Here is a 114,439-nt window from a genome sequence, read left to right as displayed (position 1 = left end):
GCCGGTGAAGATGGTCGTCTATGAAGGTTTCGGCCACAGCATCAACAAGCCGCGCCAGGCCCGCGCGGTGCTGGAGGAGAATGAGGCCTGGTTCGGCCATTACATCTTCGGCGATCCCCTGCCGACCGCGCTGAGCCCGGACACGCCGGACCTGAAGGTGGAGGAGAAGCCCGCCGAGACCGGCGGGGTTTCCCGCTGACAGGCCGCCGGAAAAGCCGGTTCGGGCCCTAGCGATCGACCTTCGCTTCCAGATCGCGCGCCATCTTCAAATGGCCCTCCACCACGGGCGCGATTTCGCCCGCCGCCGTCTTCAGCCCGGCATCGGCGCCGTCGGCGGCGAAATTGCGCATCAGCTTCAGCGCATCCTCATGCGCGTCGACCTGCCCGTCCATATAATCCTCGTCGAAGGCGGCGCCGGTCTTGCGGCCCAACTCGGCCAGATCCTCATTCTGGTCGCGGGACAGCGTCGCATCCGCGACGATCGCGGGGCTGGCCTTGGCGGCGGCGGCCTTCAGCTTCGCGGTGGATTCGGTGTGCGCCTTGATCATCGCCTGGGCGAAGGCCTTCACCTCGGCGGATGCGGCGTTCTTCGCGGCCAGCCGCGCGGCGGCGATCTCGAACGCGTCGCCGCGCGCCGCGCGGTTGACGAAATCCTGCGGGGCGGGGGTGGGGATGACCGCGATCGCCGCATTGTCGGCGGCATTCTCGATCCGGTCCTCATAGGCTTCCACCTTGTTCTCCAGCGCATCGGCGGCATTTTCCGCGCGCCGTTCACCGGCGTCGCCGCACGCCGCAAGCACGGTGCCGGCAAGCAGCGTCGCCATCAGCGGATGGATCCTGTTCATTCTCTCTCTCCTTCCTCGCCCCCCACGGCACCCATCGCATGCAAACCCCCGGAGAAGGCCCAAGGTTTCCACGGTCGATCGCCAAGGCGGCGCAGTTGGTTGGCGGCATGACGGCGTTTTTTTTTAAGATATTGTTTATAATGGAATTATTGTCAGCTTCCGTCGGCCGCGATGCCGGGGCACAATCGGACCCGGTTTCGAAAGGGGACGATGTGCGCAAGGCGACAGCATGGCTTGGCAGGTCGGGCATGTTGGCCTAGCGGATGATGATGATCCTGCCCCTGACCGCCGCCGATCTCGATATGTCCGCCGAGCTGCGCGATGCGTTGCTGACGCTCAACAACGATCATGCGGTGGAACTGTCCTGGCTGGACGCGGCGGGGCTGTCGCGGCTGGTGGGCGGCGCGCTGGTCGCGCGGCGGGTGGGGCTGGCGGACGCGATGCTGATCGCCTTCGATCAGTCCGGCGACTATGACAGCCCGAATTTTCAATGGTTTCGGTCACGTTTCTCGCATTTCATCTATGTCGATCGGGTGGTGACCGCGGCGGCGGCACGGGGACGGGGGCTGGCCCGGCTGCTGTATCGGGATCTGATCGACAGCGCGCGCGCCGCCGGCCATGTGCGGATCGTGTGCGAGGTCAATTCCGATCCGCCCAATCCCGGATCGGAGGCGTTCCATCGCGGCTTCGGTTTCGCGCCGGTGGGCGAGGCGCTGCTCGGCAACGGCAAGACCGTTTCCTATCTCGAGCTGCGATTGGCGTAGCGGGACGCGGAAGCGGACGGGCAAGGCAGGTGCGCGATCTCGGTTCGCTTCGCGCGCCATCGAGAAGCCTGTTTCGAGCGCCGTCGAGAAGCCGGTTGCGGCTGGACGCTCGATACGTCGCTGTCAGGACATATTCATCAGGTAAATCAGATAGATAATCTATAATATTCATATCGCGTCCAATATGGGCGGCTTCCATGGCGGCATGCATCGAGGGCGCCATTGCGTCCTTGCGCGGTTCGGGTGATTGTCGCGCGATGATGTTCCGCTTCGCTCCGCCCATCGCCTGCCTGTTGCTGCTCGGCGCCGCCGCGCCGGAGGAGCGTTATGCGGCGTCGTGCCACACGCCGCTGCCGGGATGGCAAAGGCCCGGTTTCGGCTGGCATCACGTCGACCTCAATCATCTCCGCATCCGGGGCGATGGTTCGTTGCGCTGGAATCGCGCGGCGATCTCTCGCGAGACGCTGGATGATTATCTGGCCCGTATCAAGGTGATGGAGCCGCAACCTGTCGTCATATTGGAAGTCGATCCCAAGGCCGGATGCGCGATGGTGCGCAGGATCCGCGGGCAGATGGACGATGTGCTCGGCTGCGCGGAGAATGGCCTGTGCGGGGAAGGGATCGGGCGCTGGAACGGCGGCATGATCTATCGGCTTGCCGGGGACGATCCGGAAGCGGCGAAGCTGCTGGAAGAGCTGGAAGAGGCGGCCGACGCTGCCGCCGCGCCGAAGGATGGGCGGTGACCGGTCCATCGGCCCGGCATTAATGGCCGCACCCGCGAGCGTGACGCCGTCATCCGGGCGTGGGCACCGAATCCACGATGTCCAGGATCATCAGGTCGCCGCCGCACAGCGCCGTGAAGCACCAGACGCCGGAGAGCCCGTCCATGGCGACGGGGCGATCGCCGCGCGCGATATTGGCCGAAACCGCGCGCGCCAGATGGGCCGATGAACGCGGCACGGGGCGATCCGTGCGAAGGAGCACCGCCCAGGCCGCGATCGCCCCGCGCGGATCCACCGCCCGCACCTGCGCGATATAGGTGCCGCCGCGATATTCGCAGACCATCGTGAACAGGCGTTCGCCCATATGGGCGCCCTACAGGCTGGCGCGCGGATTGTGAATCGCGCCGATGCGGCGGGCCTTATCGATCGAGGAAATCGGGTGCGATGCCCGCGCTTTCCCAATAGGCGGAGAGCCCCATATCGGCGCACAGGCGCGCGAAATGCGGATGAGCGCGCAGGGGCGCGCACACCGGCAGGAACAGCATCTGGGTGACGCGGCGATGCTGGTCCGTCACCGACGGATCGGACACCGTCTTGTAGACGCCGACGCTGACGGTGCCGCGCCGGAGGAAATAACCCTCGGCCACGCTGAGCGCGGCCTCGGCTTCGCCGAGACCGGAAAGATGGATCGTCGCGGCAAGGCTTTGCGCGGGGCCGAGTTCGGCGGCGCGCAGATTGCGTTCGACCGCACGGGCATGCCGCGTCCGATCATCGCGATCGGCCAGTGCGTCGAGCGTGATCGCGAAGGTTTCGATCGCGGGCTGCGGCAGATCGGGCCGGGCTTCGCTTTCGCGCAGTTGCTGAATCGCCTGGCGCACGCGCCCGGTAAAGGCCAGGCTCCACAGGCGCGCCAGCCAGATCGCGGGATGGCGCGGCCATAGCTGCATGCCGCGATCGCCGATCCGGTCCATGCCCGCCAGGTCGCCGACGGACCAGAGCTGGTAGACCTGCTTGTAATGCAGCGTCGCGGTGAGCGGATCGATCGCCATCAGCCGGCTGCTGATCGCCGCCGCGACCGATGGCCGCCCCGTCGCCATTTCGAGCATGCACAGATCATGCTCCGCCGCGAAATTGTCGGGATTTTCGGCGAGTGCGGCGCACAGCCCGGCGCGGCGCGCCGTCCAGTCGCCATAAAGCGGCGGCAGGCCGATCAGCGCCGCGCGCGCATGGATCTGGCGGGGATCGCGGGCCAGCGCCTGTGCGGCAGCGAGTTCGCATTCGCGCACCAGCGCCGGGCATTGCGCCAGATCGGCATATTCGGCGGCATTGCGCAGCACCAGGGCGAGCATGCCGGGCACATCGGCGCGCCCCGGTTGCGCGGCCGCCGCCGCGCGCAGCCGCGCGATCGCTTCGTCGTCGACGACCGGCAGGCCGAGCTTCCAGGATTGCCAGCCGCTATCGATCGCGCGGTCTCCGGCATCGTCGGCGCTGTCGCGCGCGACCTCCGCGACGGTCAGCCTGTAGCCTGCGCCCGAGATCGTCTCGATCCGCACCGCTTCGCCCACCGCCTCGCCCAGCGCGCGGCGCAGCCCGGCGACGGCGCGGTTGAGGCTGTCGTCGCCGACGACGGCGCCACCCCAGCAGCGCTCCAGCAGGCTTTCGCGCGTGACCAGGCCGCCGGGAACCTCCGCCATCGCGATCAGCACCTGCATCATCCTGGGTTCGACCGCGATCCTGCCCGCCGGCCCGCTGATATTGCGCGTCGACGGACTGATCGTGGCGCCGCCGAGCGAGAAATCGGGCAACGGCATCAGATTGTTCGGATTGAGCGGCGCGGTCACCCGTTCCTTCCGTCCATCATGGAATCATCGGTTCTCCATCATGGCCGCACACCCGCCGCGCTGACAAGACAGGGGCAAAGCCGGCGGATCATATCCGCCAGAAGCGGATGCGGCCGAGCGCCGATCCACCAGGCCATTGGGGGTGCCCATGCAACGCGATGCGATCCCGATCATGCCGGCGGCGGCGCTGGCGATCACGCTGCTGCTGGCCGCTTGCGGCGGCGACGGCACGCCGGCGGGCGGGGGCGGCACCATCGTCTCGCCGGGGACCCCGACGCCGCCACCGCCGCCACCACCACCACCGCCGCCGCCCGTCACCCATGTCGGCGCGGTTTATGCGGGCACGAACAATAACGGCCCCGGGGGCAATTTCGTGGTGGGCTTCGGCCGCAGGGCGGACGGAACGCTCGATCCGATCGGCGCCTACGAGACGGGCGGGGTCGGCCGGGCAAGCCTGTCGTCGACGCCGCCCCGGCTCAATTCGCTGATCGCGGAGGATTCGATCATCGCGGTCGACGATCGCTTCCTGCTGGTGGTCAACGCCGGCACCAACGACGTCACCAGCTTCCGCATCAACAATGATTACAGCCTGTCGCGGCTGGACGTGGAGGCGAGCGGGGGCACCGCGCCGGTCAGCCTCGCCTATGCGAACGGCGTCGTCTATGTCGCCAATGCCGATGAGGACGGCAGCTTCACCGCGCCGCCGAACCAGAGCGGCAACATCACCGCGATGCGCCTGGACCCCGCGACCGGCCAGTTGACGCGCATCGCCGGCTTCTCGCTCAGCCTGCGCGCGCGCCCGGCGGATCTGGAGGTGACGCCCGACGGCGCATGGCTGATCGCATCGTCGCTGAACGCGGCGTCACCCCAGATCCCGCAACCCACGGCCGCCGAAATCTCGAGTTTCCGCATCCAGGCCGACGGCACGCTCGCCGCGACGCCCGCGGGCACCGGCATGTCGACGCTGTTGGGCAATGCGGCGGGGCGGCACCTGCCCAATGCGATCGGCATCGAGACCTGGCGCCTGGGTGGCCGCCAGTTCGTGATCGCGGCGGAGGCGCGGACGGTGTCGTCCACCGGTGTTCCCTCCGCCACGTTCGGTGCGCTGCAGACCGCTTCGGTCTCGACCTGGGAGATCGCCGCCGACGGCGGTTTCCTGCCCCGTTCGCAGGATTATCTGCTCGGGCCGTCGGTCGCTTCGGGGCCGACCCAGGCGGGCTTCCTCGTCTATTCACCGATCTATTCGACCTTCTGGGTCGCGGCCTCGGCGGGCGCGACGATATCGGGCCATGGCCTGAATCCCGACGGCACGATCGCGCGCGGCGAGATCGTCGCGCGCGGCATCGCCGTCGATCCCGCCGCCGCCAGCCCGCTCGCCAATGCCGACGGCTATGTCGATCTCGCGATCAGCGGCAATGGGCGCTGGCTGTACCAGCTTGTCGGCCTGAAGGGCAGGATCGACGTCTATGAGATCGACACGCTGGTCGCCTTCAACATCGCGCGCCGCCAGCAGGTGACGACCGGGCTGCTGCCGATGGACAATCTTCAGGGGCTGGTGTCGGTCGGCAACTGAAACGGGCGAAGGCCTGCGCCGCTCCGGATCAGCGGCTGCGGAAATCGGTTCCATAGACCGCCTCGATCCGCTTCGAGCGCAGCAGATAGACGATGGCGGCGATCGAAAGCAGCGAGGTGGTGCTCAGGAGCCGACCGACCGGCGTGGAATAGGCCGGCCCGCCCTGGGCCACCCCAATCAGACCGTAGAGATGCGGAGCGACGACGCCGCAATAGGCGAGGCAGATGACCAGCGCCGTTATCGCATAGCCTTTCCGCACATTGGCGATCAGCAGGACGGCGATGGCCAATTGCATCAGGCCGAGCGCCAGATAGATCCAGAATTCGGTGGCGGATGCGCCAAACGCGGCCAGCGCGCCGATCGCCGCACGCACGATCAAGGCGTTCTGGATCGCGAACAGCACGGGCAACAGGCAGATCAGCACAAGCCATGGGTTGACCGATCGCCGGACGGGCGCCGCGGATTCGGGTGGCAGGCTGGTCATCGATCTTTCCCCCTCCGGCGGACGCAATCGCTGTCCGCCGGACTCATCGAACGGCCCCAGATCGCGGTCAAGCGACAATTCGGCCATGCCGTGGTCCGCTTCCGGCGGGCGATTGCCGCCCCCTTAAGGACATGGCCGTCCATCCCGTCGGCCCGGATATCGGCCGTTCTCCCGCCGGCCGTACCGGGGGCGCAATGACCGGCTAAGCCAATCTTAAAGCTCCGGATTCTAGAATCGGGGCGATGGCTGGTTCCGATCTTCGCTCCGTCCAGCGCCTGATGCGTCATGTGCCCGCGCAATATCTTTGGCCGGTGCTGTTGCTGCTGGTCACCTGTTTCGGCTGCATCCTGCTGCTGCTTTACCGCACCACCAGCACGCAGAACGAACTGCAGCTCAATCAGGAGCGCGCGGCGGCGGCGGGGGCGCTGGAGGCGGCGGCCGCGATGACGCGGCGCGATCTGGAGGATTACGCCAAATGGGATGAGGCGATGCGGAACATCGTCTTCACGCTCGATGCCGAATGGCTCGCGGACAATCTGGGCGCCTATCTGTCCGCAAGCCAGGGTTACGAGCATATCTTCGTGCTCGATGGCCGCGATCGGACCATCTACGGCTTTCACGGCGGCAAGCGCGTGGAGGCGAATGCGCTGTCGGCGCTGGGGCCGCAATTCCGCAAGTCGCTCGCCGATGTGCGGCGCATGCCGGTGGACGGCCGGCCGCTCGCCGGAGGATATAGCCGGGCGGACGACGGCACGGTGATGCTCTATGCCGTCGGCGCGATCATCCCGCTCACCCGAAAGGTCGTGCTGCCGCCGGGGCCAACGCATATGCTGGTGATCGCGCGGCCGGTGGACGACGCCTTCGCGCGCGCGATCGGCGAGCAGGAACAGTTGAGCGGCCTTGCCCTTCATGCCCGCCGGCCCGCGGGCAAGCTCGCGGCGGTGGCGTTGCCGGGCAGCGACGGCGGGGCGGTGGGCTGGCTGGCCTGGACACCCGCGCGGCCGGGCGCTGCGCTGCGGCGCGCGGTGTTCCCCGCGTTCCTGGCGGTGGCGGCGCTGGCCTTGCTGATGGCGGGCTTCATCGTCCGGCGCGGCGGCCGCACGATCGAGGCGCTGCGCCAGAGCGAGGCGCGCGCGCGCCACCATGCCAATCACGATACGCTGACCGGCCTGCCCAACCGGCGCGCGCTGGTCGCGCATATCCGCGACGCGCTGGCCGAGGGCGGCGCGGTCGGCCTGCTCTATATGGATCTGGACGGATTCAAGGACGCCAACGACGTCTATGGCCATGGCGCGGGCGACGCGCTGTTGCGCGATGCGGCGGACCGGATCCGCGCGGCGGTGCGCCAGGGGCTGGTGGCGCGCGCGGGCGGCGACGAATTCGCGGTGCTGCTGGTCGATCCGCCGGCGGGCGAGGCGGAGCGCGCCGCCGACGCGATCGTCGCGGCGTTCAACCGGCTGTTCTCGGTGGGGGCCTATCGCGTCCGCGTCGGCATCAGCGTCGGGCATGCCGCCTTTTCGGCGGGGGCGGTGGAAACCGAGACCGAATTGATGCGCCGCGCCGACGTCGCCATGTACGCGGCCAAGGGCGACGGCAAGAATTGCTGGCGCGGCTATGCGACGCATATGGACCGGGGCCATGATCTGCGCATGCGCATGGAAGGCGATCTGCGCGCCGCGCTCGACAATGGCGATATCCGCGTGCTGTTCCAGCCGATCGTCGACGCGCGCAGCGGCGCCGTGGTTTCGGTGGAGGCGCTGTCGCGCTGGACGCATCCGGTGCATGGCGATGTGCCGCCCGATATCTTCATCCCGCTGGCGGAGATGAGCGGCCAGATCAACGCCGTCGGCCGCCATGTGCTGACCGTCGCCTGCCGCGAGGCGAAGCCGCTCGACGTCAGCGTCGCCGTCAATCTTTCCCCCGCGCAATTCTGGGATCGGCGGCTGGCCGACGAGGTGCGCGGCGTGCTCGCCGAAACCGGCTTTCCAGCCGACCGGCTGGAACTGGAGATCACCGAGAATTACCTGCTGCGCCGGCCCGACGCGGCGGCCATGGTGATCGCCGAGCTGCGCGCGCTGGGCATCCGCATCGCGCTCGACGATTTCGGGACGGGCTTCGCCAGCATCGGCTATCTGCGCCAGCTGAGTTTCGACCGGCTGAAGATCGACCGCGACTTCATCCGCCCGCTGGGGCAGGATGCGCAGGCCGCCGAACTGGTTTCCGCCGTGGTGTCGCTCGCCCGCGCGCTGGGGCTGGAGATCACGGCGGAGGGCGTGGAGACCGAGGCGCAGGCGGCGATCGCCCGCATCGCAGGCTGCACGCGGCTTCAGGGCTGGCTCTACGGCCAGGCAATGGATGTCGCGCAACTGCGCGATATTTGCAGCACGCCGCCCTCTGCGCTGGCGGACGCCGCCGATCGCTGAGCCCGGATCGCGCAGAAAATTCCCAATGTTGGGAACGGTTTGACAAGAGAAGCGTTGGCGCGCCACATGGCGGGGGTGAACCAGCAATTCGATCGACCGGCGGCCGGCGCGCATGATGCGGGCAGGGCCTTCCCGGACGGACGCATGGCGCCGTTCGCTTTCCCGCGATCCTGCAGAGGCGCCTGATGTCCACGCTGACCTATCGAGACCGGGCCCCCTGGGTCTATGCCATTGCCGCACTGCTGCTGGCGCTGCCCTTCGTGGCCGATCTGGTGTTTCCGCTGGGGACGGCGGTGTGGGTCGCCTATCTGCTGCCCGTCGTCGCCGCCTATCTGGCGCCGCGCCCGCAGGCGCCGCTGGTGGTGGCCGCGCTCGCGACGTTGCTGGTGATCGCCGGGTTCGCGATGGCGCCCGCCGGCGTCGATCCGAGCGTGGCGATCGTCAACCGCACGCTGGGCGTGGGCGTCACCTGGATCCTGGCGATCATCGGCGCGCTGTTCATCCGCAACCGGCTGGCGATCGCGCATCAGGAATGGCTGCAATCGGGGCAGGTGGGGCTGGCGCAGGCGGTGGGCGGCGAACAGCCGCTCGACGAACTCGCGAAGAGCGCGCTCGATTTCCTGGTCGATTATCTGGATGCCGATGCCGGCGCGCTGTTCATCCGCAATGGCGAGGGGTTCCGCCGCCACGCAACCTATGGCGTGCCCGCCGATGCGCCGGTGCCCGAACGCTTCCTGCCCGGCGACGGGCTGCTGGGGCAGGCGGCGGCCGAGGATCGCGGCTTCGTGATCGACGATGTGCCGGAAGGCTATCTCTATTTCGGATCGGGGCTGGGCCGCGCACGGCCCGGCCGGCTGGCGATCGCGACGACGCGCGCCGACGGCAGCGCCAATGCGGTGATCGAGCTGGGCTTCCGCAGCGGGCGGGGCGCGACCGCGCCCGAATTGCTGGAACGGATTTCGGGGCAATTGGGCGTCGCCATCCGATCGGGCAAATATCGCGCAAGGCTGCGCGAACTGCTGGAAGAGACGCAGCAACAGGCAGAGGAACTCCAGGTCCAGAGCGAGGAACTGCGCGCCAATAACGAGGAACTGGAGGCGCAGAGCCGCCAGCTCCAGGATTCGGCGGCGCGGCTGGAGGCCCAGCAGGCCGAGCTGGAGCAGACCAATGCCCAGCTGGAGGAACAGGCGCGGCAACTGGAAGTGCAGCGCGACGATCTGACGCGCAGCCAGGCGTCGCTGGAGAACCAGGCGGGCGAACTGGAGCGGGCGAGCCGCTACAAATCCGAATTCCTGGCCAATATGAGCCATGAACTGCGCACGCCGCTCAATTCTCTGCTGATCATGGCGCGGCTGCTGGCGGAGAACCGCGCCGGCAATCTCAGCGCCGAGCAGGTGAAGCATGCCGAGACGATCGAGACCTCCGGCAACGACCTGCTGACGCTGATCAACGACATTCTCGACATTTCGAAGATCGAGGCGGGCAAGATCGACCTGGAGCCCGCGCCCGTCGCGATCCGCAGCATGACCGCCAAGCTGGAAGCGGTGTTCGCGCCCGCCGCCGAGGCCAAGGGGCTGATGTTCGTGACCGAGACCGGGCCGGGCCTGCCCGCCGAGATCGAGACCGATGCGCTGCGCGTGGAACAGGTGCTCAAGAATTTCCTCTCCAACGCCGTCAAGTTCACCGATGCCGGCACGGTGACGCTGGCGGTGGCGGAACAGGCGGATGGCCGCATCGCCTTCACCGTGCGGGATACCGGCGTCGGCATCGCGCCCGAGGATCAGGGGCTGATCTTCGAGGCTTTCCGCCAGGCCGACGGGACGGTCAGCCGCAAATATGGCGGCACCGGCCTTGGCCTTTCGATCTCGCGCGAACTGGCGCGGCTGCTGGGCGGCGAGATCTCCGTCGCCAGCGCCAGCGGGCAGGGCAGCGCCTTTACGCTGATGCTGCCGCGCGGCTTCGAAGGGGCGAAGCCGCTGCCGTCGCCGCCCATGCCCGCGCCCAGGCCGGTCCGGCCGAAGCGCGGGGCCGATCGGCCGGCGGCCGGCGACGATCGCGAGCAGCTGGCGGGCGACAAGCGCACGATCCTGATCGTCGAGGACGATCCGGCATTCGCGCGCATCCTGTGCGACATCGCGCGCGAACAGGGTTTCCAGTGCCTGGTTGCGGGCACCGCCGACGAAGGCGCGCTGATGGCGCGGCAATATGTTCCGCACGCGGTGATCCTGGACATGAACCTGCCCGATCATACCGGGCTTTCGGTGCTCGACCGGATCAAGCGCGACGTGCGCACGCGCCATATTCCCGTCCATGTCGTCTCGGTGGACGATGCCAGCCAGGCGGCGCTGTCGAGCGGCGCGATCGGCTATCTGTTCAAGCCGGTGAAGCGCGAACAGCTTGTCGAGATGCTGGAGGGGCTGGAGGCGCGCATGGCGCAGCGCATGCGCCGCGTGCTGGTGGTGGAGGACGACGCCCAACAGGCCGAAAGCGTGCGGCTGCTGCTGGCGTCGCGCGACGTGGAGACGGTGGAGGCGCATTCGGCCGCGCAATGTTTCGAGCGGCTGGGCGAGCAGACCTTCGACTGCATGGTGCTCGACCTGAACCTGCCCGACGCATCGGGGCTGGACCTGCTCGACCGGCTGAGCGCCGACGACAGCGTCGGTTTCCCGCCGGTGATCGTCTATACCGGGCGCGACCTGAACGCCGACGAGGAATTGCGGCTGCGGCGCTATTCCAAGTCGATCATCGTGAAGGGCGCGAAATCGCCCGAGCGGCTGCTCGACGAGGTGACCCTGTTCCTGCACCAGATGGTGTCCGAACTGCCCGAACAGCAGCAGCAGCTGATCGTGAAGTCGCTCAACCGCGACGCCACGCTGGAAGGACGGCACATCCTGGTCGTCGAGGACGATATCCGCAACGTCTATGCGCTCACCAGCATCTTCGAGCCGCATGGCGTGAAGATCCGGATCGCGCGCAACGGCCGCGAGGCGCTGACCGCGCTCGACGAGGCGGAGCGCAAGCTCTGCCAGCCCTTCGATCTGGTGCTGATGGACGTGATGATGCCCGAGATGGACGGGCTGACCGCGACGCGCGAGATCCGCGGCCGCGCCGAACATGGCGGGCTGCCGATCATCGCGTTGACCGCCAAGGCGATGGCGCGCGACCAGCAGGATTGCCTGGACGCGGGCGCCAACGACTATCTGGCCAAGCCGCTGGACGTCGACAAGGTGCTGAGCCTGGTGCGCGTGTGGATGCCGCGATGAGCGAAGAGGCCGTCCTGCCGCATGAGGAGATCGAGCTGGACCTGCTGCTCGATGCGATCTGGCGGCACCATCATCACGATTTCCGGGGCTATTCGCGCGGATCGCTGCACCGCCGGCTGGCGCGGGCGCGGACGCGCTTCGGCTGCGAGAGCCTGTCGCAGCTTCAGCATCTGGTGCTGCGCGATCCCGCGATCTTCGCCGCCCTGATGGGGTTCCTGACCATCCAGGTGAGCGAGATGTTCCGCGATCCCGATTATTTCCGCGCGCTGCGCGAAAAGGTGGTGCCGCATCTGCGCACCTATCCCTCGCTGAAGGTCTGGATCGCGGGCTGCGCCAATGGCGAGGAATTCTATTCGCTCGCGATCCTGTTCCGCGAGGAGGGGCTGGAGGATCGCACGATCTTCTATTGCACCGATATCAGCCCGGCGGCGCTGCAGGCGGCCGAAGCCGGAATCTACGGGCTCGACCGCATCGCGGACTTCACCGAAAATCATCGTCGCTCGGGCGGGCGGACATCGCTTTCCGATTATTACACCGCCGGCTACGGATCGGCGGTGTTCGACCGGTCGTTGCGCGCGCGCGCGGTGTTCGCGGAACACAGCCTGGCGACCGATGCGGTGTTCAGCGAGGTCCAGCTCGTCTCCAGCCGCAACGTGCTGATCTATTTCGACCGCGCATTGCAGGATCGCGCGCTGGGCCTGTTCGGGGATTCGCTGGTGCGCGGCGGGTTCCTGGGGCTGGGCGCGCGCGAAAGCCTGCGCTTTTCGACGGTTTCGGACCGGTTCGCCGATTTCGATGCGGACGAGAAAATCTATCGGCGCAATGCGGCGAACATGCGGGAGGCGATCCATGCTGCGTGATCCGGTCACCATCCTGGCGGTGGACGATGTGCCCGAGAACCTGGTCGCGCTGGAAGCGCTGCTGAAGCGCGACGGGCTGGAGATCCTGACGGCGGCATCGGGCGAGGAGGCGCTGGAGCTGCTGCTGGTCAACGATGTCGCGTTGGCGCTGCTCGACGTGCAGATGCCGGGCATGGACGGGTTCGAACTGGCCGAACTGATGCGCGGCACCGAACGGACGCGCGGCGTGCCGATCATCTTCCTGACCGCCGTCGCCACCGACGAGCGCCGCCGGTTCCGGGGGTTCGAGGCGGGCGCGGTCGATTATCTGCTGAAGCCCGTCGACACCCAGATCGTGCGCAACAAGGTGGACGTGTTCGTCGAGCTGTTCGCGCAGCGCCGCGAACTCGCCCGCCAGCGCGACCGCCATGCCGCGGCGCTGGCGCGGCTCAACGCGCATATCGACAATTCGCCGCTGGCCGTGGTCGAGTTCGACGCGGAGGCGCGGATCATCGGCTGGTCCAAGGGCGCGGAGCGCATGTTCGGCTGGCGCGCGCCCGAAGTGGCGGGCTTTCGCGGCGGCGAACTGCACTGGATCGACAGCGACGATGCCGCGCGCTTCGCCGCGCTGATGCAGGCGATGATCGAGGGACGATCGCTGCGCGAGACCGGCGCGCTGCGGATGCGCACGGCCGAAGGCGTGGTGCTGGATTGCGACCTCTATTGTTCGGCGCTGCTCGATGCGCTGGGCCGGCTCGTCTCCGTCAACGCGCAGATCCTGGACGTCACCGATCGCAGGCGGGCGGAGGAAACGCAGCGGCTGCTGATCGGCGAGCTCAACCACCGGGTGAAGAACACGCTCGCCTCCGTCCAGGCGATCGCGACCCAGACGCTGCGCCATTCCTCCGGCCCGTCCGATTTTGCGCCCACCTTCATCGGCCGCATCCATTCGCTGGCGCGCGCGCACGGATTGTTGAGCGACACGACCTGGCAGGGCGCGCGGCTGAGCGAGCTGATCGAGGGGCAGCGCGAGATCGGCACGATCGATCCCGCGCGCTTCGCGGCGAACGGCCCCGATCTGGAACTGGCCCCGGAACCCGCGCTGCACCTGGCGCTCGTCATCCACGAACTGGCGACCAACGCGCATAAATATGGCGCGCTCTCGGTTCCCGAGGGCCGCGTGGTGCTCGACTGGGCGGTGGTGGAGGGCACGCTCCGCATCGACTGGGTGGAGAGCGGCGGCCCCGCCGTATCGCCGCCGACGCGCAAGGGCTTCGGCACCGCGCTGATCGAACGCAGCCTGCGCGCCGAGGGCGGCAGCGCGGTGCCCGATTATACGGGGCAGGGCGTGCGCTGGACGCTGACCCTGCCGCATGGCGCCGCGACGCGCCCGCATGCCCCGGCGCGCGGGCGCAGGGCGGAGGTGAAGGCGGCAACGGCATCGGCGGCGGGTGTTGCGGGGCTGACGGGCCGCCGGGTGCTGGTGGTGGAGGACGAGCCGCTGGTCGCGCTGGAGCTGGTGACCATATTGGCCGATGCCGGGGCGGCGGTGATCGGCCCGGCGGCGACGGCGGAACAGGCGCTGGCGCTGATCGCGGCGGGCGACGCCGATATCGCGCTGGTCGACGGCAATCTTCAGGGCGAGACGGTGGAGAATATCGCCGCCGCGCTCGCCGCGCGCGCCATACCCTTCCTGTTCGTCAGCGGCTATGGCCGCGAAAACCTGCCCGAAGGGTTCGAAAGCGTCGCGATCGTCGCCAAGCCGTTCTCGGCTGCCGCCCTGCTCGACATGACCGCGAAGGCGCTGGTGCCGGTCGGGTGATCCCGGTTGCGGCCGGCGCGGCTTCGGCCGATGATGCGGGCATGAACGGCGATCCGACGGTCCGCATGGCGGGGGCAGGCGACGCGGAGGCGGTGGCGATGCTGCATGCGCGCAGCTGGCGGTCCGCCTATCGCGGCATCTATTCCGATGACTTTCTGGATCACTCGCTCGACGCGGATCGCCGGCGGCTATGGGGCGAGCGGCTGGGCGGCGGCGGTTTCCGCGTGTTCATGGCGGAAGCGGGGGCGGCGCTGCTCGGTTTCGCGGGTTTCGCGCCCGGCGCCGATCCCGACTGGGGCGTGCTGCTCGACAATTTCCATGTCGATCCCGCGGCCAAGGGGCGGGGCATCGGCAAGCTGCTGTTCGCCGCGGGCGCGCGCGATGTGACCGCCCGTCATCCCGGCGCCGGCCTGCATCTGTTCGTCTATGCCGCCAATCAGGCGGCTTGCCGCGTCTATGACCGGCTGGGCGGGCGCGTCGCGGAGCGGATCGACGATCCGCCGGGCGGCATTCCGGGCCAGGCGGAGCTGCGCTATCACTGGCCTGCCGCCGCGCTGCGCGCGATCGCGGGCTGATACCGGATCCGCCCGCCGCGGAATGCCGCAGACGTTGGAGTCTGTTTGGAAAATGGAACCTCGGCTTGCTCTGCCCGCTCCCCACCCGGCCTCCCAGCGCCGGTATCTTATGGGAGGCCGGGTGGGAGAGCGGGCTGGTGCGGCTCCGGAAATATGCTCTTCCGCACATTTCCCAAACAGGCTCTCAGCTGTCGAAACCCACCGTCCTGCGGACGTCGACGGCATTCCAGCGGATATGCTGGCGCAGGCTTTCCAGCGCGCCATCCTTGTCGCCCGCCTTGATGCAATCGAGGATGCGCATATGTTCGGCGTCGCTTTCCTGCTGCGTCTGCGGCGACATGAAGCGCTGCATCTTCAGGTAGCGATCGGCGCGCACCAGCAGCTTGTCGAGCATCTGCAGCGTCAACGGCCGGTCGGCGGCTTCGTAGAGCGTCCGGTGGAACTCGACGTTCAGCCCGGCCCATTCGGTCTTGTCCGACGCCCGGCGCGAACGCTCGACGATATCGTCGAGCGTGTCGATGATCTCCGGCGTGATGCGGGCGATCGCTTCCTCGAGCAGATAGGGTTCGAGCAGGCCGCGCAGCGCGTAGATCTCCTCGATCTCCGCCGCCGACAGCCGGGGCACCACGGCGCCCCGGAATTTCTCGCGGATGACGAGGCCTTCCGCTTCGAGAAGCGCCAGCGCCTCGCGCACCGGAATCCGGCTGACGCCCAGTTCCTGCGCGATCAGATCCTGCCGGATGAACTGATCCTCGGCATAATGGCCGGCGAGGATCCGTTCCTTCAAAACCCGTGTTACATCCAGTGCCGTCGTACTACGCGCAAGCTTCCCCGTGGGCGGCATCTATCAAATCATCCCATATGGTCGACGGCTCACTGTAACTCGTCCTTGCAGAAGCGGCCATCCTTGATGATCGCGACGATCGCGCCACGGCTTTCATTCAGCAGCGAAATATCCGCGACCGGATCGCCGTCGACGACGATCATGTCGGCGAGCGCGCCCGGCGCGATGCAGCCGAGCTGGCCGGTCTGGCCCAGTATCTCGGCATTGACCGACGTGGCGGAGCGGATGATGTCCATGGCGGGCAGGACGTTAGCGCGCAGTTCGAATTCCTTGGTCTGCGCGGCGATCATCTCCCCCATCAGATCGGTGCCGAAGCCCATGGTGACGCCGGCGTCGCGGCAAACCTCGAGCATCTGGAGGCCGGCGGCGTTCACCTCCGCCAGCTTGCGCTTCACTTCCGCGCGCAGGCCATAGGCATCGGCATTGTCGGCGGATTCGCTGTAGCAGATCAGCGTGGGCACCATGAAAGCGCCCTTTTCCGCCATGAATCGCGCGGTTTCGGCGTCGACGAAATTGCCGTGCTCGATCGTGCGCACGCCGCATTCGACCGCGCGGCGCGTGCTTTTCGCGGTATAGCTGTGCGCCGCGACATAGGTGCCCCGCGCCGCGGCTTCCTCGACGGCGATGCGCACCTCGTCCATCGAATATTGGGTATGTTCCAGCGCGTCGTGCGGGCTGCCGACGCCGCCGGACACCATCACCTTGATATGGTCGGCGCCCTTGCGCAGTTCCTCGCGCACGGCATGGCGCACCTGATCGGGGCCGTCGGCGATGCGCGTCATGATGTCGAGCGCGGAGGTGCAGGCGCAGGGAATGCTGTCGTCGGTGCGGTGGCGATGGTCGCCATGGCCGCCGGTCTGGCCGAGGGCGCGGCCGGAGACGAACATGCGCGGCCCTTCGACCAGGCCCAGCTCCACCGCCATCTTCATGCCCCAGTCGCCGCCGGCGACGTCGCGCACGGTGGTGAAGCCGCGCATCAGCATCGCGCGCACGCGGTGGATGGCATGGGCCATCATCAGCGTGTGCGGCATGCCGCGTTCCTTGTCCGAATTCAGATGCGTCGAATAGACATGGACATGCGCGTCGATCAGGCCGGGCATGAGCGTGCGGCCGCCCAGGTCGACGACGCGCGCGCCCTCCGCCCGGATCGGCGTGTCAGACACTTCCCGGATGCGGTTTCCTTCGACCAGGACGTGGCAATCCTCGCGCACGGCATCCGATGTTCCGTCGATCAGGCGGCAATTGGCGAAAATGATCATGGGGCTACTCCGGCAGGCGATCGATCATGCGGCGGCGCGGCGGCCGTAGCGGTTGGCAAGCGGGGCCACGCCGATGATGATCAGGGTGAAGAGAAGGAAATGGAAAAGCGACGCCCAGGTGAGGCCGGGCCATCCCGCCGCCTCCAGGCTGGCGCCGCCGATCCAGGCGCCGATCGAGCTGCCCGCCGTCATCGCCGCCGACGAGGCGGCGGCAAGGCGGCCGGCGGGATCGGCCAGCGACAATATGCCCATCACATAGGGGGTGATGAACAGCGACAGCAGCATGAAGGCGGGCACCGCCAGCATGAACGCGCGGGGGCTGACCAGATAGCCGATCGCCAGGACCGCGCCGATCTTCAGCACGATCGCGGCGATCATCGGCGCGCCATAGCCGAGCCGCGTATCGAGCAGGCGCACCAGGCTGGGGCCGGCGATCGTCAGGAACGCGGACAGCGACAGGATCGCGCCGATCTCCGTCACGCTCATGCCGTTGCGCACGCCGATCCGCTCGATGAAGGTCCAGACGACATTATGGCCCGACCACAGGATGATGAGCGCGGCGAAGGCGAGGAAGCCGAATGCGGGCAGCGCCCGCAGGCTGAGGCCGGTGAGTTCGCTCGACGTCAGCCGTTCGGCGGGGAAGCGGACCATGAAGAGCGCGCCGACCAGTGCGACGGCGCCCATGGTCATGAAGGCGCCGGCCGCGCCGTCCCAGCGGATCGCGTAGGGCACGGTCATGTAGAAAAGCGCGGCGAAAAGGCCGTAGACGATGTTGAGCAGGGCGAAGGCGCGGGTGGGGCGCGACGAGCCCGCCGCCAGGCTGAAGGCGATGGCGACCACCAGCCCCTTGCCGACCCCGCACAGCATCCGCGCGGCGATCAATCCGCCTTCGCCGCCCGCATGGGCGGAGGCGAAATTGCCGAGCGCCAGCAGCGCGATGCCGATCGCGGCGGTCAGGCGCGTGGGAAAGGCCTGGATGCGCAGGGCCACCAGCAGCGACACCGCCGCCACCGCCATGAATTCGAACGATCCGATCCGCCCCGCCGCCGCCTGCGACAGATGCAGATCGTCGATGACCGCGCCCACCCAGAGCGGCATCACCATCTGCGACGAGAAGGCGCTGCACACCACCACCAGCAGCGCGACCCATTGGAGCGGCGAGAAATCCTTGCGGGTTTCGGGCGGGGCGGCGGCGGTCATCGCTCAGGCGGCCTGGCTGACGACGCCGTCGGCGATGTCGGCGGCCAGCGCCTCGGCCGCGCGTTCGGAGGGCGGGCCATAGCCGCCGCCGCCGCCGGTTTCCGCGACGAAACGGTCGCCCGGGCGCAGCGGCAATTGTTCGACCTTGCGCACGATGAAGCCCTCCGGATGCTGCCCGTTATACACCGTCACGCGGGAGGGCGCGCCGTCCTCTCCGCCGAACAGGCCCCATTCGGGCGTCTTCGACCGGTCGAAATGCAGCGTCACGGTCATGTCGACCAGCGCCTCATATTCCTTGACGACATTCTGGCCGCCACGGAACCGCCCGGCGCCGCCGCTGTCGCGGCCCAGTTCGATCCGGTTGATGCGCACGGGGGTGCGGTGTTCCAGCGTTTCGACCGGCATGTTGCGGAAATCGCCCGCCGCGCTGTGGATGATCGCGCTGGGGCCGTCGCCCTGGGCGCTGGCGCCCCAGCCGCCGTCGAGCGCCTCGCCGCTGGTGAAGCGCTTGCCGGTGGCGGGATCGACGCCCATCAGGAAGATGTTCCAGCTGTCGCCGGGCAGGCCGGCCGCGACATGATCGGGCAGCACGTCGCTCAGCGCCTTGATGATCAGATCGATCAGCAGCATCACCGGGTGCGGGCGCATGCACGGGGCAGGGGCCTCCGCCGCGTAGATCGATCCGGGTTCGGCCAGCACCTCGATCGCGCGGAAGCTGCCGTCGTTGATGTCGGGCTCGCGCGCGGGGAACAGCAGCGCGAGTGCGAGGCGCACCGCCGAGACGGTGTTGGCATAGCCGGTGTTGAGATTGCCCGCGCGCTGCGGCGAGGAGCCGGCGGTATCGACGGTCATGCGATCGCCGGCGATGGTGACCGTCACCCGGGACAGCACGGGATCGTCGGTGACACCGTCATCGTCCGAAACGCCCTCCGCCGTATAGACGCCGTCGGGGATCGAGCGCAGGAAGGCGCGGAACTTGCCGTCGGTGGCGTCGAAGATCTGCGTGGAGCAGGCGTCGAGCACGTCCTGGCCGAAGCGCCGCTTCAGCCAGGTCATCCGATCATTGCCCAGCCGGATGGCGGCGATCTGCGCCTTGAGATCGCCCATCAGCGTCTTCGGCACGCGGCTGTTGAGGCACAGCAGGTCGATGACGTCGCGTATCCATTCGCCGCCGCGCATGATCCGCGTCGGGCCCCAGCGCACCCCTTCCTGGAAGATGTTGCGGCTGTTGACCGGAAAACCCGGCTCCGCCGTGCCGATATCGGCCCAATGGGCGCGGATGGCGATGAAGCCCAGCAGCTCGTCGCCGTCGGAGATCACGCCGATCACGTCGACATCGTTCAGATGGCCGCCGGTGATATAGGTGTCGTTGACGGTGAAGACGTCGCCCGCGCGCATATCGTCCAGGCCATAGCGTTCGATCGTCGCGCGCAGCCCCGCGTCCAGCCCGCCGGTGAACAGCGGCAGGCCGGCATATTGGCCGAGCAGCCGGGCATGGCGATCGAACAGCGCGATGCCGTAATCATGCGCTTCGTAGATGATCGGCGAATAGGCCGATCGCGCGATCATCGCGCTCATATCGTCGGCGATCGCGTTATAGGCGTTGCGGACGACTTCACTGGTGATCGGATCCGGGGTGATGCTCATGCGGCGGCTCCCTCGAAAGTCAGGACAAGATTGCCGATCGGATCGATCGTCGCGGAAAAATCGGGCGGGACGATGGTGGTGCAGGTCTGTTCCTCCACCACGCAGGGGCCGGCCACGCGTTCGCCCGGCACCATCGCGGCGCGGGGCAGGAACCGCGTGTCGCGATCGGCGCCGTCGAACCGGACGGTGAGCGTGCGCTCTCCCTTGCCATCGGCCTCCGGCGCGCTTTCGGCCATGATCAGCGTCTGCGCGTCGAGCCCGGTGCGGCCGCTGGCGCGCAGGCGGACGGTTGCCACCTCCAGCGCCTCGTCGTCGTTGATATGGCCGAAGATATCGGCATAGGCGCGTTCGAAATCGGTGCGCAGCCGGGCGTCACGGCCCGCCGCGTCGGCGAAGCTGCCGGCATCGACGCGCACGCCGATGCCCTGTTCCTGCCCGAGATAGCGCACGTCGAAACTGCGGGTGAACTGGATCCGGTCCTGCGCCACGCCCTCTTCGACGAGCGTTGCGGCCAGTTCCGCCTCCAGCGCCGCATAGCGCGCGTCGAGCGCTGCCCAGTCGAGTTCGGCGGCGGGGACGAGGATGGTTTCGGCGCGATCATGCACCAGATCGGATTGCAGCATGCCCCATGCGGAGAATGCGCCGGCCGCGCGCGGCACCACGATGGTGCCGATGCCCAGCAGCCGCGCGATATCGGCCGCATGCATCGGGCCGGCGCCGCCATAGGCGACCAGCACGAAGCTGCGCGGATCGATCCCCCGCCGCACGGTGATGGTACGGATGGCATTGGCCATCTGTTCGTTGATGACGTCCAATATGCCCTGCGCCATCGCTTCGCCCGACAGGCCGAAATCCTCCGCGAAACCGGCGATCGCCGCGCGCGCCAGGCCGGCGTCCAGGCGCAGGTCGCCAAAGGCGCAGCCATCCTCCAGCCGGCCGAGCGCGATATTGGCGTCGGTGACGGTGGGTTGCGCGCCGCCATGGCCATAGCTTGCCGGGCCCGGCCGCGCGCCCGCGCTTTGCGGGCCGACGCGCAACGCGCCGGCATCGTTCCAGGCGATCGATCCGCCGCCCGCGCCGATCGTGTGGATATCCACCATCGGCGTCAGGATCGGGAAGCCGCCGACCTCGCGTTCGTTGCGGACGACGGATTCGCCGTCGATCACCAGGCTCGCCTCGAAACTGGTGCCGCCCATGTCGATGCAGATGAGATTGGGCATGCCCGCCACCTGCGACAGCGCCCGGCCCGCGACATTGCCGCCCACCGGGCCCGAAAGCAGCGACAGGATGCCGCGATCGCCGGCCCCCTCGGCACGCATCAGCCCGCCATTGGACTGGAGCAGGAACAGGCGCGATTCCGCCTTCTGCTCCAGCGCGCCGAGCAGATCGGTGAGGTAGCGCTTGAGCACCGGCGAGGCATAGGCGTTGATGACGGCGGTGCTGGTGCGTTCATATTCGCGCCATTCGCGGCACACCTCGTGCGATGGCGCGACCAGCATGCCGGGCAGTTCGGCGCGCAGCAGTTCGGCAACCGCCGCCTCGTTGGCGGGATTGCGATAGCTGTGGAGGAAGCAGATCGCCACCGCCTGATAATCGCCTGCGCGCAGCCGCTGCGCGAGTGCGCGGACCTCGTCGGGATCGATCGCGGTCAGGATCGTGCCGTCGGCGCCGACGCGTTCCGCGAGTTCGAAAATGTCGCGGCGGGCGACCAGCGGCGTCGGATAGCGGAAATGCATGTCGTAGGGCTGGGGGCGGTTGCCGCGCCGCATTTCATAGACGTCGCGAAAACCGCCCGTGGTGACGAGCGCCATGCGCGCGCCCTTGCGTTCCAGAAAGGCGTTCAGATGCACGGTGGTGCCGTGCAGGATCGTCGCGTCCCGCTGCGAATCGATGCCCGCCTTGTCGAGCGCGTCGATCACCGACGGCCAGAAGAGCGGGGGCGAGGACGGCACCTTCACCGTGGAAAACTGGCGGGTCGCCGCGTCGAACATCGCCAGATCGGTGAACGTCCCGCCGACGTCGATGCCGACAAATGCACTGGAACTACGCATTTCATTCCCTGTCAGGTGGAGGAGATCGTGCGCCAACCTAGCCGCAAAAAAAAATGCGACAAGAGGATAAAGAATATTGGATCCGATTTTGTTTCACGCTAGGGATGGCGGCGCAGGAAGAGCGGGCACCAGGCAAAAAGCCGGGTCCGATTCGTCAAAAACTCCAGATGGGGAGCAGATTCATGCGGACTCGAATCGCACTTTTCACGGCCAGCGCCGCTTTTGCCCTGATGGCGGGCACGGCCCATGCGCAGGCCCAGCAGCAGCCCCAGGCGGCGACATCGGCAGCGGGTGAAAGCTTCGACGACGAGATCGTCGTGACGGCGCAGCGCCGTTCGGAATCGGTGCAGGACGTGCCGATCTCGATCAGCGCCTTTTCCGGCAAGCAGCTTCAGGAACTGAAGATCACGCAGCCCGCCGACGTGGCGGCGATTTCGCCCGGCGTGTTCGTCAACGCCACGCGCGGCGACCAGAATCCGACATTCTCGATCCGCGGGCTCAGCCTGAACGATACGTTTTCGAACAACAACCCGACCGTCGGCATCTATTTCGACGATGTGAACCTGCCCTATACGCCGATGATGTCGTTCCAGATGTTCGACATCGCGCGGGTGGAGGTGCTGAAGGGGCCGCAGGGCACGCTGTACGGCCGCAACACCACGGGCGGCGCGATCAACTTCATCAGCCGCAAGCCGACGCATGAGCCCGAAGCCTATGCCACGCTCAGCTATGGCCGGTTCGACCGGCTGGAGCTGGAGGGCGCCGCCGGCGGCGGCGTGACCGACACGCTGGCCGTCCGCTTCTCCGCCCGGACGGTGCAGCAGTCCGGCGGCTGGCAGACCAACGCGCTGACCGGCAAGACGATCGGCGATGTCAACAGCATCGCGGTGCGCGGGCAGGCGCTGTGGACGCCGACGCCGGAACTGACGGTGAACCTGCAGGGCACCTATGTCTACAACAAGAGCGACCAGCAATTGCGCGAGCATGTCGGCTATTATGCCAAGGGCGGCAGCGGCTATTGCGCGGCGGCGCTCGCAGGCAAGCTCGATCCGACGACCTGCGTCGACAGACTGGGCTATTCGGATCCGACGCCCGGGCGGCGCACCGTCGAGAACAGCGCGACCTATGGCTATGAGAACAAGAGCCGTTCCGAAGGCGTGGCGCTGAACGTCGCCTATGATTTCGGCGGCGTCACCCTGACCTCGATCACCGGCTATAATCATTTCAACCGCGTATCGGGCGACGACAGCGACGGCGGCGCGCTGATCGAGCTCGACACCCGCTTCACCGACGACATCAAGTCCTTCACGCAGGAACTGCGCCTGACATCGGACAATGATTCCCCGCTCAGCTGGGTGGCGGGCGTCTATTATTCGTGGGACCGGATCGCCGGCAACGCGCTGCAGGCGCTGGACGATCACTTCTTCCACACCCGCGTCGATACCGGCTTCGTGCAGAAGACCGACGCCTATGCGGTGTTCGGCCAGGCGAACTACAAGCTGACCGACGCGCTGACGCTGACCGCCGGGCTGCGCTTCACCCGCGACGACAAGCGCTTCACCTATGACAGCATCGACCTGAATCCCTATGGCAATTCGACGCTGCCCGTGCCGGTCGCCGGCATCGTCGACGGGGTGAAGCAGGACAATCTTTCGGGCAAGATCGGCATCGACTACAAGGTCTCGCCCGATGTGATGCTGTATGCGAGCGCCAGCCGCGGCTTCAAGAGCGGCGGCTTCAAGGCGGCGATCGCCTTCAACCCGGAGGAACTGCGGCCGTTCAAGGGCGAGACCGTCTATTCCTATGAAGTGGGCGCCAAGACCAGCCTGCTGGACGGCGCGCTGACCTTCAACCTGGCGGGCTATTACAACGACTGGCGCGATTTCCAGGCGATGGTCACCGAGATCCGCAGCGGCATCAACGTGATCGTGCTCTCCAATGCGGGCGATGCGCGCGTCTATGGCCTGGAGGCGGAGGCGACCTATCGCCCGACCGACCGATTGACGCTGCGCGGCGCGCTGAACTGGCAGAGCAGCAAGATCACCGATTTCAACAATGCGCCGGGCGCCGACGATTTCACCGGCAACCGCCTGTCCAACGCCCCGGCATTCAGCGCCAGCGCGATGGCGCGCTGGGAAACCCCGATCCAGGGGGACGATTGGGGCGTAGCGATCCTGAGCGACGCATCCTATCGCAGCAAGACCTTCTATTCGCTGGCGAACCGCAACCTTTCCGCGCAGGATGGATACTGGCTGGTGAACGGCCGGCTGGCGGTGCACGACAAGGATGACCGCTGGGAAGCCGCGATCTACGGCCGCAACCTCCTCAACAAGCTCTATGTCGCGTCCGCCTATGACAATTGGGGCGGCATCTTCCCGTCGCAGAACTTCCTGGGCGATCCGGCGACGTACGGCGTCTCGCTGACCGTGCGTTTCTGATCGGCGCGGCGAACCGCCAATCGGGGCATACATGATCGACCGATCCGATAATCTCTGGTGGGCGTCCGCCGGCCGGCGCCCGGCCGCTCCCGCCGCGACCGGCGAACTGCGCTGCGACGTCGCGGTGGTGGGCGCCGGGATCATGGGCACCACCACTGCCCAGGCACTGGCGGCGGCGGGGCTGGACGTGATCCTGATCGATGCCGGGGCGGTGGGGAGCGGCGCATCCTCCACCCCCGGCGGCTTCGTCGTCCCGCATTTCAGCGTCGGATCGCCGGACGCCATCATCGAGCGCGTCGGCGAGATCGGGGAAAGGCTGGTCCAGGCCACGGGCGGTTCGGCGGATCATCTGTTCGCCAAGGTCCGTGCGCTCGGCATCGATTGCGATGCCCGGCAGGGCGGCTGGTATCAGCCCGCCCATTCGGCGGCGGCGCGCGCCCGGATCGAGGATGTCGCGGGCCAATGGCATGCGCGCGGCTTCGCGGTCGAGATGCTGTCCGCCGGGGAGACGGCGGAGCGGACCGGGGTGGAGGGCTATGAGGGGAGCTGGTTCGCCCCCTCGGGCGGCACCATCCATCCCCTGCTTTATTGCCGGGGCCTGGCGGATGCGGCGGTCGCCGGCGGCGCGCGCCTGTTCGAACGATCGCCGGTGCTGGGCATCGAACGGCAACCGGGCGGCTATGCGCTGCGCCTGAACGCCGGCCGGGTGATCGCGGACAAGGTGATCCTGTGCACCAACGGCCTTTCGGGCGATCTGGTGCCGCCGATGACCGCATCGATCGTCACGCTCGACGTGTGGCAATGCGCGACCGCCCCGGTTCCGGCGGAGCAGCGCCGGCACCTGTTCCAGCGCGGCGAGGCGCTGTCCGACACGCGCGAGCATCTCTTCACCTATCGCGTCGACAGCGAGGGGCGGATCATCACCGGGGCGCTCGACGCCTTCGGCATTTCGCCGGCGCGCCAGCGCGCATCGATGGCCCGGCGCCTGCGGACCATGCTGCGCCTGCCGCACCTGCCGGAGATCACGCATTTGTGGACCGGCACCAGTTCGGTATCCGCGTCGCGCTATCCCGCGACATTGCTGGTCGATGGCGGCATCATCAGCGCCACCGCCTGCAACGCGCGCGGCATCGCGCTGTCGACCGTGATCGGCGACAGCCTGGCCCGTTTCGTGCTGGACGGCACGCCGCCGCCGATGCCGCTGCTGGACGCGGGGCGCGCGCGCACCGCCGGCATCCAGCGGCGGCTGCGCCGCTTCTATCCCCTGATGGGGCCGATCCTCGACTGGATCGACACCCGCCGAACGCCTGCCCCCTGAACGCCCCGCCCGAAGAGAGAAATCATGCAGACCGACAATATCATCCTCGACTTCTTCGCCTGGTGGAACACCGCGATGGCGGGCAGCGATCCGCTGCGGGCGGAGGGTTTCGCGCCCTTCTTCCACGAGGATGGCCGGCTGATCGTCAACGGCAATCTCCGCGCCACCGGCCCGGCTGAACTCGCCGTGCATTACCAGGCGATCGCCGACCGGCTCGACCTTGTCGAAATGATCTTGCCCGTGGAACAGGCGTTCGCGACCCAGGACCATGCCTTTGTCCATTGCCGCACCAGGGCGCGGAGCGGCGACGGCGAAAGCGCCGAGGAAGCGATGGCCTATGCGCTGGTCGATGGCGGGCGGATGCGCCTGCTCCGCGTCGTCTCGCTATCGGTTTGAAGGAGCGACCGCGTCATGGTTCAATTGGCCGACCGCATCACCCGAACGCCCAGGAAAAGCTATGGCATGTACGAACAGGCCATGGTGCTGGAGGCACGCGGCATCGACCTGATCCATATGGAGTTCGGGCGCCCCGTCCATGACACGCCGGACCATATCAAGCAGGCGGCGGCCGACGCGCTGTTCGCCGGGCATGTCCATTACAGCGACATGGCGGGCGAGCGCGCCTTTCGCGAGGCGCTGGCGGAGAAGCTGCGCCGCTTCAACCGGATGGAGGTGAGCCCCGACGAGATCCTCGTCACCAACGGGCTGACCCAGGGATCCTTCGCCGCGTTCATGGCGCTGATCAATCCGGGCGACGAGGTGATCCTGCTCGACCCCTATTATCCGCAGCATCTGGGCAAGATCGAGATGGCGGGCGGGCGGATCGTGACGGTGCCGCTGGACGCGGCCGCGGATTTCGCGATCCGCGCCGACTGGATCGAGGCGGCGGTGACGCCGCGCACGCGCATGATCGTGCTGGTCAATCCGGCCAATCCCACCGGCCGCGTCTATGGCCGCGCGGAGCTGGAGGCGCTGGCCGGGGTCGCGATCCGCCACGACCTGTCGGTCGTCTCCGACGAGGTCTATGAATATATCACCTATGACGGGGCCGAGCATGTCAGCATCGCCAGCCTGCCGGGCATGGCGGAGCGCACGATCTCGCTCCATGCCTTCACCAAGGCCTATGCGATGGACGGCTGGCGGCTGGGCTATGCGGTGGCGCCCGCCGCGCTGATGCCGGGCCTGCTGAAGATATCGACCAGCGCGGTGACGCATGTGAACGCGTTCATCCAATATGGCGGCCTGGCCGCCGTCGCCGGGCCGCAGGATGCGATGGAGGCGATGGTCGAGGACGACCGGGCGAAACGCGACCGGCTGGTGCAGCGGCTCAACCAGATGCCCGGCGTGCGTTGCGCGCCGCCGCAGGGCACGATCTACGCCTTTCCCGACATCACCGGCACCGGCATCGCGGCGCAGGCGCTGGCCGAGCGCATCCTGAACGAGGCGCATGTGGTGGTGGAGGCGGGCAGCTTCTACGGACCCGGCGGCGAGGGCCATCTGCGCCTGTGCTTCGGATCGGAAAGCGCCGAGCGGCTGGACGAAGGCATGGACAGGCTTTCGCGTTTCTTCAACGCGTTATAAGCTTTCCAGAAGGAGAATGACCGTGTCCGATCTCACGCGCCTGTCGTCCGGATCGCGTTTCGAAACGCTGGCCGCCTATTCGCGCGCGGTGGCGGACGATCGCTATGTCCATATTTCGGGGACGGTGGGCGCCGATCCCGAAACGGGCGCGATCCCCGAAGCGGTTTCCGAACAGGTGGACAATATCTTCCGGATCGTGGGCGATGTGCTGGCGGGTTTCGATATCGGCCTGGACGCGGTGGTGCGCACCCGCGTGTACCTGACCGATATCGATCATCTGATGGCGGTGGCCGAAGGACTGCGCGCACGCTTCAGCGATTGCCCGCCGGCCAACACCACGCTGATCTGCGGCATTCCGGCGCCCGGCGCGAAGGTGGAGATCGAAGTGACGGCGCGGCGGCGATAGCCGAGCCTTGGCAGGGTCTTCCCCGACGACCGGCCGGCCGGATCAATCGCGCCGGCGGGCGGTGCATTCCACGGTGCCGGCAGGCCCCTGAAATCGCATCCGCCGGCCATCGTCGCGTTTCAGCGTCACGAACGGTGTCCAGCCCGATCCGCCTGCCGCGATGGCCACGGCCAGGATCGTGCCCCGGCCATCGCCCAGCAGGACGGCGCCCGGCTGCCGCGCGATGGCGAGCTTGCCCGCCCATGGCGCGTTCGTGCAGCGCGTTTCCCGCCAGGCTTCGGCGGGAGGGGCGCCGAGCGCGGTGAGCACGGCGATCCTTTCGGCATAGGCATCGGCCACGCAGACCCGGCCCTCCTTGCGGAAGGCGCACAGCGCGCGGCGGCGGAACCAGTCGGGCTGGGATTCGATCCAGTCGGCCGGGGCCGCGCGGTCGGCGGCGCCGGCCGGATTCGCATCGAGCAGGGCGCGCACCCGATCATTCGCGGCGCGCAGTTGCGGATCCTCGCATATCAGCGTGTCGACGGCATAGATCGGGCGTGCGCAATCGACGATGGGCGGGCCGGGCGGTGGCGGCGGAACCGCGGTTGCGGGCGATGCGGACGCGAAGGCCATCGCCAGTGCCGGCGCCATCGCGCGGCATCGGCGCTGGAGCCGGCCGTGCGCCGTCACAGCCCCAGCACCATCACGCTGATCGCCGAGTTGAGCAGCGTGGCGGCCAGCCAGGTTCCAAGCGCACTGCGGATCGCCGGGGCCATGCGGACCCGCGTCTGCCTGTGTAGCCAGGTCGCCTCCACACCGACATACCAGATGATCGTGATCAGGCAGAGGATGATCCCGGCGAGCTGTGCCTCCACCGCGTGCGCGCGCGCCAGGATCGCGGCGATGCCCATCGCCAGCGCTGCCGGCGCCGCTACATAGCATTGCGCGAAGAACGGCTTGCGCAACGTTTCGCGATCGAGTGGCAGCTTTTGTCGTTTCAGCCGCCGCATCGCGAACATCAGCGGATAGATGGCGAACAGGATCGATCGCAGGATCAGCAGATTCTGCTCGGACGCCATCAATTCCTTGCCGATGCTGGTGCTCGGCGCGGGCAGCACCTGATGCGAGGCGATTTCGATGCTGTGCGACAGCAATATGGTGATCATCAGGAACAGGGGCGGGCTGAGCAGATCGGTGAACTGATCGTCGGGCTTGTCCGACATCTCCCGTTCCGAATAGCGCAATATCTCAAGCGGATGGCGAAGCGCGCGCCACATCGTCTTGGGATAGAAGACCAGCCACGACATCACTTCGTAGAGGAATTCCTCCAGCGAACGGACGATGCGCAGGAAATCCATTCAATATGCCCCGTGGATATGCGCGTCGATGCTGGCGGCGCCGATCGCCGCCCAGCATCCGCATCATTTCACGCTGATCGTCAATGTGTAGCCGGCGGTCTCGTTGCGGCGCGCGGCGTTGCGCATCAGATAGACGCGCACGGCATAATCGCCGCTGGAGGGGACGCGGAAACTGTGGCTGTTGCCGCTGGTGGAGCCGATGAACAGCGCCGCCTCCGCGCCGGGCGCGGTGATGTTGAAATAATTGGAGGCGTTGCCGGTCTTGAGCGAGACCGTCATCGTCTGGCCCGCGCGCACACCGACCATATAATCGACGATCTGGTCACCCTTGATCGCGGCCTTGATCGCCTTTGCGGATGCTCCCCGCGCGAACTGGACGCGTTCGCTGCGGATCGGCGCCTGCGCGATCGACGGCGCGGCGGCGAGGAGGAGGATGGCGGCGAGGGTCAATTTCCTGATCATGGCTGTTCTCCCGAATTGGCAAATGCGATATCCGAAATGGTGACGATTTCGTTACAGTAAAATTTTATGTCTGATCTTGTCGGGTGGGCAAGATCATGTATCATCTTTCTGTATATTCAAAAGAAAAATGCTGAAGTTCGGCATGGTAATTCGGGTTGTTTTTCTATTAACACCCGATCGAGTTTCTTGTGTTTGACGGATCTGGGGTTGTTCAAGGGGATCAGACGATGAAACAGGGATTTTCGCGTTATCTGGCGGCGACGGCCGCCGCCGCTTCTATCTTCGCCGCCATGCCGGCGGTGGCCGCCACGCCGGGCGATGTGCGCGATCTGGTCGGCGCGCGGGCGAGTTCGGGCGAGAATGCGCTGGCGGATCGCGGCTATTCGCTCACCCATTCGGAACAGGGCGACGACCGGACCTGGGGCTATTGGTGGAACCGGTCGAGCAAGCAATGCATCACCGTGGCGACGGTCGAGGGGCGCTATGATTCGATCACCGGAACGCTGCCCGCCGATTGCAACCAGAAGGCGGGTGGCGGCGGGAGCGGCGGCGCCGTGGCGGCGGCGGGCATCGCCGCCGCGCTGATCGGCGTGGCTGCGCTGGCGCACAAGTCGCACCATCATGACGATGGCAATCATTACGACAATGACCGCTCCGAAGCCGATTTCGAACGCGGCCACCGTGACGGCCTGTACGGGCAAAGCTACCAGAATTTCGGCCGGTCCGATCCCTATGTGCGCGGCTATGAATCGGGCGTGCGCCGGCAGGGGCGGGAGACCGGCTATCGCGACGACCATCGCCGCGCCGGCGGCTATCAGTCCGCGATCGATGTGAGCGACCTTCAGGGCGCGCGCGGCAGTTCGGCCGATAGCGAGATGCGCAATCGCGGCTTCGCCAATGTCGACGCGCTGAAGAGCGGCAATACCGCCTATACGATCTGGTACAGCCGCGCGACGCGGCAGTGCATGCAGATGGGCGTCGCCGATGGGCGGGTGGTGAATCTGGTGGATATCGGCAGTTCGCCGAAATGCCGCTGAACGGATGAACCGAACCGCGGGCCTGACCGGTCCGCGGTTCGGCGTGTCGATGCGGTCAAGCCTGGGTGATCGCGCGTTTCAGCTTCTCCGCCGCGACATCGTCACCTTCCTGATGGTCGATCGTCGTCACGAAGCTACCTTCGCGATCGATCAGGAAGATCGAGGCGGTGTGATCGATCGTATAGTCGCCGCCCTCGATCGGGACTTTCGCATAATAGATGCGGAAGGCCTTCACGATGCGTTCGATCTGCGCATCGGTGCCGGTGAGGCCGATGATCGGGGTACCGAACAGTTCGACATAACGGCCGATATCCTCGCGCTTGTCATGTTCGGGATCAACCGAGACGAAGACGATATCGAACTTGTCGCCGTCCGCTCCCAGCTTCTTGCGAAGCTGCGCCATGCGGTTGAGCGTGGTGGGGCAGACATCGGGGCAGCGGGTGAAGCCGAAGAAGATCGCATAGGGCCGCCCATGCAGGCTCTTGTCGGTGACGGTGCGGCCGGCCTGGTTGGTCATCGCAAAGCTGCCGCCATAGGCGGAGGCATAGGCGTCGGCCGCGCCGGGCGGTTTTTGCCGGCTCGCGAAATAGAGCGCGCCGCCGCCGAACGCGGCGATCAGCACGAGGGCCCAGAGCGCGAGGCGCAGGCGGCCGAGCGGGGACGGGGCAGGCGGCTGCGGAGCGGGCGGGGGCGGATCAATGACGTCCATGGCTGGCCTCCGCTCCGGTCGCGCCGATCGGCTGCACCTTCAGGCGCACGGCGATGGCGCCGGCATTTTCGAAACGTAGCGTGACCGGCACCTGCGCGCCGGGTGCAAGCGGCTGTTTCAGCCCGATCAGCATGATGTGATAGCCGCCGGGTTTCAGCGCGACGCCGCCGCCCGCCGGGATCGGCAGGCCGCCCGTTACCGGGCGCATGCGCATCACGCCGCCGTCCATCGTCATGCTATGGACTTCCACCCTGGCGGCGGCGAGGGAGGTGCCGCCAAGCAGCCGGTCCGCCGCCTTGCCGCGATTGACGATGGTCATGAAGCCGGCGCCGTTGCCCTGGCCCGGCGCGGTCTGGCGCGACCAGGGATTCTCGATCGCGATATTGCCCTGGCGGGCATTCTGCGCGGCCAGCGGGGTGATGGCCGTCGCGGCGAGCGCGATGGCCATGAGGGGATAGTTCATGAAAGTCCTTCCTGATGGGGGATTGGCGCCGTGCTTGGCGCCGAATGGATCGCGGCGTCGCCGAGCTGGAAGACCGCGCAGGCGGCGACCAGCAGCCAGCTCGACCGGCGGATACGTCGCAATTCCGCGATAAAGGCGCCGTGCGGGCCCGATATTATGATCATCTTCATGCCTTTTGCCCGCCGGCCCGTGCGTGGGGCTGGCGAAGCGCATGGGCGGGCCATGCGCGGTTCAGCGGCGAAAGCGGGAGGCGCTTCGCCGTGCGGCGGATCAGGCGTGCGCGGGCGGCCCGAGCGCGGGCGGCGGTGGCGCCGCGAGGCGATGGAGGATCAGGTCCGCGACCGCCGGCAAGGCGGGCGGGCGATGACCGGCGTGGTCACGGACCGCGAATGTCGCGGAAGGCGGCTCGACCATGCCGCCGCCCAGCCCGGTAGCGAAGGCACAAGGCGGTTCGGCGGATTTGTGATCGCCGGAATGCCCGTCCTTGCGTTCGATCGGCAGCAGGACCGTCGTCGCGCCTTCGCCGGTGCAGAGCGAAACGATGATGCCCTGAGCGGACGGCACGGGCATGAAGCCCATCGGCACCGCCGCGCGGATCGCCAGCACGCAGACGAGCAGCAGGGCAAACAGGCCCCGCGCCTGGCGCGACTCTCTGATCCGGGCGGTCATCGGCTTTGCCTTAGATGCGATCGGCGCTTTGTCGATGGGACATCTTGTCTCACCCTGAGGCGCTCCGAGTTGTGGAGGTGAGTTGGGCGATAGTGGTTGGAACGGAACGGCTGGAAATGGGAGACGAGCGGTCATCTGCAGATTATTGAGGGGTGATCTCGACCTATGACGCCGCGCCGGTGGCCAATCGCCGCCGCCGATAGAGCCAGGCGAAGGAGATGAGCATCACGATCACCCCGCCGATCAGAGCGCGGGGCCGCCAGCGTTCAAACATCGTAGGGAGGGCGCGCGGGGAAACCCAGCCGGGCGGTTCGGCACGTTTGCCGACCAGATGATCCAGCAATGCGCGCGTCCACAGCACGCTGTTTTCATATGGATCTTCGTCGAAAAACTCGGGGTCTGAGTGGCGGGCGACATAGGGATAAAAGACCTGGCGGCAACCCAGTGCCGCAACCCGGGCGCCATCCGGCCCGATCGGACACCAGGCGCTGCCATAGGATGCCGCTGTCCATGACACACCCTGATCGAAGCAGGAAAGTGCACGATATCGTGGGCCGATCACGACCTGTCCGTTGGCGTCCCTGAAGCCCCAAAGACCACGCCGTTCGAACAAGCGCAATCCGCCTGGGCAGGTGAGCGCCCGTTCTGGATTCGGCCGCCGCGCCGGTGGACGCGCGACCGGTTTGCCATGGACGTCGATCCAGCGGGCGGCATCGCCGTCGCCGACCCGGTAGACGCCTGTTCCTTCAAGGGTCAGCCGGTCGAAAGTGGGCGGTGCGGTAAATCGGCCCTCTCCATCGATGAGACCCCATTTGCCGCCCGTTCGGACGGTGGCGAAGCCATTGCGGAAATCTCCCTGATCTTCGAAGCCATCCGCGCCGCCGAGCAGGCGACCGTCCTGAGAAATGATGTTCGATCTGCCGTTGCGCCGGACGGTGAGCGGCCCGTCGCAGCGCCGTGTTCCATAGCCATGATCGAACCTGCCGATCAGCCGGCCGGGCATGCCGTGCCGGATTTCGTCCAGATCGCCCCGTTGGATGATGCTGAGGCCGCCTGGGCATTGCAGCAGGCGTTTGCCGTCGAGCGGATCGGTCCGCAGGACGCCGTCTGGCGTGACGCCGTACCACCTGTCGCCGGTCCGCACGCGCGGCAATGGGCTGGCGCTTGAGAGATCAACCTTGTCGAAATAGCGACCGGTGAGCAGCGTACCATCGGGGCGGACGATCGCCTCCCCCGGATTGCGGTGAATGCCGTCCTGATTTGTCGGATCGGCCTTCGCGGCCAGACCATAACGGCCCCACCAGTGCAGACTGTCGAACTGCAGCGGAATGACGAGGCGGCCATTGCGATCGACCACGCCGGAACGGATGGCATCGCGGCGATCCGCTTGACCGTCGGGCACGCCGCTGACGACAGCGAGCGCACCGTCGAGGCGCTCAACATGGCTGTAGCGTGGGCGGACTTGCCATGACCCATCGGCACGGATCAGGCCCCATTTTTCCCCTGTCACCGGATCGTCGATGGCTGCCCAGACAAGGTCGCGGCCCGGGCCGTCGAACGGGGTGAAGCTCAAATCCTGCGCGGTCAGCCAGCCTTTGGCGATGTGATAGAGCCCCGCACCGCTCTGACGATAGCCTATTGGATCGGGAAAGCCGGAGAGCGATCCGTCGTGCACGTCGCTGGCCGCGCGGCCTGGGCGCCGCGGCGTGGCGATGAAGCTGTCTGGACCGAACGGCATGATCCTGTCGAAATTCGGCAGCACCGCGAAACGTCCGGTGCGATCGATGATGCCGGATCCCCGCCCGGTCCGAACCTCCGCATATCCGTGAAGGAACGGGCCCGCCGCCCGGTAGCGTGCGGGAATGATCAGCTTGCCCGATCGGTCGATATAGCCGAAGCGCCCGCCGGTCCTGACGGCCGCGAGCCCTTCGCTGAAATGCTGCGCGATTTCGAAACGAAAGGGGATGTGCGGGATGCCGCTATCCTGGTCGACATGACCGCATAGTCGAAATGGCCCACCGCAGCGAGGCACCAGCGGGGCAGCCGCATCGGGGGACGAGGCGGCGGAAATCGACGCCGTCAGACCCACAAGGAAAAGCGTCGCGGCCCGCCTGACCATGTGTCGATGGGGCTGGACCCTAAAGAACAAAGCTTCCCATCACCCTGACACTCTCGATAACTTGGTTTCCATGAATTCGAACTGCATGCAACGGCACTTTGCTCGGGAATGGAGCATATCCGCAACGCCTGCAGGCGGATCGGTCATCACATACCCCCTTAAGTTGAGGCGCACCCCTGCACGCATCGGCGCATAGCGGTAGCCTGGATCATTCAGGGAAGGCGCCCATGTCGAAGAAAATCTTGTTCGTTCTGACCTCTCATGACGCGCTGGGGGATAGCGGCGGCAAGACGGGGACGTGGCTGGAGGAGCTGGCATCGGCCTGGTATGTGCTTGCCGACAAGGGGCATCGGCTGACGCTCGCTTCCGTCGCGGGCGGGGCGGCGCCGATCGATCCCGCCAGCCTGGAAGCACCCTGGTTGACCGATGCGGGCACGCGTTTCCTGGACGACGCGGCCGCCGCCGCCGCGCTGGCGGCGACGCCGCGTCTGGGGGATCTGGATCCGGCGGATTTCGACGCGGTCTATTTCGTCGGCGGGGCGGGCGCCGCGTGGGACTTTCCGGTGGATGGCGCGGTGCGTGCGACGATCGAGGCGATCGACGGCAAGGGCGGCGTGGTTTCCGCCGTCTGCCATGGCGTGCTCGCGCTGGCGGGGGCGAGTGCGCGAAACGGTGGCCCGCTGGTCGCCGGGCGCCGCGTGACCGCGATCAGCAATGTCGAGGAGGAGATGACCACCTTCGACACGCTGGTGCCGGTGCTGCCCGAAACCCGGCTGGTGGAACTGGGCGGCATCTATGCCAAGGCGGCGGAGCCGTTCGGCGCGCATGTGGAGGCCGACGGCAATCTGGTGACCGGGCAGAATCCGGCATCGGCACCGCTGGTGGCCGAGGCGCTGCTCGCGGCCTTTGCGCGGGAAGCGGCGGACGCGGTGTGATATTGTCTTTTTAAGCCGTTTGGGCTGAGCTTGCCGAAGCCCGTGACCTTTCCGGAAACTCAGTTGAAAGAAAGGGCAGGACTTCGACAGGCTCAGTCCGAACGGGTGTGGTCGTTATCGAGCGTGCACGTCGGAGCGCGAACGAGGGAGGAAGCGACGTCGAAGATCCTCAGCATCGCCGGCACGCGCGCGGCAGGTGACGGTGCGTTCGGCGTCGCCGGGGCCGCGTCGCGATCCCCTGCGGCCAATGGCCGCTATCGCCCGCCGCGCCTGATCGAGGCGCTGGTGCCGCGCCCCGGCGTCGCCCGGCGCATCGCCGAGGCGGAAGGGGGCGTGGTGCTGCTCGCCGGGCCGCCGGGCAGCGGCAAGACGACCTTGCTCGCCGGCCATCATGCGGTGCTGGCCGAACAGGGCGCGCCCGTCCATTGGCTGACGCTTTCGATCGAGGACAATGATCCCGCGCTGCTTGCCCGCCATCTGGCGCGCGCCTTTGCGGGGGATGCGCCGTGCACGCACGATGCGGGCGAGGGCGGCGATGCGCCGCATGCGGCGGCGGGCATCACCGGTTTCGTCGACGGGCTGGAGCGGATCAGCGATCCCCATGCCCATGCGCTGATCGAACGCTTCCTGCTGGCGGCGCCGGCGGACAGCCGCTTCCTCGTCACCGGCCACCGCATGCGCGGCACCGCGCTGCACGACGGCTGGCTGCGCGGCATGGTGTGCGTGATCGGCGCCGACCGGCTGAAGCTGACCGACGATGAGGCGGCGGCGCTGCTCGGCAAGGGCTGGACGCGCTGGGATGCGCAGCGGCTGAACCAGATCGCCGATGGCTGGGCGGCGGGGCTGCGTTTCTTCGCGCGCATGCCCGATGCCGCGCGCCGGCTGCTCCACGACAGCGGCGAACAGGCGGCGATCCCCGCCGAGATGGCCGATTATTTCGACGATGTGATCTGTGCCGGCATGGATGCGGAGACGCTGGCGGCGCTGATGGATGTGAGCGTGCTCGATCGCTTCACGCCCGAGGCGCTGGCGGCGATGCCGGATGCGCCCTGCCCATGGTCGCGGATCGACGCGCATATCCGCGACGGGCTGTTCATCCGTTATCTCGACGATGGGCGGAGCTGGGCGGCGTTCCACCCGGCATTCGGCCGCCATCTGCGCCAGCGGCTGCGCCGGTTCGATCCCGCCCGGCATGAGCAGCTGAAGCGCTTCGCGGCGACCTGGTTCGAACATAACGGCTTCGCGGCGGAGGCGATCCGCCACGCCGTGACGGTGGCGGACACCGCTTTCGCCGCGCGGATCATGGAGAATGTGGGCGCGATCCTGGTCGATCTGCGCGACGGACCCGATGTCGGGCTGGGCGAGCGCGTCTCGGCCAGCCAGGCCGGGGAATTGCCGCTGCTGTTCCTGGGGCAGCTTTATTTCCGCATCCGTAGCGGCCGGCTGGTGGAGGCGCGCACCGCGCTGGAGGATGCGCGCGCGGTGACGCACGACTTTACCGCGCTGCGCGACGGGGCGGACCGCGTCGCCATCCAGGGTTTCGCGCAATTGCTGAGCATGGTGCTGGAAGCGTCGGAAGACCGGCCGATCACCGAGGCCCGGATCGCCGGACTGGAGGCGGCGCTGGCCGCCTATATCGGCACGCAGCCGGTGCTGGCGGGCAGCGTCGCATCGCTGCTGACGCTCGTCTATCTGGAATTGTCGCGCTATGCGGAAGCGGCGACGGTGTGCGGCATCGGGCTGAAGGCGCTGCAGGAATATAGCGCGAGCAAGGTCGCGATCTTCCTGCGCATCCACCAGGGCGACGTCGCGCTGGCGCGCGACACGATCGACAAGGCGGTGCTGCATATCGAGGATGCGCAGCGGCTGGCGCGGATCGAGGGCGGCGGCAGCAGCTATGAAGTGCTCTCCACCCAGGTGCTGCGCGCGAACCTGCATTACGAGAATAACGAGCTGGATATCGCGCTGCGCATGCTGGAGCCGGCGCTGGCGCAGATGCACACGATCAACGGCTGGGTGCGGCTTTATGCCGCGGGCTTCGCCAATGCGGCGGCGATCGCGGGCATCCGCCAGGGGCTGGATGCGGCGGAGGCGCAATTGCGCGCCGGAGAGGCGCTGGCGCGCGAACGCAACCTGCCGCGCCTGTTGCAGTTCATGGCGATCGCGCGGCTGCGCGAACTGACGCGCGCGGGCGAATGGCGGTTGGCGATGGAGGCGATGGAGGCGCCGCCGCTGGCCGATCTGCTGGCGGCGGAGAGCCTGTCGCCCGCGATATTGGGCGTGCAGGTGCCGGCACTGCTGGAAGCGGCGCGGCTGATGATCGAACTGGGCCGCCCGCACGACGCGCAGGTCTGGCTCGACCGGATCAACAAGGCGTTCCTGGACGAGGCGGACAGCCGGCTGCGCTTCACCTTCCGCGTGATGGCGATGCGCGCGGCGCACGGCCTGCGCCGCTACAATGCGGCGGTGGAGCATATGCAGGCGGCGGTCGATCTGGCGCGGCATACCGGGCTGGTGCGGCGCGCGCTCAACAACCGGCTGCACCTGATCGAGATGTTCGACTGGTCGGTGCGCAACGGCCGGCATCTGCCCGCGCGGATCGGCGCCTATGTGGACGATGTGCTGCGCCGCGCCGACGGATCGGAAAGCGGCGCCGCGCTGCAACAGGCGAGCCCGCGCCGCGGCGTCGAGCAGCTCGCCAACAATTTCACGCTCTCCCCGCGCGAAACCGAGATCATCGCGCTGGTGGCCGAAGGCTATATCACCAAGGAGATCGCGACCCGGCTGGGCATTTCCGAAGGCACGGTGAAAAGCCACCGCAAAAAGATCCACGAGAAGCTGGGCGTGGCCAGCCGATCGCAGGCGATCGTGCGGGCGCGGGATTTGTTGATTATCTAAAGAACATTATTGGAGTTTTGCCGTATCCGCGAGCGTACGGAAATCGGTGAGCGTCGAATCGAAATAATGAAGGCGAGGGGCGTCGAAGGTGATCATGTAGAGCTTGCCCTTGATGATCGATGCCCTTGCTTCCCCTTTTCTGGTGAGTTCGTCCGCATCGGTATACTCATAGGTGAATTGCACGCCGTCATGGCCGAAGGCGCTGCCCGGCTCGGTCGACAGCAACTGGAAGGCGCCGATTTTCTTGTAGGTGCGATAGGTGCCTTCCAGCAGTTCGGGTATCTCGATCAGCAGCATGTTCGATTTGAATTTCGGCAGTGGATCCCGTTTCGCATTCGCTTCCCGAACCAGGGGTTTTCCCGATTCGATGCCGGCGAAGAATGTCACGTCGTTGAGCTGTTCGCCGTCCAGCGTCCAGGTTTCGCTGTTCTTGCCGGGCTTGATATCAAGGCGGTTCCAGTCGCGCGACGGTGTTACGGCCAGGGTGGAATCGGCGACCGTCACCGTTTCCCCCTTCACGCGCAATTTGTGCGCATGCGCGGCGGTGGCGCACAGGGTTGTCGCGAAAATGGCGAAGGCCGTGCCCTGAAGCATATTCCGGATTTTCATTGCGCAGTTTCCTCAGGGACCAGGAGTTTGATCATTTTTGCGTCGGACGCTGTGGGATCGAGTTCCAGATATTTCCGGAGCGCGGCCTTGCCGTCGGATGGTTTGCCGAGCTTGATCAGTGACAGGCCAAGCCCGCGGAATGCCGGGGCCTTGGTGCCGTCGAGCTCGACGGCCTTGGCGTAGAATTCGACGGCATTGGCCAGATCGCGTTGATTGCCCCGCGTGCGATAGAGTTCGCCGCGCGCCAGCCATAGATCGGCGGTCCATCCCTGTTTCGCGAGGTTGGCGATGATATATTCGCTGGCCCCGAAATCGTTCAACTTGATCTGATCATCGAGGAACATCGGCAGCCATGGCGCCAGTGCCTCGCGATATCGCGAGGCGCCGTCGTCGCGTCCATCGCCGTCGGGCGCGGCCAGCGCGGCCAGGGTGGCGGCGCGCTCGGCATTGGGTGGATGGGAGGCGGTGAAGGCGATCGCATCGAAATTGGGTTTCTGGAGCCCCTTTGTACGGGCCGAAGCTTCGATTTCACCCATGAGGTTCTGCCAGATCGCTGATGCGGCCTGCGGCCTCAGTCGGCTGCGATTCAGATAACCAAGCCCCAGCAGGTCGGCTTCGCGTTCGTTGTCGCGTCCGTACCGGAACAAGCTTCCATACACCGTGATTTCCAGATTTCGATAAGCCTGCCGGGTGTTGTAGCTTGGCGACATGCCGGCCAGCAGCCCTCCCCAGGCCAGGAAGTCATACCCGCGTCTGGTCGATTTGAAACGCGTCAGGCCATGGCGTTTCTCGAAATGGCCGAATTCATGACCCATCACTGCGGCGAGTTCGGCTTCGTTCTGTATTCTGAGCAATATGCCGCTGAAGATGCGCATCGTACCATTCGGCGTCATGGTGGCGTTGAATGTCGGCTCCCGCAGCACATAGATCCGTGCGGAACCACAGCGATCCGTGCCCACGGCATCGCACAGCACCTTGCGGAGATAGGCCGTCAGCTTTTCGTCGTTGATGACCAGCCGGGAGGCGGCGAGCGCGCGTTCGCTTTCGTCATCTTCGCGCCAGAGGCCGATCTCGTCCACGCCCTGCGGCTGGTATGCACCTTGATATGGGGGCGGGGGCGGCGCGACCTGCGCGACCGCGTGATTCCATGTCAGGCAGCCCAGAAGTCCAGCCAGTGCGGCCCGGCCGTGTCGCCCGGAGGCGGCCATCACGGCTTTCCGAGTTCGCTGCCGGGAAATTGCTCGAGAAGCTGGCTGACGCGCTTTTCCGAGCCAAGGCTTTCCCTGACGTCGCCGCCCATCGCGGCATCGGCGTTAAGCCAGAGCAGATCCCCGGTCTTGAGGTCGACAAGGCCGGCATATCCCTGATGCTCGCCCGATTTCACCGAGATCCCCGGGCCGATCAGGGCCAGGACCTGCAAAACCTTTCGCCCGGTCGAGCCATAGGCATCCTTATTGTATATGAAGATGCCATAATCCGCATCCTTCGCGCCCGGCAGATCGGCGACGCCCTTGCCCAGCGACCAATCGAAAACAGCATCCTTATTGTCGCGCTTCTTGGTGGGCAGCCTGTTGCCGACGAAGAACTGATATTCGATGATCGAGCGGGATATCGCCGCGAACAGCGCCATATGTTCCTGAACGTTGCGCGTGTCGTCGCCATAGGCTTCGGGGGCTGCGATCACCTCGTTGCCCAGCTGGCCCTGGAGTTTCTCGAGCGCGGCCTGGATATTGGCCTTGGCCTGTTCGGTCCATTCCGCATTGGGCTCGAACATGCCGCCGGTCGATTGGGATCCGACGCTGACCGAGGGGCGGAAGACCAGGATCTTCTTGCCGCTTTTGGGTGCAAGGCTGAAACCCTGCTTTACGGCAGAGCGTTCCTGCGCATTGGCCGGCAGTTCCACGGTCATGGTAAGACAGCTCGCCAGCGCGAGCCATCCAAATATCGATTTCATCGGAGCCCCCTCCACAATGCGGCATTTCCCAGTGCCGCATCTGAAATTGATAATCTCCTGTCAGGAACGCCGCAAGAGATAGGCAGGTTAAAATGCCTGATCTTGCTCCATTCTGGAGCAAGTTCCTCAAAGCGGTTCTCAGGCCGCGCCGATGGACATCACCCCTCCATCTGCCTGCGGCGGAGCGCCCAGGCGAGCAGCGCCATGATCGCGCCGCCGATGGCGAAGATCGTGCCGGCGACGGCGAGGAACAGGGGGATGTTGCCCAGTTCCTGGTTCCTGTCCGCCAGCGCGAAGCCGGTCAGCGCCAGCAGTGCGCAGACGACGAGGACGATCAGGCCGCCACGGATGCGGACCGTCCAGAAATGCGGCTTCACGATCACGCGCCGTTCGATGACGTCCAGATATTGCCGGACGACCCTGTCCGCCTGTTGCGCGGCCTCGCGCGAGACGGGGACGCGCAGGGTGCCCCGGACGGTCTGCAGGCTGAACCGGCCGGGATTGCGCGCGACCGTCATCGCCGTGCCGAATTCGATCATCGGCGGATCGGACGCGATAGAGGCGACGCGCTGGAATCGCGTCATGCCCGTCGTTGCCAGCCCGAAATAGCAGTCGCCGATCAGCACGCCGTCTTCGGAGAAGATCACCTCCAGCCCGTCCGCCGGGATCGCGCGAGGCAGGCGATAGTCGTTCTCCGCCTCGCGTTCGGCGAAGCGGGCGTCGATCTCGCGATAGCGTTCCACCTGGTCCGCCGGCACCGTCCAGCGCGCGATCGCCGTCCGCCCGCTCCGCATCGCGCGGACGATGCGGACCGCCCACAGGAAATTGGCGAAAAGCGCGGTGCCGAGGATCGCGGCGAGCAGGCCAAGGCTGATCGATGCCGCGCTGCGCCCGGTTTCGTGGCCGAGCGTCTGCATCTCGTACGCGCCGAACGCGACGGCGACGATGCCGCCCAGCGCGATGACGCCGCAAATGATGGTATTGCGCTCCGGATGGCGCACGCCCCCGTTTCTCATGCCGACGGTGCTCCCGTGGATCGCTGTCGCGCGGGCATCATGCCCTGTGATTGGGACAGTCTCAACGGGGTGTGATTGTTCAGCGTTCACTGTGATGGGTAGGATTGAACCGACTTGGAACGCAAAATTGAGTCACGAATATCGCCTGCCATCCAGTGATGATGGAATTGTATGGCAGGAAAACACGTAGGTCGAGGATTGACCTATAAATTGGGATGTGGTCCATCGCGCTCAGAGGGGGCGAACGTATGACTCGCGATTACTTCGATCAACTTTTGGAGTTGGCGGCAGACATCGTAGTTTTAGTCGATGCTGAAAGAACGCTTGATAAGCGGGACTGGAAAAAGGCCAAGGAGCAGCACGATGGTTTGGAAGCTAAATTCAAAGAGGTTCGCAATAAATACGTCGATGCCTTGCTCGGGACGCCGGAGGGGCATGCGGAGGCCTACGAATTGGTTGTTGATGACATCGAGCAAATCAAAGCGACGTGCGACCCATCCTGGCTTCCTGCGGTCAATTATACATCCGACAGTTTACTGCCGTATCTGAAAAAGGAATCTGGCCGAAATCCGCGCACGCGGAAGGCTATCAAATCCGCCCCGTGGGTCTTGGCCGGCATCGGGGCGATCACCTACTTCGGTATTCGGTTTTGGTCCGCCACGCCCATTAGCCACACGATCGAAACGAAGGAGGGTATTCAAGAGCGCGCGGCCGCAATCGCCAAATTGCTGCGCTACGACGAATGGATGCAAACGCATGTGAGGAAGGGCGGATGGCTCAAGGGGATCCTATTTTGGCCGATCGAGCCGAATGAAGAAGAGATCAAGGGGGCAGGTGAGTTCGCAGGACTTGCCTACGAGGCGCAGAAAATCAGTGTCGAACGGTTCGATTGTCTCGCAATACCGCGTGGTCACGGCGAGAGGCCTTCCAAGGAAGAGCTAGATTACCTGCAGAAGACTGCAGAATATCTGCGTGGGTCGAACGTGAAATGGAGCGCGACCCCCGTGTTTGCTGTCGTCGATGCCGCCAAAGCTGTTGGTAAGTGCTGATCTTTTGGTTGCATGATTGAATTGTTCGAAGTGGCATTATAGTCTTTGTGGTAACCATGTCACTAAACCTAAATATTATTCGCCCCGCTAGCCGCGCGCTCTTGGTGGTGGCTTGTAGTATTTTCCTCGCATGGCGGTAAGCTAAAGCTTAGGCGGTGTGGGCAAATTTGAGCCAGTATCTGGCGGTGGCGAGATGGACCATTCCGAGGAAGCTATTGGCCAGTTGGTCATATCGGGTAGCGATGGCTCGGTTGATCTTGAGTTGTCCGAACATGCGCTCGATGCGATTGCGCTGCTTGTAGAGTGCCCGATCATGTTCGATTTTCACGCGGCGGTTTGATCGACCGGGAATGACGGCCTCGATATTTCGTTCAGCAAGGTCGGCACGGATTGCATCGGCGTCGTAGCCCTTGTCGGCGAGCAAAGCGTCAGGCGCGCGCTCGGTGAGGCTGATCAGGGCATCATAGGCCTTGTAGTCTGCTGCCTCTCCGACCGTCAGGTGGAGGGCGAGAGGCCTTCCGAGGGCATCAGCCAAGCAGTGAAGCTTACAGGTGAACCCGCCCCTCGAGCGGCCAAGAGCGCGTCGATGAGTCCCCCTTTTCTACCCGCTGCCGAGACGTGGGTGCGAACGGTGGTGCTGTCAATGCTGTAGTGGCCGCTGTCCACCATAATCTCGGCCAGCGTCACGGCAACGATCTACCAGACCCCGGCTTCACTCCATCGCCGGAACCGCCGATAGATGGTGTTCCAACTGCCATATTTGGGCGGAACGTCGTGCCATGGGGCACCGCATCGGAGCCGCCAGAGGATGCCATTGACGACTGCGCGGTTCTGCTCGGGACGCCTGCCTCGGCCGCGATTTTCAGGATCGATGGGCAATAGGCCTTTCAGCGCCCGCCATTCAGCCTCTGTCAGATCGCCTCGGCTCAAAGCTTCCCCCAAAAAAAGCAGCCTTGAATCAATCCTCTCGGATCGGGTCAAGCCTCACGCTCTGTTCGCGGCGATGCGCCCTAACTCAAACCCTCTGTGCCTACTTAATCTCGGGGCAATTTCTCCGCGATACCTTCAAACTCGGCCGCCGTGAAACCGGTCAAGGTAGGCATTTCCCAGTCGAAGAACCGCTTGTCAGAGATTGCATGAAGCACCAAATTCCTGACACCCAGCATCTCCAAATGCGACAATGCCGTGTTCGGAACAACGGACAGCACAGCTTGCGCTATACGATCCGCGACCGGTTCGATGCTCGGCGAGGTGATCACCAAGTCTCCATCGCGCTCCAACTCACCGAGCACCATCGCGATTGTTTTACTGAGAAGTTTGTCTTGCATGCCGCCCTACCGCTCCAGATCTAATAATTGCAGTGAGTGGACGATGCGGCAACCGAGCAATTTCTCGTGGCGCAAATTTGTTCACGCCGCCTAGAAGCAGATCGCAGCGCGAAAATTTCCTCCATCTGATACCACGGTGTTCCGAGTGGTGTGGCCGGGTAAAGGTTGCGCTTGAAGATCAAGTGATCGAGCGGTGCGAACATATCGAGATGTTACTAAGTAATCCCTCTCGTGCATCACGGACGATCCTGTTCATTGGCCGTCAGGTGATATCGGTGTCGCTGGCTTGAAGCGTTTTTAGCGGCGCGGGACGGCGCCGGTTTGTTACGCTCTAGGACTCATGTTAGCCTCTCCCGCCGGTTGTGGCTCATCGCATCGCTAAAGGGGCAAGTGCATGGGACGGTTCTGGAAAGTCTGCGCGATCGGCGGAGCCGGGGTGATGCTGGCGAGTTTCTCCGCCGCGCCGCGCGTTTCGCCCGAGACATTGGCGGCGCTCGATCCCAGCCGGCTGGCTGAGCTGATCTGCGGTTCGAAGCGGGTGGGCAACATGTTCGCGCGCGAACTGCTCGTCGCGGCGGCGGTGGCGGCGCCGGCGAGCCGGAGCAAGCCGATCCCGCTTTATCCCGATCTTGCCGGCTCGCCCTTCCGCGTGACGGCGCGCGACCAGCAGGCGCAGCGTTATTTCAGCCAGGGGCTGCTGCTCAATTACGGTTTCAACCATGCCGGCGCGGTGCGATCGTTCCGCGAGGCGCAGCGGATCGATCCGGATTGCGCGATGTGCTGGTGGGGCGAAGCGGTGGCGCTGGGCCCCAATATCAACGCGCCGATGGACGAGCGCGACCGGCCGGCGGCGCTGGCGGCGATGGACAAGGCGATGGCATTGCGCGGTGGCGCATCCCCGCGCGAGCGCGCGCTGATCGAGGCGGTGGCGCTGCGCTATTCGCGCGATGCCAAGGCCGATCGCGCGGCGCTGGATGCGGCCTATGCCGATGCGATGATCGCGGTGGCGCGCCGGTTCCCCGACGACAGCGATATCGCGGTGCTGGCGGCTGAGGCGGCGATGGATACGACGCCCTGGAATTACTGGGAGGCGGACCTGCGCACCCCGATCGGGCGGAGCGGGGAGGCGATCCGGCTGGTGGAAGCCGTGCTGCGCCGCGATCCCGGCCATGTCCAGGCGGCGCATCTCTATGTCCATCTGCTGGAGGCGAGCGATCCGCAGCGGGCGGAGGCGGCGGCGGACCGGCTGTCCGCCGCGTCGACGCGCAGCGCCGGGCACCTCGTTCATATGCCGGGCCATATCTATATGCGGCGCGGGCGCTATGCGGACTCGATCAGAGTGAATGTCGCCGCCGCGCGCGCCGACGAGGCATTCATCCGCGACACCGACGACCGCAGCCTCGTGCGCTATGGCTATTATCCGCACAATATCCATTTCATCGTCGCCTCCGCGCAGATGGCGGGCGACATGGGCACCACGATCCGCGAGGCGCGGCGGCTGCGCACCGTGCTCGACCCCGACACATCGGCGCGGATCGCCTGGATCCAGGCGATCGACGCGGCACCCTATCTGGCGGCGGCGCAATTCGCGGCGCCCAGGGCGATCCTGGCGATGGCGGCGCCCGATCCGCGCCTGCCCTATCCCGCCGCGATGCGCCATTATGCGCGCGCCGTCGCCTATGCTCAGCTTCGTGACCGCAAGGGTTTCGACGGCGAACTGGCGGCGATCGCGGCGCTGAAGGCATCCGATGCCTTCGCCGACATGATCGCGCAGGGCGTGCCCGCGCCCGATCTGCTGGCGCTGGCGGAAGCCGTGGCGCGGGGCCGGTTCGCGGCGGCGAACGGACGGCATGGCGAGGCGGCGGGCCATTATGCCCGCGCGATCGCGATCGAGGGGCGCATTCCCTATCAGGAGCCGTCATATTGGTATTATCCGGTCAACCAGTCGCTGGGTGCGGCGCTGTTTGCTCAGGGCAAGCATGGCGAAGCCGCTGCCGCGTTCCGCGCGGCGCTGGCGCAGGCCCCCAATAATGGCTGGGCGCTGTACGGGCTGATGCGCAGCGAGGCGGCGCAGGGGCGCGCGGCGGAGGCGGCGGCGGCGAAGCAGGCGCTGGCCAGGGCGTGGCAGGGGGATCGGCGCTGGCTGCGGATGGACCGGCTTTAGATCGGTTCCGAGGCAGGTGAACTCACTGCCGGCTTGGAGCCGCAGGCCGGCGACGTTAAATTGCGGTACATCATCACACTCCGCATTTCCCCTCCGCCATCCTGGGGAAGCCGTGCTGATCCCCCTCCCGGCGCTGAAGCGTGGGGAGGGGAGGTGGGGGCTCGCTTGTGCGCCAGGCGGCGCTTCGTTCGACGCGTTCGAGCAGGCCGCGTCCGACCATGAACGCGGCGGCGCCCAGGCTGCCGCTCATGAAGCCGATCGCGGCCAGGCCCAGCGTGGAGGCGGCCTGGCCCGCGCCGGCGCGGACCAGCGCCGCGACCAGATCTATCGCGAGCCCGCCAAGGCCGAGCGCCGCCATGCCGATCGCGCGGATCGCGAGATCGCCCCAACGGGTGGTCCACCAGCTTGCGGGATATCGCGTCGACATGGCGCCCAGCTATCGATCGCGACATAGCAATTCGAGAGCGAAAGCCGGGTTTCGCATAGTGCCGGCATATGGATGCCGGCCGGCGTTACGCTTCGGCGAGCAGGCGGTATCCGACGCCGAGTTCGTTGGCGATCACCGATCCCACCGGGCCGGGCGTTTCCAGCTTCTGGCGCAGGTTGCGCACGACGATGCGCAGATATTCGATGCGGGGATCCTCTTCGCGGCTCCAGGCGGCGGCGAGGATGCGATCGTGCGTCACCACGCGCCCGACGCTGCGGGCGAGGATGGCGAGCACGTCATGCTCCTTGCGCGTCAGATGGATTTCCTCGGCGCCGCGCCGCACCACGCGTTGGTCCAGATCGATCTCCAGATCGCCCTTGCGGACGATCTTCGGTGTCGCGGCGGAGAGGCTGCGGTGGCGCAGCGCGACGCGCAGCCGGGCGAGCAGTTCCTCCGTATCGAAGGGTTTGGTGACATAGTCGTCGGCGCCGAGATCAAGCGCGGCGACCTTCTGGTCGGTCGCGTCGCGCGCGGAGATCACCAGGATCGCGGTTTCGCCCTGCCTGCGGATCAGCGGCACCAGTTCCAGCCCGTCGCGATCGGGCAGGCCGAGATCGAGCAGCACGCCGCTGGGCGCCTCCGCGCGCAGCTGCGTCATCGCCTCCGCGCCGTTCATCGCCTCCGCCACGCGATAGCCCGCGCGTTCCAGCGTGTTGCGCAGCAGGCGGCGGATCGGCTGCTCGTCATCGACGATCAATATGGTGGCCGACATGGATCAGGCGTCTCCCGGCGCATCAGCGCGCACGATGAGGTTGGACGGAAAGACCAGGCCGAAGCGCGCGCCACGCCCGTCGGCGCGATTGGCGGCCTCTATGCCGACGCCCATCGCATCGGCGAACGCCTTGACGATGGCGAGGCCGAGGCCGGTGCCGCCCGCCGCGCGATCCGAGCCCTCGACCCGGCGGAAGGTTTCGAACACCTCCTGCTCGCGGCCCGGAGGCAGGCCCGGCCCCTGATCGAGCACCGCCAGGCGCAGCACGCCGAACTGGTGCGCGCCCTCGATCACGATCGGCGTGCCGGGATCGCCATAGCGGCCGGCATTGTCGAGCAGGTTGAGCAGGCAGTGGTGCAGTAGCTGGGGGTCCGCGCGCACGAAGGGCAGATCGGGCGGCACGTCCAGCCGGAGTTCGTGCCCGTGCAGCACCGATCGCACGTCGTGCGCCGCGCTGGTGACGGCGTCCCCCAGATCGACCGGTTCGATATTGAGCCTGAGCGCGCCGGCCTCGACGCGCGCCATGTCGAGCAGATTGGCGATGAAGCGGTTGAGCCGCGCCGCCTCTGCCTTGATCGTGCCGATCAGTTCGGGCGTCGCGCCATGTTCCAGCGCGTCGGCGGCGGCCATCACGGATGTGAGCGGGGTGCGCAGATCATGGCTGACCGACGAGAGCAGCGCCCCGCGCAGCCGATCGCGCGTGCGGATCGCATCGACGTCGCGCATCTCCGCCTCGAACCGGAAGCGTTCGAGCACCAGGGCGGCCTGGTCGACAAGATTGACGAGCAGCGGCAGCTGATCGGGGCGCACCGGATCGCCGCCGCGCTCGTTGGCGACCGCGAGCACCGCGAGCGTGCGTTCGCCGACGATCAGCGGCTGGAACCGCCAGTCGGACGCGGCGAGGGTTTCGGTGCCCCGCCCTGCGGCGGCGCGGGAATCGAAGGCCCATTGCGCGGCGGCGAGGTCCATCGTCTCCATCCGGTAGCCGCTGTCGCTGGCGGCCTGCACGGTCATGCCCTGGCCTTCGGTGTGGGTGAGCAGGATCGTCGCGCAGCCGAACAGGCGCGAGACTTCCTCGACGATCGTCCGCGCGACATCGTCGGCGGTGCCGAGCGTGGTGAGCTTGCGCAGGAAACCGGCGAGCGCGGCATTGGCGCGCGCGCTGGACGCGGCGAGGTCCGCCTGCGCACGCACGCGCGCGGTCAACTGGCTGGTGACGACCGCGGTGCCGAGCAGCACGATCACGGAGATGACATTCTCCGGATTGTTGATCGAAAGCGTGCCGACCGGCGGCAGGAACACGAAATTATAGGCGAGGCTGGAGGTGAGCCCGGCGAACAGCCCCGTGCGCAGCCCGAACAGGCTGGCGGCCGCCATGACGGGCAACAGATAGAGCAGGGCGACATTGCCGAGATCGAGAATGTGGAGCAGCGCGCGGCCCGCCAGCGTGATGCCCGCGACCATCGCCGCCGTCCACAGATAGCCTGCGGGGCTGCCCCATTGGCCGCCACCCGGCTTGCGCCGGCTCTCCGGTTCCGCCGGCGCGGCTTCGAGCGGCAGGACATGCACGGCGACATCGGGTGTTTCACGCACGAGCTGATCGACGACCGAGCCGTGGCGGAGTTCGAACCAGCGCGAACGCTGCGACTTGCCGACGATGAGCTGGGTGGCGCGGGCCTCCGCGATGAAGGTCTTCAGGCCATCAACGACATTGGCGGCCGGCACCGTCGCGATCTCTCCGCCGAGCCGGGTGGCGAGGTTGATCGCGGCGGCGAGCCGGCGGTGCTCGGCGTCGCCGAAGCCCTGGCTGCGCGGGGTTTCGATGAACACGGCCGTCCAGGGGCCGTGCAGCGCGTCGGCGATACGCTTGGCCGCGCGGACGAGAGTCTCGGCGCCCGGCAATTCGTTGATCGCCACGACGATGCGCTCGCCGCCCGCCCAGGTGCCGCCGACGCCGATCGCGCGGACATGATCGAGCATCTGCGCATCGACCGCCTGCGCCGCCCGCCGCAGCGCCAGTTCGCGCAGCGCCGAAAGATTGGATTTGGAGAAGAAATGCGAGAGCGCGCGCGTCGCTTCCTGCGGCAGATAGACCTTGCCCGCCTTCAGCCGCTCGATCAGCTCGTCGGGCGGGAGATCGACCACTTCGATCTCCGCCATCTCCAGGATGGAATCGGGCACGGTTTCGCGCACGCGGACGCGGGTGAAGCTGGCGACGACGTCGTTCAGGCTTTCGATATGCTGGATATTCAGCGTCGAATAGACGTCGATGCCCGCCGCGAGCAGTTCCTCCACATCCTGGTGGCGTTTGGGATGCCGGCTGCCCGGGGCATTGGTGTGGGCCAGTTCGTCGACCAGAACCAGGCGCGGCGCGCGGGCGAGGATCGCATCGAGGTCCATTTCGTGGAGCGTACGCCCCTCATAATCGATTGCGCGCCGGGGCATGATCTCATGGCCGCGCGTGAGCGCCTCGGTTTCGGCCCGGCCATGGGTTTCGACCACGCCGATCACGACATCGACGCCCTCGCGCCGCCGCGATGCGCCGTCGGTCAGCATCTCGAAGGTCTTGCCGACGCCGGGGGCGGCGCCGAGGAAGATCTTCAGCGTGCCGCGACCCTCCTGCGCCGCCTGGCGCAGAAGGGCTTCGGGCGAAGGGCGCGCCGGTTGGTTCAACGCAGCCGGTCGAGCGCTCGATTGAGCGACAGGATGTTGATGCGGGGTTCGCCGAGCACGCCGAGCAGCGGCTGTTCGACCTGCGCCGCGACGAGCGCGCGGACGCGCGCGGCTGGCAGGCCGCGAACCCGCGCGACGCGTTCGACCTGGGCGAGCGCGGCCTGGGGCGAGAGATCGGGGTCGAGCCCCGATCCGCTCGCGGTGACGAGATCGGCGGGCAGGGCGCCCGACACGCCTTCCGCCCGGCGCTTCTCCACATCGCCCTTCACGCGATCGATCAGCGCCTGGCTGGTGGGGCCGAGGTTGGAGCCCGACGAGGCGAGCCCGTCATAGCCCTGGCCGGCGGCGGAGGGGCGCGTCTGGAAATAGCGGTCGCTGGTGAAGGCCTGGCCCACCACGGTGGAGCCGACGACCTTGCCGTTCTCGACCACCAGGCTGCCATTGGCCTGGACGGGGAAGATCGCCTGGCCGATGCCGGTGATCGCCAGCGGATAGGCCAGCCCGAGCAGGGCCGCGAACAGGATCGTCATGACGATCGCGGGACGCAGTGCGGAGGTAAAATCCTTGCCCATGGTTCTTTCCTTATGCCAGGCCGAGGCCGCCGACCACCAGGTCGATGAGTTTGATGCCGATAAAGGGAGCGACAAGGCCGCCAAGGCCGTAGACCGCCAGGTTGCGCGCCAGCAGCGGGCCCGCGCCCATCGGCTTGTAGGCGACCCCCTTCAGCGCCAGCGGCACCAGCAGCGGGATGATCAGCGCGTTGAAGATGATCGCCGAGAGGATCGCGCTTTCCGGACTGTCGAGACCCAAGACGTTGAGCACGCCGAGCCCCGGATAAAGCGTGACGAACATCGCCGGGATGATCGCGAAATATTTGGCGACGTCGTTGGCGACCGAGAAGGTGGTGAGCGCGCCGCGCGTCATCAGCAACTGCTTGCCGAGGCCGACGACCTCGATCAGCTTGGTCGGATCGCTGTCGAGATCGACCATGTTGCCGGCTTCGCGCGCGGCCTGGGTGCCGGTGTTCATCGCGACGCCGACATCGGCCTGGGCGAGGGCGGGCGCGTCGTTGGTGCCGTCTCCGCACATCGCGACGAGCCTGCCGCCTTCCTGTTCCTGGCGGATCAATGCCAGCTTGTCCTCCGGCGTCGCCTGCGCGAGGAAATCGTCGACGCCCGCTTCGGCGGCGATCGCGGCGGCGGTCAACGGATTGTCTCCGGTGATCATCACCGTGCGGATGCCCATGGCGCGCAGTTCGGCGAAGCGTTCGCGAATGCCCGCCTTCACCACATCCTTCAGGAAGATGGCGCCGAGCAGGCGGCCGTCCTTCGCGACCGCCAGCGGGGTGCCGCCGGCGCGCGCGATCTCGTCGGTGATGCGGCGCAGTTCGGTCGCCGCCGCGGTTTCTCCCGCGCCCGGATTGGCGCGGAGGATCGAATCCACCGCGCCCTTCTGCACGAGCGCACCGCCGGTCCGGACGCCCGACACGCGGGTCTGGGCGGTGAAGGGGATCACCTCCGCATCGGCGGGCAAGCTGCGGGCGAGGCCGAATTTCTCGCGCGCGAGCACCACGATCGAGCGACCCTCAGGCGTTTCGTCGGCAAGGCTGGCGAGCAGCGCCGCTTCGGCCAGTTCCTGGGCCGAGGTGCCGCCGACCGCGCGGAATTCGCTGGCCTGGCGATCGCCGATCGTGATCGTGCCGGTCTTGTCGAGCAGCAGCACGTCGACATCGCCCGCCGCCTCCACCGCGCGACCCGATTTGGCGAGCACGTTGAAGCGGACCAGACGGTCCATGCCGGCGATGCCGATGGCGGAGAGCAGCGCGGCGATGGTGGTGGGGATGAGCGTGATCAGCAGCGCCGCGAGGATCGCGACGGGGATGCTGCCGCCGGCATAGCTGGCGAAGCCCGGAATGGTGCCGACCGCGATCAGGAAGATGATGGTGAGGCCCACCAGCAGCAGCGTCAGCGCGATCTCGTTCGGCGTCTTCTGCCGTTCGGCGCCCTCGACCAGCGCGATCATGCGATCGAGAAAGCCCTGGCCCGGATCGACGGTGACGCGCACCGTGATCCGATCGGAGATCACGCGCGTGCCCGCGGTGACGGCGGAACGGTCCCCGCCCGCCTCGCGGATCACCGGCGCGCTTTCGCCGGTGATCGCGGATTCGTTGACCGATGCGACCCCCTCGATCACTTCGCCGTCGGCCGGGATCAGATCGCCGGTCTCGACCAGGACGACATCCCCCGCGCGCAGCTGGCTGGCGGGCACCGATGTGATCGCGCCGTTCCTGAGCCGTTTCGCGGTGAGTTCGGCCTTGGTCGCGCGCAAGGACGCGGCCTGCGCCTTGCCGCGCCCTTCGGCCAGCGCCTCCGCGAAAGTGCCGAACAGCACCGTCAGCCAGAGCCAGATGACGAGTTGCAGCTTGAAGCCGGTGGCCAGCGCATCCTGCCCGACGACCAGCAATATGGTGAGCAGCGCTGCGACGACGGCGGTGGTGAACATCACCGGATTGCGGATCAATTCGCGCGGATCGAGTTTCAGGAACGACGCCTTGATCGCCGGCACGACGAGATCGACGGTGAACAGGCTTTTTGCTTGGGTGTTTGCCATGGTGGCGCCCCCGTTCAGGAGAGTTGCCCGCGGATCATCGCGAGATGATCGGCGATGGGACCGAGCGCGAGGCCCGGCAGGAAGGTGAGGCCGCCCAGGATCAGGATGATGCCGACGAGCAGGCCGACCCACAGACCCCCGGTGGTGGGGAACGAACCGGCGCCGGCGGGCGTGTATTTCTTCGCCGCGAGCGAGCCGGCGATCGCCAGCATCGGCACGATGATGAAGAAGCGGCCCAGCCACATCGCGATGCCGAGCAGCGCGTTGTAATAGGGCGTGTTGGCGGTGAGGCCGGCAAAGGCCGAGCCGTTGTTGGCGACGCCGGAGGTGAAGGCGTAGAGGATCTCGCTGAAGCCGTGCGGCCCCTTGTTGAGCGGGCCGGCCAGGCCCGCGTCCATCACCGACGACAAGGAGGTGAAGCCGAGGATGACGAGCGGCAGCACCGCGATCGCGAGCACCGCGAGCTTGACCTCTCGCGCCTCGATCTTCTTGCCGACATATTCGGGCGTGCGGCCCACCATCAGCCCGGCGACGAACACCGCGAGGATGGCGAAGAGCAGGAAGCCGTAGATGCCCGCGCCGACGCCGCCGACAACGACCTCACCCAACTGCATGTTGAACAGCGGGATCATGCCGCCCAATGCAGTGAAACTGTCGTGCATCGCGTTGACCGCGCCGCACGAGGCGGCGGTGGTGACGACCGAATAGAGCGCGGATGCGGCGATGCCGAAGCGGACTTCCTTGCCCTCCATATTGCCGCCGGGCACGCCCAGCGCATGGAGGTTGGGATTGCCCGCCGCTTCCGCCCAATAGGCGATGCCGGTGCCGACCAGGAACAGCACCATCATCGCGGCGAGGATCGCCCAGCCCTGGCGGGTATTGCCCACGGCCTTGCCGAAGGTCCAGCTAAGGCCTGCGCCGATCACGAAGATCGACAGCATCTGGACGAAATTGGTGAGTGCCGTCGGATTTTCGAAGGGATGGGCGGAATTGGCGTTGAAGAAGCCGCCGCCATTGGTGCCGAGCATCTTGATCGCTTCCTGCGAGGCGACGGGGCCAAGCAGGATCGACTGTTTCGCGCCCTCCAGCGTCGAGACGTCGATCGCGCCCGCCAGCGTCTGCGGCACGCCCGACGCGATGTAGAAGATCGCGATCGCCACACAGGCGGGCAGCAGCAGATAGAGCGTGATCCGCGTCACGTCCGCCCAGAAATTGCCGATCGTCGCCGGCCCCTTTTCGGGTGAGTGATGGCGCGCGAAGCCGCGGAACAGCGCGAATGCGAGCGCGATCCCGGTTGCCGCCGACAGGAAATTGTGGATCGTCAGCCCCAGCATCTGGCTGAGGTTCGACATGGTCGATTCACCGCCATAGCTCTGCCAGTTGGTGTTGGTGGTGAAGCTGATCGCGGTGTTGAACGACAGATGCCCGCCCACCGCGCCCAGCCCCTGCGGATTGAACGGCAGCACCCCCTGGAGGCGGAGCACTGCATAGGTGAAGAGCATCAGCACGATATTGAACAGCAGCATGTGTACGGCGTAGCGCCGCCAGCCCTGTTCGGCGGTCGGATCGATCCCGGCGAGTTTGTAGAAGCCGCGTTCGACGGGGCCGAGCACGACATGCAATGGCGTCCGCCGCCCTTCGTAGATCGCGTGAAGCCACATGCCGACCGGCTTGGCCAGCAGAAGCAGGATGCCGGTAAAGGCGAGGATCAGGAACCAGCCCTGTATGGTCATGATGGGCCTCCCGTCTAGAAGCGTTCGGGGCGGATCAGCACCGCCACCAGATAGGCCAGAAGGCCGAGTGCGCAGAGCGCGGCGAGCCAGAGATCGAGCGTCATCGCCGCCCCCTCACGCATGGTCGCACAGGCGGACATAGGCGAACGTCAGCGCCGCCAATCCCCCCATGATCGCGAGCCAGATCAGATCCTGCATGGATGGTCTCCCGGTTTCAGAAAGCGGCGGTCAGCGAGACCAGCACGGTCGATCCGGCGATATTGCCGGTGCCGTCCTGTCCCTTGCTGAAGCTGGGGCGCAGATAGGCTGCGTCCCTGTTCGAGATATCGGTGTCGACCCAGGCGATACCGAGGGTGAGGTTTTTCCAAACGGCGTCGACGCCCAGCGACCAATCCCAATATTCGCCGGTGGGGGCGATGCTGGTGGCATTGGGGCCAAGGCCGGGATTGCCGTTCGAATAGCCGATATGCGCCTTTGCGGTGAGCGGCGTGCCGCCGATCGCGATCGCCGCGTCACCCCAGAGGTACAGATTGTCCGCCTTGTCTCCGGGCGCGTTGTAGACGCCGTTCGCGGCATCCTGCCCGGTGAAATACCAGCGGCCGAGCGCCTGCTGCGCGGGCGCATAGGCGACGCCGGCGGTGAGCGTGGCGGGGCCGGTGGTGCCGGTGAGCTTCACATAGGGTTCGACGAAGTCGGTCTTGTCGGCGCCGCCGGGATACATGTACCAGACCGCGCCGATATCGAGCGCCGCATTGTCGCCGAGCTTCGCCTTGTAGCCCGCGATCAGATCGAGTTCGAGATTGGCGCCGCCGAACGTGCCCCAGCCGGAAAGATTGGAACCCCAGGCGCCGATATAGGCGCCGCTTTCATGGGCGATGGTGACGCCGCCCTGGACGGCCATGTCCCCATCGGTCTGCGAAACGCCGCGAAAACGATAGTCGGACGCGAGCGCGACCGATCCGCTGACGGTGACGGCCGGCGGCGCTTCCGGGGCCTCTTCAGCGGCGGATTGCGCCCGGGCCGCGCAGGGCAGGGCGATGAGACTGACGGCAGCGAACAACGCGAATCTGAACATGGATACCCCCATGAAACCGCGCGCCGGAGGCGTGCGGCCTGGATTGATGAGGGCATCCGATTAGGGCCATGCTGCGTATCAATTCGAGAGCGATTCCCGGAAATCGCATAGCATTCGCATATAGCCGGGCGTCACGGCCGGGGCCTGGGGCAGGTTATTCCCCGAAACCGGGGGCTTCGCCGTCCGCCGGCATGTCGTTCCGGTCCATCACGAAGCGGATCATCTCGACGCAGCCGCTGGCGCCGCTCTGCGAGGGCGCCTTGCGTGCGGACTGGACGATCTGGAGCGCCTGCTGGCCGAATGCGGCGGCGGGTTCGCTGGCGAGCACGCGGACATTGCCGATCCCGCCCCAGGGCGCGACATCATAGGCGATCGCGGCCCAACCCTCTATCGCGCGGCGGCGCCAGGCGGCCGGATAGGTCAGCTTCGGTTCCACCGCCCAAGCATGGCCGCCGGGGCAATTGCCGTTTTCGGGCCGCAGGCTTGCCGGATCGGGACGTTGCGGCGCGGCCAGCGTCGCGGCGGCGCGCCAATAGGGATAGAGGCAGCCGGCGCGCGCGCCGCCGGTGAAGCGGGATCCGCGAACCGCCTTCATCGATGCGGCATCGAGCGCGCGATTGCCCGTGCCCTCCACGATGCGGAGATGGACTGGCCGGCCCCTGGCGTCGAGATCATAGCCGATCATCGACCATTCGCGTGCGCCCGGGGTGGCGGGCAGCGCGTCGAAATCGGGGAAGGCGCGGTTGAGCGGGGCGGGGCGCGGCGCCGTCATGCAGGTGGATCCGGCGGGCGCGATGCGTTTCCAGCCCTCGGGCGGCAGGCGGCCCGATATGGGCGAGATGCTGTAGGCCATCAGATCGCGCACGGCGGCGTCGTCGATGGATGAGGCCTGCGCCGTGAAGGTGATCACGCAGTCCACGCGCGGTGCCCCGGCGCCGAAGCGTGTGGCGGCAAGCATGGGCCCCAGATCGTCGGCGACGACATGCCAGCCCGCCGACTTGTCCTGAACGATCGAGAGCGGGCGGCCAGCCGCATCGATGCGGAAGCGGTAGCTGCGCTGCGCGGTATCGCCCTGTGGCGACAGGCCGAATTCGACGAGCGGTCGCGGCATGGCGATCACGGCGACCGCCTGTCCGCCGCAACGGACCTCTCCCGGCATCCAGTTCAGCACCTTGCGCTGCATGGCGATGCCCTGATCGGTGACGATCGGCGGCGGCGGCACGGCCGGCGCCTGTGCGGAGGCCAGAAGCGTGGCGACGGCGATGCAGGGGCGCAGCGTGATCATGCGGGCGACCCTATGCCCGGCATATGACGCGTGCAAGGCGCTGCCGATCGGATCGGCCGGCCGCGTTTCGGCGGCCACGGGCGGGATTTCTCAGCGCGACCGCGATCGATTGGCGCGCCGCCAGCACAAGGCCGCAAGGGCGAAGGGAATGCCGAAGACGAGCAGGTAAGGCTGCCAGAACTCCATCAGCACGCCCGGCATGGCGGAAGGTTCGAGGATCGGCAGCAGCAGCGGAAACATCATGACCGGCGGGAGCAGCCAGAGCGATATCGCCGCCCGCCGCCAGAGCGTGGCGCTTGTCGGCGGCGTGACGAGCCACCGCCCGATGCGTGCCGCAAGATCGCCGGGGCGTGCCATGCGCGACAGCATAGCGGGCGACGGCCGTCGCGCCAGTCCTCTTGCGCCGGGCGGCGAAGGCGCGGGGATCGCCCGGCCTATCGGCCGCCCGCATCCCCGACACCGTCGTGCCGCATGAACCAGTCCGTATCCTTCGTTTCGCCCGTGGCGGCGGTTTTCGCGACGTCTCCGTCCCAGACGATCAGCCCCTGATCGTCGCGGGCGACGGCGAGGGCGCGATCGTAGAAGGCGAGGGTGGCGGCCCACATATGGCGGAGATTGGCGGGGCTGGAGGGGGAATGGCCCTCACCCCAATAGGTGATGTAGTCGGCGCGCTTGTTCAGGCGGAACAGCGCCATGAACATCGCGTCGAACTGCGCCTTGTCGAACGCGTCCATCTCTCCGTTCATCAGCAGGACGGGCGCGGTGATCTTCGGGGCATTCACCAGCGGGCTCGTGCGGATATAGCGTAGCGGATCGTCGAAGGGCGTGGTGCCCAGGCCGAAATCGCCGAAGGGGATCTCGAAGCGTTCGGCGCTGCCGGTGGGCGGGAAATCGGCGTTGAACATCCGCGTGAGGCCGTTTTCGAAATAATGCGTCCAGTTGTCGGCCCAGCCATAGGTGGCGAGCACGGCGCGGAACATCGGCTGCTTGGTGGCGACCCACAGCGCGCAGATCGCGCCCTGGCTCATGCCGTTCAGGCCGATGCGCCCGGGATCGGCGAAGCCCTGCGCGATCGCGGCATCGGCGGCGTCCTTCGCGGCGATATCGATCAGGTCGATCGGCCCCGCGTCGCTGCGGTGGAGATCGGCGGGCATGCTCGCCTGCAGCACGATATAGCCGCGCGCGGCCAGCAGTTCGCCCTTCATCGCCGCCACCGCCGATGCGGAAAAGGGGTGCGGATCCCTGGCGGGATCGGTGCAGCCGCTGTTGCGGACCGCCGGATAGACTTCGACGATCAGCGGATAGCGCCGCCCCGGCCGGTAATCGGCGGGCAGCACCATGCAGCCCGTCAATGCGCGCCCGTCCTGCGACGACCGGTAGGAGAGCGGCCGCCAGCGCGGGATCGTCCGCCCGGCAAGGAAGGTGTTGAACGTTTCGATGCGGTTCTCGCGCCCGTCGAAGCCGCGTATGGTGATGCTGGAGCCGGCGGCGCTGTCCTTCCGGGTCACGATGGCGTCGGCGCCGGCGGCCAGCGCCTGTTCGCCCCTGGGCACCGCGATGCGCTGGCCCAGGCGGCCGCTGGCGAGATCGATCCGCGCGAACTGGGGCGTTCCATCGGGCCTGGTCAGCGAAACCAGCGCCTGTTCCGCCATCGCCGTGCGATCCGCGCCGGTTTCGACGAAGCCGGATGCGCCGGGCAGCGTCGCGATCACGGCTGCCCGGCCCTGCGCGTCATAGCTGCGCAACGCGCCGCCGCTGATCGCGAGCAGGCGATCGTCCATGATGCGGAGCGTGGTGGCGGGATCGCCGAGATCGGCCGCCAGCGGAACCGGATCGCCGCTTTCCGCGATCAGGAAGGGGGAGGGGGGCTTGCCCGGCGCTTTCTCCCCCGCGCCGCGCCCGCCCACTTCGACGGGCTTGAAATAGCCCGCGGTTTCCCGATCCGCCGCGCGGGCGATGACGACGATCGTCGTGCCCAGCCACAGCGGCCGCAGCGGCAACTGGAAACCGCCCCATTGGCGCGCCGACGCGACCGCCAGCCCCTTGAGCGATCGCGGCGCGACGCGGAGCGTGGCGGGATCGATCACGTTGAGCGTGACGGCGCGATCGCGGCTGTCGGGATCGGGCTCCAGAAAGGCGAGCCGGCCCGATGGCGACCAGGAGATGGTGCCGCGAACCGCGCGGTGCAGGGGCAGCGCAAGCTGGCTGCCCGCGTGCAGATCGAACAGGCTGAGGCGCGACGAGCGGCTGGCGTCGTAAAGCGAATTGAGTTGCTGGTCCGCCGGCGGCGGCGCGAAATCATAAAGGCGGTTAGCGGCCAGGAAACGCCCGTCCGGCGAGCGTTCGAGATCGGAGAACAGGCCCCGGCCCAGTTCCCGGCTGGCGCCGTCGCGCGCATCGGCCAGGATCAGCACGCCGTCGCGCGGGGCGGGATCGCCGCCCGACACCATCAGCCGGAAGGATGGCTCGCGCCCGGCCCAGCTTGCTTCGCGGCCCGCCGTCAGGCGCGCCTGATTGTCCCAGCGCAGATTGGAATAGGAAGGCTGTTCGCCCCGGGGCAGCGCGGCATAGGCGAAACGATCCTCGTCGATCCAGACCAGGTTGTTCTGCCCCGTGCCCGTCAGCCGGCGGACGGGATCGAACGTCAGGCTGGGGGCGGCATCGAAGAAGCGCAATGTGCCGCTGTCGCGATCATGGACACCGACCTGGGTGCCCGCCTTCGTCACCCTGAGCAGCAGCAGCCGCCGCCCGCCGGGCGAGAAGGCGATGGGCAGGAAGCTCGCTTCGGCCGATGCGGAAGCGACGACGCGGATGGCGTGGCCCTTGGCCGATCGTTCGAACAGGACCAGGTCTCCGCCGGCTTCGTAGCTGAGCAGGCGCCCGCCGCCGAAATCGCCGCCGGCATCGGCCGGGCGCTGGCGGGCATAGGCGAAGCTGCCGTCGCTGCCCGCGACCATGGCGCCCATCGCCTGCATGGCGAAGATGTCGCGCAGCGTGACCACCGGCTTTTCGGCGGCTGCGGCCCCGGTGGCGGGCGTTCCGGCGGGGCTGGCGCCCGCCGGGGCGATGGCGGCTGCGCCCGCCAGGATCGAACAGAGCAGCGGCCGCGCAAGGACATGGCGGGACGGGCCGGCAAGGCGCCGGTGGATCGTTTTCATGGGATCACCTCTTGATAGGGGAGAGATGGGATTGGGGAGGGAGGGCGGCGGCGTTACCAGCGATGGGTGAGGCCGAGCGCGACATAGCGGCCGCGCGCCGATGCGTTCACCGCATCGAAGCCGAGATTATAGGCACCGGGAATATTGGTGTGGACGACGGGCGGCTTCCGATCGAACAGATTGTCCACATCCAGCGACACCGTGGTTTCGGCGATTTTCCAGGAGAGGTGGAGATCGGCGGTCGTATAGGCGCTGACCTGTTCGTTGGGGACGATGGTGATGTTGCGATAGCCGCGCGCATGATTGAGCTTGAGCGAGGCGACGACATCGTCGTTCGACCAGGTGAGGCCGCCGCGCGCGCGGAAGCTCAACGGACCGCCCAGCTGATCGAGCAGGCTGGTGACAGCCATGTCCGGCGTGGCCTGTACCTTCAGATCGAGCATGTAGTTGATATTGGCGTCCGCGGTGAGGGTGCCCCGGCCCAGCGGCATGGCGTAACTGCCCTCTATATCGAGCCCGCGCGAGACCTGGGATTTCAGGTTCTGCGGGCGGAAATCGAATATGACCTTGACGTCGCCCGGGCCGCGCCCGGCGATATCGACGAAGAAGGGGCTCGCGAAATAGGACGCGAGATCCGCCTGGCTGGGCGCGAAGTTCATGAAGGACCTGAGCGAATCGAGCTGGCTATAGGCCAGGAAGAGCGAGGCCCTGAGCGGCGGCGTGGTGATGCGATCGCGGAAATCGACGTCGAAATAGGTGACCGACAGACGCGGGCCATACCGCCCCGCCGGCTGCACGTCGAAGCCGAGCGTGAAGGAGCGCGAGCGTTCGGGCCGAAGATCGGGGTTGTAGGAGGATGAATCGACCAGCGTGTTGGTGAAGCCGGTGGGCGAGGCAGGATCGGCGAAATCGTAGGTGAAGGCCGATTGCAGCGCGGGCGAGAGATTGAAGAGCAAGGGCGCGCGGAAGGACCGGGCATAGCTGCCGCGCAGCCGCAGCCAATCATTGACGTTCCATTCCACCCCGAGCTTGGGATTGGTGGTGTTGCCGATGCCGCTGTAGCGATCGTGGCGCAGGGCCGCCGACAGGTTGATCGATCTGGCGAAGGGCAGTTCGTTCTCCGGCCCGATCACCGGAACGCGCAATTCGGCGAAGGCGCTTTCGACCTTGCGGGCCAGCGTCATGCCGATCGTGCGGCCGTCCGTCGGCCGATATTCCTCCTTGCGATAGGATGTGCCGATCGAGAGGAGCAGCGGCCCGCCGGGCAGGGTGGCGAGCGGGCCGTCCACCGCGAAATCGAGATATTTGTAGCGGATGAAGCCGTTGGTGGGCGTGGTGAAGCTGGGCTGCACCATCAGGCGGCGGACGGTGGACCCGGAATAGGTGCCGTTCAGCCGCGCGCGCCAGTCGCCCAGTTGCTGCGCCACGCCCAGGCTGGCCTGCGTCGTTGCCGCCTGGCCGCTATCGTCCACCTGTTCGGGCAGCGATTGCGAATAATAGATCTGCCGATAGGTGCGGCGCGAATAGAGCCCGTCGAACGACACTTCGGTGGTGGGCGTCAGATGATAGGCGGAGGAGACGAGTATGCTGTGACGCTGGCGATCGGGCGTCAGATCGACGCGCCGGCCCTGCCGTTGCGTCACGAAGCCGCGCTGGCTCGCCTCGATATGGTTCTGGTCGAAAAATTCATAGGCGATCATCAGGCGGCCGCGATCGTCGGTGACGCCAACCGCCTGGGACGCGCGGATCTCCTCCCCGCCGCCGCGCGTGGCGGCGCCGTAGCGCAGCGAGGTGATGCCGCCGTTGAGCTTCTGCTGCAGGATGAAATTGACGACGCCGCCGATCGCGTCCGATCCGTAGATGGCGGAGGCGCCGTCACCCAATATCTCGATACGCTCGACCGCGGTCATGGGGATCACGGAGATATCGGCATAGGCGCTTTGCAGTCCGGCGGGCGCCAGCCGCTGGCCGTTGATCAACGCCAATGTGCCTTCCGGCCCCAGCCCGCGCAGGCTGACCGCCGCGCCGCGTGTGAAATTGGCGGCGGCCATCGTTCCGCTGGCGATGCCGCCGATATAGGTGCTGGTATCGAGCACGCTGAAATTCTGCGGCACCTTGCGCAGGAAATCGTCGACCGATCCGGCGCCGGTGCGGCGCATCTCTTCCGCATCGTAGCGGATCAGCGGGGAACCGGCGGGCGCGCTGCCCCGGATATTGGTGCCGGTGACGACGATTTCGGCGATCTGCTGACCGTCCGCCGCATCGCCCTCATGGGCGGCGGCCTGGCCGTCCTTTCCCGGCGCCGCCTGCGCGGCGGCATTGGCCAGCGTATAGGTGCGCCCGTCGCTGGAGGCGATGCGCAGCCCGGTGCCCGCGATCAGCCGGCGCACCGCCTGATCGGCGGTGAGGCGGCCCTTCACCGCATTGGTGCGCTTGTCGCGCGCCGCGCTTTCGCTGACCAGGATCTGGACATCGGCCTGGCGCGCCAGTTCGGGAATGGCGGTGGCGGCGGCCTGTGCGGGTACGTTGAAGCTGCGCGTCTGCGCGGCGGCGGGTGTCGCCGCCGCGACCCCGCAGATGGCGACCGATGCGGCGAGCGCGCCGCGATAGCCCGGATATCTCATATATTCCCCCCTTGCCGGATCCGAATGCGTTCGGATTTCAGTGGGAACGATGCCTTCATCGCGGGCTTCCGTTCGCGGTGGCCAAATTTATTTCAGTCGCGTGACAGCAGGATGAGATCGGGCGCGGTTTCGACGCGCGCGCCCATCAGTCCGGCGACGGCGCGAGCGAAGGCGTCGGGCTCGTTGGTGCGGAAACGGCCGATCATCTTTTCGCGGCCCAGTGCATCGTCGGCCACCCGCAACTGCACGCGATTGTAGCGGTTGAACTCGGCCGCCGCCTCGGCGACGCTGTCTCCATCCAGGATGAGCTGGCCCGTCCGCCACGACAGCGCACGATCGATATCGTCGCGCGCGGCGACCATCGGCGGCGCCTGGGCGGCGATATCGACCATGGCGGCGGAGCCGGCGGAGACGCGGCGGGCGTCGCCCTCGTCGCCGACGCGCCACACCTCCACCACCCCCTCCGTCACGCGCACTTCCGCCCCGGCATCGGTGCGCCGCACCGAAAAGGCGGTGCCGACAGCGCGCACGCGCACATCGCCCGCCTCCACCACGAAGGGGCGGGTGCGATCCTTCGCCACCTGGAACCAGGCTTCGCCGCTATCGAGCGTGATGCGCCGCAATTCGGGTTTCAGCGAGACGGCGAGGCTGGTCCGCGTGTTGACGGCGGCGAGCGACCCGTCGTCGAGCGGCACGCGGCGGATTTCCCCGATCGCGGTTTCGATATGCTGTTCCCCTTCGCCCCGGAACATCCAGCCGATGCCCAATGTGGCGAGGCCGGCGGCGGCGGCACCGCCCCAGAGCATGCGGCGGCGCGGGAAACCGCCCGGTGCGGGCGCATGGGCGTCGGCGGGCCTGTCTCCGCCATCCCCGCCATCCCGGGTGTGATCCTCACCGGCGGGTGCGCCGATCCCGGCCGGGGCGCTTTCAACCTGGCCGCCGCGCAGCACGCTGGCGCGATCGAGCATGGCATAGGCCGCCTGGGCGCGGAAAAAGGCGCCACGCCGGCGGACATCGCCGGCCAGCCATGCGTCAAGCCGGGCGCGATCAGCCGGATCGTCGGCGCGATCGAGGCGCGCGACCCAATCGGCGGCGGCGGCCTCAATCGCCTGTGCTGTTTCGCGCTCGTCCATCTTTTCCCATCTTCGCCAAAGCCTGTTCCGCCTGCGCCTCGCCCTCGGCCAGCGCCTTCAGGATCAGTTTCAATCCCTTGCCCACGTCGTTCTCGACGATATGTTCGGCCAGCCCCATGCGCGCCGCCACCTCGCGCTGCGAAAGCCCCTCGATCTTGCGCAATTCGAAGATGCGGCGGCAGCGATCGGGCAGGCCCGCGATCAGCCGCTGCACGCGTGCCAGTTCACGCCGTCCGGCCGCGACACGCTCCGCGGAGGGGGTGTCTTCCGATATGTTCAGGCTCTCGATCTCGGTGGCGGTCTCGATCCGCACGATGCGCGCGCGCCGCAGCCGCATCAGCACCGATGTGCGCGCGGCGGCGAAGAAATAGGCGCGGCCGCAGCGGATATGCGCGATATCGGCGAGCCCGGCGATCTGGGCATAGGTTTCCTGGATCGCATCCTCCAGGTCTTCGGGATCGAGCGTGCGGCGGAGCCAGGCGCGCACGTCCGCCTCGTGGGGAAGGATCTCGCTTCCCACCCAAGCCATGATCCGTGCCTGCCTGTCGCTGCTCACATCACCCGCGCCGCTCCTGATTCAGTGGGACGATGCACGAGCGTGGAGTTTCCGTTGGACGGATGCGAATTTCCAGAAAAAATCGGCGAGGCGGGGTTCGGGCGATCATGGGCCGACGCCGGATCCCGGCGGGCCGGACTCTCAAGGCTCGACGATCGAGCCTTCCCCGGCGATATGGCGTGCATGAAGTTCAGGGCCAGGATCGAGCTGAAGGGGATCAATCCATATGTGCTGGTGAGCGCCGCGCGTGCCGCGCGGATCAGGGCGGGCTGGAAGAAACCGATGCCCGTTCTTGTGCGGGTGAACGGCCAGCCGGAGCCGGCATGGCCGATCAACATGATGCCGGCGGGGGATGGGTGCTTCTATCTCTATCTGGACGGCACGGTGCGCAAGGCGTCGGGCACCGATACGGGCGACACCGTGGATGTCTCGGTGGTCTTCGATCCCGCCTATCGAAGCGGCCCGCAGCATGCGATGCCACCGGCCTTGGCGCGTGCGCTGGAGGGGAACGGCGCGGCGCGGGACCGGTGGGAGAACCTGCCGCCGAGCTTGCGGAAGGAGATCCTGCGCTACCTCGCCAATCTGAAATCGGACGAGGCGATGCAACGCAATGTCGAGCGCGCGATCCGCGTTCTGGGCGGGGCGAAGGAGCGGTTCCTGGCGCGGGACTGGAATTGAGGGCTGAGGGTGCAGGCCCCGGCGCGCATATGTCCTGGCTTGCCGCACGCTTCTGGAGACGACAGGGGCCGGATCATTTCATGGTGCGATCCCGCAGACGCCACCGTCCTTCAGCATCGGGGCGCAGTTCGAACTCACAGGAATACCGGCCGGCCACTGATATTTCGCGACCGCGATGGTCGCCGCAGATGCGTCCTCTCATCGGGACCGTGATGGTGTTCCGGCGCCCTTGCCTGGCGACTTCCGGTTTCCAGCTATTGTCCGTCCATACCTGCTGAAGCCGACCCTTTCCCCGGCCCAGGAAGAGATAGGCGGGGGCACCATGAGAAGCGCCGGGCGCAAACGCGGAAAACGCGCCGGGGCAGCGATATCCTCCGCTGTACACCAGATAGTCCACCAGGCCGTCGCCGTTCGCGTCAAGTTTGCGAACCATATCGCCTGCGCTGCCTCCTTTGCCGACCAGTCGGCGGCACATGGAGGCATTTTCCCTGACCAGCTTCCGAACTGCGGCAGGATATGAGGCCGGCGCTTTCGGGGGAGCGGCGGCGAAAGACGGGCTGATCATTCCGCCAGCGACAAGTGGCGGCAATGTGCAGGCAAGCAACCAGCTCCGCATCAGATCAAGCCCCGTGCGGCGGGCATTCGATCTGGCCCTCCACATCCTCCGACTGGAAGTTGCACCCGCACGACCATTCGACGAAACGGTGCGCCTTGCGGTCATATTCACCGAGCGCATACCGAAATTGCGCATCGTCCATCACCATCTTCCAATTGGGTTCAGTGATCACGCGGCCGGCCGGCCGGCCGCGATGGCCCGCTTCGATATAGCTGACCGAGATAATGTTGCGATCGACGCGTTCGCCGCGCGCCTGATAGCTGAAAACCCTGTGCCAGCGGCCGAGCGGGCCGACGCATGCGTCCTTCGCCGTAGCCGCCTCGATCGCCGCCACCTCGTCGGCGGGCGGCTTGCCGATCGAACAGCCCATCATGCTGAGCAGACCCAGAAAGAGCGAGCCGGTCGCTTTCATCCACTCACCCCCTTCACCTCGCCATGTCGACCGATCCTGCCGCATGAATCGCCGTGGGAGAAGGTGTCGTGCCGAAGAAAAACGGGCGTCGCCCAGATCTCAATTTGCTGAGCCGGGCTTTTCGAGAAATATCTGTCGAACTTGCCGGGCACGTCGCGCCGGTCGTCCGCATCGCCCACGCCGTTCGCGGATTGCCGGGCGGGCCGCTCAGGGCGCCGGGCTGTCGGCGAACCTGGATATCCGCTGGAACGAACCGGTGCTGCGCAGCCGGTTATCCGCGCGAAGCCATTTGATCGCCTCCACATCGTTCCTGGGCACGCCATCGCCTTCCGCATGCATGACGCCGATGACCAATGCCGCGATCGGGCTGCCGGCATCGGCGGCGATGCGCAGGAAGCGAAGCGCTTCCCCCGGATTGCGGGCGGGATTCTTCGCATAGGCGAGATGCATGCCGAGCTTGAGCGCCAGGCCGGGATCCTTTTCCGCGGCGCGCGCGAATTCCGCCCGGCGCCCGGCATCGTCCAGCCGGTAGATGCCGGCATATATCTCGTTCATCGCCATCCCGATGCCGAGCATCGGCTTGACGCCCTGGGCCATCCAGCGGGCGCCCTCCGCATCGTCGCGCGCCACGCCGCCGATGCCATCGGCGTGGATCTGGCCGAGCCGAAGCATCGCGCGGGAATCCTTGCGATCGGCGGCAAGGCGATACCAGCGCTGGGCCTCCGCCATATCCTTCGGCACGCCCAATCCGGTTTCGGACAGGTGCCCCATGTTGAACAGGCCATCGGGCGAACCCGCATCCGCCGCGCGGCGGACAAGCGCGGCCGCCTGCCGGTTCACGGCATCGTCGCCGTTCGCACCGGCCAGCAGCATCGCCGCCAGATTGATCATCGCCGGCGGATAATCCCGGTCGACGGCGGCGCGATACCAGCGCTGCGCCTCCGCCCTGTCGGCCGCCACGCCGTTGCCGCCGTCATAGGCAAGGCCGGTGTTGAAGGCGCCGCCGGGTGCGCCCGCTTCGGCGGCGCGGCGGGACCATGCAAATGCGCCGACGGAATCGCGGGCGGGCTGGGGACCGTCCGCGTAAAAGGCCGCGAGCTTCAGCATGGCGGCGACGTCGCCGCCACCCGCGAGCGCGGGGGTCTGCTCCGTCACCCCTCTGGCGGATGTGACGCGGAACTTTCCGGTCTCATCCGGGCAGAAAAAGCTGGATCGCGCGTTCCGGCCCTTGCCCGACGCTTCCCATCTGCACGGCGCGAACGGATCGGTTTCGTGGCGGGAGGCAAGAGCGGCGGGTGACTGTGCGGCAGGCGTGGAGGGGGGCGGCGTGGAGGGGAGCGGCATGGAGGTGGCCGGGATGGAGAGGGGCGGGGACGGCGCTTCGACGACCACCCATGAAAGCGCGCGGAGTTCGCCGGCCTCCCGCACCACCAATGTGCGCAATTCCCCGGCATTGGCGCCCGCGATCAATGCCGGAAGATCGTTGTCGGCGGCGGCGGCATTGCCCTGCGCGCGTTCGAAATAGCTGTATGCGACCAGCCCTTCGACATCCAGTTGCGGCGGGATGCCGACCCATTCGCGCGCAAAGGCCCGCGCATCCCATGCGCCGGACGGGGCCGTCACCGCGCACGCGCGCGCTGGAATTTCCGTGGGAATCGCCTTGCTGATCGCCGATTTGCCGGTGGAGACGACAACGACCAGCCTGGCGGCATCCTTGCCGCGTTCGAGCGCCACCGCCTTCGTGAAGCCGGGCGGGGCGGCCGGGTTCGCCTGTGCGGGGGCAAATCCGGCGGCACGGGCCGCCGCGATCACGGCGTCCATCTGCGCACCCGAACGCACGCATATCTCGCGAAAGCTGTCGGACGGGGAAACCGCCGGCGATGCCGAAGCCGGCTGCGCGGCCGCGCCATGCGCGGCGGCAGACGAGGCCAGGGCGATGCCCAGCCAGAAGCGGCGAGCGCGGCCCGCGTGACTATTGATCCCCATGCCCGGCCCCCATTCAGATCGACAAGGGCTTGTGATCGGCCCGCCCTTCGCGCGCAAGCCCCGCCGCCCGATCTCAATCCGCGGAGCCGGGCTTTTCCGAGAAATATCTGTCGAACTTGTCGGGCACGTCGCGCCAGTCGTCCGCATCGGCCGGCGCGTCCTTCCGGCGCGCGATATTCGGCCAGCGTGCCGCATAGGTCGCGTTCAGTTTCACCCATCGGGCGGCATTCGCGTCGATATCGGGCAGGATGGCGTCCGCCGGGCATTCGGGAACGCAGATCGAGCAGTCGATGCATCCATTGGGGTCGATCACCAGCATGGTCTCGCCCTCGTAAAAGCAATCGACGGGGCAGGCCTCGACGCAATCCATATATTTGCACCGGATGCAGGCATCGGTGACGACATGGGTCATGGCTCGTCCTCCTTGCGGCGGCGGCGTGGCGGGGGGCCGGTCAATGCGCCGGCGGATCGCACCTCCGGCACAGGCGGAGGGCTTGCCGGGCGGGATCGCCCGGCATCGGATCATCGTTCGACGAAGGCGCGTTCGATCACATAATCGCCCGGTTCGCCCACGCCCGGCGAGATCGCGAAGCCGCGTGCGTCGAGCAGGGCGGAGAGATCGTCCAGCATCGCGTTGCTGCCGCAGATCATCGCGCGATCGAGCGCGGGATCGAGCGCGGGCAGGCCGAGGGTTTCGGTGAGCTTGCCCGTATCCAGCGCCTGGGTGATGCGGCCGGTGTTGCGGAACGGTTCGCGCGTGACGGTGGGATAATAAAGCAGCTTCGCGCGGACATCCTCGCCCAGCCACGGATTTTGCGGCAGTTCGTTGGTGATGAAATCCGCATAGGCCAGTTCCTGGCAGGTGCGCACGCCATGGACGAGCACGACGCGTTCGAACTTCTCGTAGGTTTCCGGATCCTGGATGATGCTCATGAACGGCGCCAGGCCGGTGCCGGTGGCGAGCAGATACAGGTTGCGCCCCGGCCGGAGATCGCGGACCACCAAAGTGCCGACGGGCTTGTTGCTGACGAACAGATCCTGCCCCGGCGCGATATGCTGGAGCCGCGAGGTCAGGGGGCCATCGGGCACCTTGATGCTCAGGAATTCCAGTTCCTCGCTGTGATTGGGGCTGGCGATGCTGAAGGCGCGCAGCAGTGGCTTTCCGCCCAGATCGATGCCGAGCATCACGAAATGGCCGTTTTCGAAGCGGAACGAGGGATCGCGCGTCGTCTTGAAGCTGAAAAGCCGATCGCTCCAGTGATTGACGCTGATGATCGTTTCGGTGCGCAGGCTGGCCATTGGGGATGCTCCTGATGAGCCTTGCCTGTTACGCGACTGCGCCAAATTGAAAAAACTGGTAATATCGGTAAGGATCATCGATAAAACAGCTATGCGTTTCAGCCTGCGCCACCTCCAGATCTTCACCGTGACCGCGCGGCTGGAGAGCATTTCCGCCGCCGCCGCCGAACTTTCCATGTCGCAATCGGCGGCGAGCGCGGCGTTGCTCGAACTCGAGCGGCGTTACGACAAGCCGTTGTTCGATCGCGCGGGCAAGCGGCTGCGGATCAACGAGACGGGCCGATCGCTGCTGCCCGCCGCGCGCGACCTGCTGGACCGGGCGGAGGAGATCGACGCGCTGCTGAGCGGGCGGCTGGGGCCGGGATCATTCCGGCTGGGGGCGACGCAGACGATCGGCAATCACGTCGCGCCGATGCTGATGGAGCGTTATGCGCGCGCCTATCCCGAAGCGCCGCTGACGCTGGAGATCGGCAATACGGCGGCGGTGGCGGCGAAGGTGGCGGATTTCTCGCTCGATCTGGGGCTGATCGAAGGCGAGCTGGCGCATCCGGACCTTTCGATGCGCGAATGGCTGGGCGACGAGCTGGTGCTGATCTGCAACCCCGCGCACGCGCTGGCCGGGCAGGGGCCGGTATCGATCGCGGCGCTGCTGGCCGAACGCTGGGTGGTGCGCGAAAAGGGATCGGGCACGCGCCAGACGCTGGACCGCGCCATGCATGCCCATAGCGACGCATGGCGGATCGGCCTGGAGCTTCAGCAGGGCGAGGCGATCATCGAGACGGTGGCGGTGAGCAGCCTGATCGGCTGCGTATCGCACCTGGCGGCGCGCGGGGCGCTGGAGCTGGGGCGGGTGGTGCGGCTGGATGCGCCGGACCTGGACCTGCGGCGGCGGTTCTTCATCCTGTCTCACCGGGAGAAATATATTACGCCGGGGATAAGGGCGTTTCTGGGGATTTGTGAGGGGATGGGGGTGGTGGAATATGGGAGGGAGGCATAGACTTTCCGACGCGTAATTCGTCAGTGATTCAAGGAGTTTTTGCACCTCTCAGCGAAGCGAGGCCGAAACGGCCGGTCGCCGCGAACCGAACACTTGCAACGCCTATTCTGAGGGCTTTCCACGGGCGCGGAAATTAAGGAAGGCGGCGCACTCTTTTGGTGTTCAATGGTTAAGATGATTAGAGGTCAAGATTGTGTCTAATAGTGGCAATAAGGTGTATGAGAGGGGGTGAAGGTGAGGATTTTTAGATTTAGAGTGAGTTATGTTGTATCAATCGCCATAGGTTGTTTGGCACTTATCATTCATACGAGTTGGTATTATATTGTTCAGATCAGGGAAATTTTAGATCGAGATAGTGTAATATTCATTTGCATGGGGTTATTGTTGTTGGCTATTGTGATTCCTATTAAGGGACGTGAAGAATAATTTTACAAGCGAACAGCATCGCCAAACGATAACCGAGCTGATGGCTGCCTTCAACCTATCTCAGCCATGCATGATTTATGGGTTCGCGACCTATTCACCCCGCGCCCCAAGCAGGAAATCCAGCGTCTCATAAACCTCCTTCATCGTCTGCTCGACGGGCAGGCCGAGGATGAGGTTGAGCCAGCCGGTGCCGTATTCCACGGCATAGACCAGCTTCGCCATGCGATCGGGCGGGAAGGGGAGGGTGAGTTCGCCGTTTCTTTCCAGCGCCTCGAATGTGGCGGCGAACATGGCCAGGCTCTTCTGGAGCTGGGTGACCAGTTCGTCGTTCAAGGAGCTTGGGGGGAAGCCTTCGGCGCTCAGGCGCAGGCTGGCGGAGATCATCTGTTCGGGGGTGAGCTCGGTCTTGATCGGGATGGTTTCCAGGAACGACCGGAACTCGGCCAGCGTCTGGTGCGGCCGGGGTGAGACGTAGGAAAATTCGCGGATCGCCGCGAGGATCAGTTCCTCCTTGTTGGCGAAGTGCAGATAGATCGTCCCGCCGCTGAGGCCCGCTTGTCTGCGGATATCGTCGATCGACGTTCTTTCCACGCCCTTTTCCGCGATGCAGGCGATCGCCGCTTCCAGGATGCGGCGGTTCTGGGCGGCCATATAGGCGGGGCTTCGTTTGGGCATGGCGGGGTTATGCCGCGCGGGGCGAAGGGCGCACAAGAAAAATGTAATCGGGATTCATTTTTATTGACGCCGCCGCATGGCCGTTTCAAAACTGAATCAATAATCATTTTCGAATCGGGCGCTGGGAATCCGATGCGCATGATCTGGTGCAACGGGCCGGCGATGCCGCCGGGCCGCTGTTCCGTCGCGGATTTCCGCTGCCCAACGCCGGGCGGCGGGCCGATCAACCATGGAGAGAAGACGAATGTCCGACGTGAAACTGGCCGCCAAGCTCGATCCCGCCGCGATCGATGCGATCTTCGCGCCGGTCAATCAAAGCCAGTTGCCGGGCGTCGCGGTGGCGGTGGCGATCGATGGCGTGCCGGTCTATCGCAAGGGCTTCGGGCTCGCCAATATGGAGCTGCCCGTTACGCTTTCGCCCATGATGCGGATGCGCATCGGCTCCACTTCCAAGCATTTCGCGTGCCTCGCCTATCTGCTGCTCTGCGAGGACGGGCGCGCCGGGCTGGACGACGCGGTGGGCAAATATTTCCCCGAATTCCATGAGGTCGCGCGCCGCGTCACCATCCGCCAGCTGATGGGGCATAGCAGCGGCCTGCGCGATGTGGTTTCGCTCTGCATGCTGATCCACGGCACCGGCGTGCCCACCACCGAGCGCGAGATGCTCGCTTATTACGAGACGATCGACGATATCGACTTCGCGCCCGAAACCAACTGGAGCTACAATAACGGCGCCTATGCGATGCTGAGCACCGCGATCGAGCGGATCAGCGGCCAGAGCCTGGACGATTTCCTGGCGGAGCGCGTGTTCAGGCCCATCGGCATGAACGACACGATGATGCGGCGCTGGGATACCGGCTTCGTGCCCAACAGCGCCACGCTGCACATGGTGGATGCGGCCGGCGGCTATACCAAGCAATATATGGGCATGGAGATTTCGGGCATGGGCGGCATGGTGTCGTCGATGGACGACATGCTCCGCTGGCTGCGCCATATGGACGCGCCGGTGGTGGGATCGGCCGAGACATGGCGGCTGATGAAGACGCCGCGCACCCTCTCCAACGGGCGCAGCACCGGCTATGGGCTGGGGCTGATCAGCGCGCTGTATCGCGGCGTGCCGACGATCGCGCATAGCGGCGGCGTGATGGGCGGCAATTCGCAGATGATCAAGGTGCCGGGCGCGGGGCTGGACATCTCGATCGCCACCAACCGCGCCGACCTCAATTCGATCGACCTCGCCAACAGGATCATCGACGCCTGTGTCGAGGGGCTGGCGCCGGTCGCGGAGGCGGAGGAGACGCCGGGCGAGATGCGCACCGGGCTGTTCCGATCGAGCCGGACGGGCCGGGTGGTCGAATTGCTGGCGGTGGAGGACAAGCCCTTCGTCTCGGTCGACGCGGCGATGCCCTTTCCGCTGAAGGCGGACGGCGATGGCGGCTTCGAACTCGCGCCCCCGGTCGACTTCATCAAATGGGGCGTGACGCCTTCGGGCTGCGGCCTGACCTTCAGCGATTTCGGCAATGCCGACGCACTGGACGAAGTGGCGCGCGATGCGGAGGCGAAGATCGGGGATCTTGCCGGGCTCTACCGATCGGCACCGTTCGCCGCGACCGCCGAAGTCTCCGACACGGCGGAGGGCGCGCGGCTGCGGCTGAGCGGGCGGCATGGCAGCCATTCGTACAAGCTGGAGCCGCTGACGGCGACGATCTGGAAGGCATCGAGCCTGGGGGTGTTCTCCGTGATCGGCTTCACCGTCACCTTCGATGCCGAAGGGGCGGGGCTGGTGATCAATGCCAATCGGGCAGTGGGGCTGCGGTTCGCGCGCGACTAGGGCCGATCGACATTCGGCCCAACGGACAAGCAAATGGCGATTTCCCGTGCTTCCGGTGCCCACGTACCGAAAGTACGCTGCGCTCCGGGTCACGAAAAATCACCATATTGACCGCATGAAGCGGTCGCCTGCGGCCCGTCTCGATCTGAACTGAATGTCGATCGGCCCGGGGGGCTGGACTTCGCCTGCCGGCGTTGAAGATGCGCGATCCTCCGCGCCTCTGCGTGAACCCTCAAACCGGGCGTCCGCCGGACCGGAATGGTTCGCGCGGAGACGTGGAGGTGATGCGGCTTTCTCCTCCCCATCTGAGATGGGGGGAGAGGTTCTGGATCGTTGGGCCTATTGGCGACGGTCGGCGCGGCGGGCGCGGGGATAGCCGAAGCGGCTGGTTTCGAAGGAGACGGTGGCGCCGGCATTCTCGCCGAGCGGAATGTCCGCGGTGCCATAGGTGCCGCGCGTGCCGTTGGTGCCGATCATCACGCCCATTTCGCCGTGGATGCGGCGATCGGGCCCTTGTGCGCCCGCTGGTTCGCCGCGAGCGGCGGCGGCGCGGTCTTCGGTGCTTGCGTCCAGGATCGCGTCGCGCTGTGCGTCGCTCAGGCGGATCGCGCCGCCATTGCCGTTATCGCTGTCGATCGCCGGGGGAGCGACGGGCGCGGGTGCCGATTGCGCAAGCGCGGCGACCGGCCAGCTACAGGCGGCCGCGACGAGCGCGAGGGGCAGAGCGCGGAGGTTGGGTGGCGTCGAGCGGGTCATCATTCCCTTATGGACCGCAAGCACCTGACCGCCAAATGAACGGCGGGCCGATATGCCCCTTTGTACCGCCCGTTTTCCCATTTTTTGGGCCGTAGTGCGGCGATTCCGGCGGGGGTAATATCGCGCCGGCCCGGCACGATCGCCGGGACGATCAGCTGAAGGAACAAGGCAGCCGCAGGGCGCCGACGTCGGGCCGTGCCCGGCGCCGAACCCTTGCGCGCATTCCGCACGGAAAGGACCTGGCATGAGTTTCGTTGGACGGTTGGCGCGTGGCCTGGCGGCGGGCCTGGGCAATTATCTGACGCAGGAAGGCGTTGCCCTGTTGGACGAGCGCCGGATGAAGGCTTTGAGGGCGCGCGAACAGGCGCTCGCCGCGCGGCAAAATGAACTGATCTTGCGCGATGGCGGCGACCTCGACATCGGCTCTCCACTTACGACCGTGGAGCCCCGCGACGTCTATGACCGGCAATGGACGACCTCCGAAGCTGAGCCTGCGTCGCCGCAAGGCCTGACGTCCAAGGCTGCCGACAATCATCTGGTGCGACAGGCGGATTTGAACGCGATCAAGGCGGGCATGCGTGACTTCGCTGGGCAATCGCACTTGCGGGGCGGCCCTGTGGAGATGGAGTCCGTTCTGGAAAGGCGCGTGTGGGACGCGCCGATCAATGAACGAACGCCGCGCTCCATGGCCGAAGCGATATCGCCCAGCGTATCCATCGGCGGACGCCAGACGATCATCCATGATCCCGATGCCGATACGGTCGCGCTGATCGGAGAAATTCTGCCCAATGGGGTGCGCCCCTTGTCGCGCGCCGATGGCGCATTGGTGCTGCCCAAGCGTTACGGGGCGCAGATAAGAGATGCGATCGCCGATGCGCGCATTGCCGCCGAAGCGCTCGGGCGCGGGCAAATGTGGGCTCCGGGCGATATCATGGGGCGCGATCAAGAGCGGGGTTTCGACCCGATTCCGAACCCGACCGGTGCGTTCGATGGCGTGGACATGGAAGCGGACGAGAGGCAGCCGCACGAATATCTGCGCCAACTCGCCGAGAAGTTTCCCGGAGGTATGGATACATATCTGGCCTCTTCGAAGAGGCCGGCTGCCGAGTTCGACTTCAGGACAGGCGTTAGCCGATCGAGAAGGCAGGATGGATCGGTGATTGTCACAAATCCGGATGGGTTTACCTATACGGAAAACACGGATGGCTCCGTGACAATGAAGCTGCCGCCTGTCATTCGCTGGGATAAGACTGTGTCTGGCCCGATTAACAAGGAGCTTCCCGAGAAAGGAAATGGGTTTACCGCTTATAATAGGAGTGGGGACGACCAATTTGGCACGCTTGGGACAATAAGCAGGATTGAAAATATTGGAGATGAATGGGCTAAAAGAAGAAATCCCGTCATGCAGGTAGGAAATATAAGTAGGGACGGCGGTGGTACTCCCATTGGTCCTAACGGAAAGCCTGAGCATAGATCGCATAAGGTTGGGATTGATGTGGATGTAAGGCCGTTTAATGTTGATGGTTCTGTTAAGTATATGCAATGGAACATTCCTGGATACGATAGATGAAAAACGAAAGAGCTGATAAAATTGGTAAAGGAAAAGTATCCTAATACAGTGGTGTTCTTTAATGGCCCAGAGATAGTAAAATTGGGGTTGTCAAAAAAATAGACGGACATGACAATCATATTCATTTTAGATTTTTTGATATGAAAAAATGAATTTTGTATTTTGTTTATAAATTGGCCTCGCGTCGCCAGCATTACCTAGCGTTTTCGGCAAAATCGGGCGTGTTGCGGGTATGGTACGACGCCTCTGGGTCGATGATCATTGATGGCGCGGATTTGGCGATGATTTCGTAGAAGATCTATCCTGCGGCGTGCGCTGCCGCGTCGCGATGGCAGCTTCATGCTGCCCGGCCGCCATGCGGAAGCCGCGCAAATCGCGGCCGATCGGATCGAGGCCGAGTGCGCTGCCACAGATCGGCGGGCATCTGCTGGACAGCGGCGACGAGCGCGACAGGACCCGACGCTACGACCAGGGGGGCGAAACGGGGACGATCGGATCGAGCAGGGCGGGCGATGCGCCGTCGCCATATTGATCCGCATCCTCGCTCCGGAGTAGGTGTCGATCGAAATCGATGCCGGAAGGTGCTGGTGATGTTCGAGAAATTCGCGAGAAGCTACTCGGTCGATCGGGGCCTGTCCGTTGCGAACGCCACGCTGGGCAAGGTCTATGGCAGCGAGGATTTCAGGGACCTGTTCGGCAAGTTCGGCGGATGCTCGTTCGAGAACGGGCTTTACCGGATCATGCGCGAGGCCGATGTCTCCCTGTGGAATGCGCGGGTGATCGTTGGGTTTCCGCGCTTCGAGGGGCGGATCATCAGTTTCGGCTATGACTGGCTGGGCCGGGTGTTCGCGGTCGACATCAAGCGGTTCGAGAATAATCGCCCCGGCGTGGTGATGTTCGAGCCGGGATCGGGCGAGGCGCTGGATATTCCGTGCAATCTGGGATCGTTCCACGACATGGAATTGATCCGGTATCGCAATGCCGCGTTGGCCGCGGATTTCTACCGATCATGGCTGGCGAAGGGCGGAAAGCCGCCGCGTCATGACGAATGCGTCGGTTACAAGAAGCCGCTGTTCCTGACCGGCAAGGACGCGGTGGACAATCTGGAAATGGCGACGATCGATGTCTATTGGCATCTCTTCGGCCAGCTTGTCAGGCAGGTGAAAGGCATACGCTGAGAGTCTGTTTGGCAATGCGCCATAGGCGCATTGCCAAACAGACTCTCAGCAAGGCTCGCGGCAGGCCGGTTCACCGCCCGAACACCAGTTCCAGCATCTGCGTTTTCCAGATCGCGATCGAGCGGTCGATCAGGGCCATGTCCGGATTGCGGATGAATTCGACGGTCAGGCCGCGCGTGACGGCGTTGTTGAGCAGTTGCAGGCTTTGATAGGCGCGGTCGTTGTCGATGCCGGCGGCGCTGAGGATCAGATGGCCCCATAGCCGCACGCGGCGATCGAAGCGGCGGGTGCTGGGGCCGACTTCCTGATCGAGATCGGGATCGTTGCGGCGGGCCAGGTGAATTTCGAGCACGGCCGCCATTTCGGGGCGGCGGACCATCTCGAAATTGGCGTCGATCAGATTTTCCATCGATTGCCGGGGCGTGGTGCCGCGCCGGATCGCATCGGTATAGACATGGGTGCGATAGGCCGAGAATTCGGCGGCCACCGCCGCCATGATCTTCGCCTTGGTGGGGAATTGATGCTGGATCGCCCCCAGGCTCATGCCCGTCGCGTCGCGGATCGCGTGCATGGTGGCGCCCGAATAGCCCTGTGCGCACAGGATATCGCGCGCCGCCGCCAGCACCTTGGCCCGGGTGGCGGCGCTGCGATCGGCCTGGCTGCGTCTGGGGCGTTTCGCGGCTGTCGTCATGCTCGCATCATCTGCGACAGCGGCGGTCGGCGGTCCAGACCTTAAAAGCACGGCGCGTGTTCCCCGATCGGGGATCGGGCATGTTCCCGGCATTGGATCGCCGCGGGGCTGCGCCCCTCGCGATGACGGTTCATGTTCAGAAACCCATGGTGAGGTTAATGCCGATCGTGCGCGGGCGGACCACACCGGTGCCGAGCGCGGCGTTGGGATAGCGGGGCAGCCCGGCCACGCCCGTCAGCCCCTGGGTGGCGGTGATGCCGCGCGCATTGGTGAGGTTGCTGACATAGGCGTTGATCGCATAGCCACCGAAATCCAGCCCGGCGCGCAGATCGACCAGTTCATAGGCGCGGATCCGGGGGAAATGGCCATAGCTGGCGAGATAGACGGGATCATAGGTGCCGCGCTGGCGCGACAGCGACCGGATCGATCCGCCGATCGACGCGCTCGCCCCCGATCCCAGCGCCCAGCGATAATCGGCATTCACGCTGACGGCATGGCGCGGGCTGAAGGGCAGGGGATCGCCCTTCACCGCGCCCACCACCAGCGGATCGGTATCGCCGCTGAGCCGGGCGTCGGTGTAGGTGAAGTTGATCGCGGTCGTGAGCCCGGTGATCGGCCGCAGCGTCGCCACCACTTCCGCCCCGTCGATCTTCGCGCCCGCGCCGTTCACATTGACGCCGAAGCCGTTGACGACGGCGGCGAGCTGGATGTCGCTCCAGTCGATATGGTAGAGCGACGCCTCGATCGATGCGCTGCGATCCGCCGTGTCGCCCTTGAAGCCGATTTCATAGCTGGTGACGGTATCGGGATCGAAGCTGGTGGGGGTGCCCGGCGGCGACCCGATCGGGATCACATTGGGGCCGCCCGGGCGATAGCCCTTGGCGACGCGCGCGTAGAGCGAGGCGCGATCGCCCAGCTTGAATTTGGGCGCGACCGACCAGGTGAAGACATTGTCCGACGATTTGAGATCGCCGATCACCGAACTGCCCAGCAGCACGCCATCGGTGGTCTGGTCGGCGCGCTGGCGGTTGTGGCTGTAGCGGCCGCCGAAATCGATATCGAAGCGGGACGAGAGATGCAGCGTCGCATTGGCGAAGCCCGCGAATTCCTCGTAGCGCGACGCGAGGTCGTAGACCGCGAGCTTGTAGGGCAGGTCGATCGGCGTCAGCGTGCCCGGGGTGCCGGGCACCGCGCTTTTCAGGTTCTGGAAGATCCGCGCCTTTTCATGCGTGTAATAGCCGCCGACGAGCCAGTCGATCCGGCCGCCATTGGAGGCGAGGCGCAGTTCCTGCGTCCATTTGCGGTTCTGGGTGAGCTGATCGAAATAGACATAGGGGCCGCCGAGCACCGCGCCGAGATTGGCGGTATAGTCGGCGCGGAACGACTGGAGCTGCTCGCCATAGCTGGTGGCGGAGGTGAGGGTGGCGCCGCTGAAATCATAGGCGATGGTGGCGTTGTAGAGCCGGTATTTCACATTGCTGAAGGTCGGCAGATATTCGGATTGGGTGAGGCCGCCGTAAAGCGGCCTGAGCGTCGCCGCATCGGCCTCCACCACGCTCGGCGCGTCGACGTTCAGGTTCTGGACGAGCGCGCTCAGGCGGATGCTGAGCGCGTCATCCGGCTTCCAGAGCAGCGAGGCGCGGCCGCCATAAGTGTCGAAATCGTTGATGTTGCGCCGCACACTGGATCCGGCGGTGCCGATGGAATCGATATAGCCGCCCTGCCTGCGCCATGATCCCGAGGCGCGCAGCGCCAGCGTGTGGCCCAGCGGAAGATTGATCATCGCGGCGCCGCGATAGCTGGCATCGCCGCCATCGGTGAATTCGACGCCGCCGAGCAGCTTGCCCTCGAACCCGGCGGTGCTCGGTTCGTTGGTGACGAACTTGAGCACGCCGCCGAGCGAGCTGGCGCCGTAGAGCGTGCCCTGCGGCCCGCGCAGCACCTCTATGCGATCGACATCGAAGGCATCGAAATCGCCGGCCAGGATCGCGCCGTTGGCAAGGCCGGTGCTGGATCCGAAGGGCGTTTCATCGACATAGACCGCGACGGTGGAGGCGACGCCGCCGGTGTTGACGCCGCGCAGCACCAGCCGCCCCTGGCCCGGCGTGTCCTGCACGAGCTGGAGGCTGGGGACGTTCTTCAGATAATCGGCGAAACTGGTCGCGCCCTGCCGTTCCAGCGTGTCGCCGGTGACGACCGAGACCGATTGCGGCACGTCGATCAACGTCTGGCTGCGCTTCTGCGCGGTGACGACGATCTCGTCGCTGGTGCCGGCCTCCACCTCTTGCGCGGCGGCGGGCGCGGCGATGACGGCGGCGAGAGCGGTGCCGAGGCAGAGCTGCTTCAGATGGCGCATGATGGGGGTCCTCTCCTGATCCGGTTTCTTGTTTGAGGCCGTCTCCCTCTCCTCCCCATCGGCGATGGGGAGGAGAGGGTGTTTCCTGTGTGTCACGCTCCATGCCCCAGCGCGAAGCGCATGCCGTGGAGGATGGCGGCGGGGGCGGCGGAGACGTGGTCGTCCTCGGCGAAGGCGATGTAGCGGATCCGGGCGAGGCCTGCGTCGGCGAGCGCATCGGCGAATTCGCGGGCGGCGTCGACCATGCGCGCGGCGCGGATCTGCGCCTGTGCTTCCTCCAGCGAGACGCCGAGGCCGTCGGGCACGCTGGCGGGCATATCCTGTTCGTGCGCGCCGACATCGACGAAGACGCGCGGCTGGCGCGGCAGCGCCGCCAGGCGCGCGCGGAAGCCGGGCAGGCGGGCGAGGATCGAAAAGCCGTCCCACCAGAGCGAGGGGCTGCTGACGATGAAGGCGGAGAAGCTGTCCGGCCGGGTGAGCAGCGCATGGGCGGCGAACAGGCCACCCAGCGAATGGCCGAACAGGATCTGTTCGCCCGCCATGGTGCGCGGATAGCGCGCCGCGATCTCGGCGCGCAACGTATCGGTGAGGAAGGCGAGAAAGGCATCGGCGCCGCCATTGCGATCGCCGCCGATCGCGGTGCCGATCGCGCCCAATGCCGCCAGCGCCTCCGCGCCGATCGGCGGTGTCAGATCGGCGGTGCGCAGCTTCAGGAATTCGGCATGGCCCGCATCATAGCCGATGCCGACGACATAATGGGCGGGAAAGCCCGCGACGCTCGAGACCGCGCGCCCGATCTCCGCCGCCATGCCGAACAGCAGATCGCCATCGGTGACGTAGACGATGGGCACCGCGCCGTCCGCGGGCAGCGCCGCCGGCGCGGCGACGCTGATCCTGAGCTGCCCTTCGCCCGACGGGTGGGGCAGCGAGAATTGTTCGAGGGACGCGCGAACCGAAAATGCCATCGACCGAACTCCATCAAGCCGGAACGGAAACGCCGCAGGCCTGTGCCTGTGCCGATCATGGCCCGAGTCATCTGCTCACTTTACAATAAAGTCAACTTGTTTATTAGATGGCATATCGCGACGCCGGGCAAGGCGGCGCCAGCGCGGGAGAGTGGATATGGACAGGGCAATCGCGGTGGCCACGGATGGACGGGGGGACGGCCAGGCAATGGAGGGCGAATCGTCCGGCGGCCTCGGCTGGGCCTGGTACGGCCTGGGCGTGCTGCTGATGACGACCCTGTTCGCACTGGTGATCCGCCAGATGCTGAGCCTGATCGCGCCGGGGCTGCAGGCGTCGCTCCATTTCAGCGATTTCCAGATCGGCATGCTCCAGGGGCTGGGCATGGCGATCTTCGCCTGCGTCGCCAGCTATCCGATGGGATGGCTGGCGGACCGTTACGGGCGCCGGCTGCTGCTGGCGATCGGCGTCGGCATCTGGTCTCTCGCCACATTTTTCTGCGCGTTCCAGGACAGTTTCGGCGGGCTGTTCGCGGGTACGATCGGCATCGCCATCGGCGAGGCGGGGCTGGCACCGATCGTCTATGCGATGATCCCGGACCTGTTTCCCGAACGCAAGCGCAACGCCGCGAACCTGATCTTCTATGGCGGATCGCTGTTCGGCACGGGCATCGGCATGGCGCTGGGCGGGGCGATGCTGCAATGGCTGGCGGCGTCCCCCGCCAGCCTGCCGGCGTGGCTGGCGGGCATAGACAGCTGGCGGATCGCGATGGTCGCGATCGCGCTGCCGGGGCCGCTGTTCCTGCTGCTGGTGGCGACGATGCCGCTGCGCGCGCATGCCGCCCCGTCGACTATGGGGGCGCCCATGGGGCCGGCCGTAGGGGTGGACGATGCGGCGGCCGGTTTCCTGCCCTATGCGCGGGCGCATTGGCGCACATTGGGCGGCGTGTTCGGTGCGATCTTCGCGATGGGGGTGGCGATGATGGCCGGACTGGTGTGGTATCCGATCGCGCTGCCACGCGCCTTCGGCGTCGATCCCGCGAGCGTCGGCGTGGGGCTGGGCACCGCCGTGACCGCCGCCACCGCGATCGGCGTGTTCCTGCCGGGCATGCTGATCGGTCTGGCGCGGCGCGCGGGCGGGATCTCGCCGATCCGGGCGGCGAGCGTCTTTTTCTGGATGGCGCCTTTGCCCGCGCTGTTCCTGCCCTTCGCCGCGACGCCCTTCCAGGCCTATGCCGTCGCCGCGCTGCAGGGGGCGGCGGGCGTCGCCGGATCGGCGCTGATGCCCGGCATCCTCCAGGATCTGTCGCCGTCGCACCTGCGATCGCGCGTGCTGTCGCTGCTCGGCATCTTCAACGCGCTGGCGATGGCGCTCTCTCCGCTGGCGATCGGCGCGCTTTCGGGCGCGATCGCGGGCCCGCGCGGCATGCTGTATGCGATCGCGATCGTCAGCATCCCATCGCTGGTCGTCGCGGCGCTGCTGGTCTCGCTCGCCCGGCGGCCTTTCGCCGCGACCGTCCGGGCCATGGGATTCGACGTAACAGGGAACCACGCATGACGATATCGCACCCCGATCGACCGCACGGCATAACCGATATGGCCGGCATGCTGGCCGCGCTCGACGCGGGCCGCACGACGCCCGCTATGCTGGTGGAGCGTGCGATCGCGCGCGCCGAGGCGGCCAATCCGCAACTCAATTTCATCGCATGGCCGAATTTCGATCGCGCGCGCGCCCAGGCGTCGGCGCCGCGTCCCGGGCCGCTGGCCGGCATTCCGACGCTGATCAAGGATATGCTGCCCGAAAAGGGGCTGCCGGCCAGCTTCGGCTGCGCCGCACTGCGCGACTTCATCGCGCCCGACGATGCGCCCTATGCCCGCGCGATCGATGCGGCGGGGCCGATCTCGATCGCACGTTCGACCATGCCCGAACTGGGGCTCAACGCGGTCACCGAATCGCCGCTGACGGGGATCACGCGCAATCCGTGGAACCCGGATCATACGCCCGGCGGCTCCTCCGGCGGCGGGGCGGCGGCGGTGGCGGCGGGGGTGGTGCCGGTGGCGCATGCCAGCGACGGGCTGGGATCGATCCGCCATGGCGCGGCGCCGTGCGGGCTGGTGGGGCTGAAGCCCTCGCGCCGGCGCAATGCGGGGGAGGAAGCGTTCCGCGCGATCACCGACCTGACGGTGAATGGCTGTGTCAGCCGCACGGTGGGCGATACCGCGCGCTGGCTGGAAGCGACGCAGACGCACGATCCCGATTGCCTGCCGCCGATGCCGCCGGTGACGACGCCGGTGGAGCAGCGCCTGACCATCCATGCCTATGGCCGGGTGATGCGGACGGGCGAGCTACCCGATCCGGCGGTGCGGCGCGTCTTCGCCGATACGGTCTCGCTGCTCGGGCGGCTCGGCCATCTCGTGTCCGATGCGGCGCTGCCCTTCGACGGCCCACATGCGATCGGGCTGTTGCGCGACATCACCGAGGGCATGTTCACGCGCCGGCTGGGCATGCTTTCGCAGCAGATCGGCATCACCGTCGATCCCGCGGCGCTCGAGCATCGATCGGTGACCCTGATCGCGGCGGGCAAGGCGATCGACGACGATCGCTATGCCGCGTCCTGGGCCGCGATGGAGGCTGTGGTCGCCGCTTATCTGAACCGGCTGGGGACGATCGATATCTGGATGACGCCGACGGTGAGAACCGAAGCGCCGCGCATCGGCGTGTTCGGGCCCGATATCGCCTGGCACGACCAGCGCGACGGGCTGATCGACTATGCCGGCTATTGCTGGATCGACAATTTCGCGGGCACGCCGGCGATCAGCCTGCCGATGGGGTTCAGTGACAACGGCCTGCCCGTGGGCATGCAGTTCGCGACGCGGCCGGGCGGGGAGGCGCTGCTGCTGGCGCTGGGCCTGCAACTGGAGGCGGCGGTGGAATGGCATCGGCGGACGCCGCCGATCTGGACGGGGGATTTGTGATGGTGCGGAGTTTCGGCGCGGTGCTGCGCGATCATGCCGATGCGCGCGGCGCGGAGATCGCGATCGCCTATCCGGGCGGCACGCTGAGCTGGACGGTGCTGGAGGCGCGGACGGCGGCGCTGGCGCGGCGGATGATCGCGGCGGGCGTGCGGCCCGACGATCTGGTGGGCGTGGCATTGCCCAACGGCGTGGATCATCATGTGGCGAGCTTTGCGGCGTGGCGGGCGGGGGCGACGCCCTGCATCCTGCCGACGCGGCTGCCGGAGCATGAATTCGCGCAGATCGTGGAGCTGGCGGCGCCGCGCCTGATCGTGAGTGACGGCGGAGCTGGCGTGGGCGGCGTGATCGGGATCGCGGCCGATGCCGGCGATGTGTCCGTCGATCCGCCATCCGATCTGCCGCCCGATCTGGCGGCCGCGCATTGGAAGGCGGTCACCAGCGGCGGATCGACCGGCCGGCCCAAGCTGATCGTCGATCATGCCGAGGCGCGGTTCGGCGAGCGGCTGGAGGGGATCGTCGCGCTGACGGGCATGCCGCGGGGCGGGGTGATGCTCAATCCCGGGCCGCTTTATCACAATGCGCCGTTCCTGTTCACCAGCCTGGCGCTGCTCGCGGGCACGCGCGTGGTGGGCATGGACCGTTTCGATGCTGAGGCGGCGCTGCGCCTGATCGCGGAAGAGCGGGTGGAATGGGTGTGCATGGTGCCGACGATGATGCACCGGATCTGGAGCCTGCCGGATGCGGTGAAGGCGCGTTACGACCTTTCCGCGCTGCGCACGGTGCTGCATCTGGCGGCGCCGTGCCCGCCCTGGCTGAAGCGCGCCTGGATCGACTGGCTGGGCGCCAATCGCATCCTGGAGCTCTATGCGGGAACCGAGGGGGCGGCGGTGCTGATCACCGGCACCGAATGGCTCGCCAGGCCGGGATCGGTGGGCAAGCCGGCGGACGGCGCGCTGAGCGTCCGCGACGAGCAGGGCCGGCCCTGTCCGCCCGGCACGGTGGGCGAGATCTTCTTCGCCGCCGAGGCCGCGACGCGCTTTCACTATATCGGCGCCGAGCCGCGGCTGGACGGCGAGGGCTGGATGTCGCTGGGCGATCTCGGCTGGATCGATGCCGACGGCTATCTGTTCCTGTCCGACCGGCGCACCGACATGATCCTGCGCGGCGGCGCCAATATCTATCCGGCCGAGGTGGAGGCGGCGCTGATCGAGCATCCCGGCATCGCCGACGCAGTGGTGCTGGGGCTGCCCTGCGACGATCTGGGTGCGCGCGTCCATGCGATCGTGCAACTGGCGGCGGACCTGCCGGCGGCCGGAATCGACGCATTCGTGCGGGCGCGGCTCGCCGGCTATAAATGCCCGGAAAGCTACGAGACGACCGACGCGCCGCTGCGCGACGAGGCGGGCAAGGTGCGCCGGTCCGCGTTGCGCGACGAGCGGCTGGCCTGGCTGGCGGAGGGCAGGGATTTCCGGATCGCGCGGGGCTGAACGGGGCGACGCGCTGAACTGAGGCGACAACAGGGGGTGGCGGCGTGTTGCGCGATTCACATTTCGCCCAGCACGCTGTAGCTGTCTGTTCGCCGCGATTCCCCCGGCATATGATGATCAGGAGAGGATTGCGATGACCGCGACCGCCATGGCCGAGCCCGCGTTGACCGCATCGGAGATAGAGGAGACGCGGGCACGGCTCGACGGGCACATCGCGGAAACCCCGGTGCATCGCTGGCGCGGCCCCGATCTGGAAGCGATCATGGGGGATCGAACCCAGGTGATATTGAAGCTGGAACTGTTCCAGCTCGCCGGATCGTTCAAGCTGCGCGGCGCGCTCAACAACATCATGCAGCTTTCGCCCGACGAGCTTGCGCGCGGCGTGACGGCGGTCAGCTCGGGCAATCATGCGGTCGCCACCTCCTATGCCGCGCGGCTGATGGGCACGCCCGCGAAAGTGGTGATGATGCGCGGCGCCAACCCGTTCCGGATGGCGCAATGCCGCAAGCACGGCGCGGAACTGATCGTCGCGGACAATGTGACCCAGGCCTTCGAGATCGCGAACGAGATCCGGGACAAGGAAGGGCGCTATTTCGTCCATCCCTTCGAAGGGCGCCGCACGGCGCTGGGATCCGCCACGCTCGGCCTGGAATTCTGCCGCCAGGCGCCCGGGCTCGACGCGGTGATCATCGCGATCGGCGGCGGCGGGCTGTGCGGCGGCATGTCCGCCGCGACCAAGATCTTCTCGCCCGGCACGCGCGTCTACGGCGTCGAGCCGGAAGGATCGGACGCGATGCATCGCAGCTTCGCGGCGGGCGCCGTCGCATCGACGGTGTCGCCGAGCACGATCGCCGACAGTTTGAACGCGCCCTATTCCGCCACCTTCACCCTGGGTCTCTGCCGCGACAATGTCGATGCGCTGGCGAAGGTGAGCGATGGCGAGATGCGTTCGGCGATGCGGCTGCTGTTCGAGGAGATGAAGCTGGCAGTGGAGCCCGCCGCAGCCGCCGCGACGGCGGCGCTGCTCGGGCCGCTGCGCGAGGAACTGGAGGGCAAGCGCGTCGGCATCCTCGTCTGCGGCACCAATACCGATATCGACACGCTGGCCGCGCATCTGCACGAAAGCTGAGCGCGCCGCTGCCGTTCAGCCGCCGTGCGCGGGGATCGGCACGAACGATCCGCGATCGCGATCCTTGACCGCTTCGTCGCCCCGGAAAACCGTGCCGTTCATCGCGATATAGATGCCGGGCGGGGCCGTCTGGCAGCAGGCGAAAGCCATGCCGAGATTGAACGGGGCGTCGCTCTCCGCGAAGCGGGCGGGGGACCAGGCGCCGGCCAGCACGATCGTCTTGCCGGCGGCCGGCGCCAGGTGCCGCGCGGTGGCTGCCATCGTATCGGTGCCATGGGTGATGACGACACGGTCGCCGCGCGCGCGCGCGACGGCGTCGCGCAGCCGGTTACGGTCTTCGTCCGTCAGGTCCAGACTGTCCTTGCGCGCCACTTCCACGATCTCGAACGGATGGGTGACGCGCGCCGCCGCCAGCAGCGCGGGCGCGGCGCTGCCGGTGATATGATAGGCGCTGAGCGCGTCGAAATAATCCTTGTCGATCGTGCCGCCGGTGGTGAGGATCGTGATGGGGCCGCGATCGTTCATGCCGTGGCGACGCCCTGGTGGAGCGATGCGCCGAGCATGCGGGCGAGCGCGCGATCCGCATCCTGCCGGAAGCGGCGGGCGACGCCGGCCTCCGCGACCAGATCGAAGCCGTGGAACGCGCCGGGATAGACGTGCGCCTCCACTTCGACGCCCGCCTGCCAGAGCAGGGCGGCAAAGGCCATGTCTTCATCCAGGAACAGGTCGAGCGCGCCGACCGCGATGAATGTCGGCGGCAGTCCGGCAAGATCGGTCGCGCGCGCGGGCGAGAACCAGGGCAGGCGCGCCGCCGCGATCTCGTCCGCGCCGCGCATCGCCGCCCAGCCGAAACGGTTCGATGCCCGGTTCCAGCGGAACTCGCCGGTCACCGGATTGGCATAGGGGTCGTCAGCGGTGCCGGTGCGATGATCGAGCATGGGATAGGTGAGGAACTGGCCGGCCGGCGCGGGGCCGCCACGATCGCGCACCAGCATCGCGAGCGCGGCCGCCAGCCCGCCGCCCGCGCTTTCGCCGACGATCACGATCCGCGCGGGATCGATGGCGAGCATCGCGGCATTCGCCGCCAGCCAGACAAGTCCGGCATGGCAATCCTCCAGCGGCGCGGGGAACGGCGCTTCTGGCGCCAGCCGGTAATCGACCGAGACGACGACGCAGCCATGGCGGATCGCGCGCGCGGCATTGGCGATATCCGACATGGCGGCGCTGCCCAGCACGAAGCCGCCGCCATGGATCTCGTACACCGCCGGGCATGGCGTGGCGGCGGGGGCGGGCGGGCGGAAGATGCGCAGCGCCAGCGGCGGCGCATCGCCGCGCGCGACATGAACCACCTCCGGTGCGATGCCCGGCGCCGCCGATGCCGCCGTCAGCGCCGCGAGCCGTGCCCGCGCCGAGGGCAGGGCGGCCGCGTCCAGATCGAGCCAGTCTTCCCGGTCGAGCAGGCCGAGCAGTTCGGGATCGACGAGATGGCGGCTGGTCATGGCCCTGACTGGCGCCGCGCGGGCGATCGCGCAATGCGCGTCATGCCGGGGCCGCCGCGTGCCCGGCCACCGGGGGATTGAGCGTTTCGATCGGCACATAATCGTCGGCCAGGCCGAAAGAGGCGGGGCCGGTCACCGCCAGCCCGTCGGGCGTGCGGAAATGCGGCGCGGCGGAGAAACCCATGACAGTGACGCGCTGGCCGTAGCGGATGGTTTCGCAGGTGATGGGCTGCGCCGTCTCGCTGTCGAGAAAACTGATGAGATCGGGCACGACGGCGAGAAGCCGCTCCCCCTGGCGGATATGCGTGAATTCGTTCTGGAAGGAGAAGCTTGCTTCCTCTCCCCCGTCGACCGGCGAGAGAATGCCCGAGCCGATATTGTAGCCGCCCACCGTCTGGCGGCTGATATCGCTGATCTTGCCCTGGAACAGCAACCGCCCCTCGATCGGCGGGCTGGCGGCGGCGGCGACGCCGAGGATCGCTTCGAACGGATCTGCCTTGACGGCGCGCGATGCCTCCACCGCGCGGCCGAGCGCGAGGGCGAGCGACAATGTGCCCTTGACCGCGGTCTGCTTCGCCTCTCGCCCCGTCATCGGATAAAAGGCGCAGCTTCCGGACGCGCCCATCGCGACGAGCGCGCTGCGGGCGATCCGTTCGCCGCGTTCATGGCTGCTCGCCTCGACGATCGCCACCTCGGCGCGTTCGTTGACGGTGACGACGGGAAAGGCGGAAATGCCGGCAATGCCGAAGCTGGTGCGATCGAGCGTCGGGAAGGCACGGCCCATGCCGTCCCCGTTGATCACGGGCAGGCGGGTGAGGCACGATGTCATCAGCGGGATCAGCGAATTGAGCCCGCCGATCTCCACGGGCATCACGGCATCGGCGCGGCGGCCCACCAGCCGCTCGAACCGCCGCAGCGCCGCGTCCCCGAAGCTGTGATCGACCAGTTTTTCGAGCATGACCGATGGCGATCCGGACATGCCGACGGTGATCACAAAGGCATCGTCGGCAAGATCGTCGAGTTCGATCACGCTGGGCGGCCCCGTTCGTTCGATCAGGTTCTGGAGCGCGAGCCGCCCGATATAGGGATCGCCGCCGCCGCCCGTACCCAGAATGGCCGCGCCGATGCTCAGCGCGTCCAGATCCTCAAGCTCGATGTTCATTCCGGTCTCCAGTCTCTTGAAATATCGGGATATGGGGCCGGCGCGAATGGCCGGGCCCGACGATCAGGCCCGCGCCGTGGCGCGGCGCGCGGCGGCGCGGCGGATCCATTCGAAGGCGAGATAGCTGAGGCTGCTCACCAGCAGCGAATCGATCGCGACCAGCCCGGTCAGCCAGCCGCCATGGAAATGGCCGATCGCGGCGGCGGCGATGCCCAGCAGCAGCGCGGCGATGGCGCCGGGCTGCCAGTCCGCATCGGCCAGCGGCGCGTCTCCGGGATGCTGGTCGAGAAAGAAGCGCGGCAGGTAGACGCCGGCGATCGGCGGCACGACCGCGCTCAGCAGCACCAGATAGGGCACGATCTGATCGGTGATGCCGGCAAGCCCGAGCACGAGGCCGAGCACGCAGGAGAGCCAGACGAGCGCCTTGCGGCTGAACCGCCGGAACACGGTGGAGAGCATCAGCGATGCGCAATAGAGATTGGTGGCGCCGTTGGTCCACGATGCCAGCATGATGATCGACAGCGCGGCGAAGCCCATGCCGAGCGCGCCCATCGTCATCAGCATGTCCTTTTCCCCCGTCAGGATCGCGGGCACCGAGGATCCGAGCAGGACGAGCGGATAGCCGACGCCCAGCGCGAAGGCGCAGGCGAGGCCCACGCCCACCGGGCTGCGCGCGAACCGCGAGAAATCGGGGGCGATGATCGCGCCGACCACCCAGCCGCCGACGATGAAGGAGACGGCGGTCTTCTCGTCCATCAGCACTGCGCCCGCCATCGGTTCGGTGAAGCCGGTGCCGTATGTGCGGATCGCGACCGCCAGCGCCCAGACGATCAGGCCCAGCTTCAGCGGAAGCATGATGTTCGACAGGATATCGAGCGCGCGAAAGCCGACGATGGTGGTGTAGGCCATCAATATGCTGCCCGAGATCACCCAGAGCGACGGACTGGCGAAGAGCGCCGATGCCTGGGTCATCCGGATCATGGTTTCGGCGAACAGCACGACGACGACGCCGAACCAGCCGATCGCCGACATGGCGAGCAGCAGGTTGATGATCTCTCCGCCGCGTTGCCCGAAGGCGCGGATGATCATGACATAGGTGGTGAGCCGCGATCGCGCGCCGACATAGGCGCAGGTGCCCGCCAGCAGCGCCAGGATCATGCCCGCCCAGATACAGGCGGTCACCGTCGCGTCGAAGCCCAGCTTCACGCCCAGTTCGCCGCCCATCACCAATGTGGGCAGCGAGATGTTCGCGCCCAGCAGGACGACGCCGATCTTGTAGGACGGCGCGGTCGCCGCGGCGGGAACCGCCGACAGCGCGAATTCGCGATCGCCCCCGTTTTCGCCGGGAGGCGCTTCGTGGATCGCCGCGTCCGCCATGCTGCCTGTCATTGGTGCGCCCTCGTCATGTTTGCCGTCATCCTCCGATATGCCCGGCGGGGGAAATGCCAATCATGGCGGCGAGCACAGGCGGTGCGAAAAAGGGTAGGGCGCGGGGGAGGTGCCGGCGGCGGCCGGGCAGGCGGCGGGGGCGCATCGCCGGAATCCCGCGAGATCGGGGGCGACGCCCCGCCGCTACCCCCGTTCCTACTCTTCATGCCGCCGGAGACACCCCGGCGCGGGCGTTGGCGCCGGATGCGGCCGCCTTAAAGATCGGCGCGTCAGTTCACGCAACCATGTGCGGCGCAGGGGCGCCAGGAGAAATCGCTTGTTCAAGATCGGCATCGACGTTGGCGGCACGAATACCGATGCGGTGCTGCTCCGGCACGGCGGGATGATCGCCAGCTGCAAGACCGCGACCACCGCCGATGTCGAGCAGGGCGTGTGCCGCGCGATCGCAGAACTGCTGCGTATCGGCGACGTGCCGGTGGAGGCGGTGTCGGCGCTGATGATCGGGACGACACAGTTCACCAACGCATTCATCGAACGCCGCAGCCTTTCGCGCATCGGCGTGATCCGGATCGGCGCGCCCGCGACCACGGCGATCCCGCCGCTCTACGACTGGCCCGAGGATCTGATCGCGGTGGTCGGCCGGCAGACCGCGATCGTCGGCGGCGGTTACGAATTCGACGGCAGCGAGATCGGCACGCTGGACGAACGCGCGGTGGCGGAGGCGGCCCGCGCCTTCCGCCGCGCGGGGATCGGCGCGGTCGCGATCTCCTGCTGTTTCGCGCCGGTCAATGCCGCGATGGAAGTGCGCGCGGCCGAAATCGTGCGCGGCGAGATGCCGGAGGCGCGCGTTTCGCTATCGTCCGCATTCGGCCGGATCGGGCTGATCGACCGGGAAAATGCGGCGGCGATGAATGCCAGCCTGGCGGCATTGGCCGAACGCGTCGTCGGATCCTTCCGCAAGGCGATCGCGCGGATCGGCCTGGGCTGCCCATTCTATATCAGCCAGAATGACGGCACGCTGATGAGCGCCGACGATGTCGAGGCGCGGCCCGTGCTTACCTTTGCGTCGGGACCGACCAATTCGATGCGCGGCGCGGCCTTTCTGTCGGGCGTTGCGGATGCGATCATCGTCGACATCGGCGGCACGACCACCGATGTCGGCTGCCTGGTCGGCGGATTTCCGCGTGAATCGGCGGTCGCGGTCGATATCGGCGGGGTGCGCACCAATTTCCGCATGCCCGATCTGGTTTCGGTGGGGGTGGGCGGCGGCAGCATCGTCGATCGCGGCGCATCCGCCGGCGCCCGCATGGTCGGGCCGCGATCGGTGGGGTTCGAGCTTTCCAGCCGGGCGCTCGTCTTCGGCGGCGACGTGCTGACAGCAACCGATATCGCGGTCGCGGCGGGGGCTGCGGATATCGGCGATGCGTCGCGCCTGGCCGGGCTGCCGGCCGGCCTGGTCGAACGCGCGCTCGACGATCTTCACCGCCAGGCGGAAACCGCGATCGACCGGATGCGCACCAACCGGCGCGACATTCCCGTCATCCTGGTCGGCGGCGGCAGCATCCTGATCTCGCGCGCGCTGAACGGCACGCCCGATGTGCGCCGCCCGCCCAATTACGACGTCGCGAATGCCGTGGGCGCCGCGATCGCGGAGGTCAGCGGAGAGGTGGACGGCTATTTCTCCTATGAAGGGGACGGGCGGCAGGCGGTGCTGGATCGCGCGCGCGACCGGGCCTGCGCCGAGGCCGTGGCGTCTGGCGCGGATCCCGCGACCGTGCGCATCGTCGATATCGAGGAAGTGCCGATCGGCTACATGCCCGGCGGCGTCGTGCGGCTGCGGATCAAGGCGGTGGGATCGCTGGCGGAGCCGGCCGTGGCCCAGAGCGATGCGCGGGCGCCTCAGCCCGCCTGATACCGGGCCTCGATGAGCCTGCCTCGTCGGCCCCCGGTATCAGCCTGCGCGGCGCCCGAGCGAACCGATCGAGGATGCGTCAGCATCGTCGGGATCGCGCATGAGAGCCTGTTCTGGAAACAGGCGAAGGGCCTCTTCCGGGCAGGCCCCGATCAGTGATGCGTCGGCCAGGGCGCGCCATGGTTGTGCCCGGCCGGATCGGGCGCGTTGGTCTCCAGCAGCCGGGCCACCGCCGCCGCCATGTCGCGATTCTTCACGTCGAGCTTGCGGAACACATTCTTCAGATGGAATTTCACCGCATTCTCGGTGAGATCGAGCGCGCGCGCGATTTCCTTGTTCGACGTGATTTCCTTGCGTGAGACGCCGTCGGCGAGATGCGCCAATATCTCGCGTTCGCGCGATGTGAGGGTTTCGCCATGGTCGCGCGCCTTGCGCGTCGCCACCATGCGCAGGACCAGGTTCGACAGGAAGCTGGCGGCGAAGGGCGGCATGCGCGCGGGCGCGCTTTTCGACAGGTCGCGCAGCAGCGGCAGCAGATGATCGTCCATTTCGAAAAAGGGCTGGAACAGCGATTCCGGCGATGCCAGCACGACGGCGCGGCTGAGCGCGTCGCGCGCGGCGGCGCCCTCGCCCTCGTCGGCCGCGATCCGCGCCATCGAGAGGTGCGCGCGGACCTCCGCGGCGATCCGCCCGCCCGCCCGGCTGCGCTCGATCGCGGCCATGGCATGGCGGCGGGCATCGTCCGGCCGCCCCTCGTGCCGGGCGATCAGGCCGTGGACGGGGGCGGTGATATCGGCCTCCAGCCAGGCGCAGTCCGGCCGTTCGCCGTTGCCGAACCGTGCCACCGCATCGGCATCCCATTGGCCGGCGCGGGCGTGGAAACCCGCCGTCATGCCCACAAGGACCCGGTCCATCACGTCCAGCCCGTGGAACAGCGCCAGCTTGCGGCCACGGCCGAGGACTTCCATCGCGGCATCCAGCCCCGAAAGCGCGAAGGCGCAGGACGCGCCGACATAGACCGAGACCAGATATTGCTCGAAGCATCCCTCCGCCTGTTCCAGTCCGGCGAGCGCGATCTGGGCGAGGCGGCCGGCCTCCGCCAGGTCGTTGGCTTCGTAGTGAAGCAGCGATTCCGCCGAACTGGCGATGCAGGCATAGATGGCGTCGCCGTCCAGATCGCGCGCCAGCACCGTCCGCGCGCGCCTGAGCCAGTCCTCCGCGACCGTCAGCCGGCCGAGGAACAGATTGCAGAAGGCGATGTGGATCGACATGAAGAAGCAGCCATGCGCCGATCCGCCGCCCTCCAGGATCGCAAAGGCGCGTTCCAGCGCGGCATGGGCTTCCTTCAGATGGCCGGCGCGCATCTCCAGCCGGCCATAGACATTGCAGCGCAGCGCATCGATCCACCATTCCTCGGCGCCGGCATTGTCCATTTCGCGGCGATAGGCCGCGATCTCGTCGGCCGAGGGGCTGGTGTCGATGAAGCAGAGCGAGAGATTCTCGAGGATGAAGATGTCGCGTTCCAGCGCATCGTCGTCCTTGGCCGCCAGGCCGCGCCGCAATTCGGATGTGAGCGAACGCGCCTCCGCGATGCTGCCGCGCTTGAGGTTCATCGCCGCCCAGGCGGCGCGCAGCCTCGGGCGTTCGCGCACGATATTCTCGGGCAGTTTCTCGAGCAGCGAATGGACCGCGGGTGCCCCCGTCCGGATGCAGAGATCCAGGCAATTGGCGCTTTCGACCAGACGGACCGAACGGGCCTGGTCGCCGCCTGCCAGCGCATGGCCCACCGCTTCGTCGAACTGGCCCCGGCTTTCGAACCAGTCGGCGGCGCGGCGATGGAGCTGGCGCAGCCGCTCCGCATCGATCCGGTGGCGGCGGTCCGCCAGGAAAACGGCCATCAGCGGATGCAGGCATAGCCCGTCGCCGGCGGTATCGACGATGCCGCGCAGCGGCTTCAGCGCGTCGATCATCGCGGCGGTATCGGGGGTGTCGCGGATGAACGCGGCCATTTCGCGGCTGAACTGGCGGCAGATCGAGATTTCCAGCAGGAAATTCCGCATCGGCGCATCGAGCGCGGCGAACACCTCCTCCTCCAGATAATCGCCCATGCCCTCGATCGCGGCGAGCGGGGCCGCCGTGCCCGCGCCGCCGCCGAGTCCGGCGAGCTTGACCGCGATCGGCCAGCCCCGCGTGGCGTTGATGATGGCTTCTCCGGCAGCCGGCGCGCAGCCGGCCGAGGCGAGCAGCGCCAGGGCCTCCGCATCGTCGAGGCGGAGCGCGTCCGCGCCGATCTCGATCAGGCGGCCGCCGGCGCGAAGGGCGGCCAGCGGCAGCCGCGGCGGCGCGCGCCCGGCCAGCGCGACATGCCAGTTGGGCGGCAGGCGGCGCAGCAGCGCGGCAAGCAGTCCGGTCGCCTCGTCCGATTGGGCGAGATCCCAATTGTCGATCACCAGCCAGGTTTCGCGCCGGACCGACTGGATCCGCCCGGCCAGCGCATCGAGCGCGGCCATGGCGGCGCGATCGGGCGCGGGCAGCAGGGTGCCCGCCGCGTCGAGGATGCCGGCATTGACGAGCGCGAGCGCGAGCGCCGCGACCAGCGCGTCGCCGTTCCCGTCGCCCGCTTCCAGGCTGACCCAGGCGGCGAGCGCGCCGGATGCGCGGATCTCGTCGTGCCATTGCGCGAGGAAAATGGTCTTTCCGAAGCCGGCGGGCGCCTGCAGCAGCAGCAGCGGGCGGTGGCGTTCGGCCTGGACGGCGGCGAGCAGCGCCGCGCGCCGCACCGCATCCTGCAATGGCGGCGGCGGCGCGTGCCGCGCATTCATCGTCCATTCGGCCGTCGCGCCCAAATCGCCTCCGCTCCGCCCGGCCGACAGGGCCGGGTGCGGAAGGACTAGCATAAACGGGTCGCACGGCAACTCGATCGGGGCGGGCCACCCTTCTTCGCGGCGGCCGGGCCGGATCGCTCACCGCATCCGCCCGCCCGCTACTCCACGGCTGCCCGCTCTCTACTCTTCAACCTGCCTGTGCGGCTGGCTAGTTGCCGATAGGATTCGCGGCCAGGACAGGGAGAACGCGGCGCGAACCGCGTGCAACGAGAAAGGGAAACCGCGTGATGAAGCTCCGCGAGCAGATGATGATGACCGTTGGCCTGTCGCTGCTGTGCACGACCCAGGCCCATGGGCAGCAGGCAGCGGCGACGGCCGGCGGCGAGGAGGCGTCGCAACTGGAGGAGATCGTGGTCACCGCGCAGAAGCGGTCCGAGAATATGCAGCAGGTGCCGATCGCGATCACCGCTTTCTCGGCGGAGAAACTGCAGGAGCGGCAGGTGTTCAGCGTCGGCGACATCGCCCAATATACGCCGAACCTGAACTTCAGCTCCGCCGGCGGCGGATCCTCGACCACCGCGAGCTTCTATATTCGCGGCATCGGCCAGCATATCGCGCATTTCACCGCCGATCCCGCGGTGGGCGTCTATCTGGACGACGTCTATATGGCGCGTTCGATGGGCGCGAATTTCGGCCTGGGCGACATCGCGCAGATCGACGTGCTGAAGGGGCCGCAGGGCACGCTGTTCGGGCGCAACACGATCGGCGGCGCGGTGGCGGTGACGACGAACCGGCCCGTCTTCGATTTCGAGGGCCATGCGGACCTGACCGTCGGCACGATCGACCGGGCGCTCGGGCACCTGACCGTCAACACGCCGATCGTCGACGACAGGCTGGCCGCGCGCTTCACGCTGATGGGCAATGTCCGCGACGGCTGGGGCAAGAATCTGGGCGCGGACGGCAAGACCTATTCGATGGGGCGTGCCCGTATCATCGGCGGGCGTTTCCAGCTGCTCTGGCAGCCGACCGACCGCTTCGACATGCTGATCTCCGCCGACGGGACGCGCCAGCGCGGCAATTCGCCGCCGCAGGGGCTGGTCGGCTACACCGCCACGCCCGACCTGCCGATCGATCCGGGCTGGCTGGTGAAGGGCTATGATTCCCGGTTGTTCATCAAGCCCGACGACGATGTCGACACATTGGGCGGATCGGTGACGATGCGCTATCAGGGGGAGGATGTGACGCTGAAGTCGATCACCGCCTATCGCTGGCAGCATGGCGTGTCCGGCCAGGATTATGGCGGCATTCCGCTGCCCTATCTGGCGCAGCAGACCGACCAGCGGCAATGGCAGCTGAGCCAGGAACTGCAGGCGACGGGAACCTTGCTCGACGATCGGCTGAAATACACGCTCGGCCTCTATTATTTCAAGGAATCGGCGCACAATGGCGAGTTCGCCTGGGTGCAGGGCATGGAATTGTCGATCCCGCTGGACGTCACCGCCGAGAATTTCGGCGCCTATGGCCAGTTGACCTATAATGTGGACGACCGGCTGAGCCTGACCGGCGGCGTGCGCTGGACCTATGAGCGCAAGACCGAGGATGTGACGACGATCATGGGCGGCGCGGTGCTGGTGCCGCAGACGCGGGTGCGGTTCAGCTATCAGCCGGTGACGCCGATGGCGAACATCAAATATCAGTGGTCGCCGCGCTTCATGACCTATGCGTCGTTCAGCAAGGGGTTCCGCAGCGGCGCGATCAACGCGTTGCCCTTTTCCGCGACGGACCTGATCCCGACACGGCCCGAGAAATCGACGGCGTACGAAGCGGGCATGAAGCTGGACGCGTTCGACCGGCGGCTGCGCGTCAATGCCGCCGCCTTCTACACCGACTATAGCGATATCCAGATCGGCGCCACCAATCAGGTGGACGGCGTCTATGTCTATCGCAACGCCAATGCCGCCAGGGCCAAGATCTATGGCGGGGAGATCGAGGTGACGGCGGTGCCGGCGCCGGGCGTCGAACTGTTCGTCAACGGATCCTGGCTGCATTCGGAGATCTCGCCGGTCGCCGGCTTCACGTTCGGCGATACCGCGCTGCCCAACGCGCCCAGGTTCATCGTCGATACCGGGCTGAAATATGCGCACGAACTGGCGAGCGGCGGCCGGATCACGCTGGGCGGCGACGTCAATTTCCGCACGGGCGCCTATCCGCAGTTCAATCCCGACAAGAGATCGTGGCAACCCCGCTACGCGCTGGTCAATGCGCGCATCGCCTTCGAGCCCGCCGGCCAGCCCTGGACGGTTTCGCTCTGGGGCAAGAACCTGACCGACAAGCGCTACAATGTGTTCGGCCAGACAGCGGGCGCCGCCGATCTCAGCGTCGTCTGGTTCGGCCGTCCGCTGGAGGCGGGCGCCACGTTCGCCGTCAAATTCTGATCCGGGCGACGGGACGGGCCGGCGCCATGCCGGCCCGTCCTGCGTCCATGGCATTCGGCGTGGCGAGCGGACATGCTGCGCCATGCCCAGCATCGAGGCCAGCCACATGATTCATATTCGCGTTCTTGTTCCCGTCACCACCACCGCCGTCCGCCAGGCCGGCGATGTCGAGCATCTGGCGCAGCCGGGGGTTCGCTATTCGATCGCCTTTATCGAGACCGGGCCGACATCGATCGAGTCGCGTTTCGACGAGGTGTTCGCGGTGCCCGCGATGGTGGCGCTGGCGCTGGAGGCGGAAGCCGAAGGCGTCGACGCGCTGGTGATCGACTGCATGGGCGATCCCGGCCTTGCCGCGCTGCGCGAGGCGGTGTCGATCCCGGTGGTGGGGGTGGCGCAGTCCGCGATGGCGGCGCTGAGCAGCCTGGCGCATAATTTCGGCATCGTCTCCACCTCGCCCAGCACCCGGGGGATCTTCCGCGACCTGGTCGCCATCTATGGGCATGAACGCCATTTCGTCGGCGCGCGATCGATCTCCATCCCCGTGCTCGACCTGAAGACGCATGGCAGCGAATTGCACGCGGCCCTGGCCGAGAGCGCGATCGTCCTGGTGCGCGATCTGGGCGCGGAGGCGATCATCCTGGGCTGCACGGGCTTTTTCGGCTGCGCCGAGCATATCCGCGAGCGGCTGGCCGCGCTCGATTATCATGTGCCCGTGATCGATCCCTTGCCCTTCGCCACGTTGATGGCGGCGGCCTTCGTTCGCCACGGCGTCACCCACAGCGCGCTCAGCTATCCGAAGAATCCCCGGGACAAGATGCTGACGGGCTATTCGCTGCCGCGCTGATCGCCCATTGCCCATACCCCGCCTGTCTGGATAGGAACCGGATCATGACCGGATCGCCCAACGCCGCCTTTCACATCCAAACCCCGCTGTTCGCCTGTCGCGGGCTGCCGCCGGGCGCCGCGCCGCGCGTGCGGCTGAAGCTGGAATGCCATCAGCCCACCGGATCCTTCAAGATCCGCGGCATCGGCCATCTCTGCCAGCGGCTTCATGCCGACGGGGCGGGGCGGCTGGTGTCGTCCTCGGGCGGCAATGCCGGGTTCGCCGCCGCTTATGCCGCGCACAGATTGTCGGTGCCGATCAGCGTGATCGTGCCGTCGACGACATCGGCGGCGGCGATCCAGCGGCTCAGGGAAGTCGGCGCCGATGTGATCGTGCATGGGGACGATTGGGATACCGCCGATCGCGCGGCGCGCGACCTGGTCGAGCGCGAGGGCGCCGGCTATGTCCCCCCCTTCGATCATCCGCTGATCTGGCGGGGCAATTCGACGCTGGTGGACGAACTGGCCGTGCAGGGGCCACGGCCCGATGCCGTCGTCGTCGCGGTGGGCGGTGGCGGATTGTTCAGCGGCATCGCCGAAGGCATGGAACGGGCGGGATGGAGCGATGTGCCGATCGTCGCGGTCGGCGCCGAGGGCGCCGACGCGTTCGATCAGTCGGTGCGCGCGGGCCGCCAGGTGACCTTGCCCGCGATCGGCTCGATCGCGAAAAGCCTGGGCGCCCGTACGGTGGCGCAGGCGGCGCTCGACTGGCAGGCGCGCCGGCCGGTTTCGTCTGTGGTGGTTTCGGATCGCAGCGCGCTCGACGCCTGCAAGCGCTTCGCCGACGAGCATCAGGCGCTGGTCGAGCCCGCCTGCGGCGCGGCGCTGTCGCTTGTCTACGACCGGCATCAGGCGATCGCCGGCTTCGCGGATATCGTCGTGGTGGTGTGCGGCGGAATCGGAGTGACGACCGGGCTGCTTCAGGCCTGGGACGCGCAATTGGGCGGTTGACCCGGCACGCGGCCCGTGCCGGTCAGCCGATGCCGGCCGCCTTCAGCGCGTCATGGCCGCGCCGATCGAATGCGGGGCGCGAATATTCGGCCATCACCCATGTCCTGCCGGCCTGGCCGATCGCGTGCGCGCCGATCGGATCTTCGGCAAGCCGCGCGATATGGCTCGCGAGCATTTCCGCATCGCCATAGGGCACGATGGAGCCGCCGCCGGAGCGGACGATGCTCCGGTGCATCTCTCCCACGGGGGAGGCGATCACCGGCAGCCCGGCCTGCATCGCTTCATGCGCGGCGATGCACAGGCCTTCATGGTGCGACGGCTGCACATAGCCGTGCAGCGTCGACAGGAAATCGCGCGGCCGATCCTGAAATCCTTCGAAATGAAGATTGGCGACGCCATGGTCGCGCGCCAGCGCTTGCAGGGCGCCGCGCTCAGGCCCTTCGCCGGCAAGATGGACGCTGATCCGGCCCGCGATCATGGGGGCTCTCCGCACGAGCATCGCCAGCGCGCGCACCAGCACGTCATATCCCTTGTTGCGGTGGAGGCGGCCAAGGCTGCCGATCCGGAACGGCTCGTCCGTCCATCGCCGCGCGGACGGGGCTGCGACATCGGCCAGGAACAACGGCCAGATGCTGATCCTCTCGATCGGTATCCCGAGTTCGGCCTCGCCGAAGCGCGCCACGGTCTCCGAATCCGCCACCCAGTGGCGCGTCAGGGGATGGGACCGGCGGAGCAGCGCGCGGTTGGCCGGTTTCAGCCAGGCATTGTGCAGCCAGCTCACCACCGGAACGCGCCGCAGCCGGCCGATCAGCTCGCCCGTCAGCGTGGCATGGGTCAGCGAGGTCCAGATGGTGTCGGGGCGGCGATCGCGTACGATCGCGTCCAGGCGAAGCGCGGGTTTCGCCCAGCGCCGCGTGGCGCCGCCGATCACCATGTGATCGATGCCCGCCTGTTCGAGCGGACGACGCGCGCGGCCGTCTCGCTCCATCAGTGAGACGACGAAGGGATCATGCCCTGCCGCGCGCATGACGGCGAGGACATGGGGCAGGGGCAGCGCGCCGCCGCCGCCGTCCAGCGAATTGATGACATAGCAGATCCGCATGCGGTCAGGCCCCCAGGAATGCGGCAATGGCGGCGGCGGCACGATCGGCGGACGGCGTGTCGGCCAGGTCGAAACTATAGGCGAAAAGCCGTTTCTGGATGGTTTCGAAGCCATGCGGCCTTGCGACGGCATCGGCCAGCGCCGCATCGAGCGCGGCCATGTCGTTCACGACCGGCCCGGCTGCCCAATGCGCGAAATTCGGATCGTCCCGCCAGCGCTGTCGATGGGCATCGAAGAAGATGCAGGGACGGGGCGTCCGCATGAATTCGTAGACCTGGCTGCTGGCGTCGCCCAGATAGATGTCCGCCGCGTCCGTGTAGCTCATGTCGACCGACGCGGCGCTGCCCGGATCGACATGGATGTTGGGCGCGTCGAAGATGTGCCTCGGGACGCCCGGCACCGCATGGAATGCCGGCGGGGAGAGCGAGATGTTGAACCGCTTGGCGAACAGCATGACATGCGGTGCGAAGATCAGATTGTAAGCACTGCTTTTCGAGAAATAATCGAGAATGAACGGGCCATGCCGATACCAGGACGACAGGGCCGGCGATGGATGGGGATTGTAGAGCACGACCGGGCGATCGTCGGCGAACAGTCGCCGTTTCGCGCGCGGCGGCTTCAGGTCGAATTTGGGATATCCGACGATCGCATGCCCGTTGGGCCTGAGCAATCCGGCCGCGTCGAGCCTGTCGCGGATCTTGGGACCCGAGAGCAGCACCAGATCGAACCGGCCGCTCGCGCGATCGAAGCCGACGGCGCGGTCGCCCGCGCCATGGCGGGTATGGATCATCTTGAGTTGCGGAAGGCCCAAATGGGTCTTGAGCAGCAGCGATGTCTTTTCCGGCACCACCAGGGCTGTCAGATCGCGGAAGCGATCGCGGTTGCGATACAGGGTCGAGATCCGGTCGATCGGGATGCTGCCGCCCGATGCGCGGTTCAGCATGCGGGCCGCGCCATGGGCGCCGCGCAAGGGCGTGACGCGCAGATTCGACGGCGTTTCGCCCGCCAATCGGCGGATCTCGTCCTCCGCCGCGCCGGAGGCCGGGAGGATCCGGACGTCGATGTCCGGGCAGCGCCGGGCAAGGCTGAGCGCGACGGGCAGGCTGTGCGCCACCTGGTGTGCCGCCTCGTGATTGAACAGGAAACCGATCCGCATGATGGCGTCAGCGCCGCCCGGTCGTGATCGCGCGATTCGCGCCGGTGTCGCCGCCGGCCGCCCAGTCGAGGATCGGCCAGCCGCGTTCGGCGGCGATCCTGCGCAGTTTCGGCGACGGATTGACCGCGACCGGTTCGTCCGCCCATTCGAAGCTCGGCAGGTCCGACGCGTGGTCGGAATAGAAGCGGATATGGGCATCGCCGCGTGTGATGCCGCGCCGGGCGAGATGATCGGCGATCATCCGCTGCTTCGCCGCGCCGTAGCAATTCTCGCCCGCGATGCGGCTGGTCAGCCGATCGTCCAGCCATGTGCCGCCGGTGGCGACGACATCGTCGACCGAAAGATGCGCGGCGAGCCGATCGATATAGAGGGAGGGCGCTGCGGTCGCGAGGATGACGCGGCGCCCCGCCTCGTGATCGGCCCGGATCCGGGCGCCGCCTTCGTCGTAAAGCCCGCTTGCGAAGATCCGGTCTGCGAACAGGCCCGCCAGCCGTTCCGCGGTGGCGCGCGGAAGGCCGTGCCCGAGCATATGGCCGTGCATGACCTCCTTCATCCGCTTGCGCGAAATCAGCCCGAACGCATAGGCGACGGCCCAGGGCGCGATCAGCGGGATCAGGCCCAGCCGCCAGGGCCGGGCCCGCCGCGCGGCGAACAGCAGGAATGCGCTATAGGTCGGCAGCCGCGTCAGGGTGCGGTCCACGTCGTAAATGGAGATCATCGTCATGCCGAGCGCCGTTCGCGCAGGATCGCCTCCGCCATCGCATGATCGCTGGGCTTGTCGACATCGATCCCCGCCTCTGCATGGGCGAGCAGCACGGGGCGGGCGCGGACGCCCAGCCGATCCCCGGCGCGCGCGATCGCGCCGTGCAGGCTGATGGTGCGCGTCAGCACCCGCAACAGCAGCGCCGGACCGAAGCGGCCGGCGATGCGGAGCAGCTTCTTGCGATCCTGCTCGACCGATTGCCAGACCTCCAGCGCCGATCGCGCGGCCGGTGACCGCAGCGCGAACAGATTGGCGCCGGTATAGGCGCCGCCGCGGAATTTGAGCCATGTCCGCTGCGTGCCCGGATAGCGCGCCATCATGGTTGGCCGGTCGACCAGCCCGACGCTGATATCCGCCCCCGATGCGCCGCCGACGAATGCGTTCACCATCTCCGGCGTCAGCAGGACATTGTCCGCGGTGGTGATGAGCAGCGGGAAAGGCGCCTGTTCCGCGTCGAGGAAATCGAGGATCGAGCGGGAGATCCCGTCGCCCGATCGCGTGCAACGAACCCCCGGATCCTGACGGATCCAGCCAAGATCGGCGCATTCGGCCAGCGCGCCGGGATCCTGCGCCATCACCAGCACCCGTCCGATCGCCGGCGTCGCGCGAAGCGTTCGCACGACGCGGCTGACCATCGCTTCGCCATCGACGCGGATCAGCGATTTCATCGTCTGTCCGAATTGCCGGGCGAGCGGATCGACGCCCGGGCGCCGACCGGCGAGCACGATCGCGGTCCATCCCCCCGCGCGCGGACGCGGCGGCATGGGGAGGGGGTTGCCTTGATATTCCGGTTCGCTTTTCGGCAGGGTGGTGGAATGGGTCGGCATGTCCATGCGCCGATCACTGCCGCCGCAACCTCATCGTCTGATTGGCCCAGAATTTGTTTTTCGAAATGTTGGCTGCTGGCCGCCGCACGGCGAAACCGCCGAATTTCGGGCTTTGGCCGAACCCGGTTCACGCCAACATTGCGAAAAACAAATGTTCCCGCGAGCTATGCGCAAGCTGGCGGGATTAGCAGGCGCCAATTCCCGGGGGAGGTGAACATGGCATCCGCGTTGCCGGCGATGGCGGTCATCGCGGGATTTTCGTTTATAATGATCGCGCGGACGCGGCGAAACGAGGCGAAATGCACATACTTCTGATCGAGGACGATCCCCGCGTCGCCCAGCATGTCATCAAGGGGCTGCGCGAGGCGGGGCATATCGTCGACCATCGCGACGATGGCCGGTTGGGGCTGCTGCAGGCCGCGACCGAGCGTTATGACGTGATCGTGCTCGACCGCATGCTGCCCGCCGTCGACGGGCTGAAGATCCTGCAGACGATTCGCGCGACCGGTGACATGACGCCGGTGCTGTTGCTGAGCGCGCTCGGCGATGTCGACGAGCGCGTGGCGGGGCTTCGCGCGGGGGGCGACGACTATCTGTCGAAGCCGTTCGCGCTTTCGGAACTCGTCGCGCGGGTCGAGGCGCTTTCACGACGCGGGCCGTCCATCCAGGAAGAGGTGCAGATCGCGATCGGGGATCTCGCCATCGATCTGCTGGGCCGTACCGTCCACCGCGCGGGCAAGCGGCTGGATCTGACCGCGCGTGAATTCCGGATCCTCGAATATCTGGCGCGCAATGCCGGACGCGTCGTGACGCGTTCGATGCTGCTCGAACATGTCTGGGATTATCATTTCGATCCCCAGACCAACATCATCGACCAGCATGTCAGCCGGCTGCGGCAGAAGCTGGATCGCGATTTCCCGGCGCCGCTGCTGCACACCGTGCGCGGCACCGGCTATGTCATGCGTGCGCCGTGAGGCTGTTCCGGAGCCTCAGCTTCAGGCTGGCGCTGGCCTATCTGGCGCTGTTCGCGCTGTCGGTGGCCGCGCTGATCGGGCTCTATTACTGGATAAACATCGTCCGCCCGATGGCGGAGACGCGCTATCAGGTGATCCGGGAGGCAGACAGGCTCCACGACGTCTATGTCCGCGACGGCCAGGCGGCACTGCTGGCGGCGGCGGACATGCGCGCGCGCGCACTGGATGTGCGCAAGCCGTTCCACGCCTTCATTTCGCGCGATGGCTCGCTGCTTTCGGCAAATCTGCCGTCCTGGCCGCGAAAGCCCGTGGCGGGCGGCTGGACGATGATCGAAGCGGATCTCTACCGCGACGGCGACGAATCCGATCATGATGCGCTCGCTTATGACCGGGTGTTCAGCGACGGCGCCCGCCTGATCGTCGGCCGCGACGTACAGGATATTTCCGAGCGACAGGAGACGCTTGCCGAGTCGGTGGTGTGGATCGTGATCTTCACGATATTGCTCGGCATCATCGGCGCCGCGCTGATGAGCCGCGCCATCGCGACCCGGATCGAGGCGATCAACGCCACCGCCAGGCGGGTGATCTCGGGCGATCTTTCCGGCCGGGTTCCGGTGCGCGGTTCGGGCGACGATTTCGACCGATTGGCGGAAACGCTCAACCTGATGCTGGCCCGGATCGACGAATCCGTCGAAGCGATCCGGCGCGTTTCGGACAGCGTGGCGCACGAATTGCGCACGCCGCTCGCCCGGTTGCAGGCCGATCTGGAGGATCTGGATGCCGCGCGCGACGATCCCGATGCGCGAAGCCGCCTGATCGGCGACGCGATCGGGGAAGCCGCCCGGCTCAACGGTGTGTTCGATGCGTTGCTCAGGATCGCCCGGATCGAGGGCGGCCGTCATGGCGCGGCGAGCGGAACCGTCGATCTGACCGCATTGCTGCTGGACGCGGTCGAATTCTACGTGCCCCAGGCCGAACTTTCCTCGATGCTCCTGCGCACCGATATCGCGGAAGGGCTCGTTCTGCGCGGCGACAAGGACATGTTGTTCCAAGCGGTTTCCAATCTGCTCGACAATGCGATCAAATATTCGCCGGCCGGCGGCACCATCCGCATTTCGGCGCGCGCGGACGGCCGTCGATGCCGGATCGCGGTGTGCGACGAAGGACCGGGCCTGACGGAAGAGGAATTCGACCGCGCCACCGAGCGTTTCTATCGCGGCCGGCAGGTCGTCGCCTCGCCCGGGATCGGATTGGGGCTGACGCTGGTCGCCGCCGTCGCGACGCTGCACAAGGCGGAACTGAGCTTTCGAAACGGAGCGCCCGGGCTCTGCGTCGAACTCGCATTGCCCCTGTAGACGCTGGGAAAGGCGGGTTCTTGGCTCAGGCAACGCTTTATGGCCGGATGTCGCGCAATATCGGCTGGCTGCTCGGCGGCAAGGCGCTGGGCGGCCTGCTCAGCCTGGTCTATCTTGCCGTCGCGGCCCGGTTGCTGGGGCCGTATCAGTTCGGCGTGTTCGCGATCGTGCTTTCCTTCGGCCAGGCGATCGCGAACCTGATCCAGTTCCAGTCGTCGCAACTCGTCATCCGTTTCGGCGCCGCCCATCTGCACGGCATGATGCCCGATCGGTTCACCGCCTTGCTGCGGTTCAGCGCGTTGCTCGACATCGGCAGCGCGGTGGCGAGCGCGGCGATCGGCTTTCTTTTCGCCGGCCTGTGCGGCCGGCTGTTCGGCTGGTCGGGCGATATCGTCGAGGGTGCGCAATGGTTCAGCCTGTCGCTCGTCTTCTGGTTGCGCGCCACGCCGACGGGGGTGCTGCGGCTTCTGGACCGGTTCGATCGATTGACCCTGGCCGAGACGCTGACGCCCATGATCCGGTTCGCGGGTGCGGTCGCCGCACTTGCCATGCCGCCGTCGATGACCGTTTTCCTGGTCATCTGGGCGATTTCGGAAGCGGCCGCGTCGCTGCTGCTGTGGATGTTCGCCCGGTCGGCCCTGCGGCGCGAAGGCGTCGCCATGTCGCCGGGATGGCCCCGGCGGGTGACGGCCGAAAATCCGGGTCTGTGGCGTTTCGCGCTGGCGAGCAATGCGACGGCGTCGACCAATCTGGTCTGGCAGCAACTGGGCACGCTTGCGGTGGGGGCGGTGGTCGGCACCGCCGCTGCCGGCGGCTACCGCATCGCCTTCCAGATCGCCCAGGCGCTGGCCAAGCCGGCGATGCTGCTCGGCAGGGTGATCTATCCCGAGCTGGCGCGGCTGGGGGCTGCCGGAAATGCCGGGCCGGCGGTGTGGCGATCGACCGCGATGGCGGGCATCGGCGGGGTCGCGATGGTCGCGCTCACGCTGCTGGCCGGCGAACCGGCGCTGGCGCTGATCGCGGGCGCGCCCTATGCGGCGGCGGGGGTCATCCTCACGATCCTGTCGATTTCGGCCGCGATCGACCTGGCCGGTTTCGCACTCGAACCCGCGCTGCTTGCCGCGGGCAGGGCAGGGCATGCGCTGATCGCCCGCATCGGCGGGGCGATCGTCTATGCCGGGCTGCTCTTGTTCAGCATCGATCGCTGGGGCGTCCATGGCGTCGCCTGGTCGGCGGTCGCCGGCTCGCTGGCGGCGCTTGTCCTGTCGCTGCTGCTCGTGCGCCGCGCGGGCGTGCGCGGCGCCTGACGGCAGGCGATCATTTCACTCCGCATGGCCGGACATGCCGTGGCTCCAGCGCGGCGATGTCGTTGACGCCGAGCAGGGCCAGGCAGCGTTCGAACTCCTCGACGAGCAGGGTGAGCGCGCGATCGACGCCGGCCTCGCCGCCGGCGGCGAGGCCGTAGAGATAGGGGCGGCCGATCGAGCAGGCGGTGGCGCCCAGCGCCAGCGCCTTGACGATATCGGATCCGCGGCGGATGCCGCCGTCACAGACGATTTCCGGCCCGGGACCGAGCGCGTCGCGGATCGCGGCGATCCGGTCGACCGGGGCAGGGGTGCCGTCGAGCTGGCGGCCGCCATGGTTGGAGACCGTGACGCTGGTGGCGCCCGATGCGATCGCCCGTTTCGCATCCCCCGGCGTCATCAGCCCCTTGATGCTGAGCGGACCGCCCCATTGGCCGGCGAGCCATTCGACGTCCTTCCAGACGATCGACCGGTCGAACTGACCGCCGATATAGTCGAACAGGCTCATCGGCCCACCGGCCAGCGCATCGACGCGGTGGCTGACATTGGGGAAATCGAAAGGCGAGGACAAGAGCGTGGAAAGCGACCAGCGCGGATGCATCGCGAAGCTCAGCATCGAGCGCCATGTGAGGCGCGGCGGGATCGAGAGGCCGTTGCGGCGATCGCGCTCGCGATTGCCCGCCACCACCGTGTCGACGGTGAGCGCCAGCCCGTGAAAGCCCGCCGCCTTGCAACGCGCGACGAATTCCGCCGTGAGCCCGCGATCCTTGAAGATATAGATCTGGAAGATGCGGGGGCCGGCAAAGCCGGCCGCCAGGTCTTCCAGCCGCGTCGTGCCCATCGTCGACAGGGCATAGGCCAGGCCATGACGCGCCGCCGCGCGCGCCACCGCCCGTTCGGCGCCGCCATGGAACATGCGCGTCAGCCCGGTCGGCGACAGCATCAGCGGCGATCCGACCGGCTGGCCGAACAGCGTGGTCGCGGTGCGGATCGCGGAAACGTCGACGAGCGCATCGGGCACCAGCGCATGACCGTCGAACGCGCTGCGGTTCCGGTCCAGCGAAACCTCGTCGTCGGCGCCGCCGTCGATATAGTCGAAGATCGGGCGGGGCAGGCGGCGGCGTGCGATGCGGCGCAGATCGGCGATGTTGCAGGCGTGGCTCAGGCTCGACATGGCGGAGGAGCCTAGAAATTCACGCCCAGCAAAAGGCCGATCGTCCGGGGACGGGCGATGGCGGCGCGCGCGCCGTCGCCGGTCAGCGGATTGGCGCTTTCGGTCGTCGCCGACAGGATCGCGCGCTTGTCGGTCAGGTTGCTGACGAACAGGCTGGCCTGATAGCGATCGAAGGCCAGGCCTGCCCGCAGATCGACCAGCATATAGCCGGGCAGCTTCAGATCGCCCGGATTGCCGGCGGTCGCCAGCGAATAATAGGCCTGGCGCGTGCCCGTATAGCGCAGGCCCGCGCCGATCGACGGCTTGAGCGGTCCGCCGGTTTCCAGCACATAGTCCGCGATCAGCGCGCCCGCCCAGCGCGGCGAATAGGGCAGCCGGTCGCCGCGCTGGGCGCCCACCGCGACGATCGGATCGCGCAGGCTGGTGTCGGTATAGCTGAGGTTGCCCGCAAGCGTCAGGCCGTCGGCGCTCCATCGCGCCTCCATCTCGATGCCGCGGCTGCGCGCCTTGCCGCCATTGATCAGATAGTTGAAGCCGACCGCGTCCTTGGCCGTCGTCTGGATATCCTTCCAGTCGATCGCGAAAGCGGCGATCGACAGGTTGAGGCGGCGATCGAACAGGCTGGCCTTGGTGCCCGCCTCGTAATTGATCAGCGTGTCCGATCCATAGGTGAGCGGTGCGCCGCCGCCGGGCAGCACCAGATTGGCGCCGCCGGGGCGGAACCCCTTGGCGATGCGGGCATAGAGATTCCAGTCCGTCGTCACCTTGAACTGCGGGGAGACCGCGAAGGTCCAGGCGCTTTCCCTGGAACTGTTGGTGAAGACGGTGCCCGAAAGCGGGCCGAACAACAGGCCCTCCAGCGGTTCGCTCGAATGCTGTCGGTTGCGGCTCCAGCGTCCGCCCGCCTGGATGTTGAAGCGCTCGCCCAGATTGAGCGTCGCATTGGCGAACAGCGCGGTCTCGCGGTAGCGGTTGCGCAGATCGACCGTCTGGAGCGGATTGAACGGCGCCGGTGCCAGCACGCCGGGCGAGACATAGCCGAACGCCTCGTTGAGCGAGGATGAGCGTTCGCGCGTGTAATAGCCGCCGAGCACATAATCGACCACGCCGCCGGTGGGCGACGCCAGCCGCACTTCCTGCGTGAACTTGCGCACGTCATTGTCGACGGGCAGCGCGACGATCGGCGTGGGAATGCCGAGCGAGACCAGCAGCGTGCCGAGATTGTCGCTGTAATCCAGACTGATGCGTGTCTTCTGCCGGCCATGGCTGGTGACGGAGACGAGATCGGCGAAACCGAGATCGAGTTCGGCGACCAGCGAATGCAGCTGATATTCGGTATCGATCACCTCATCGTTGAACGAGGCCTGGCGATAGGCGCCGCGCGTGGGAGCGAGCGTGTCGCGCATCACGGTTTCCTGCGGCAGACCGCCATTGTCGCGCTTCTGATAGACGCTCGACGCATTGATGGTGAGCGTGTCGCTGGGCTTCCAGAGCAGGGCGATGCGGCCGCCGCGATTGGTGGAGCGATTGACGTTGCGCCGGCCGAGCGCGACATTGTCGATAAAGCCGGGATCGCGGCCGATGAAGCCGCTGACGCGCACGCCCAGCCGATCCTGCACGATCGGCGCGCCGATCGCGGCGCGCGCGACATAGCCGGTTCCGCCATGCGCCACGGTGGTCGCGCCGAACTGCGCCTGGCCGCGCACCGCCTGCAATTCGGGTTCGACAAAGACGTATTTGAGCACGCCGCCCAGGGCGTTGGCGCCGTAGAGCGTGCCCTGCGGCCCGCGCAGCACTTCGATCCGGGCAATGTCGAGCAGGTCGGGATCGGGCGTCAGGCGGTTGCCGACCGCCGCCGAGGTGCTCGAATTGGTCGGCACTTCGCCGAAATAGGTGGAGACGGTGGAGGAAAGCTGGTTCGCGCCGGTGTTGATGCCGCGAATGTTGATCTGGCTGTAGCCGGGCGCGACCTGCGTGGTCGAAAGGCCGGGGATCTGTGCCTGATAATCCTCGAAACGCTGTGCGCCCTGCGCGATCAGATCGCCCGCGCCCAGCGCGGTGACCGCCGCCGGCACGTCGATCAGCCGTTCGCTGCGCTTCTGCGCGGTCACGACGATCTCGTCGCCGGCATCGGCGGCGTCGATGTTCTGCGCGAGGGCGGGGGTGGAAAGCCCGGCAAGCAGGGCCGCCAAGGAGGCTCCGGTAAACGCACGACGCATGATGGATCTTCTCCCTGAAGCGATTATGGTCTCGATGAATAAAAAGATTATGCACGCTTTCTTTTTTCGCGCAAGCGGCTAATCATGCGGTCATGACGAACTGGACCACCATCGCGGTAACCGCCCAGGCCATGACGGCCGCTTCTCCATCGCTCGTGCTCGCGCAGGGGGAGGGCGATACGCTCTCGATCGCGCCCGGCGTCGATCCCGGCATCGCCGTGGCGTTGCGCGGCGCGGGCTGGGCGGCGAAGCCCGGGCGCTGGTTCGACTGGATCGGGGCAGGCGGCGCGCGTGCGCTGGTGCTGGGGCATGATACGGCGCCGCAAATGCTCGACTGGCTGTCGCTCGGTGGCCATCTGGTGGCGGCGATGCGCGCGTCGCGCATCGCGGACCTTCGCCTGCCCGCTGCCTCCGCCTTCGGTCCGAAGGACGGCGCGCACGGGCTGGAGATGCTGTTGACGGGCGCGCTGCTGCACGGTTTCAGCCTCGATCATGGGCGGCGCGATCCGTCGCCCGATGCAATGCCGCTGCGGCTGGTGATCGATGCGGCCGACCAGCCGGCCGCCGATCGTGCGATCCGCACGGCCAGCCCGGTCAATCGCGCGCGCGCCTGGGTGGAGCAGCCCGCCAATCTGCTGACGCCCATGGTGTTCGCGCAGGAGGCGGCGGCGGCGCTCACGGCATGTGGCGCGGAGACCAGGATCCTCGATCGCGCCGAACTCGAGCGGCGCGGCTTTGGCGGGGTGCTCGCGGTCGGCCAGGCGAGCCGCAACGCGCCTTGTGTACTGATCGCCGAATGGCGCGGCGCACCGGCGCGCGCGGGCTGGGATGCGGTGATGGTCGGCAAGGGCGTCACCTTCGATTCCGGCGGGCTCAACCTGAAGACCCGCCCGATCATCGAGAAGATGAAGTTCGACATGGGTGGCGCCGCGGCGGTGCTGGGGGCGTTCGAGGCGGCGGTGACGCGCGCCGCCGCCGCCAATGTCGCGGTGGTCGTGCCGATGGCCGAGAATGCGATCGGATCGAACGGCTATCGGCCCGGCGACGTGATCCGGATGCTTTCCGGGCAGACGGTGGAGGTGCTCAACACCGATGCCGAAGGTCGGTTGATCCTGGCCGATGGCGTGACCCATGCGATCGCGGATTATGATCCGCGCCATATCGTGGATGTCGCGACGCTGACCGGCATGATCACCGGCGTGCTGCATGAGGAATATGGCGGAATCTACGCATCGGACGACGGGCTGGCGGATGCGCTGCTCGCGGCGGGCGTGGAGACGGGCGAGTTGTTGTGGCGGCTGCCGCTGACGTCGCGGCAGGATTATCTGGTCGATTCGCAGGTGGCCGATGTCGCCAATCTCGGTGCGCCGGGGTTGATGGGGCTGGGCGTGGGCTCTCCGGCGGCGGGCGCCAAGTTCGTCGAACGCTTCGCGCGAGGGCGAAGCTGGGCGCATATCGATATCGCGGGCACCGTCTGGGCGACGCGGCGCACCGAGCGATCGGGCGTGGGGGCGACGGGCTTCGGCGTCGCGCTGCTCGATCGCTGGATCGCGGCGGTGGAGGGATCAGCCGGCTGAGCGAAAGCCCGGCTGCGCGCCGACGGCATGGTCCAGATAGGCCGCGAGTTCGTCGAGCGAGACGCGCAGCCGGGTCGAACTGCGCATTTCGATCAGCGATCCGTCGAAGATCACGCTGACGAGCTGCGCGCTCTGGCGCGGCGGGAAGGGCAGGGCGATTTCGCCGGCTTCGGCATAGCGGCGCAATTGCTGTTCGATCTGCGCCAGGATGACGCCGCCCTCGTAAAGACGCAGCTCGCGCATGCCTTCGTGCAGATCGGCCATGGCGAGGAATTCGCGCCAGAAGGGGTTGCTGTCGTGATCGTCGCGCAGCCGCAGGATCGCCGCGCGCAGTTCCGGCCAGCTTTCGCCGTGGAGCATCGCGTTGCGCCGTTCCAGCCGCAGTAACAGGATGGCCTCCAGCAATTCGTCGCGGCTCGCGAAATGCTTGTAGAGCGCGCCCATGCTGAGCCCGGTTTCCTCGCAGATGTCGGCTAGGTTGGTCGCCACCACGCCCTTGCGCCGGAAACAGGCCATCGCCGCCTCGCAGAAGCGCAGGCGCTGCCGGTCCATATATTCCTGACTGCGTTTCGGCATTTCGGCTCCCCGGCATCGCTCCCCCTTTTCATACGCAAATTGCGCTGATATGCAAAAGAAAGAATGTGCTCGCTTTATTGGTGGGCAAGAGACGGGAGATCGAGATGAGCCGGTTCATGTTCACGGTGGCGGACGCGGAGGAGGCGGGCTTTTCGGCGCCGGTCCTGGCGGAGCTGGGTGCGCATTATGATGCGATGGTCGCCAATGGCGAACTGCCGGGCCATGCGATGCTGCTGCTGCGCGGCGACAGGCTGGTGCGCGGCCATATCACCGGCTTTGCCGACTGGAACAGCAAGACTCCGCTTCATCCCGATTCCGTCTTCACCCTGTTCTCGATGAGCAAGCCGTTCGCCGCGGTCGCGATGCTGCTGCTCCATGAAGAGGGGAAATGGCAGCTCGACGATCCGGTTTCGCTGCATCTTCCCGAATTCAGGGATATTCACGCGCTGCCCGGCAGCGCCGCCACGCGCGAGCCGACCTTGCGCGAGACCTTCACGCACAGCGCGGGCTTCAGCTTTGGGAAAACGCCGGAGGCGATGATGGAGAAGCTGCAGCGGATCAACTGGGGCGGGTTGAGTTCGCTGAAGGAACTGATCGGGCGCTATGCCGCCATGCCGCTGGATTATGAACCGGGTACCGCGTGGGAATACAGCGTTGCCACCGATCTTCAGGCCGAGATCGTCGAACGGCTGAGCGGCGAGCGTTACGATCTGTTCCTGAAGCGGCGCGTGTTCGATCCGCTGGGCATGGACGATACCGGTTTCGCGCTGGAGCACTCGCAGCTTCGCCGCCTCGTCACCGGCCATATCCTGGATCCCGAAACCGGCCGGCTGCGCGAATCCAGGGCGGAGGAGCGCATCGAGTCAATCTTCCCGATGGGCGGCACCTCTTTCAAATCGACCGCGCTCGATTATGCGCGGTTCGCGCGCATGCTGCTCAATCGCGGCAGCCTGGGCGATGTGCGGGTGCTGAAGCCCGAAAGCGCCGATATGATGCTGGCGAACCATCTGAGCGATGCGTTCATGGAAACCGCCTATCCGATCATGCATTACACGATCGGGCAGGGGAACGGGCACGGCATGAACGGCATGGTCTGCGTGGACCCGGCGCGCGCCGGCCGTCCGGTCGGCAAAGGCACCTATGAATGGGGCGGTGCGTTCGGCACCTGGTTCTGGATCGATCCCGAACATGACATCGTCTGTATCGGCATGACGAACCGCCAGCGCATCCGCACCGATCAGCGTCCGCCCGAAGTGGTGGCGCAGGATTTCGTCTATCGCGCGCTTCGAAAGGCCTGAAAAAGCCGGCCCTGCGATGCGGGGCCGGCTTTTCCGCGCTGTGCTTTAATTCGCGACGCGCCCGATCATGCGAAGGTGATCTGGTTGATGTCGGAGATGCCGAGCAGGGTGACGGATCCGCCCTGTTCGAGGTTGATGCGGAGATCGACGATCTGATCGTTGTTGGTATCGGCGGCGACGGTGCTGAGGATGTCCATGCCGGCGGCGAGGCGGATCGCGTCCTGGCCGGGGGTATAGTCGGTGATGACATCATGGCCGTCCTGGAAGCCGATGACGAACACGTCCTTGCCGGCGCCGCCGGTCAGCGTGTCGTTGCCCGCGCCGCCGATCAGCGTGTCGTCCCC

At 66.9% G+C, this 114,439-nt stretch carries 98 protein-coding genes (1 of these 98 cut by a window edge); 37 read left to right on the top strand and 61 right to left on the bottom strand.

The window, feature by feature from the left end; all coding sequences use genetic code 11:
* Nucleotides 1–199 carry the 3' portion of a S9 family peptidase gene (locus K7G82_RS22125; protein ID WP_222992127.1) on the top strand. It extends 1,943 nt beyond the left edge of the window, so only the last 199 of its 2,142 coding nucleotides appear in the window; the start codon falls outside the window, past its left edge; its stop codon occupies nt 197–199.
* A 28-nt stretch (nt 200–227) separates the two neighbouring features.
* On the opposite strand, the gene K7G82_RS22120 is transcribed toward K7G82_RS22125, so the two are convergent.
* Entirely contained in the window at nt 228–845 is a 618-nt protein-coding gene (locus K7G82_RS22120; protein ID WP_222992126.1) for a DUF4142 domain-containing protein, read from the bottom strand.
* Between the two features lie 269 nt (nt 846–1,114).
* Between K7G82_RS22120 and K7G82_RS22115 the strand changes: the two genes are divergently transcribed.
* The gene (locus K7G82_RS22115) at nt 1,115–1,609 is read left to right on the top strand and encodes a GNAT family N-acetyltransferase (protein ID WP_222992125.1); all 495 of its coding nucleotides are present in this window, start codon (nt 1,115–1,117) and stop codon (nt 1,607–1,609) included.
* A gap of 197 nt (nt 1,610–1,806) precedes the next feature.
* Entirely contained in the window at nt 1,807–2,352 is a 546-nt protein-coding gene (locus tag K7G82_RS22110) for an ExbD/TolR family protein (protein WP_222992124.1), read from the top strand.
* 49 nt (nt 2,353–2,401) lie between these two features.
* On the opposite strand, the gene K7G82_RS22105 is transcribed toward K7G82_RS22110, so the two are convergent.
* Nucleotides 2,402–2,695 carry a hypothetical protein gene (locus K7G82_RS22105; RefSeq protein WP_222992123.1) on the bottom strand — a complete coding sequence of 98 codons (294 nt, stop codon included), beginning with the start codon at nt 2,693–2,695 and terminating at the stop codon, nt 2,402–2,404.
* Between the two features lie 55 nt (nt 2,696–2,750).
* Complete coding sequence (locus tag K7G82_RS22100) at nt 2,751–4,172, bottom strand: winged helix-turn-helix domain-containing protein (protein ID WP_222992122.1); 1,422 nt, start codon at nt 4,170–4,172, stop codon at nt 2,751–2,753.
* 148 nt (nt 4,173–4,320) lie between these two features.
* Here K7G82_RS22100 and K7G82_RS22095 point away from each other — a divergent pair, with 148 nt between their 5' ends.
* A complete protein-coding gene (locus tag K7G82_RS22095) occupies nt 4,321–5,745 on the top strand; it encodes a lactonase family protein (protein WP_222992121.1) in 1,425 nt (474 codons plus the stop codon).
* A gap of 28 nt (nt 5,746–5,773) precedes the next feature.
* Here K7G82_RS22095 and K7G82_RS22090 read toward each other — a convergent pair whose 3' ends face one another.
* Entirely contained in the window at nt 5,774–6,229 is a 456-nt protein-coding gene (locus tag K7G82_RS22090) for a hypothetical protein (RefSeq protein ID WP_222992120.1), read from the bottom strand.
* 242 nt (nt 6,230–6,471) lie between these two features.
* Here K7G82_RS22090 and K7G82_RS22085 point away from each other — a divergent pair, with 242 nt between their 5' ends.
* The 5 genes from K7G82_RS22085 to K7G82_RS22065 all read left to right on the top strand — a co-directional run bounded on the left by K7G82_RS22085 (nt 6,472) and on the right by K7G82_RS22065 (nt 15,151).
* Nucleotides 6,472–8,652, top strand: a complete 2,181-nt coding sequence (locus tag K7G82_RS22085; RefSeq protein WP_222992119.1) for a bifunctional diguanylate cyclase/phosphodiesterase — start codon at nt 6,472–6,474, stop codon at nt 8,650–8,652.
* A 185-nt stretch (nt 8,653–8,837) separates the two neighbouring features.
* Nucleotides 8,838–11,915 carry a response regulator gene (locus K7G82_RS22080; protein ID WP_222992118.1) on the top strand — a complete coding sequence of 1,026 codons (3,078 nt, stop codon included), beginning with the start codon at nt 8,838–8,840 and terminating at the stop codon, nt 11,913–11,915.
* Nucleotides 11,900–12,775: a CheR family methyltransferase gene (locus K7G82_RS22075; RefSeq protein WP_222992117.1), complete on the top strand. Its 876-nt coding sequence runs from the start codon at nt 11,900–11,902 to the stop codon at nt 12,773–12,775. The genes K7G82_RS22080 and K7G82_RS22075 overlap by 16 nt, the downstream gene beginning before the upstream one ends.
* A complete protein-coding gene (locus tag K7G82_RS22070) occupies nt 12,765–14,576 on the top strand; it encodes a response regulator (RefSeq protein WP_222992116.1) in 1,812 nt (603 codons plus the stop codon). The genes K7G82_RS22075 and K7G82_RS22070 overlap by 11 nt, the downstream gene beginning before the upstream one ends.
* Nucleotides 14,577–14,617: 41 nt before the next feature.
* Nucleotides 14,618–15,151, top strand: coding sequence for a GNAT family N-acetyltransferase (locus K7G82_RS22065; protein ID WP_222992115.1), 534 nt, complete (start codon nt 14,618–14,620; stop codon nt 15,149–15,151).
* A 184-nt stretch (nt 15,152–15,335) separates the two neighbouring features.
* On the opposite strand, the gene K7G82_RS22060 is transcribed toward K7G82_RS22065, so the two are convergent.
* From K7G82_RS22060 to K7G82_RS22040, 5 genes are read right to left on the bottom strand one after another with little or no spacing between them, the layout of a single operon-like run.
* Nucleotides 15,336–15,995: a GntR family transcriptional regulator gene (locus K7G82_RS22060; protein WP_281423048.1), complete on the bottom strand. Its 660-nt coding sequence runs from the start codon at nt 15,993–15,995 to the stop codon at nt 15,336–15,338.
* 29 nt (nt 15,996–16,024) lie between these two features.
* Nucleotides 16,025–17,254, bottom strand: coding sequence for a metal-dependent hydrolase family protein (locus tag K7G82_RS22055; protein WP_222992113.1), 1,230 nt, complete (start codon nt 17,252–17,254; stop codon nt 16,025–16,027).
* 24 nt (nt 17,255–17,278) lie between these two features.
* Nucleotides 17,279–18,454, bottom strand: a complete 1,176-nt coding sequence (locus K7G82_RS22050) for an MFS transporter (protein WP_222992112.1) — start codon at nt 18,452–18,454, stop codon at nt 17,279–17,281.
* Nucleotides 18,455–18,457: 3 nt separating this feature from the next.
* Entirely contained in the window at nt 18,458–20,101 is a 1,644-nt protein-coding gene (locus tag K7G82_RS22045; protein ID WP_222992111.1) for a hydantoinase B/oxoprolinase family protein, read from the bottom strand.
* Complete coding sequence (locus K7G82_RS22040) at nt 20,098–22,152, bottom strand: hydantoinase/oxoprolinase family protein (protein WP_222992110.1); 2,055 nt, start codon at nt 22,150–22,152, stop codon at nt 20,098–20,100. The genes K7G82_RS22045 and K7G82_RS22040 overlap by 4 nt, the downstream gene beginning before the upstream one ends.
* Before the next feature lie 182 nt (nt 22,153–22,334).
* Here K7G82_RS22040 and K7G82_RS22035 point away from each other — a divergent pair, with 182 nt between their 5' ends.
* Genes K7G82_RS22035 through K7G82_RS22015 form a run of 5 tightly spaced genes read left to right on the top strand, consistent with a single transcriptional unit; the run spans nt 22,335 to nt 27,895 of the window.
* The gene (locus K7G82_RS22035; RefSeq protein ID WP_222992109.1) at nt 22,335–24,590 is read left to right on the top strand and encodes a TonB-dependent receptor; all 2,256 of its coding nucleotides are present in this window, start codon (nt 22,335–22,337) and stop codon (nt 24,588–24,590) included.
* Nucleotides 24,591–24,621: 31 nt separating this feature from the next.
* Nucleotides 24,622–25,908: an NAD(P)/FAD-dependent oxidoreductase gene (locus tag K7G82_RS22030; RefSeq protein WP_222992108.1), complete on the top strand. Its 1,287-nt coding sequence runs from the start codon at nt 24,622–24,624 to the stop codon at nt 25,906–25,908.
* Nucleotides 25,909–25,932: 24 nt separating this feature from the next.
* Entirely contained in the window at nt 25,933–26,304 is a 372-nt protein-coding gene (locus K7G82_RS22025; RefSeq protein ID WP_222992107.1) for a hypothetical protein, read from the top strand.
* A 15-nt stretch (nt 26,305–26,319) separates the two neighbouring features.
* On the top strand, nt 26,320–27,489 hold the full coding sequence (locus tag K7G82_RS22020) for a pyridoxal phosphate-dependent aminotransferase (RefSeq protein ID WP_222992106.1): 1,170 nt from the start codon (nt 26,320–26,322) through the stop codon (nt 27,487–27,489).
* A gap of 22 nt (nt 27,490–27,511) precedes the next feature.
* Nucleotides 27,512–27,895: a Rid family hydrolase gene (locus tag K7G82_RS22015; RefSeq protein ID WP_222992105.1), complete on the top strand. Its 384-nt coding sequence runs from the start codon at nt 27,512–27,514 to the stop codon at nt 27,893–27,895.
* 42 nt (nt 27,896–27,937) lie between these two features.
* Here the strand turns inward: K7G82_RS22015 and K7G82_RS22010 are convergent, their stop codons facing one another.
* The 3 genes from K7G82_RS22010 to K7G82_RS22000 form a co-directional block, all read right to left on the bottom strand.
* A complete protein-coding gene (locus K7G82_RS22010; RefSeq protein WP_222992104.1) occupies nt 27,938–28,525 on the bottom strand; it encodes a lysozyme inhibitor LprI family protein in 588 nt (195 codons plus the stop codon).
* A 35-nt stretch (nt 28,526–28,560) separates the two neighbouring features.
* The gene (locus K7G82_RS22005) at nt 28,561–29,232 is read right to left on the bottom strand and encodes a hypothetical protein (RefSeq protein WP_222992103.1); all 672 of its coding nucleotides are present in this window, start codon (nt 29,230–29,232) and stop codon (nt 28,561–28,563) included.
* Between the two features lie 63 nt (nt 29,233–29,295).
* Entirely contained in the window at nt 29,296–29,694 is a 399-nt protein-coding gene (locus K7G82_RS22000; protein WP_222992102.1) for a hypothetical protein, read from the bottom strand.
* 227 nt (nt 29,695–29,921) lie between these two features.
* On the opposite strand from K7G82_RS22000, the gene K7G82_RS21995 reads away from it, so the two are divergent.
* Nucleotides 29,922–30,731, top strand: coding sequence for a hypothetical protein (locus K7G82_RS21995; protein WP_222992101.1), 810 nt, complete (start codon nt 29,922–29,924; stop codon nt 30,729–30,731).
* A gap of 55 nt (nt 30,732–30,786) precedes the next feature.
* Here the strand turns inward: K7G82_RS21995 and K7G82_RS21990 are convergent, their stop codons facing one another.
* From K7G82_RS21990 to K7G82_RS21970, 5 genes are all read right to left on the bottom strand, one after another.
* Nucleotides 30,787–31,440, bottom strand: coding sequence for an SCO family protein (locus K7G82_RS21990; protein ID WP_222992100.1), 654 nt, complete (start codon nt 31,438–31,440; stop codon nt 30,787–30,789).
* Entirely contained in the window at nt 31,427–31,903 is a 477-nt protein-coding gene (locus K7G82_RS21985; RefSeq protein WP_222992099.1) for a copper chaperone PCu(A)C, read from the bottom strand. Before K7G82_RS21985 ends, K7G82_RS21990 begins: the two co-directional genes overlap by 14 nt.
* The gene (locus tag K7G82_RS21980; protein WP_222992098.1) at nt 31,900–32,067 is read right to left on the bottom strand and encodes a hypothetical protein; all 168 of its coding nucleotides are present in this window, start codon (nt 32,065–32,067) and stop codon (nt 31,900–31,902) included. Before K7G82_RS21980 ends, K7G82_RS21985 begins: the two co-directional genes overlap by 4 nt.
* Nucleotides 32,068–32,173: 106 nt before the next feature.
* Complete coding sequence (locus tag K7G82_RS21975) at nt 32,174–32,572, bottom strand: hypothetical protein (RefSeq protein ID WP_222992097.1); 399 nt, start codon at nt 32,570–32,572, stop codon at nt 32,174–32,176.
* A gap of 163 nt (nt 32,573–32,735) precedes the next feature.
* On the bottom strand, nt 32,736–34,661 hold the full coding sequence (locus tag K7G82_RS21970; protein WP_222992096.1) for a WG repeat-containing protein: 1,926 nt from the start codon (nt 34,659–34,661) through the stop codon (nt 32,736–32,738).
* 257 nt (nt 34,662–34,918) lie between these two features.
* Here K7G82_RS21970 and K7G82_RS21965 point away from each other — a divergent pair, with 257 nt between their 5' ends.
* Together K7G82_RS21965 and K7G82_RS21960 are read left to right on the top strand one after the other, a co-directional pair.
* Nucleotides 34,919–35,626 carry a type 1 glutamine amidotransferase domain-containing protein gene (locus K7G82_RS21965; protein WP_222992095.1) on the top strand — a complete coding sequence of 236 codons (708 nt, stop codon included), beginning with the start codon at nt 34,919–34,921 and terminating at the stop codon, nt 35,624–35,626.
* A gap of 123 nt (nt 35,627–35,749) precedes the next feature.
* Nucleotides 35,750–38,524 (top strand): LuxR C-terminal-related transcriptional regulator, encoded by a 2,775-nt coding sequence (locus K7G82_RS21960; protein WP_343228624.1) that lies wholly within the window; start codon nt 35,750–35,752, stop codon nt 38,522–38,524.
* 6 nt (nt 38,525–38,530) lie between these two features.
* Here the strand turns inward: K7G82_RS21960 and K7G82_RS21955 are convergent, their stop codons facing one another.
* The 4 genes from K7G82_RS21955 to K7G82_RS21940 all read right to left on the bottom strand — a co-directional run bounded on the left by K7G82_RS21955 (nt 38,531) and on the right by K7G82_RS21940 (nt 42,103).
* Nucleotides 38,531–39,133: a hypothetical protein gene (locus tag K7G82_RS21955; protein ID WP_222992094.1), complete on the bottom strand. Its 603-nt coding sequence runs from the start codon at nt 39,131–39,133 to the stop codon at nt 38,531–38,533.
* The gene (locus K7G82_RS21950; protein ID WP_222992093.1) at nt 39,130–40,341 is read right to left on the bottom strand and encodes a M48 family metallopeptidase; all 1,212 of its coding nucleotides are present in this window, start codon (nt 40,339–40,341) and stop codon (nt 39,130–39,132) included. Before K7G82_RS21950 ends, K7G82_RS21955 begins: the two co-directional genes overlap by 4 nt.
* On the bottom strand, nt 40,341–41,087 hold the full coding sequence (locus K7G82_RS21945) for a hypothetical protein (protein ID WP_222992092.1): 747 nt from the start codon (nt 41,085–41,087) through the stop codon (nt 40,341–40,343). Before K7G82_RS21945 ends, K7G82_RS21950 begins: the two co-directional genes overlap by 1 nt.
* A gap of 158 nt (nt 41,088–41,245) precedes the next feature.
* Nucleotides 41,246–42,103 carry a hypothetical protein gene (locus K7G82_RS21940; protein WP_222992091.1) on the bottom strand — a complete coding sequence of 286 codons (858 nt, stop codon included), beginning with the start codon at nt 42,101–42,103 and terminating at the stop codon, nt 41,246–41,248.
* Between the two features lie 248 nt (nt 42,104–42,351).
* Here K7G82_RS21940 and K7G82_RS21935 point away from each other — a divergent pair, with 248 nt between their 5' ends.
* Nucleotides 42,352–43,152, top strand: a complete 801-nt coding sequence (locus tag K7G82_RS21935) for a hypothetical protein (protein ID WP_222992090.1) — start codon at nt 42,352–42,354, stop codon at nt 43,150–43,152.
* A gap of 148 nt (nt 43,153–43,300) precedes the next feature.
* On the opposite strand, the gene K7G82_RS30330 is transcribed toward K7G82_RS21935, so the two are convergent.
* From K7G82_RS30330 to K7G82_RS21925, 3 genes are all read right to left on the bottom strand, one after another.
* Complete coding sequence (locus tag K7G82_RS30330) at nt 43,301–43,687, bottom strand: IS5 family transposase (protein ID WP_425517303.1); 387 nt, start codon at nt 43,685–43,687, stop codon at nt 43,301–43,303.
* A 161-nt stretch (nt 43,688–43,848) separates the two neighbouring features.
* The gene (locus K7G82_RS30325) at nt 43,849–44,031 is read right to left on the bottom strand and encodes a transposase (RefSeq protein WP_425517307.1); all 183 of its coding nucleotides are present in this window, start codon (nt 44,029–44,031) and stop codon (nt 43,849–43,851) included.
* 155 nt (nt 44,032–44,186) lie between these two features.
* On the bottom strand, nt 44,187–44,480 hold the full coding sequence (locus tag K7G82_RS21925; RefSeq protein WP_222992089.1) for a hypothetical protein: 294 nt from the start codon (nt 44,478–44,480) through the stop codon (nt 44,187–44,189).
* Between the two features lie 394 nt (nt 44,481–44,874).
* Between K7G82_RS21925 and K7G82_RS21920 the strand changes: the two genes are divergently transcribed.
* Complete coding sequence (locus K7G82_RS21920) at nt 44,875–46,644, top strand: tetratricopeptide repeat protein (RefSeq protein ID WP_222992088.1); 1,770 nt, start codon at nt 44,875–44,877, stop codon at nt 46,642–46,644.
* 73 nt (nt 46,645–46,717) lie between these two features.
* On the opposite strand, the gene K7G82_RS21915 is transcribed toward K7G82_RS21920, so the two are convergent.
* The 14 genes from K7G82_RS21915 to K7G82_RS21850 all read right to left on the bottom strand — a co-directional run bounded on the left by K7G82_RS21915 (nt 46,718) and on the right by K7G82_RS21850 (nt 64,663).
* A complete protein-coding gene (locus tag K7G82_RS21915; RefSeq protein WP_222992087.1) occupies nt 46,718–47,071 on the bottom strand; it encodes a hypothetical protein in 354 nt (117 codons plus the stop codon).
* Between the two features lie 85 nt (nt 47,072–47,156).
* The gene (locus K7G82_RS21910; protein ID WP_222992086.1) at nt 47,157–47,843 is read right to left on the bottom strand and encodes a response regulator transcription factor; all 687 of its coding nucleotides are present in this window, start codon (nt 47,841–47,843) and stop codon (nt 47,157–47,159) included.
* Nucleotides 47,844–47,846: 3 nt separating this feature from the next.
* Nucleotides 47,847–50,516 carry a sensor histidine kinase gene (locus tag K7G82_RS21905; protein ID WP_222992085.1) on the bottom strand — a complete coding sequence of 890 codons (2,670 nt, stop codon included), beginning with the start codon at nt 50,514–50,516 and terminating at the stop codon, nt 47,847–47,849.
* Nucleotides 50,513–51,088, bottom strand: coding sequence for a potassium-transporting ATPase subunit KdpC (gene kdpC, locus K7G82_RS21900; protein ID WP_222992084.1), 576 nt, complete (start codon nt 51,086–51,088; stop codon nt 50,513–50,515). Before kdpC ends, K7G82_RS21905 begins: the two co-directional genes overlap by 4 nt.
* A gap of 10 nt (nt 51,089–51,098) precedes the next feature.
* On the bottom strand, nt 51,099–53,126 hold the full coding sequence (gene kdpB / locus K7G82_RS21895; RefSeq protein ID WP_222992083.1) for a potassium-transporting ATPase subunit KdpB: 2,028 nt from the start codon (nt 53,124–53,126) through the stop codon (nt 51,099–51,101).
* Between the two features lie 14 nt (nt 53,127–53,140).
* The gene (gene kdpA, locus K7G82_RS21890) at nt 53,141–54,859 is read right to left on the bottom strand and encodes a potassium-transporting ATPase subunit KdpA (RefSeq protein ID WP_222992082.1); all 1,719 of its coding nucleotides are present in this window, start codon (nt 54,857–54,859) and stop codon (nt 53,141–53,143) included.
* A 14-nt stretch (nt 54,860–54,873) separates the two neighbouring features.
* On the bottom strand, nt 54,874–54,963 hold the full coding sequence (gene kdpF, locus K7G82_RS21885) for a K(+)-transporting ATPase subunit F (protein ID WP_222992081.1): 90 nt from the start codon (nt 54,961–54,963) through the stop codon (nt 54,874–54,876).
* A gap of 110 nt (nt 54,964–55,073) precedes the next feature.
* Nucleotides 55,074–55,934, bottom strand: a complete 861-nt coding sequence (locus K7G82_RS21880; protein WP_222992080.1) for a TorF family putative porin — start codon at nt 55,932–55,934, stop codon at nt 55,074–55,076.
* 154 nt (nt 55,935–56,088) lie between these two features.
* The gene (locus K7G82_RS21875; protein WP_222992079.1) at nt 56,089–57,219 is read right to left on the bottom strand and encodes a TonB family protein; all 1,131 of its coding nucleotides are present in this window, start codon (nt 57,217–57,219) and stop codon (nt 56,089–56,091) included.
* 90 nt (nt 57,220–57,309) lie between these two features.
* Nucleotides 57,310–57,576 (bottom strand): hypothetical protein, encoded by a 267-nt coding sequence (locus tag K7G82_RS21870; RefSeq protein WP_222992078.1) that lies wholly within the window; start codon nt 57,574–57,576, stop codon nt 57,310–57,312.
* Nucleotides 57,577–57,653: 77 nt separating this feature from the next.
* Nucleotides 57,654–60,377, bottom strand: coding sequence for a S9 family peptidase (locus K7G82_RS21865; RefSeq protein ID WP_222992077.1), 2,724 nt, complete (start codon nt 60,375–60,377; stop codon nt 57,654–57,656).
* Nucleotides 60,378–60,430: 53 nt separating this feature from the next.
* Nucleotides 60,431–63,001 carry a TonB-dependent receptor gene (locus K7G82_RS21860; RefSeq protein WP_222992076.1) on the bottom strand — a complete coding sequence of 857 codons (2,571 nt, stop codon included), beginning with the start codon at nt 62,999–63,001 and terminating at the stop codon, nt 60,431–60,433.
* A gap of 92 nt (nt 63,002–63,093) precedes the next feature.
* Nucleotides 63,094–64,134 carry a FecR family protein gene (locus tag K7G82_RS21855; protein ID WP_222992075.1) on the bottom strand — a complete coding sequence of 347 codons (1,041 nt, stop codon included), beginning with the start codon at nt 64,132–64,134 and terminating at the stop codon, nt 63,094–63,096.
* On the bottom strand, nt 64,103–64,663 hold the full coding sequence (locus K7G82_RS21850) for an RNA polymerase sigma factor (protein WP_222992074.1): 561 nt from the start codon (nt 64,661–64,663) through the stop codon (nt 64,103–64,105). Before K7G82_RS21850 ends, K7G82_RS21855 begins: the two co-directional genes overlap by 32 nt.
* A gap of 210 nt (nt 64,664–64,873) precedes the next feature.
* On the opposite strand from K7G82_RS21850, the gene K7G82_RS21845 reads away from it, so the two are divergent.
* Entirely contained in the window at nt 64,874–65,368 is a 495-nt protein-coding gene (locus K7G82_RS21845; RefSeq protein ID WP_222992073.1) for a YdeI/OmpD-associated family protein, read from the top strand.
* Between the two features lie 73 nt (nt 65,369–65,441).
* Here the strand turns inward: K7G82_RS21845 and K7G82_RS21840 are convergent, their stop codons facing one another.
* From K7G82_RS21840 to K7G82_RS21820, 5 genes are all read right to left on the bottom strand, one after another.
* Nucleotides 65,442–65,801: a hypothetical protein gene (locus tag K7G82_RS21840; protein WP_222992072.1), complete on the bottom strand. Its 360-nt coding sequence runs from the start codon at nt 65,799–65,801 to the stop codon at nt 65,442–65,444.
* A 187-nt stretch (nt 65,802–65,988) separates the two neighbouring features.
* Nucleotides 65,989–66,396, bottom strand: coding sequence for a hypothetical protein (locus tag K7G82_RS21835; protein WP_222992071.1), 408 nt, complete (start codon nt 66,394–66,396; stop codon nt 65,989–65,991).
* A gap of 207 nt (nt 66,397–66,603) precedes the next feature.
* Nucleotides 66,604–68,382, bottom strand: a complete 1,779-nt coding sequence (locus K7G82_RS21830) for a tetratricopeptide repeat protein (RefSeq protein WP_222992070.1) — start codon at nt 68,380–68,382, stop codon at nt 66,604–66,606.
* A 73-nt stretch (nt 68,383–68,455) separates the two neighbouring features.
* The gene (gene fdxA / locus K7G82_RS21825; RefSeq protein WP_222992069.1) at nt 68,456–68,794 is read right to left on the bottom strand and encodes a ferredoxin FdxA; all 339 of its coding nucleotides are present in this window, start codon (nt 68,792–68,794) and stop codon (nt 68,456–68,458) included.
* A gap of 110 nt (nt 68,795–68,904) precedes the next feature.
* Nucleotides 68,905–69,681, bottom strand: a complete 777-nt coding sequence (locus K7G82_RS21820; protein ID WP_222992068.1) for a ferredoxin--NADP reductase — start codon at nt 69,679–69,681, stop codon at nt 68,905–68,907.
* 91 nt (nt 69,682–69,772) lie between these two features.
* On the opposite strand from K7G82_RS21820, the gene K7G82_RS21815 reads away from it, so the two are divergent.
* Complete coding sequence (locus K7G82_RS21815) at nt 69,773–70,678, top strand: LysR substrate-binding domain-containing protein (RefSeq protein WP_222992067.1); 906 nt, start codon at nt 69,773–69,775, stop codon at nt 70,676–70,678.
* A 516-nt stretch (nt 70,679–71,194) separates the two neighbouring features.
* On the opposite strand, the gene K7G82_RS21810 is transcribed toward K7G82_RS21815, so the two are convergent.
* Nucleotides 71,195–71,779 carry a TetR/AcrR family transcriptional regulator gene (locus K7G82_RS21810; protein ID WP_222992066.1) on the bottom strand — a complete coding sequence of 195 codons (585 nt, stop codon included), beginning with the start codon at nt 71,777–71,779 and terminating at the stop codon, nt 71,195–71,197.
* Between the two features lie 244 nt (nt 71,780–72,023).
* On the opposite strand from K7G82_RS21810, the gene K7G82_RS21805 reads away from it, so the two are divergent.
* On the top strand, nt 72,024–73,610 hold the full coding sequence (locus tag K7G82_RS21805) for a serine hydrolase domain-containing protein (RefSeq protein WP_222992065.1): 1,587 nt from the start codon (nt 72,024–72,026) through the stop codon (nt 73,608–73,610).
* A gap of 339 nt (nt 73,611–73,949) precedes the next feature.
* On the opposite strand, the gene K7G82_RS21800 is transcribed toward K7G82_RS21805, so the two are convergent.
* On the bottom strand, nt 73,950–74,366 hold the full coding sequence (locus tag K7G82_RS21800; RefSeq protein WP_222992064.1) for a hypothetical protein: 417 nt from the start codon (nt 74,364–74,366) through the stop codon (nt 73,950–73,952).
* A 244-nt stretch (nt 74,367–74,610) separates the two neighbouring features.
* Here K7G82_RS21800 and K7G82_RS21795 point away from each other — a divergent pair, with 244 nt between their 5' ends.
* Both K7G82_RS21795 and K7G82_RS21790 read left to right on the top strand, forming a co-directional pair.
* Complete coding sequence (locus tag K7G82_RS21795) at nt 74,611–75,936, top strand: penicillin-insensitive murein endopeptidase (RefSeq protein WP_222992063.1); 1,326 nt, start codon at nt 74,611–74,613, stop codon at nt 75,934–75,936.
* Nucleotides 75,937–76,526: 590 nt separating this feature from the next.
* Nucleotides 76,527–77,114 carry a T6SS immunity protein Tdi1 domain-containing protein gene (locus tag K7G82_RS21790; RefSeq protein WP_222992062.1) on the top strand — a complete coding sequence of 196 codons (588 nt, stop codon included), beginning with the start codon at nt 76,527–76,529 and terminating at the stop codon, nt 77,112–77,114.
* 70 nt (nt 77,115–77,184) lie between these two features.
* Here the strand turns inward: K7G82_RS21790 and K7G82_RS21785 are convergent, their stop codons facing one another.
* The 3 genes from K7G82_RS21785 to K7G82_RS21775 form a co-directional block, all read right to left on the bottom strand.
* On the bottom strand, nt 77,185–77,805 hold the full coding sequence (locus K7G82_RS21785) for a TetR/AcrR family transcriptional regulator (protein ID WP_222992061.1): 621 nt from the start codon (nt 77,803–77,805) through the stop codon (nt 77,185–77,187).
* Nucleotides 77,806–77,941: 136 nt separating this feature from the next.
* Nucleotides 77,942–80,161: a TonB-dependent receptor gene (locus K7G82_RS21780; protein WP_222992060.1), complete on the bottom strand. Its 2,220-nt coding sequence runs from the start codon at nt 80,159–80,161 to the stop codon at nt 77,942–77,944.
* A 92-nt stretch (nt 80,162–80,253) separates the two neighbouring features.
* Nucleotides 80,254–81,126, bottom strand: a complete 873-nt coding sequence (locus K7G82_RS21775; RefSeq protein ID WP_222992059.1) for an alpha/beta hydrolase — start codon at nt 81,124–81,126, stop codon at nt 80,254–80,256.
* 157 nt (nt 81,127–81,283) lie between these two features.
* Here K7G82_RS21775 and K7G82_RS21770 point away from each other — a divergent pair, with 157 nt between their 5' ends.
* The 4 genes from K7G82_RS21770 (at nt 81,284) to K7G82_RS21755 (ending at nt 86,715) form a co-directional block, all read left to right on the top strand.
* Nucleotides 81,284–82,681, top strand: a complete 1,398-nt coding sequence (locus tag K7G82_RS21770) for an MFS transporter (RefSeq protein WP_222992058.1) — start codon at nt 81,284–81,286, stop codon at nt 82,679–82,681.
* Nucleotides 82,678–84,099 carry an amidase gene (locus K7G82_RS21765; protein WP_222992057.1) on the top strand — a complete coding sequence of 474 codons (1,422 nt, stop codon included), beginning with the start codon at nt 82,678–82,680 and terminating at the stop codon, nt 84,097–84,099. Before K7G82_RS21770 ends, K7G82_RS21765 begins: the two co-directional genes overlap by 4 nt.
* A complete protein-coding gene (locus K7G82_RS21760; protein WP_222992056.1) occupies nt 84,057–85,586 on the top strand; it encodes an AMP-binding protein in 1,530 nt (509 codons plus the stop codon). The genes K7G82_RS21765 and K7G82_RS21760 overlap by 43 nt, the downstream gene beginning before the upstream one ends.
* A 133-nt stretch (nt 85,587–85,719) precedes the next feature.
* A complete protein-coding gene (locus K7G82_RS21755) occupies nt 85,720–86,715 on the top strand; it encodes a threonine/serine dehydratase family protein (protein WP_246623786.1) in 996 nt (331 codons plus the stop codon).
* A 15-nt stretch (nt 86,716–86,730) separates the two neighbouring features.
* Here the strand turns inward: K7G82_RS21755 and K7G82_RS21750 are convergent, their stop codons facing one another.
* The 4 genes from K7G82_RS21750 to K7G82_RS21735 all read right to left on the bottom strand — a co-directional run bounded on the left by K7G82_RS21750 (nt 86,731) and on the right by K7G82_RS21735 (nt 90,765).
* Nucleotides 86,731–87,240 (bottom strand): asparaginase domain-containing protein, encoded by a 510-nt coding sequence (locus tag K7G82_RS21750; protein ID WP_222992055.1) that lies wholly within the window; start codon nt 87,238–87,240, stop codon nt 86,731–86,733.
* Nucleotides 87,237–88,214, bottom strand: coding sequence for an alpha/beta hydrolase (locus K7G82_RS21745; protein WP_222992054.1), 978 nt, complete (start codon nt 88,212–88,214; stop codon nt 87,237–87,239). Before K7G82_RS21745 ends, K7G82_RS21750 begins: the two co-directional genes overlap by 4 nt.
* A 40-nt stretch (nt 88,215–88,254) precedes the next feature.
* A complete protein-coding gene (locus K7G82_RS21740; protein ID WP_222992053.1) occupies nt 88,255–89,376 on the bottom strand; it encodes an S-methyl thiohydantoin desulfurase family protein in 1,122 nt (373 codons plus the stop codon).
* 63 nt (nt 89,377–89,439) lie between these two features.
* Nucleotides 89,440–90,765, bottom strand: a complete 1,326-nt coding sequence (locus K7G82_RS21735; RefSeq protein ID WP_222992052.1) for a cytosine permease — start codon at nt 90,763–90,765, stop codon at nt 89,440–89,442.
* A gap of 316 nt (nt 90,766–91,081) precedes the next feature.
* Between K7G82_RS21735 and K7G82_RS21730 the strand changes: the two genes are divergently transcribed.
* Nucleotides 91,082–92,677 (top strand): hydantoinase/oxoprolinase family protein, encoded by a 1,596-nt coding sequence (locus tag K7G82_RS21730; protein ID WP_246623785.1) that lies wholly within the window; start codon nt 91,082–91,084, stop codon nt 92,675–92,677.
* A gap of 152 nt (nt 92,678–92,829) precedes the next feature.
* Here K7G82_RS21730 and K7G82_RS21725 read toward each other — a convergent pair whose 3' ends face one another.
* On the bottom strand, nt 92,830–95,523 hold the full coding sequence (locus K7G82_RS21725) for a LuxR C-terminal-related transcriptional regulator (protein WP_222992051.1): 2,694 nt from the start codon (nt 95,521–95,523) through the stop codon (nt 92,830–92,832).
* Nucleotides 95,524–95,789: 266 nt separating this feature from the next.
* On the opposite strand from K7G82_RS21725, the gene K7G82_RS21720 reads away from it, so the two are divergent.
* The 3 genes from K7G82_RS21720 to K7G82_RS21710 all read left to right on the top strand — a co-directional run bounded on the left by K7G82_RS21720 (nt 95,790) and on the right by K7G82_RS21710 (nt 99,770).
* Nucleotides 95,790–97,937: a TonB-dependent receptor gene (locus tag K7G82_RS21720; protein WP_222992050.1), complete on the top strand. Its 2,148-nt coding sequence runs from the start codon at nt 95,790–95,792 to the stop codon at nt 97,935–97,937.
* A 106-nt stretch (nt 97,938–98,043) separates the two neighbouring features.
* Nucleotides 98,044–98,781 (top strand): aspartate/glutamate racemase family protein, encoded by a 738-nt coding sequence (locus tag K7G82_RS21715; protein WP_222992049.1) that lies wholly within the window; start codon nt 98,044–98,046, stop codon nt 98,779–98,781.
* Nucleotides 98,782–98,825: 44 nt separating this feature from the next.
* A complete protein-coding gene (locus tag K7G82_RS21710; RefSeq protein WP_222992048.1) occupies nt 98,826–99,770 on the top strand; it encodes a pyridoxal-phosphate dependent enzyme in 945 nt (314 codons plus the stop codon).
* A 22-nt stretch (nt 99,771–99,792) separates the two neighbouring features.
* Here the strand turns inward: K7G82_RS21710 and K7G82_RS21705 are convergent, their stop codons facing one another.
* The 4 genes from K7G82_RS21705 to K7G82_RS21690 are packed head-to-tail and all read right to left on the bottom strand — an operon-like array spanning nt 99,793 to nt 103,624.
* Nucleotides 99,793–100,872, bottom strand: a complete 1,080-nt coding sequence (locus tag K7G82_RS21705) for a glycosyltransferase (protein WP_222992047.1) — start codon at nt 100,870–100,872, stop codon at nt 99,793–99,795.
* 4 nt (nt 100,873–100,876) lie between these two features.
* Nucleotides 100,877–102,028: a hypothetical protein gene (locus K7G82_RS21700; protein WP_222992046.1), complete on the bottom strand. Its 1,152-nt coding sequence runs from the start codon at nt 102,026–102,028 to the stop codon at nt 100,877–100,879.
* 7 nt (nt 102,029–102,035) lie between these two features.
* On the bottom strand, nt 102,036–102,752 hold the full coding sequence (locus K7G82_RS21695) for an HAD family hydrolase (protein ID WP_246623784.1): 717 nt from the start codon (nt 102,750–102,752) through the stop codon (nt 102,036–102,038).
* Complete coding sequence (locus tag K7G82_RS21690) at nt 102,749–103,624, bottom strand: nucleotidyltransferase family protein (protein ID WP_246623783.1); 876 nt, start codon at nt 103,622–103,624, stop codon at nt 102,749–102,751. The genes K7G82_RS21695 and K7G82_RS21690 overlap by 4 nt, the downstream gene beginning before the upstream one ends.
* Before the next feature lie 293 nt (nt 103,625–103,917).
* Here K7G82_RS21690 and K7G82_RS21685 point away from each other — a divergent pair, with 293 nt between their 5' ends.
* The 3 genes from K7G82_RS21685 to K7G82_RS21675 are packed head-to-tail and all read left to right on the top strand — an operon-like array spanning nt 103,918 to nt 107,254.
* Nucleotides 103,918–104,592 carry a response regulator transcription factor gene (locus K7G82_RS21685; RefSeq protein WP_222992045.1) on the top strand — a complete coding sequence of 225 codons (675 nt, stop codon included), beginning with the start codon at nt 103,918–103,920 and terminating at the stop codon, nt 104,590–104,592.
* Nucleotides 104,589–105,947, top strand: coding sequence for a sensor histidine kinase (locus K7G82_RS21680; protein ID WP_222992044.1), 1,359 nt, complete (start codon nt 104,589–104,591; stop codon nt 105,945–105,947). Before K7G82_RS21685 ends, K7G82_RS21680 begins: the two co-directional genes overlap by 4 nt.
* Before the next feature lie 20 nt (nt 105,948–105,967).
* Nucleotides 105,968–107,254: a lipopolysaccharide biosynthesis protein gene (locus K7G82_RS21675; RefSeq protein WP_222992043.1), complete on the top strand. Its 1,287-nt coding sequence runs from the start codon at nt 105,968–105,970 to the stop codon at nt 107,252–107,254.
* A 10-nt stretch (nt 107,255–107,264) separates the two neighbouring features.
* On the opposite strand, the gene K7G82_RS21670 is transcribed toward K7G82_RS21675, so the two are convergent.
* Together K7G82_RS21670 and K7G82_RS21665 are read right to left on the bottom strand one after the other, a co-directional pair.
* Nucleotides 107,265–108,425 carry an alpha-hydroxy acid oxidase gene (locus K7G82_RS21670; protein ID WP_222992042.1) on the bottom strand — a complete coding sequence of 387 codons (1,161 nt, stop codon included), beginning with the start codon at nt 108,423–108,425 and terminating at the stop codon, nt 107,265–107,267.
* Between the two features lie 11 nt (nt 108,426–108,436).
* Nucleotides 108,437–110,644, bottom strand: a complete 2,208-nt coding sequence (locus K7G82_RS21665) for a TonB-dependent receptor (RefSeq protein WP_222992041.1) — start codon at nt 110,642–110,644, stop codon at nt 108,437–108,439.
* Nucleotides 110,645–110,736: 92 nt separating this feature from the next.
* Here K7G82_RS21665 and K7G82_RS21660 point away from each other — a divergent pair, with 92 nt between their 5' ends.
* Nucleotides 110,737–112,221 (top strand): leucyl aminopeptidase family protein, encoded by a 1,485-nt coding sequence (locus K7G82_RS21660; RefSeq protein WP_222992040.1) that lies wholly within the window; start codon nt 110,737–110,739, stop codon nt 112,219–112,221.
* Here the strand turns inward: K7G82_RS21660 and K7G82_RS21655 are convergent.
* Entirely contained in the window at nt 112,210–112,797 is a 588-nt protein-coding gene (locus K7G82_RS21655) for a TetR/AcrR family transcriptional regulator (RefSeq protein ID WP_222992039.1), read from the bottom strand. The two genes, K7G82_RS21660 and K7G82_RS21655, sit on opposite strands and share 12 nt — an antisense overlap.
* Nucleotides 112,798–112,901: 104 nt before the next feature.
* Here K7G82_RS21655 and K7G82_RS21650 point away from each other — a divergent pair, with 104 nt between their 5' ends.
* Nucleotides 112,902–114,095, top strand: coding sequence for a serine hydrolase domain-containing protein (locus K7G82_RS21650; RefSeq protein ID WP_222992038.1), 1,194 nt, complete (start codon nt 112,902–112,904; stop codon nt 114,093–114,095).
* A gap of 65 nt (nt 114,096–114,160) precedes the next feature.
* Here K7G82_RS21650 and K7G82_RS21645 read toward each other — a convergent pair.
* Nucleotides 114,161–114,439: M10 family metallopeptidase C-terminal domain-containing protein (locus K7G82_RS21645; RefSeq protein WP_425517302.1), on the bottom strand; the 279-nt coding region annotated here is incomplete at its 5' end.

The sequence above is a fragment of the Sphingomonas colocasiae genome, assembly GCF_019880585.1.
Lineage (GTDB): Bacteria > Pseudomonadota > Alphaproteobacteria > Sphingomonadales > Sphingomonadaceae > Sphingobium_A > Sphingobium_A colocasiae.
Note: the sequence above shows the minus strand (reverse complement) of the source record. Positions and strands in the feature narration are given on the sequence as shown.

What these genes read in the sequence shown, in the direction of transcription:
- K7G82_RS22120 (WP_222992126.1), bottom strand. Translation starts at nt 845, where the DNA reads ATGAACAGGATCCATCCGCTGATGGCGACGCTGCTTGCCGGCACCGTG.
- K7G82_RS22115 (WP_222992125.1), top strand. Translation starts at nt 1,115, where the DNA reads ATGATCCTGCCCCTGACCGCCGCCGATCTCGATATGTCCGCCGAGCTG.
- K7G82_RS22110 (WP_222992124.1), top strand. Translation starts at nt 1,807, where the DNA reads ATGGCGGCATGCATCGAGGGCGCCATTGCGTCCTTGCGCGGTTCGGGT.
- K7G82_RS22105 (WP_222992123.1), bottom strand. Translation starts at nt 2,695, where the DNA reads ATGGGCGAACGCCTGTTCACGATGGTCTGCGAATATCGCGGCGGCACC.
- K7G82_RS22095 (WP_222992121.1), top strand. Translation starts at nt 4,321, where the DNA reads ATGCAACGCGATGCGATCCCGATCATGCCGGCGGCGGCGCTGGCGATC.
- K7G82_RS22090 (WP_222992120.1), bottom strand. Translation starts at nt 6,229, where the DNA reads ATGACCAGCCTGCCACCCGAATCCGCGGCGCCCGTCCGGCGATCGGTC.
- K7G82_RS22085 (WP_222992119.1), top strand. Translation starts at nt 6,472, where the DNA reads ATGGCTGGTTCCGATCTTCGCTCCGTCCAGCGCCTGATGCGTCATGTG.
- K7G82_RS22080 (WP_222992118.1), top strand. Translation starts at nt 8,838, where the DNA reads ATGTCCACGCTGACCTATCGAGACCGGGCCCCCTGGGTCTATGCCATT.
- K7G82_RS22070 (WP_222992116.1), top strand. Translation starts at nt 12,765, where the DNA reads ATGCTGCGTGATCCGGTCACCATCCTGGCGGTGGACGATGTGCCCGAG.
- K7G82_RS22065 (WP_222992115.1), top strand. Translation starts at nt 14,618, where the DNA reads ATGAACGGCGATCCGACGGTCCGCATGGCGGGGGCAGGCGACGCGGAG.
- K7G82_RS22060 (WP_281423048.1), bottom strand. Translation starts at nt 15,995, where the DNA reads ATGCCGCCCACGGGGAAGCTTGCGCGTAGTACGACGGCACTGGATGTA.
- K7G82_RS22055 (WP_222992113.1), bottom strand. Translation starts at nt 17,254, where the DNA reads ATGATCATTTTCGCCAATTGCCGCCTGATCGACGGAACATCGGATGCC.
- K7G82_RS22050 (WP_222992112.1), bottom strand. Translation starts at nt 18,454, where the DNA reads ATGACCGCCGCCGCCCCGCCCGAAACCCGCAAGGATTTCTCGCCGCTC.
- K7G82_RS22045 (WP_222992111.1), bottom strand. Translation starts at nt 20,101, where the DNA reads ATGAGCATCACCCCGGATCCGATCACCAGTGAAGTCGTCCGCAACGCC.
- K7G82_RS22040 (WP_222992110.1), bottom strand. Translation starts at nt 22,152, where the DNA reads ATGCGTAGTTCCAGTGCATTTGTCGGCATCGACGTCGGCGGGACGTTC.
- K7G82_RS22035 (WP_222992109.1), top strand. Translation starts at nt 22,335, where the DNA reads ATGCGGACTCGAATCGCACTTTTCACGGCCAGCGCCGCTTTTGCCCTG.
- K7G82_RS22030 (WP_222992108.1), top strand. Translation starts at nt 24,622, where the DNA reads ATGATCGACCGATCCGATAATCTCTGGTGGGCGTCCGCCGGCCGGCGC.
- K7G82_RS22025 (WP_222992107.1), top strand. Translation starts at nt 25,933, where the DNA reads ATGCAGACCGACAATATCATCCTCGACTTCTTCGCCTGGTGGAACACC.
- K7G82_RS22020 (WP_222992106.1), top strand. Translation starts at nt 26,320, where the DNA reads ATGGTTCAATTGGCCGACCGCATCACCCGAACGCCCAGGAAAAGCTAT.
- K7G82_RS22010 (WP_222992104.1), bottom strand. Translation starts at nt 28,525, where the DNA reads ATGGCGCCGGCACTGGCGATGGCCTTCGCGTCCGCATCGCCCGCAACC.
- K7G82_RS22005 (WP_222992103.1), bottom strand. Translation starts at nt 29,232, where the DNA reads ATGGATTTCCTGCGCATCGTCCGTTCGCTGGAGGAATTCCTCTACGAA.
- K7G82_RS22000 (WP_222992102.1), bottom strand. Translation starts at nt 29,694, where the DNA reads ATGATCAGGAAATTGACCCTCGCCGCCATCCTCCTCCTCGCCGCCGCG.
- K7G82_RS21995 (WP_222992101.1), top strand. Translation starts at nt 29,922, where the DNA reads ATGAAACAGGGATTTTCGCGTTATCTGGCGGCGACGGCCGCCGCCGCT.
- K7G82_RS21990 (WP_222992100.1), bottom strand. Translation starts at nt 31,440, where the DNA reads ATGGACGTCATTGATCCGCCCCCGCCCGCTCCGCAGCCGCCTGCCCCG.
- K7G82_RS21985 (WP_222992099.1), bottom strand. Translation starts at nt 31,903, where the DNA reads ATGAACTATCCCCTCATGGCCATCGCGCTCGCCGCGACGGCCATCACC.
- K7G82_RS21980 (WP_222992098.1), bottom strand. Translation starts at nt 32,067, where the DNA reads ATGATCATAATATCGGGCCCGCACGGCGCCTTTATCGCGGAATTGCGA.
- K7G82_RS21975 (WP_222992097.1), bottom strand. Translation starts at nt 32,572, where the DNA reads ATGACCGCCCGGATCAGAGAGTCGCGCCAGGCGCGGGGCCTGTTTGCC.
- K7G82_RS21965 (WP_222992095.1), top strand. Translation starts at nt 34,919, where the DNA reads ATGTCGAAGAAAATCTTGTTCGTTCTGACCTCTCATGACGCGCTGGGG.
- K7G82_RS21955 (WP_222992094.1), bottom strand. Translation starts at nt 39,133, where the DNA reads ATGAAAATCCGGAATATGCTTCAGGGCACGGCCTTCGCCATTTTCGCG.
- K7G82_RS21950 (WP_222992093.1), bottom strand. Translation starts at nt 40,341, where the DNA reads ATGGCCGCCTCCGGGCGACACGGCCGGGCCGCACTGGCTGGACTTCTG.
- K7G82_RS21945 (WP_222992092.1), bottom strand. Translation starts at nt 41,087, where the DNA reads ATGAAATCGATATTTGGATGGCTCGCGCTGGCGAGCTGTCTTACCATG.
- K7G82_RS21940 (WP_222992091.1), bottom strand. Translation starts at nt 42,103, where the DNA reads ATGAGAAACGGGGGCGTGCGCCATCCGGAGCGCAATACCATCATTTGC.
- K7G82_RS21935 (WP_222992090.1), top strand. Translation starts at nt 42,352, where the DNA reads ATGACTCGCGATTACTTCGATCAACTTTTGGAGTTGGCGGCAGACATC.
- K7G82_RS21925 (WP_222992089.1), bottom strand. Translation starts at nt 44,480, where the DNA reads ATGCAAGACAAACTTCTCAGTAAAACAATCGCGATGGTGCTCGGTGAG.
- K7G82_RS21920 (WP_222992088.1), top strand. Translation starts at nt 44,875, where the DNA reads ATGGGACGGTTCTGGAAAGTCTGCGCGATCGGCGGAGCCGGGGTGATG.
- K7G82_RS21915 (WP_222992087.1), bottom strand. Translation starts at nt 47,071, where the DNA reads ATGTCGACGCGATATCCCGCAAGCTGGTGGACCACCCGTTGGGGCGAT.
- K7G82_RS21910 (WP_222992086.1), bottom strand. Translation starts at nt 47,843, where the DNA reads ATGTCGGCCACCATATTGATCGTCGATGACGAGCAGCCGATCCGCCGC.
- kdpC (WP_222992084.1), bottom strand. Translation starts at nt 51,088, where the DNA reads ATGGGCAAGGATTTTACCTCCGCACTGCGTCCCGCGATCGTCATGACG.
- kdpB (WP_222992083.1), bottom strand. Translation starts at nt 53,126, where the DNA reads ATGGCAAACACCCAAGCAAAAAGCCTGTTCACCGTCGATCTCGTCGTG.
- kdpA (WP_222992082.1), bottom strand. Translation starts at nt 54,859, where the DNA reads ATGACCATACAGGGCTGGTTCCTGATCCTCGCCTTTACCGGCATCCTG.
- kdpF (WP_222992081.1), bottom strand. Translation starts at nt 54,963, where the DNA reads ATGACGCTCGATCTCTGGCTCGCCGCGCTCTGCGCACTCGGCCTTCTG.
- K7G82_RS21880 (WP_222992080.1), bottom strand. Translation starts at nt 55,934, where the DNA reads ATGTTCAGATTCGCGTTGTTCGCTGCCGTCAGTCTCATCGCCCTGCCC.
- K7G82_RS21875 (WP_222992079.1), bottom strand. Translation starts at nt 57,219, where the DNA reads ATGATCACGCTGCGCCCCTGCATCGCCGTCGCCACGCTTCTGGCCTCC.
- K7G82_RS21870 (WP_222992078.1), bottom strand. Translation starts at nt 57,576, where the DNA reads ATGGCACGCCCCGGCGATCTTGCGGCACGCATCGGGCGGTGGCTCGTC.
- K7G82_RS21865 (WP_222992077.1), bottom strand. Translation starts at nt 60,377, where the DNA reads ATGAAAACGATCCACCGGCGCCTTGCCGGCCCGTCCCGCCATGTCCTT.
- K7G82_RS21860 (WP_222992076.1), bottom strand. Translation starts at nt 63,001, where the DNA reads ATGAGATATCCGGGCTATCGCGGCGCGCTCGCCGCATCGGTCGCCATC.
- K7G82_RS21855 (WP_222992075.1), bottom strand. Translation starts at nt 64,134, where the DNA reads ATGGACGAGCGCGAAACAGCACAGGCGATTGAGGCCGCCGCCGCCGAT.
- K7G82_RS21850 (WP_222992074.1), bottom strand. Translation starts at nt 64,663, where the DNA reads ATGGCTTGGGTGGGAAGCGAGATCCTTCCCCACGAGGCGGACGTGCGC.
- K7G82_RS21845 (WP_222992073.1), top strand. Translation starts at nt 64,874, where the DNA reads ATGAAGTTCAGGGCCAGGATCGAGCTGAAGGGGATCAATCCATATGTG.
- K7G82_RS21840 (WP_222992072.1), bottom strand. Translation starts at nt 65,801, where the DNA reads ATGGTTCGCAAACTTGACGCGAACGGCGACGGCCTGGTGGACTATCTG.
- K7G82_RS21835 (WP_222992071.1), bottom strand. Translation starts at nt 66,396, where the DNA reads ATGAAAGCGACCGGCTCGCTCTTTCTGGGTCTGCTCAGCATGATGGGC.
- K7G82_RS21830 (WP_222992070.1), bottom strand. Translation starts at nt 68,382, where the DNA reads ATGGGGATCAATAGTCACGCGGGCCGCGCTCGCCGCTTCTGGCTGGGC.
- fdxA (WP_222992069.1), bottom strand. Translation starts at nt 68,794, where the DNA reads ATGACCCATGTCGTCACCGATGCCTGCATCCGGTGCAAATATATGGAT.
- K7G82_RS21820 (WP_222992068.1), bottom strand. Translation starts at nt 69,681, where the DNA reads ATGGCCAGCCTGCGCACCGAAACGATCATCAGCGTCAATCACTGGAGC.
- K7G82_RS21815 (WP_222992067.1), top strand. Translation starts at nt 69,773, where the DNA reads ATGCGTTTCAGCCTGCGCCACCTCCAGATCTTCACCGTGACCGCGCGG.
- K7G82_RS21810 (WP_222992066.1), bottom strand. Translation starts at nt 71,779, where the DNA reads ATGCCCAAACGAAGCCCCGCCTATATGGCCGCCCAGAACCGCCGCATC.
- K7G82_RS21805 (WP_222992065.1), top strand. Translation starts at nt 72,024, where the DNA reads ATGTCCGACGTGAAACTGGCCGCCAAGCTCGATCCCGCCGCGATCGAT.
- K7G82_RS21800 (WP_222992064.1), bottom strand. Translation starts at nt 74,366, where the DNA reads ATGACCCGCTCGACGCCACCCAACCTCCGCGCTCTGCCCCTCGCGCTC.
- K7G82_RS21795 (WP_222992063.1), top strand. Translation starts at nt 74,611, where the DNA reads ATGAGTTTCGTTGGACGGTTGGCGCGTGGCCTGGCGGCGGGCCTGGGC.
- K7G82_RS21790 (WP_222992062.1), top strand. Translation starts at nt 76,527, where the DNA reads ATGTTCGAGAAATTCGCGAGAAGCTACTCGGTCGATCGGGGCCTGTCC.
- K7G82_RS21785 (WP_222992061.1), bottom strand. Translation starts at nt 77,805, where the DNA reads ATGACGACAGCCGCGAAACGCCCCAGACGCAGCCAGGCCGATCGCAGC.
- K7G82_RS21780 (WP_222992060.1), bottom strand. Translation starts at nt 80,161, where the DNA reads ATGCGCCATCTGAAGCAGCTCTGCCTCGGCACCGCTCTCGCCGCCGTC.
- K7G82_RS21775 (WP_222992059.1), bottom strand. Translation starts at nt 81,126, where the DNA reads ATGGCATTTTCGGTTCGCGCGTCCCTCGAACAATTCTCGCTGCCCCAC.
- K7G82_RS21770 (WP_222992058.1), top strand. Translation starts at nt 81,284, where the DNA reads ATGGACAGGGCAATCGCGGTGGCCACGGATGGACGGGGGGACGGCCAG.
- K7G82_RS21765 (WP_222992057.1), top strand. Translation starts at nt 82,678, where the DNA reads ATGACGATATCGCACCCCGATCGACCGCACGGCATAACCGATATGGCC.
- K7G82_RS21760 (WP_222992056.1), top strand. Translation starts at nt 84,057, where the DNA reads ATGGCATCGGCGGACGCCGCCGATCTGGACGGGGGATTTGTGATGGTG.
- K7G82_RS21755 (WP_246623786.1), top strand. Translation starts at nt 85,720, where the DNA reads ATGACCGCGACCGCCATGGCCGAGCCCGCGTTGACCGCATCGGAGATA.
- K7G82_RS21750 (WP_222992055.1), bottom strand. Translation starts at nt 87,240, where the DNA reads ATGAACGATCGCGGCCCCATCACGATCCTCACCACCGGCGGCACGATC.
- K7G82_RS21745 (WP_222992054.1), bottom strand. Translation starts at nt 88,214, where the DNA reads ATGACCAGCCGCCATCTCGTCGATCCCGAACTGCTCGGCCTGCTCGAC.
- K7G82_RS21740 (WP_222992053.1), bottom strand. Translation starts at nt 89,376, where the DNA reads ATGAACATCGAGCTTGAGGATCTGGACGCGCTGAGCATCGGCGCGGCC.
- K7G82_RS21735 (WP_222992052.1), bottom strand. Translation starts at nt 90,765, where the DNA reads ATGACAGGCAGCATGGCGGACGCGGCGATCCACGAAGCGCCTCCCGGC.
- K7G82_RS21720 (WP_222992050.1), top strand. Translation starts at nt 95,790, where the DNA reads ATGAAGCTCCGCGAGCAGATGATGATGACCGTTGGCCTGTCGCTGCTG.
- K7G82_RS21715 (WP_222992049.1), top strand. Translation starts at nt 98,044, where the DNA reads ATGATTCATATTCGCGTTCTTGTTCCCGTCACCACCACCGCCGTCCGC.
- K7G82_RS21710 (WP_222992048.1), top strand. Translation starts at nt 98,826, where the DNA reads ATGACCGGATCGCCCAACGCCGCCTTTCACATCCAAACCCCGCTGTTC.
- K7G82_RS21705 (WP_222992047.1), bottom strand. Translation starts at nt 100,872, where the DNA reads ATGCGGATCTGCTATGTCATCAATTCGCTGGACGGCGGCGGCGGCGCG.
- K7G82_RS21700 (WP_222992046.1), bottom strand. Translation starts at nt 102,028, where the DNA reads ATGCGGATCGGTTTCCTGTTCAATCACGAGGCGGCACACCAGGTGGCG.
- K7G82_RS21695 (WP_246623784.1), bottom strand. Translation starts at nt 102,752, where the DNA reads ATGACGATGATCTCCATTTACGACGTGGACCGCACCCTGACGCGGCTG.
- K7G82_RS21690 (WP_246623783.1), bottom strand. Translation starts at nt 103,624, where the DNA reads ATGGACATGCCGACCCATTCCACCACCCTGCCGAAAAGCGAACCGGAA.
- K7G82_RS21685 (WP_222992045.1), top strand. Translation starts at nt 103,918, where the DNA reads ATGCACATACTTCTGATCGAGGACGATCCCCGCGTCGCCCAGCATGTC.
- K7G82_RS21670 (WP_222992042.1), bottom strand. Translation starts at nt 108,425, where the DNA reads ATGTCGAGCCTGAGCCACGCCTGCAACATCGCCGATCTGCGCCGCATC.
- K7G82_RS21665 (WP_222992041.1), bottom strand. Translation starts at nt 110,644, where the DNA reads ATGCGTCGTGCGTTTACCGGAGCCTCCTTGGCGGCCCTGCTTGCCGGG.
- K7G82_RS21660 (WP_222992040.1), top strand. Translation starts at nt 110,737, where the DNA reads ATGACGAACTGGACCACCATCGCGGTAACCGCCCAGGCCATGACGGCC.
- K7G82_RS21655 (WP_222992039.1), bottom strand. Translation starts at nt 112,797, where the DNA reads ATGCCGAAACGCAGTCAGGAATATATGGACCGGCAGCGCCTGCGCTTC.
- K7G82_RS21650 (WP_222992038.1), top strand. Translation starts at nt 112,902, where the DNA reads ATGAGCCGGTTCATGTTCACGGTGGCGGACGCGGAGGAGGCGGGCTTT.